Annotated in this window: 91 protein-coding genes, 3 pseudogenes, 7 CRISPR repeat arrays and 1 riboswitch (2 of these 102 running past the window's edge); of the genes and pseudogenes, 46 read left to right on the top strand and 48 right to left on the bottom strand. The window is 74.1% G+C overall.

Going from position 1 to position 114168, the window contains the following annotated elements; genetic code table 11:
* Positions 1-422 carry the 5' end (the start) of a methyltransferase domain-containing protein gene (locus ACIQBJ_RS08525; protein ID WP_400705695.1) on the bottom strand. It extends 466 nt beyond the left edge of the window, so the window shows 422 of its 888 coding nt (coding positions 1-422); it begins with the start codon at positions 420-422; its stop codon lies beyond the left edge, outside the window.
* An 89-nt stretch (positions 423-511) separates the two neighbouring features.
* A complete protein-coding gene (locus tag ACIQBJ_RS08520; RefSeq protein WP_400705692.1) occupies positions 512-1603 on the bottom strand; it encodes an alpha-hydroxy acid oxidase in 1092 nt (363 codons plus the stop codon).
* A gap of 301 nt (positions 1604-1904) precedes the next feature.
* On the opposite strand from ACIQBJ_RS08520, the gene ACIQBJ_RS08515 reads away from it, so the two are divergent.
* From ACIQBJ_RS08515 to ACIQBJ_RS08460, 12 genes are all read left to right on the top strand, one after another.
* Positions 1905-3200 (top strand): class I adenylate-forming enzyme family protein, encoded by a 1296-nt coding sequence (locus tag ACIQBJ_RS08515; protein ID WP_400705689.1) that lies wholly within the window; start codon positions 1905-1907, stop codon positions 3198-3200.
* 195 nt (positions 3201-3395) lie between these two features.
* Positions 3396-3662, top strand: a complete 267-nt coding sequence (locus ACIQBJ_RS08510) for an acyl carrier protein (protein WP_400705686.1) — start codon at positions 3396-3398, stop codon at positions 3660-3662.
* Positions 3662-4027: a hypothetical protein gene (locus tag ACIQBJ_RS08505; protein WP_400705683.1), complete on the top strand. Its 366-nt coding sequence runs from the start codon at positions 3662-3664 to the stop codon at positions 4025-4027. The genes ACIQBJ_RS08510 and ACIQBJ_RS08505 overlap by 1 nt, the downstream gene beginning before the upstream one ends.
* Positions 4024-5136: a beta-ketoacyl synthase N-terminal-like domain-containing protein gene (locus ACIQBJ_RS08500; RefSeq protein WP_400705680.1), complete on the top strand. Its 1113-nt coding sequence runs from the start codon at positions 4024-4026 to the stop codon at positions 5134-5136. Before ACIQBJ_RS08505 ends, ACIQBJ_RS08500 begins: the two co-directional genes overlap by 4 nt.
* On the top strand, positions 5133-5717 hold the full coding sequence (locus ACIQBJ_RS08495; RefSeq protein ID WP_400705677.1) for a hypothetical protein: 585 nt from the start codon (positions 5133-5135) through the stop codon (positions 5715-5717). The genes ACIQBJ_RS08500 and ACIQBJ_RS08495 overlap by 4 nt, the downstream gene beginning before the upstream one ends.
* A 62-nt stretch (positions 5718-5779) precedes the next feature.
* Positions 5780-7411 (top strand): AMP-binding protein, encoded by a 1632-nt coding sequence (locus ACIQBJ_RS08490; RefSeq protein ID WP_400705674.1) that lies wholly within the window; start codon positions 5780-5782, stop codon positions 7409-7411.
* Positions 7408-8730 carry a beta-ketoacyl-[acyl-carrier-protein] synthase family protein gene (locus tag ACIQBJ_RS08485; RefSeq protein ID WP_400705671.1) on the top strand — a complete coding sequence of 441 codons (1323 nt, stop codon included), beginning with the start codon at positions 7408-7410 and terminating at the stop codon, positions 8728-8730. The genes ACIQBJ_RS08490 and ACIQBJ_RS08485 overlap by 4 nt, the downstream gene beginning before the upstream one ends.
* The gene (locus ACIQBJ_RS08480; RefSeq protein ID WP_400705668.1) at positions 8727-9752 is read left to right on the top strand and encodes a VOC family protein; all 1026 of its coding nucleotides are present in this window, start codon (positions 8727-8729) and stop codon (positions 9750-9752) included. The genes ACIQBJ_RS08485 and ACIQBJ_RS08480 overlap by 4 nt, the downstream gene beginning before the upstream one ends.
* On the top strand, positions 9749-10672 hold the full coding sequence (locus tag ACIQBJ_RS08475; RefSeq protein WP_400705665.1) for a phytanoyl-CoA dioxygenase family protein: 924 nt from the start codon (positions 9749-9751) through the stop codon (positions 10670-10672). Before ACIQBJ_RS08480 ends, ACIQBJ_RS08475 begins: the two co-directional genes overlap by 4 nt.
* Complete coding sequence (locus ACIQBJ_RS08470) at positions 10669-11646, top strand: thiamine pyrophosphate-dependent dehydrogenase E1 component subunit alpha (RefSeq protein ID WP_400705662.1); 978 nt, start codon at positions 10669-10671, stop codon at positions 11644-11646. The genes ACIQBJ_RS08475 and ACIQBJ_RS08470 overlap by 4 nt, the downstream gene beginning before the upstream one ends.
* Positions 11643-12605 (top strand): alpha-ketoacid dehydrogenase subunit beta, encoded by a 963-nt coding sequence (locus ACIQBJ_RS08465; protein WP_400705660.1) that lies wholly within the window; start codon positions 11643-11645, stop codon positions 12603-12605. The genes ACIQBJ_RS08470 and ACIQBJ_RS08465 overlap by 4 nt, the downstream gene beginning before the upstream one ends.
* Before the next feature lie 67 nt (positions 12606-12672).
* Entirely contained in the window at positions 12673-13455 is a 783-nt protein-coding gene (locus ACIQBJ_RS08460; RefSeq protein ID WP_400705658.1) for a DUF3050 domain-containing protein, read from the top strand.
* 63 nt (positions 13456-13518) lie between these two features.
* On the opposite strand, the gene ACIQBJ_RS08455 is transcribed toward ACIQBJ_RS08460, so the two are convergent.
* Both ACIQBJ_RS08455 and ACIQBJ_RS08450 read right to left on the bottom strand, forming a co-directional pair.
* Positions 13519-14703: a globin domain-containing protein gene (locus ACIQBJ_RS08455; protein ID WP_400705656.1), complete on the bottom strand. Its 1185-nt coding sequence runs from the start codon at positions 14701-14703 to the stop codon at positions 13519-13521.
* An 88-nt stretch (positions 14704-14791) separates the two neighbouring features.
* Positions 14792-15278, bottom strand: a pseudogene (locus ACIQBJ_RS08450) (RrF2 family transcriptional regulator).
* A gap of 248 nt (positions 15279-15526) precedes the next feature.
* On the opposite strand from ACIQBJ_RS08450, the gene ACIQBJ_RS08445 reads away from it, so the two are divergent.
* The 3 genes from ACIQBJ_RS08445 to ACIQBJ_RS08435 all read left to right on the top strand — a co-directional run bounded on the left by ACIQBJ_RS08445 (position 15527) and on the right by ACIQBJ_RS08435 (position 19247).
* Positions 15527-16996 carry a carboxyl transferase domain-containing protein gene (locus ACIQBJ_RS08445; protein ID WP_400705654.1) on the top strand — a complete coding sequence of 490 codons (1470 nt, stop codon included), beginning with the start codon at positions 15527-15529 and terminating at the stop codon, positions 16994-16996.
* A 316-nt stretch (positions 16997-17312) separates the two neighbouring features.
* A complete protein-coding gene (locus ACIQBJ_RS08440) occupies positions 17313-18434 on the top strand; it encodes a DUF6183 family protein (RefSeq protein WP_400705652.1) in 1122 nt (373 codons plus the stop codon).
* A gap of 84 nt (positions 18435-18518) precedes the next feature.
* Entirely contained in the window at positions 18519-19247 is a 729-nt protein-coding gene (locus ACIQBJ_RS08435; protein WP_400705650.1) for a DUF6193 family natural product biosynthesis protein, read from the top strand.
* 58 nt (positions 19248-19305) lie between these two features.
* Here the strand turns inward: ACIQBJ_RS08435 and ACIQBJ_RS08430 are convergent, their stop codons facing one another.
* Both ACIQBJ_RS08430 and ACIQBJ_RS08425 read right to left on the bottom strand, forming a co-directional pair.
* A complete protein-coding gene (locus tag ACIQBJ_RS08430; RefSeq protein ID WP_400705648.1) occupies positions 19306-19959 on the bottom strand; it encodes a DUF6518 family protein in 654 nt (217 codons plus the stop codon).
* A 185-nt stretch (positions 19960-20144) separates the two neighbouring features.
* Positions 20145-20666, bottom strand: coding sequence for a hypothetical protein (locus ACIQBJ_RS08425; protein WP_400705646.1), 522 nt, complete (start codon positions 20664-20666; stop codon positions 20145-20147).
* Between the two features lie 104 nt (positions 20667-20770).
* Between ACIQBJ_RS08425 and ACIQBJ_RS08420 the strand changes: the two genes are divergently transcribed.
* Positions 20771-21727 (top strand): hypothetical protein, encoded by a 957-nt coding sequence (locus ACIQBJ_RS08420; protein ID WP_400705644.1) that lies wholly within the window; start codon positions 20771-20773, stop codon positions 21725-21727.
* 100 nt (positions 21728-21827) lie between these two features.
* On the opposite strand, the gene ACIQBJ_RS08415 is transcribed toward ACIQBJ_RS08420, so the two are convergent.
* The gene (locus ACIQBJ_RS08415) at positions 21828-22937 is read right to left on the bottom strand and encodes an alpha/beta hydrolase family protein (protein WP_400705641.1); all 1110 of its coding nucleotides are present in this window, start codon (positions 22935-22937) and stop codon (positions 21828-21830) included.
* A gap of 138 nt (positions 22938-23075) precedes the next feature.
* On the opposite strand from ACIQBJ_RS08415, the gene ACIQBJ_RS08410 reads away from it, so the two are divergent.
* The 3 genes from ACIQBJ_RS08410 (at position 23076) to cobM (ending at position 25674) form a co-directional block, all read left to right on the top strand.
* Positions 23076-23522: a MarR family winged helix-turn-helix transcriptional regulator gene (locus ACIQBJ_RS08410; RefSeq protein WP_400705638.1), complete on the top strand. Its 447-nt coding sequence runs from the start codon at positions 23076-23078 to the stop codon at positions 23520-23522.
* Between the two features lie 149 nt (positions 23523-23671).
* On the top strand, positions 23672-24937 hold the full coding sequence (gene cbiE / locus ACIQBJ_RS08405; protein ID WP_400705635.1) for a precorrin-6y C5,15-methyltransferase (decarboxylating) subunit CbiE: 1266 nt from the start codon (positions 23672-23674) through the stop codon (positions 24935-24937).
* Positions 24934-25674 (top strand): precorrin-4 C(11)-methyltransferase, encoded by a 741-nt coding sequence (gene cobM / locus ACIQBJ_RS08400; RefSeq protein WP_400705632.1) that lies wholly within the window; start codon positions 24934-24936, stop codon positions 25672-25674. The genes cbiE and cobM overlap by 4 nt, the downstream gene beginning before the upstream one ends.
* Before the next feature lie 56 nt (positions 25675-25730).
* Here cobM and ACIQBJ_RS08395 read toward each other — a convergent pair whose 3' ends face one another.
* Positions 25731-26384: a TetR/AcrR family transcriptional regulator gene (locus ACIQBJ_RS08395; RefSeq protein ID WP_400705629.1), complete on the bottom strand. Its 654-nt coding sequence runs from the start codon at positions 26382-26384 to the stop codon at positions 25731-25733.
* Positions 26385-26460: 76 nt separating this feature from the next.
* On the opposite strand from ACIQBJ_RS08395, the gene ACIQBJ_RS08390 reads away from it, so the two are divergent.
* The gene (locus tag ACIQBJ_RS08390) at positions 26461-27129 is read left to right on the top strand and encodes a peroxiredoxin-like family protein (protein WP_400705626.1); all 669 of its coding nucleotides are present in this window, start codon (positions 26461-26463) and stop codon (positions 27127-27129) included.
* On the opposite strand, the gene ACIQBJ_RS08385 is transcribed toward ACIQBJ_RS08390, so the two are convergent.
* The 3 genes from ACIQBJ_RS08385 to ACIQBJ_RS08375 all read right to left on the bottom strand — a co-directional run bounded on the left by ACIQBJ_RS08385 (position 27110) and on the right by ACIQBJ_RS08375 (position 30860).
* Complete coding sequence (locus tag ACIQBJ_RS08385; RefSeq protein WP_400705623.1) at positions 27110-27739, bottom strand: bifunctional 4-hydroxy-2-oxoglutarate aldolase/2-dehydro-3-deoxy-phosphogluconate aldolase; 630 nt, start codon at positions 27737-27739, stop codon at positions 27110-27112. The genes ACIQBJ_RS08390 and ACIQBJ_RS08385 overlap by 20 nt on opposite strands.
* Positions 27740-27819: 80 nt before the next feature.
* Positions 27820-29442, bottom strand: a complete 1623-nt coding sequence (locus tag ACIQBJ_RS08380; RefSeq protein WP_400705620.1) for an amidohydrolase family protein — start codon at positions 29440-29442, stop codon at positions 27820-27822.
* Positions 29442-30860 (bottom strand): alanine racemase, encoded by a 1419-nt coding sequence (locus ACIQBJ_RS08375; protein WP_400705617.1) that lies wholly within the window; start codon positions 30858-30860, stop codon positions 29442-29444. The genes ACIQBJ_RS08380 and ACIQBJ_RS08375 overlap by 1 nt, the downstream gene beginning before the upstream one ends.
* 245 nt (positions 30861-31105) lie before the next feature.
* Here ACIQBJ_RS08375 and ACIQBJ_RS08370 point away from each other — a divergent pair, with 245 nt between their 5' ends.
* From ACIQBJ_RS08370 to ACIQBJ_RS08350, 5 genes are all read left to right on the top strand, one after another.
* Positions 31106-32263 carry a sugar kinase gene (locus ACIQBJ_RS08370; protein ID WP_400705614.1) on the top strand — a complete coding sequence of 386 codons (1158 nt, stop codon included), beginning with the start codon at positions 31106-31108 and terminating at the stop codon, positions 32261-32263.
* Positions 32260-33018 carry an IclR family transcriptional regulator gene (locus tag ACIQBJ_RS08365; RefSeq protein ID WP_400705611.1) on the top strand — a complete coding sequence of 253 codons (759 nt, stop codon included), beginning with the start codon at positions 32260-32262 and terminating at the stop codon, positions 33016-33018. The genes ACIQBJ_RS08370 and ACIQBJ_RS08365 overlap by 4 nt, the downstream gene beginning before the upstream one ends.
* A 32-nt stretch (positions 33019-33050) precedes the next feature.
* Positions 33051-33488 (top strand): RidA family protein, encoded by a 438-nt coding sequence (locus tag ACIQBJ_RS08360; RefSeq protein ID WP_400705608.1) that lies wholly within the window; start codon positions 33051-33053, stop codon positions 33486-33488.
* A 194-nt stretch (positions 33489-33682) separates the two neighbouring features.
* Complete coding sequence (locus tag ACIQBJ_RS08355) at positions 33683-35101, top strand: endonuclease/exonuclease/phosphatase family protein (RefSeq protein WP_400705605.1); 1419 nt, start codon at positions 33683-33685, stop codon at positions 35099-35101.
* Between the two features lie 44 nt (positions 35102-35145).
* Positions 35146-37134 (top strand): phosphocholine-specific phospholipase C, encoded by a 1989-nt coding sequence (locus ACIQBJ_RS08350; protein ID WP_400705602.1) that lies wholly within the window; start codon positions 35146-35148, stop codon positions 37132-37134.
* A 41-nt stretch (positions 37135-37175) separates the two neighbouring features.
* Here ACIQBJ_RS08350 and ACIQBJ_RS08345 read toward each other — a convergent pair whose 3' ends face one another.
* The gene (locus ACIQBJ_RS08345) at positions 37176-38300 is read right to left on the bottom strand and encodes a cobalt-precorrin-5B (C(1))-methyltransferase (RefSeq protein WP_400705599.1); all 1125 of its coding nucleotides are present in this window, start codon (positions 38298-38300) and stop codon (positions 37176-37178) included.
* Positions 38301-38469: 169 nt separating this feature from the next.
* Between ACIQBJ_RS08345 and ACIQBJ_RS08340 the strand changes: the two genes are divergently transcribed.
* Positions 38470-39210, top strand: a complete 741-nt coding sequence (locus ACIQBJ_RS08340) for a cobalt-precorrin-6A reductase (protein WP_400705596.1) — start codon at positions 38470-38472, stop codon at positions 39208-39210.
* 28 nt (positions 39211-39238) lie between these two features.
* On the opposite strand, the gene ACIQBJ_RS08335 is transcribed toward ACIQBJ_RS08340, so the two are convergent.
* The 3 genes from ACIQBJ_RS08335 to ACIQBJ_RS08325 are packed head-to-tail and all read right to left on the bottom strand — an operon-like array spanning position 39239 to position 42800.
* On the bottom strand, positions 39239-40867 hold the full coding sequence (locus ACIQBJ_RS08335) for a precorrin-2 C(20)-methyltransferase (RefSeq protein WP_400705593.1): 1629 nt from the start codon (positions 40865-40867) through the stop codon (positions 39239-39241).
* The gene (locus ACIQBJ_RS08330) at positions 40864-41490 is read right to left on the bottom strand and encodes a precorrin-8X methylmutase (protein ID WP_400705590.1); all 627 of its coding nucleotides are present in this window, start codon (positions 41488-41490) and stop codon (positions 40864-40866) included. The genes ACIQBJ_RS08335 and ACIQBJ_RS08330 overlap by 4 nt, the downstream gene beginning before the upstream one ends.
* The gene (locus ACIQBJ_RS08325) at positions 41487-42800 is read right to left on the bottom strand and encodes a hypothetical protein (protein ID WP_400705587.1); all 1314 of its coding nucleotides are present in this window, start codon (positions 42798-42800) and stop codon (positions 41487-41489) included. Before ACIQBJ_RS08325 ends, ACIQBJ_RS08330 begins: the two co-directional genes overlap by 4 nt.
* 241 nt (positions 42801-43041) lie before the next feature.
* Positions 43042-43117: riboswitch (cobalamin riboswitch) on the top strand.
* A gap of 252 nt (positions 43118-43369) precedes the next feature.
* Here ACIQBJ_RS08325 and cobN point away from each other — a divergent pair.
* Both cobN and lnt read left to right on the top strand, forming a co-directional pair.
* A complete protein-coding gene (gene cobN, locus ACIQBJ_RS08320) occupies positions 43370-46984 on the top strand; it encodes a cobaltochelatase subunit CobN (protein ID WP_400705584.1) in 3615 nt (1204 codons plus the stop codon).
* 162 nt (positions 46985-47146) lie between these two features.
* Positions 47147-48703 carry an apolipoprotein N-acyltransferase gene (gene lnt / locus ACIQBJ_RS08315; RefSeq protein WP_400705581.1) on the top strand — a complete coding sequence of 519 codons (1557 nt, stop codon included), beginning with the start codon at positions 47147-47149 and terminating at the stop codon, positions 48701-48703.
* 7 nt (positions 48704-48710) lie between these two features.
* On the opposite strand, the gene ACIQBJ_RS08310 is transcribed toward lnt, so the two are convergent.
* On the bottom strand, positions 48711-49487 hold the full coding sequence (locus ACIQBJ_RS08310; protein ID WP_400705578.1) for a VOC family protein: 777 nt from the start codon (positions 49485-49487) through the stop codon (positions 48711-48713).
* Positions 49488-49707: 220 nt separating this feature from the next.
* Between ACIQBJ_RS08310 and ribA the strand changes: the two genes are divergently transcribed.
* On the top strand, positions 49708-50364 hold the full coding sequence (gene ribA / locus ACIQBJ_RS08305) for a GTP cyclohydrolase II (RefSeq protein WP_400705575.1): 657 nt from the start codon (positions 49708-49710) through the stop codon (positions 50362-50364).
* A 458-nt stretch (positions 50365-50822) separates the two neighbouring features.
* A CRISPR array of direct repeats spans positions 50823-53292; the repeat unit is 29 nt; unit sequence GGGACCATCCCCGCGGGCGCGGGGAGCAC.
* A 101-nt stretch (positions 53293-53393) separates the two neighbouring features.
* Here ribA and cas2e read toward each other — a convergent pair.
* The 9 genes from cas2e to ACIQBJ_RS08260 all read right to left on the bottom strand — a co-directional run bounded on the left by cas2e (position 53394) and on the right by ACIQBJ_RS08260 (position 63641).
* Positions 53394-53744, bottom strand: coding sequence for a type I-E CRISPR-associated endoribonuclease Cas2e (gene cas2e / locus ACIQBJ_RS08300; RefSeq protein ID WP_400705572.1), 351 nt, complete (start codon positions 53742-53744; stop codon positions 53394-53396).
* Positions 53741-54676, bottom strand: a complete 936-nt coding sequence (cas1e, locus tag ACIQBJ_RS08295) for a type I-E CRISPR-associated endonuclease Cas1e (RefSeq protein ID WP_400705569.1) — start codon at positions 54674-54676, stop codon at positions 53741-53743. The genes cas2e and cas1e overlap by 4 nt, the downstream gene beginning before the upstream one ends.
* Positions 54677-54680: 4 nt before the next feature.
* A complete protein-coding gene (gene cas6e / locus ACIQBJ_RS08290) occupies positions 54681-55385 on the bottom strand; it encodes a type I-E CRISPR-associated protein Cas6/Cse3/CasE (RefSeq protein ID WP_400705566.1) in 705 nt (234 codons plus the stop codon).
* Positions 55385-56155 carry a type I-E CRISPR-associated protein Cas5/CasD gene (gene cas5e / locus ACIQBJ_RS08285; protein ID WP_400705563.1) on the bottom strand — a complete coding sequence of 257 codons (771 nt, stop codon included), beginning with the start codon at positions 56153-56155 and terminating at the stop codon, positions 55385-55387. The genes cas6e and cas5e overlap by 1 nt, the downstream gene beginning before the upstream one ends.
* Complete coding sequence (gene cas7e / locus ACIQBJ_RS08280) at positions 56152-57348, bottom strand: type I-E CRISPR-associated protein Cas7/Cse4/CasC (RefSeq protein WP_400705560.1); 1197 nt, start codon at positions 57346-57348, stop codon at positions 56152-56154. Before cas7e ends, cas5e begins: the two co-directional genes overlap by 4 nt.
* Positions 57345-58013, bottom strand: coding sequence for a type I-E CRISPR-associated protein Cse2/CasB (gene casB, locus ACIQBJ_RS08275; RefSeq protein ID WP_400705557.1), 669 nt, complete (start codon positions 58011-58013; stop codon positions 57345-57347). The genes cas7e and casB overlap by 4 nt, the downstream gene beginning before the upstream one ends.
* A complete protein-coding gene (casA, locus tag ACIQBJ_RS08270; RefSeq protein WP_400705554.1) occupies positions 58010-59767 on the bottom strand; it encodes a type I-E CRISPR-associated protein Cse1/CasA in 1758 nt (585 codons plus the stop codon). The genes casB and casA overlap by 4 nt, the downstream gene beginning before the upstream one ends.
* Positions 59754-62624 carry a CRISPR-associated helicase Cas3' gene (gene cas3, locus ACIQBJ_RS08265; RefSeq protein WP_400705551.1) on the bottom strand — a complete coding sequence of 957 codons (2871 nt, stop codon included), beginning with the start codon at positions 62622-62624 and terminating at the stop codon, positions 59754-59756. The genes casA and cas3 overlap by 14 nt, the downstream gene beginning before the upstream one ends.
* A gap of 720 nt (positions 62625-63344) precedes the next feature.
* Entirely contained in the window at positions 63345-63641 is a 297-nt protein-coding gene (locus ACIQBJ_RS08260; protein WP_400705548.1) for a hypothetical protein, read from the bottom strand.
* A 1368-nt stretch (positions 63642-65009) separates the two neighbouring features.
* Between ACIQBJ_RS08260 and ACIQBJ_RS08255 the strand changes: the two genes are divergently transcribed.
* Positions 65010-66281, top strand: coding sequence for an ISL3 family transposase (locus tag ACIQBJ_RS08255; RefSeq protein WP_400705545.1), 1272 nt, complete (start codon positions 65010-65012; stop codon positions 66279-66281).
* A gap of 75 nt (positions 66282-66356) precedes the next feature.
* Positions 66357-66605, top strand: a complete 249-nt coding sequence (locus ACIQBJ_RS08250) for a transposase (RefSeq protein ID WP_400705542.1) — start codon at positions 66357-66359, stop codon at positions 66603-66605.
* A gap of 129 nt (positions 66606-66734) precedes the next feature.
* Here ACIQBJ_RS08250 and ACIQBJ_RS08245 read toward each other — a convergent pair whose 3' ends face one another.
* On the bottom strand, positions 66735-67319 hold the full coding sequence (locus ACIQBJ_RS08245) for a hypothetical protein (protein ID WP_400705539.1): 585 nt from the start codon (positions 67317-67319) through the stop codon (positions 66735-66737).
* Positions 67320-68109: 790 nt separating this feature from the next.
* Positions 68110-68562: a CRISPR direct-repeat array (repeat unit 28 nt; unit sequence CTGCTCCCCGCATGCGCGGGGATGACCC).
* A 105-nt stretch (positions 68563-68667) separates the two neighbouring features.
* On the opposite strand from ACIQBJ_RS08245, the gene ACIQBJ_RS08240 reads away from it, so the two are divergent.
* Complete coding sequence (locus ACIQBJ_RS08240) at positions 68668-69108, top strand: hypothetical protein (protein WP_400705536.1); 441 nt, start codon at positions 68668-68670, stop codon at positions 69106-69108.
* Between the two features lie 47 nt (positions 69109-69155).
* Positions 69156-69790: direct repeats of the CRISPR family, unit length 24 nt; unit sequence CTGCTCCCCGCCCGCGCGGGGATG.
* A 336-nt stretch (positions 69791-70126) separates the two neighbouring features.
* A CRISPR array of direct repeats spans positions 70127-70399; the repeat unit is 28 nt; unit sequence CCGTTCCCCGCGTCCGCGGGGATGGCCC.
* 612 nt (positions 70400-71011) lie between these two features.
* Here the strand turns inward: ACIQBJ_RS08240 and ACIQBJ_RS08235 are convergent.
* The 4 genes from ACIQBJ_RS08235 to ACIQBJ_RS08220 form a co-directional block, all read right to left on the bottom strand.
* Positions 71012-71899, bottom strand: a complete 888-nt coding sequence (locus tag ACIQBJ_RS08235; protein ID WP_400705533.1) for a GNAT family N-acetyltransferase — start codon at positions 71897-71899, stop codon at positions 71012-71014.
* 84 nt (positions 71900-71983) lie between these two features.
* Positions 71984-72118: a hypothetical protein gene (locus tag ACIQBJ_RS08230; RefSeq protein ID WP_380581279.1), complete on the bottom strand. Its 135-nt coding sequence runs from the start codon at positions 72116-72118 to the stop codon at positions 71984-71986.
* Positions 72115-73251, bottom strand: coding sequence for a radical SAM protein (locus tag ACIQBJ_RS08225; RefSeq protein ID WP_400705530.1), 1137 nt, complete (start codon positions 73249-73251; stop codon positions 72115-72117). Before ACIQBJ_RS08225 ends, ACIQBJ_RS08230 begins: the two co-directional genes overlap by 4 nt.
* A gap of 41 nt (positions 73252-73292) precedes the next feature.
* Positions 73293-73823: an ATP-binding protein gene (locus tag ACIQBJ_RS08220; RefSeq protein WP_400705527.1), complete on the bottom strand. Its 531-nt coding sequence runs from the start codon at positions 73821-73823 to the stop codon at positions 73293-73295.
* A gap of 196 nt (positions 73824-74019) precedes the next feature.
* Between ACIQBJ_RS08220 and ACIQBJ_RS08215 the strand changes: the two genes are divergently transcribed.
* Entirely contained in the window at positions 74020-75360 is a 1341-nt protein-coding gene (locus ACIQBJ_RS08215; RefSeq protein WP_400705524.1) for a tol-pal system YbgF family protein, read from the top strand.
* A gap of 667 nt (positions 75361-76027) precedes the next feature.
* Positions 76028-76482: a CRISPR direct-repeat array (repeat unit 30 nt; unit sequence ACTGCTCCCCGCCCGCGCGGGGATGGCCCC).
* Positions 76483-77344: 862 nt separating this feature from the next.
* Here the strand turns inward: ACIQBJ_RS08215 and ACIQBJ_RS08210 are convergent.
* The 3 genes from ACIQBJ_RS08210 to ACIQBJ_RS08200 all read right to left on the bottom strand — a co-directional run bounded on the left by ACIQBJ_RS08210 (position 77345) and on the right by ACIQBJ_RS08200 (position 79673).
* Positions 77345-78442: a hypothetical protein gene (locus tag ACIQBJ_RS08210; protein ID WP_400705521.1), complete on the bottom strand. Its 1098-nt coding sequence runs from the start codon at positions 78440-78442 to the stop codon at positions 77345-77347.
* 623 nt (positions 78443-79065) lie between these two features.
* Positions 79066-79326 (bottom strand): hypothetical protein, encoded by a 261-nt coding sequence (locus ACIQBJ_RS08205; protein WP_400705518.1) that lies wholly within the window; start codon positions 79324-79326, stop codon positions 79066-79068.
* A complete protein-coding gene (locus ACIQBJ_RS08200; RefSeq protein ID WP_400705515.1) occupies positions 79323-79673 on the bottom strand; it encodes a hypothetical protein in 351 nt (116 codons plus the stop codon). The genes ACIQBJ_RS08205 and ACIQBJ_RS08200 overlap by 4 nt, the downstream gene beginning before the upstream one ends.
* A gap of 567 nt (positions 79674-80240) precedes the next feature.
* Positions 80241-80631: direct repeats of the CRISPR family, unit length 25 nt; unit sequence CTGCTCCCCGCCCACGCGGGGATGG.
* A gap of 295 nt (positions 80632-80926) precedes the next feature.
* Between ACIQBJ_RS08200 and ACIQBJ_RS08195 the strand changes: the two genes are divergently transcribed.
* Both ACIQBJ_RS08195 and ACIQBJ_RS08190 read left to right on the top strand, forming a co-directional pair.
* Positions 80927-81217 carry a hypothetical protein gene (locus ACIQBJ_RS08195; RefSeq protein WP_400705512.1) on the top strand — a complete coding sequence of 97 codons (291 nt, stop codon included), beginning with the start codon at positions 80927-80929 and terminating at the stop codon, positions 81215-81217.
* Positions 81214-81606 carry a hypothetical protein gene (locus ACIQBJ_RS08190; protein ID WP_400705509.1) on the top strand — a complete coding sequence of 131 codons (393 nt, stop codon included), beginning with the start codon at positions 81214-81216 and terminating at the stop codon, positions 81604-81606. Before ACIQBJ_RS08195 ends, ACIQBJ_RS08190 begins: the two co-directional genes overlap by 4 nt.
* Positions 81607-81799: 193 nt before the next feature.
* Positions 81800-82743: direct repeats of the CRISPR family, unit length 28 nt; unit sequence CTGCTCCCCGCGCCCGCGGGGATGGTCC.
* Positions 82744-83164: 421 nt separating this feature from the next.
* Here the strand turns inward: ACIQBJ_RS08190 and ACIQBJ_RS08185 are convergent.
* A complete protein-coding gene (locus ACIQBJ_RS08185; RefSeq protein WP_400705506.1) occupies positions 83165-83293 on the bottom strand; it encodes a hypothetical protein in 129 nt (42 codons plus the stop codon).
* 141 nt (positions 83294-83434) lie between these two features.
* On the opposite strand from ACIQBJ_RS08185, the pseudogene ACIQBJ_RS08180 reads away from it, so the two are divergent.
* The 3 genes and pseudogenes from ACIQBJ_RS08180 to ACIQBJ_RS08170 form a co-directional block, all read left to right on the top strand.
* Positions 83435-83728, top strand: a pseudogene (locus ACIQBJ_RS08180) (GTP cyclohydrolase); the annotation flags it as partial.
* 264 nt (positions 83729-83992) lie between these two features.
* On the top strand, positions 83993-84997 hold the full coding sequence (locus ACIQBJ_RS08175; protein ID WP_400705503.1) for a tyrosine-type recombinase/integrase: 1005 nt from the start codon (positions 83993-83995) through the stop codon (positions 84995-84997).
* A gap of 354 nt (positions 84998-85351) precedes the next feature.
* Positions 85352-86539, top strand: a complete 1188-nt coding sequence (locus tag ACIQBJ_RS08170; protein WP_400705500.1) for an FAD-dependent oxidoreductase — start codon at positions 85352-85354, stop codon at positions 86537-86539.
* 7 nt (positions 86540-86546) lie between these two features.
* Here ACIQBJ_RS08170 and ACIQBJ_RS08165 read toward each other — a convergent pair whose 3' ends face one another.
* From ACIQBJ_RS08165 to ACIQBJ_RS08110, 12 genes are all read right to left on the bottom strand, one after another.
* Complete coding sequence (locus ACIQBJ_RS08165) at positions 86547-87845, bottom strand: ATP-grasp domain-containing protein (RefSeq protein WP_400705497.1); 1299 nt, start codon at positions 87843-87845, stop codon at positions 86547-86549.
* A 61-nt stretch (positions 87846-87906) separates the two neighbouring features.
* A complete protein-coding gene (locus tag ACIQBJ_RS08160) occupies positions 87907-89163 on the bottom strand; it encodes a family 16 glycosylhydrolase (RefSeq protein ID WP_400705494.1) in 1257 nt (418 codons plus the stop codon).
* Positions 89160-90959: a glycosyltransferase gene (locus ACIQBJ_RS08155; RefSeq protein WP_400705491.1), complete on the bottom strand. Its 1800-nt coding sequence runs from the start codon at positions 90957-90959 to the stop codon at positions 89160-89162. The genes ACIQBJ_RS08160 and ACIQBJ_RS08155 overlap by 4 nt, the downstream gene beginning before the upstream one ends.
* Before the next feature lie 6 nt (positions 90960-90965).
* Positions 90966-91778, bottom strand: coding sequence for a polysaccharide deacetylase family protein (locus tag ACIQBJ_RS08150; protein ID WP_400705488.1), 813 nt, complete (start codon positions 91776-91778; stop codon positions 90966-90968).
* Positions 91775-92701, bottom strand: coding sequence for a glycosyltransferase family 2 protein (locus tag ACIQBJ_RS08145; RefSeq protein WP_400705485.1), 927 nt, complete (start codon positions 92699-92701; stop codon positions 91775-91777). The genes ACIQBJ_RS08150 and ACIQBJ_RS08145 overlap by 4 nt, the downstream gene beginning before the upstream one ends.
* A complete protein-coding gene (locus tag ACIQBJ_RS08140; RefSeq protein ID WP_400705482.1) occupies positions 92698-94086 on the bottom strand; it encodes a lipopolysaccharide biosynthesis protein in 1389 nt (462 codons plus the stop codon). The genes ACIQBJ_RS08145 and ACIQBJ_RS08140 overlap by 4 nt, the downstream gene beginning before the upstream one ends.
* Complete coding sequence (locus ACIQBJ_RS08135; RefSeq protein ID WP_400705479.1) at positions 94083-95330, bottom strand: glycosyltransferase family 2 protein; 1248 nt, start codon at positions 95328-95330, stop codon at positions 94083-94085. Before ACIQBJ_RS08135 ends, ACIQBJ_RS08140 begins: the two co-directional genes overlap by 4 nt.
* A gap of 59 nt (positions 95331-95389) precedes the next feature.
* Positions 95390-96781: a glycosyltransferase family 2 protein gene (locus ACIQBJ_RS08130; RefSeq protein WP_400705476.1), complete on the bottom strand. Its 1392-nt coding sequence runs from the start codon at positions 96779-96781 to the stop codon at positions 95390-95392.
* Complete coding sequence (locus tag ACIQBJ_RS08125) at positions 96778-97563, bottom strand: glycosyltransferase family 2 protein (RefSeq protein ID WP_400705473.1); 786 nt, start codon at positions 97561-97563, stop codon at positions 96778-96780. The genes ACIQBJ_RS08130 and ACIQBJ_RS08125 overlap by 4 nt, the downstream gene beginning before the upstream one ends.
* 560 nt (positions 97564-98123) lie before the next feature.
* On the bottom strand, positions 98124-100271 hold the full coding sequence (locus tag ACIQBJ_RS08120; RefSeq protein ID WP_400705470.1) for a putative bifunctional diguanylate cyclase/phosphodiesterase: 2148 nt from the start codon (positions 100269-100271) through the stop codon (positions 98124-98126).
* The gene (locus ACIQBJ_RS08115) at positions 100268-101074 is read right to left on the bottom strand and encodes an SAM-dependent methyltransferase (protein ID WP_400705467.1); all 807 of its coding nucleotides are present in this window, start codon (positions 101072-101074) and stop codon (positions 100268-100270) included. The genes ACIQBJ_RS08120 and ACIQBJ_RS08115 overlap by 4 nt, the downstream gene beginning before the upstream one ends.
* Positions 101075-101449: 375 nt before the next feature.
* Complete coding sequence (locus ACIQBJ_RS08110; RefSeq protein WP_400705464.1) at positions 101450-103612, bottom strand: glycoside hydrolase family 6 protein; 2163 nt, start codon at positions 103610-103612, stop codon at positions 101450-101452.
* A 708-nt stretch (positions 103613-104320) separates the two neighbouring features.
* Between ACIQBJ_RS08110 and ACIQBJ_RS08105 the strand changes: the two genes are divergently transcribed.
* From ACIQBJ_RS08105 to ACIQBJ_RS08090, 4 genes and pseudogenes are all read left to right on the top strand, one after another.
* Positions 104321-104737, top strand: coding sequence for a hypothetical protein (locus ACIQBJ_RS08105; protein WP_400705461.1), 417 nt, complete (start codon positions 104321-104323; stop codon positions 104735-104737).
* Between the two features lie 12 nt (positions 104738-104749).
* Complete coding sequence (locus ACIQBJ_RS08100; protein WP_400705458.1) at positions 104750-105454, top strand: DNA glycosylase AlkZ-like family protein; 705 nt, start codon at positions 104750-104752, stop codon at positions 105452-105454.
* Between the two features lie 393 nt (positions 105455-105847).
* Positions 105848-106246 carry a hypothetical protein gene (locus ACIQBJ_RS08095; protein ID WP_400705455.1) on the top strand — a complete coding sequence of 133 codons (399 nt, stop codon included), beginning with the start codon at positions 105848-105850 and terminating at the stop codon, positions 106244-106246.
* Positions 106247-106255: 9 nt separating this feature from the next.
* A pseudogene (locus tag ACIQBJ_RS08090) lies at positions 106256-107126 on the top strand (IS5 family transposase).
* Between the two features lie 213 nt (positions 107127-107339).
* Here the strand turns inward: ACIQBJ_RS08090 and ACIQBJ_RS08085 are convergent.
* Positions 107340-108104: a maleylpyruvate isomerase family mycothiol-dependent enzyme gene (locus tag ACIQBJ_RS08085; RefSeq protein ID WP_400705452.1), complete on the bottom strand. Its 765-nt coding sequence runs from the start codon at positions 108102-108104 to the stop codon at positions 107340-107342.
* Positions 108105-108617: 513 nt separating this feature from the next.
* Here ACIQBJ_RS08085 and ACIQBJ_RS08080 point away from each other — a divergent pair.
* Positions 108618-110324 (top strand): methyltransferase, encoded by a 1707-nt coding sequence (locus tag ACIQBJ_RS08080; RefSeq protein ID WP_400705449.1) that lies wholly within the window; start codon positions 108618-108620, stop codon positions 110322-110324.
* 63 nt (positions 110325-110387) lie between these two features.
* Here ACIQBJ_RS08080 and ACIQBJ_RS08075 read toward each other — a convergent pair whose 3' ends face one another.
* Positions 110388-110780, bottom strand: coding sequence for a hypothetical protein (locus ACIQBJ_RS08075; protein ID WP_400705446.1), 393 nt, complete (start codon positions 110778-110780; stop codon positions 110388-110390).
* 486 nt (positions 110781-111266) lie between these two features.
* On the opposite strand from ACIQBJ_RS08075, the gene ACIQBJ_RS08070 reads away from it, so the two are divergent.
* From ACIQBJ_RS08070 to egtB, 3 genes are all read left to right on the top strand, one after another.
* Positions 111267-112403, top strand: coding sequence for an aminotransferase class I/II-fold pyridoxal phosphate-dependent enzyme (locus ACIQBJ_RS08070; protein WP_400705443.1), 1137 nt, complete (start codon positions 111267-111269; stop codon positions 112401-112403).
* Positions 112404-112483: 80 nt separating this feature from the next.
* Entirely contained in the window at positions 112484-113818 is a 1335-nt protein-coding gene (gene egtA, locus ACIQBJ_RS08065; RefSeq protein WP_400705440.1) for an ergothioneine biosynthesis glutamate--cysteine ligase EgtA, read from the top strand.
* Positions 113812-114168, top strand: partial view of an ergothioneine biosynthesis protein EgtB gene (egtB, locus tag ACIQBJ_RS08060; RefSeq protein WP_400705437.1) — the beginning only. 969 nt of this gene lie beyond the right edge of the window; the window shows 357 of its 1326 coding nt (coding positions 1-357); the start codon lies at positions 113812-113814; its stop codon lies off the right edge, out of view. The genes egtA and egtB overlap by 7 nt, the downstream gene beginning before the upstream one ends.

Below are 114168 nucleotides of genomic sequence, written 5' to 3'. Positions count from 1 at the left end.
AACGGGAGCGGCTCGGTGATGTCGAGCTGGGTGTACAGGCTGCTGCCGTCGATCCGGTAGAGCGGCCCGGGGCGGGTGGCGTCGTCGTCGGTGTGCAGGCCGACCAGGTCGGTGCCGAGGCCCTGGGGGTGGCGGGTGCGGAACGCGGCGAACTCGATGCCCGTGATGCCGAGGTCCTGGAAGTCCTGATGGGTGTGCGGCAATTCGGGTCGGACCTGTTCGATGGTCCGGCAGCGGGCGAGGTCCTCGGTGAACCGGTCGGTGCGGGCGCTGAGCCCTTCGGGGTCCTCCCAGTCCCAGTCCGCGAACAGTTCGGCGGCCCCCGGCGGGACGGGCGCGGACGGGGCAGGCGCGGACGGCGCCGGCGCGGACGGCGCCGGTTCGGCGGACGGGGCGGGCTCGGGTTGTGCGGTGGTCGCCACGGGGTCCTCTCGTGCGTGCGGGGTGGTGCGGCAGCCCTCTTTGACGGTGCTCCGTCACTCTCCTCTATATAGGGGAGAGCGACGCGCGCTCAGGACGGCGGCCAGGGGGCGAGTGCGGTGCGGTCGAGGTCGGCCGTCCGGGGGCGGCCGAGCAGCACCATGGTGTCGAGCAGTTCCTCGCGCAGCAGGTCGAGCACGGCCCGCGCGCCGTCGGCGCCGCCGTGCGCGAGGCCCCAGAGCACGGGGCGGCCGACCAGCCCGGCGCGGGCGCCGAGCGCGAGCGCCTTGGCCAGGTCGGCGCCGTGCCGCAGGCCGCCGTCGACCAGGACGGGCAGGTCTCCCCCGACGGCGTCGACCACCTCGGGGAGGGCGGCCAGCGCGGGCGGGGTGCCGTCGAGCTGGCGGCCGCCGTGGTTGGAGACCACGACCGCGTCCGCGCCGTGCTCGACGGCGAGCCGGGCGTCCTCGGCGGTCAGGATGCCCTTCAGCACCAGCGGCAGCGTGGTGCGCTCCCGCAACCAGGCCAGGTCGGCCCAGGTCAGGCGGGTGTCGAACTGCTGCCGGGAGTGCTCCTCGATGCCGGACCGCCCGGCCGCCGACCGCCGGGCGGCGCCGGTCAGTTCGGGAGCCAGGTTGACGGCGGTCAGGTCGGCGGGCAGCGCGAAGGCGTTGCGCAGGTCGCGCAGTCGGCGGCCGACCTTGGGGGCGTCCACGGTGAGCACCAGCGCCCCGTAGCCGGCCTGTTCGGCGCGCCGGACCAGCGCGGTGAGCGCGTCCCGTTCGCGCAGCCAGTACAGCTGGAGCCAGCGCGGCGCGCCGGGTGCGGCGGCGGCGATCTCCTCCAGGGTGCGGCTGGCGAAGATGCTGGTGATCAGCAGGGCGCCGGCGTCGGCGGCGGCGCGCGCGGTGGCGCACTCGCCGTCGGGGTGGGCGAGCCGGTGGTAGGCCATCGGCGCGACGCCGTAGGGGGCGGCGAGCCGGGCACCGAGCAGTTCGGTGCCGCAGTGCGGGGCGGAGACGTCGACCAGGACGCGCGGGCGCAGCACGTACCGGCGCCAGGCGGTCAGGTTGGCGCGCCGGGTCCATTCGCTGCCGGCCCCGCCCTCGAAGAAGTCCCAGATCACGGCGGGCAGTCGGGCCCTGGCGAGTGCGCCGTGCTCCGCCAGTGTCAGCGGAACCATCGCGAACGAACCTCCTGATGATCCGTCAACTCGTGCGAAAACGAGGGACAGCGTAGGGGGACGGTCCGCCACTGGTATAGACCTTGACCCTTGATGGACTCCCGTGCAAAGGTCGGCACCGACGGGGGTCATCACCGAAGCATCACAACTCTTCCGAACCTTGCTTCCCACACGAGCGCGCGGAGTTGCGTTGACGCTTACCCCAATCCCGGTGCGCGGCCGTACGGTTGCCGCGGACTGGGTAGACGAGCAGTTACTCGCCGGACCGGACGGCGAACCGTGCCTGCGCTTCGGCGCTCCGGTGACCAGAGGAACGCTCCGGGCCCTGGTGGCCGAGCGGCAGCGGCAGTTGGCCGCCGCCGGTCTCGGCGCCAACGGCACGGTGGCGCTGCGGATGCCGCCGTCGGCGGAGTTCGTGGCGGTCCTGCTGGCCGCCTGGCGCTCCGGCGCGCAGGCGGTCCTGCTGGACCACCGGCTGACCGCCGCCGAGGTCGACCGCGCGGTGGACCGGCTGCACCCCCGGGTGCTGGTCGGACTCGCTGACGGGCGGCCCCGGTTCGAGCAGGTGCCGGGGGGTGCCGCGGCCGCCACCGGGCACGCCCTGGTGCAGCTCAGCTCGGGCTCGACCGGCCCGTCCAAGGTGATCGCCCGGACGGCCGCCGACCTGCTGCGCGAACTCGACTGCTACGCCCGGCTGCCGGAGTTCCCGGCCCGCGGCGAGCGGACGGTGCTGCTGTCCTCGACGGTGCACGTCCTCGGCCTGGTCGGCGGCCTGCTGCACGCCCTGCACGCGGGCGTCGAACTGGTGGTGCCGCAGCGGATGACCCCCGCGGGCATCCTGGCGACCGTCGCCGAGGGGAGCGCGCCGACCACCGTGATCGGCGTGCCGTTCCACGCCGAGCTGCTGGCCGCGGCCGCCGCGCCGCCCGAACTGCCGCAGCTGCGGCGGATGATCGTGGCCGGCGAGCTGGTCCGCCCGCAGCTGCCCGCGGCCTTCCGGGCCCGCTACGGGGTGCCGCTGGGCACCATGTACGGGATGACCGAGGTCGGCGTGATCGGCACCGACCTGACCGGCCGTCACCACCCGGCGGTCGCGCCGGTGCACGGCATGGAACTCTCGCTCTCGGGCGGCGAGTTGCACATCGCCCGGGAGCAGTCGCCGTACCTCGGCCCCACCGATCCGACCCGCTGGTCGGACGGGCTGCTGCACACCCGGGACGCCGCGCTGATCGACGACGCCACCGGCCTGGTGACGGTGCTCGGACGGCGCGACTCGCAGATTTCCATCGGCGGCCTCAAGGTCGACCTCAACGAGGTCGAGCAGGCCCTCGCCGGGCTCCCCGGCGTGGTCGAGGCCGTGGTGGTGTTCGCCGACGGCGCGATCGAGGCGTACGCCGCGACCGCCGAAGGCACCTGTTCCCCGCCGTCCGGACCGGGTGGCGCGGCCGAGCGGTTGCGCGACCTGCTCGGCGAGGAACTGGCGGGCTACAAGCTGCCCCGCCGCCTGCACCTGCTGCCGCAGCTGCCCCGGACCGCCACCGGGAAGCTGCTGCGGGACGCCGCCGCCCTGCGCCGACAGGCCGACGCCGCCCGCTGATCCACCCCGCCCCTCCCCCGTCCCGGTGCGCCGCCGCCCCGGGCGGGCAGCCGGTCCAGACCCCGGCCGCCCGTCCGCCGGTCCGCGCTGCCCGGACACCGCACGCCCCTTTCCCCGGGCGTCCATCCGCACCACGCCGCACGCCGCCGTACGGCACCCCGACGAAACCCCGACGCGTTGAAGAGAGAGCAGTCCATGCAGGAGAAGATCCGCGAGTTCATCCTCACCACCCTGGCGTCGATGAACTACGACGTCTCGCAGGTCACTTCGGAGACCGACCTGGGCCCGGCCGGCCTCGACCTGGAGTCGCTGGCGCTGGCCGACCTCGCGGTGCAGGTCGAGGAGGAGTTCGGCATCCGCTTCGAGCTGGACGACATGGAGTCCACCGCGCTGATGACGATCGACGAGTTCAGCGCCGAGGTCGCCGCCCGGATCGAGAAGACCTCGGTGGGCACCGCCTGATGGACGCCCGACCGCAGCAGGCCCGCAGCGCGGCGTTCGACCGCGCCGGGGCGCTGGCGATGCTCGCCCGCTACGGCGACCGCTCACCCGAGCAGGTCGACGAGCACCTGGGCTCGCTGGAACTGACCTGGCTGATCGCCGAGGCCGAGCAGGCGTACCAGGTCCAACTCGACCTGGACGACGAGCGCCTGGACGCCATCCGGACGGTGGACGACGCGGTCGCCGCGCTCGGCGCGCAGATCTCCGCGCAGATCTCCGCGCAGCTCGCCGCGCAGACCGCCGCCGCGCGTGTCGACGCGCCCACCGCCACCGGGCCCGCCGACCGTCCCTCCGGCCTCCCGGACGCGGGGGCCGCCGCGCCATGACCGCGACCGCTCTCCGGAACGGCCCGCCGCGGCGCGCCGTCCTGGTCGGCGGCGTCGGCGTGCGCTCCGCGTTCGGCGCGGGCCCGGCCGCGCTCACCGACGGCGTGCTGGCCGGCCGTCCGGCGTTCGCGCCGGTGGACCGGTTCGCCACCGCCGGGTACCGCACCGACCGGGCCGCGACCGGGCCGGGCGCGCCGCGGCTGGCCGACCTGCTGACGGCCGTGCTGGCCGAGGCGGGCGCCCTCTCCGGGCCGCCCGACAGCGAAGTCCCTTACGGGCAGCAGGAGTTGCTGCTCGCCCTGCACGGGGACCGGCGGGCCGGACCGGTCGCCGCCGAGGTCGCCGCCCGCACCGGCCTGCGGCCCCGGGTCTACACCGGGGCGTGCGTCGCCGCCGCCACCGCGGTGGCCGACGCCGCCGCGCTGATCGCCGCCGGGCGCCGCGAGCGCGTGGTGGTGGCCGCCGGCTACCTGGTCGAGCCGGACACCTTCGCGGTGTTCGACGCCGGCCGGGCGCTGGCCGGGGACGGCGCGGTCCGCCCGTTCAGCCTGGGCCGGCAGGGCATGCTGCTCGGCGACGCGGTGGTCGCGGTGGTGCTGGAGTCCGCCGGGGCGCTGCGCCGGCGCGGCGGCAACGCCCTGGCCACCGTCGCGGGTTGGGGGCGCACCGGGGACGCCCACCACGTCTGCCGGCCGCGCCCGGACGGGGCCGGGCTGGCCCGGGCGGTGCGCGCCGCGCTGGACCGGGCGGGCACCGGGCCGGAGGCGGTCGGCTGGATCAACGCCAACGGCGCGGGCTCCACGCTCGGCGACCTGGCCGAGGCCGCCGCCCTGCACGAGCTGTTCCCGGCCGGCACACCGCCGGTCAGCTCCACCAAGTCCCTGCACGGCCACGCCCTGGAAGCCTCCGCCCTGCTCGAACTCGCCGTCACCGTCGGCGTGCTGGGCACGGGACTGCTCCCGGTCAACGCCGGCTGGCAGGCCCCGGACCCGGGCTGCGCGCTCGACCTGGTCCTGGACCGCCCGCGCCCGGCCGCCCCCGGCCCCGTCCTGACCGTCAACGCCGCGTTCGGCGGCGCCAACACCGCACTCCTGGTGGCCCCCGCATGACCGCCCCGAGACCCGCTCCCGCCCCGAGACCCGACCCCGCCCCTGCGACCCTCCCCGCCGCAGCACCGCCGTCGACGCCGCCGCCCCGCCTGCTCGACGGACCGCTGCGGGTGCTCGCCGCCGCCCGCTGGCCGGAGCGGCCGGACGACGCGCTCCCGCCGATCGCGGGCTTCGTCGAGTCCAGCTTCAGCCCGCTGGTCGCCGAGACCGCCGAACGCTGCCTGCGCCGCCACTACGGGCCACCGCCCGCCGCCGGCGCACCGCGCACCGCCCTGCTGCTGGCCAGCCCGACCGGCGACACCGGCACCGCGGACGCGCTCGCCCGGGCCACCGGCACCGGCCGCCGGGTCGCCCCGCTGCTGTTCTTCCAGTCCAATCCGAACGCCGTCCTCGGCCACCTCGCGGCCCGCTGGCAGCTCGACGGCCCGGTGGTCGCGCTCGGCCCCGGCTTCGAGGACGAGGCCGAACTGCACGAGCAGGCAAAGCTGTTGATCGAGGACGGCGACGCCGACCAGGTCCTCGCGATCACCGCCGCGCAGGGCCCGCCGGACCGCGCCACCGCCGTCCTGCTCGCCCCCTGAGCGCCCGGGCCCTCCGGCCTTCCCCCGCAGCGCCTCCGCGCGCCCCGACCAGAACGGGAACCATGACCATCCGCTCCCTGCGCGCCGTGCTGTCCGAGGACAGCTCCGTCGGCGCGGGCAACGTCCTGACCACCCGGGTCGAGCAGGGCCTCGGCCTGGACTCGCCGACCCTGACCTTCGACACGCCCGTCGACGGCCACCCGGCCGGGCAGGCCCTGACGCTCCGTCAACTCGACTTGGCGGTACGGGCCCGGGCCGCCGCCCTGCACGGGCGCGGGGTGCGCCGCCGCGACCCGGTCGCCGTGCAGGCGTCCGCCGCGGCCGACCAGGTGCTGGCCTTCCTCGCCCTGACCCGGCTCGGCGCGATCCCGGCCCTGCTCAACCCGGCGCTGGACGCGGACACTTCGGCCCGCTACCTGCGCCGGTTGAACGCGGTCGGGCTGCTCGCCGACCCGGCGCACGCCAAGGCCCTGGCCGAGCAGGACTACGGCTTCGGGACCGGCGCCGGGCTGCTCGCCGACACCGTCGACATCGCCGCCGGCGACCCGGAGTCCGCGCCCGCGCCGTACCGGCACTGGCCGAGCGACCCGGTGGCGATCACCCACTCCTCCGGCACCACCGGCCTGCCCAAGGCGGTGCTGCACTCGCACGCCAGCCTGTACGCGGCGATCCGGCACCGGCTGCTGCTGCCCCGCCCGCAGGGCATCGACCGGGTGCTCAGCGCGCTGCCGGCCGCGCACGCCGCGACCCTGATCGCCGCCAACCTGGCGCTCTCCTTCGACGCCCAACTGCACCTGCTGTCGCAGCAGTCGGGCGCGGCGGTGCTGGACGCGATCGAGGAGTGGCGGCCGCAGGGCGTGTACGGCTTCGCCACCACCTGGGCCGACCTGGCCCGGCACGACCTGGCCGCCCGCGACCTGTCCTCGGTCGGCCTGTGGTGGAACACCGGCGACTGCGCGCACGAGGCGCACATCCGCCGCCTGGTCGCGCAGGGCTCCCGGGAGACCGCGACCCGGCAGGGCCGGGTCCGCACCGCCGGGTCGGTGTTCATCGACGGCCTGGGCTCCTCCGAGATGGGGCACTCGCACTTCTTCATCACCCACACCGTGGAATCCGAGCGCTACGGCCGCTGCGTGGGCCGCCCGCACGCCTTCGTGGACTGCGCGGTCCTCGACCCGGACGGCAACGAGCTGGGCCCGGGCGAGGTCGGCGAGCTGGGCACCCGCTCCCCCACCCTGTCGCCCGGCTACTGGAACGACTCGGTGACCACGCACCGCACCCGGGTCCGCGACTACTTCCTCACCGGCGACCTGGTGTACCGCGACGAGGACGGCTACTACTACCACGTGGACCGCGCCGTCGACACCGTCGACCTCGGCGGCGGCCGCCGCCTGCACACCGCCGCCAGCGAGGAGCGGGTCCTGGTCGCCTGCCCGGACGTGCTGGACTGCACGGTGGTGGCGTTCCGGGACGGCGAGCGGGTGGTCGCCGACGTGCTGCTGCAGCTCGACCCGGCCGCCGACCAGGACGCCGACCGCACCGCGCAGGTGCTGGCCGCCCTGGAGCCGCACGTCGCCGAGGTGGTCCGCGCCGTGCTGGCCGTCCCGGACAGCCGCATCCCGCTCGGCCCGACCGGCAAGGTCCGCAAGGTGCTGCTGCGCCGGCGCCACCTGGCCGAATCCGGCGCCCGATGAGCGGCGGCCCCGGCGGTCCCGGCAGCTCCGGCAGCTCCGGCGGCCCCGGCGTCTCGCGGGTCGACGCGCAGATCACCGGCATCGGCTGGGTGACGCCGCTGGGCCGGGACGTCCCCGGGGCGTTCCGGGCGCTGGCGGCGGGCCGGTCCGGGCTGGTCGTCCCGCCGGAGGACCACCCGGCGGCGGGCTGGCTGCGGGCGGCCGGCGTCTCCCCGGACGTGCCCGCCACCGAGGTGCTGCCGCCGACCGAGACCCGGGTCGCCGACCGCTTCCTGCTGCTCGCCCTGGCCGCCGCCGACGACGCCCTCGCCGACGCGAAGCTGACGATCCGTCAGGACACCGACCCGGAGCGGGTCGCGGTGGTGCTGGCCACCGGCGGCGGCGGCCTGGAGAGCTACGAACGGCAGGCCGCCGGTCGGCGCGAGCGCGGCCGGGCCGCCGTCAGCCCGTACCTGCTGCCCGGCATGCTGTCCAACATGGGGGCGGCCCGGATCGCCATCAAGCACGGCATCCGGGGCTACAGCTCCGCCGTGATCACCGCCTGCGCGGCGGGCGCGCAGGCGATCGCCGAGGGCCTGCGGCTGATCCGCGGCGGCGAGGCCGACGTGGTGGTGTGCGGCGGCGCGGAGGCCCCGCTGCACCCGACCATCGCCGCGGCCTTCGACAACTCCCGTGCGCTGGCGTCCGGTTGGGACGACCCGACGCAGGCGTCCCGGCCCTTCGACGCCCGCCGCAACGGCTTCGTGCTGGGCGAGGGCAGCGCCGTCCTGGTGCTGGAGCGGACCGGGCACGCGGCCGCCCGCGGCGCGTCCGGGTACGCGGCGGTGGCCGGCTGGGGCGCGGCGACCGACGCCCACCACCCGACCATGCCGCGCCCGGACGGGGCCGGCGCGGTCTCCGCGATGCGGGCCGCGCTGCGCTCGGCGGGCCTGGACCCGTCGGCCGTCGACTACGTCAACGCCCACGGCACCGGCACCAAGCTGGGCGACCGGGCGGAGACCGCGGCGCTGCGCGAGGTGTTCGGCGCGCACGAGCCGTGGGTGAGTTCGACCAAGGGCGCGACCGGCCACCTGCTGGGCGCGGCCGGGGCGGTGGAGGCGGCGGTGTGCGCGCTGGCCGTCGCCGAGGGCCTGCTGCCCCCCACCCTCAATCTCGAACAGCCGGACGATGCCTGCGCGTTGCGGCACGTCCGGGGAGCGGCCGAGCACAGCGTCGTGCGGTACGCCCTGTCCAACTCGATCGCGTTCGGCGGCCACAACCTGAGCCTGCTGCTCGGGCCGCCGGGCATTCCGGCCAAGCACCTCGGAGGGTACTCATGACCGTGCCGGGCATCGCCTACACCGAACTGTACGTGGAGGACGCCCACAAGTACGCCGCGCAGCTGCGCGACGACTGGGGTTTCACGCTGACCGCGCCGACCGCCGTCGCGCCGGGCACCACCCAGGTGCTGGCGCACCAGGGGTCGGTCCGGGTGCTGGTGACCTCGGCGGTGGAGACCGAGCACCAGGTCGCCGAGTGGGTGCGGCGGCACGGCGACGGCGTCGCGGTGATCGCGCTGCGGCACACCGACAAGGTGGCGGCCGCGGCGGCGGCGGAGCGGGCGCTGAACGCGGGCGGCGGCTGCCTGGACGGGGCGGGCACCGTCTCGGGCTTCGGGGACCTGGCGCTGCGCTTCACCGACTCGGCGGACCTGCTGCCGGCGGGCGAACTGCCGGGCACGGGCGCGCTGTCGCTGCTGGACCACGTGGCGATCGTGGTGCCGGGCGGGCAGTTGGAGCCGTCGGTGGAGTGGGCGGTGCGCGGGCTGGGCTTCCGGGAGATCTTCCGCGAGTACGTGGAGGTCGGCGACCAGGCGATGGACTCGCGGGTGGTGCAGAGCCCGTGCGGGACGGTGACCTTCACCCTGCTGGAGCCGGACACCTCGCGGGCGGCCGGGCAGATCGACGGCTTCCTGGAGGCGCACGGCGGCGCGGGGGTCCAGCACCTGGCCTGGGCGACGGCCTCGATCACCGATTCGGTGCGGGAGTTGGCGGCCCGCGGGGTGGCGTTCCTGAGCACGCCGGGCGCGTACTACGACGCGCTGGAGGGCCGGCTCGGCCCGACGGCCATCCCGGTGGCCGAACTGCGGGAGACCCACGTGCTGGTGGACCGCGACCACGGCGGCGAGCTGTTCCAGATCTTCGCCCGTTCGACCCATCCGCGCCGGACCTTCTTCCTGGAGCTGGTCGAGCGGCGCGGCGCCGGCACGTTCGGCACCGCCAACATCAAGGCGCTGTACGAGGCGGTGGAGCGCGAGCGCGCCGTCGCGGACAGCCGACCGGAGAGGAGAGACTCCAAGTGACCACCACCATCGAGCCGTTCGCCCTGACCGAGGAGGAGTCGGCGCTGCTGCCGACCACCGAGGAGGTGCTGGAGTACGCGGAGCGCGGCTGGTACCTGTCGCGGCGGCTGTTCTCCGACGAGGAGCTGGACCTGCTGCAGGCCGCGACGGAGCGGTACTACGGGGGCGAGCGGGACCGCGAACTCCCGGCCCGGCCGCCGCACCTGGCATCCTGGCAGCCGTCGGACGGGCCGGTGCAGCGGCACAACGACTACGTGCACTACGAGCACGCGGAGATCGGCCGGATCCTGCGCAAGCCGCTGCTGGGCGCGGTCGCGGCGCGGCTGGCGCAGGCGGCGGAGATCCGGCTGTTCCAGTCGACGCTGATCTACAAGCCGCCGGTGCCGGGCGAGCCGAGCAACGTGGTGCCGTGGCACTTCGACAAGCACTACTGGCAGACCTCGACCTCGCAGCGGATGCTGACGGCGTTCCTGCCGTTCCACGACTGCACGGAGGAGATGGGCACCATCACCATGGTGGACGGCAGCCACCGCTGGGAGGAGCGGCCGGGCGGGGACGACTCGACCCGGCACTTCGCCGCCCGGGACCGCTCCGAGCTGGAGCAACTGCTGCACGAGAACGCCGAGTTCAACGGCACCGAGGTGCGCACCGTGCCGATCGTGATCCCGCGCGGGCACGTGTCCTTCCACCACTGCCGGACCTACCACGGCTCGGGCCCGAACCGGTCGGCGCAGCCGCGCCGGGCGGTGTCGCTGCACCTGCAGGACGGGTCGAACCGGTACCGCTCGTTCCTGCGGGCGGACGGTTCGCCGGTGGTGTACAACCACGACGCGGTGGTGCGGCGGGACGCGGCCGGGCGGCCGGACTACGCGGACCCGGAGTTCTGCCCGGTGCTGTGGCGGTCGGAGCCGGGCCGGTGAGCCTGCCGCACCTGGCGGACCGGGCGGGGCGGTACCGGGCGATGCGGCTGATCCGCTCGTTCGAGGAACTGGCGCTGGAGTGGGTGCGGTCGGGGCTGATCGTCGGCGGCACCCACCCGTACATCGGGCAGGAGGCGGTGGCGGTGGGCGTCTGCGCGGCGCTCGATCCGGCCGACCGGCTGACCTCCACCCACCGCGGGCACGGGCACGTGCTCGCCAAGGGCGCCGACCCGGCCCGGTTGCTGGCCGAACTCGCGGGCCGCGAGGGCGGGTTGAACCGGGGCCGGGGCGGGTCGATGCACGCCGCGGACTTCTCGCTGGGCATCCTGGGCGCGAACGGCATCGTCGGCGCGGGCGCGCCGATCGCGGTGGGCGCGGCCTGGGCGGCGCAGCAGCGCGGCGAACCCACCGTGGTGGCCTCGTTCTTCGGCGACGGCGCGCTCAACCAGGGGGTGCTGCTGGAGGCGTTGAACCTGGCGTCGATCTGGCGGGCGCCGGTGGTGTTCGTCTGCGAGAACAACGGCTACGCGACGACGCTGCCGGCCGGGGCGGCGGTGGGCGGTTCGGCGTGCGGCCGGGCGGCGGCGTTCGGCATCCCGGCGGAGACGGTGGACGGGATGGACGTGGAGGCGGTCCGGGCGGCGGCGGGGCGGGCGGTGGAGCGGGCGCGTACGGGGGGCGGTCCGTCGTTCCTGGAGTGCCTGACGTACCGGTTCGAGGCGCACCACACGATGGAGCGGCGGTTCCGACTGTCGTACCGGACGGCGGAGGAGGTGGCGTCCTGGCGGGAGCGCGATCCGCTGGTGGCGGCCCGCTCCGCCCTCCCCGAGGCGGACACAATCGACACCGAAATCTCACAACTACTGGCGCGGGCCGCCGCTTTCGCGCAAGAATCTCCCGTCCCCGACCCGTCGTCGGCGGCGGACTTCCTGTACGCCAGCGGGCTGCGGCCCCGATCGGGAGCGGCCCTGTGACGCTGTTGTCGTACACGAAGGCGATGAACCGCGCGCTGGCGGACGCCCTGGAGGCGGACCCGGCGGTGTGCGTGTGGGGCGAGGACGTGGGCGCGGGCCTGGCCGGCCCGACGCTGGGCCTGCAGCAGCGTTTCGGGGCCCGGCGGGTGCTGGACGTGCCGCTGTCGGAGCAGGCGTTCACCTCGGCGGGCGTCGGCGCGGCGCTGTCCGGGATGCGGCCGGTGATCGAGTTGCAGATCCCGTCGCTGCTGTTCCTGGTGTTCGAGCAACTGGTCAACCAGGCGCACAAGTTCTCGCTGATGACGGGTGGTCAGGCCCGGGTGCCGCTGACCGTGGTGGTGCCGGGTTCGGGTTCGCGCAGCGGCTGGGCGGGCCAGCACTCGGACCACCCGTACGGCCTGTTCGCGCACGTCGGCGTCAAGACGCTGGTCCCGGCGACGCCCACCGACGCGTACGGGCTGCTGAGTTCGGCGATCCGGGACGACGACCCGGTGGTGCTGTTCGCCCCGGCGGGGGCGCTGGGCGTGCGCGAGGACGTGACGGCGCCGCTGGCGCCGGTGCCACTGGGTTCGGCCCGGGTGCACCGCCGGGGCAGTGACGTGACGGTGGTCGCGGTCGGCCACCTGGTGCACCAGGCGCTGGCGGTGGCCGAGGAGTTGGCGGGCGAGGCGTCGGTGGAGGTGCTCGACCCGCGGACCCTGTACCCGCTGGACCGGGCGGCCCTGGTCGAGTCGCTGTCCCGGACCGGGCGGCTGGTGGTCGCCGACGACTCGAACCGTTTCGCGGGTTTCGCCGCCGAGGTGCTGGCGATCGCCGCCGAGGACTGCCGCCTGCTGGCCCCGCCGCGCCGGGTGACCCGCCCGGACGGCACGGTGCTGCCGTTCGCCCTGGACCTGGACCGGGCCCTGCAGCCCTCCCACGAGCAGCTTCGGGACGCCGTCCGCGCCGTCCTGAAGTGAACCACCGCAACGTCCACCCGCGTTGCTCCCTCCTTCCCCCGACACCACACCCACGAGGAGTGCAGCCATGAGCGACCGTTACCACTGGGACCGCAGCCACCCGGGCCTGACCGCGCTGCGGGAGTCCATCGAGGAGGTCCGCCGCGAGGTGGTCTCCCACCCGATGTACCTGTCGCTGGACACCCTGGAGAAGGTGCGGACCTTCCAGCAGACCCACGTGTTCGCCGTCTGGGACTTCATGTCCCTGCTCAAGTGCCTGCAGCGGCAGCTCACGTGCGTGACCCTGCCGTGGCTGCCGGACGGGCCGACGGCGAGCCGGCGGCTGATCAACGAGATCGTGCTGGTCGAGGAGAGCGACGAGCTCGGCGACGGGTACATCAGCCACTTCGAGCTGTACCTGGACGGCATGGCCAAGGCGGGCGCGGACACCGCCCCGGTGACGGCCTTCCTGGACGCGGTCCGCTCCGGCCGGACGGTCGCCGAGGCCGCGAAGGACGCCGGCATCCCGGCGGCCGCCGCGGAGTTCGCGGGCGTGACCTTCGACATCATCGAGAACGCGCCGGTGCACTGCCAGGCCGCCGCGTTCGCGTTCGGCCGGGAGGACCTGATCCCGGAGATGTTCGAGCAGGTGGTCCGGATCGACGACGCCGAGGGCCGGTTGGGCGTCTTCAAGGACTACCTGGCCCGGCACATCGAGGTGGACGGCGAGCAGCACACCCCGATGGCGATGCAGATGCTGATCGACCTGTGCGGGGACGACGCGCAGCGCTGGGAGGAGTGCGGGGCGACGGTGCGGGCCGCGCTGCGGGCCCGGGTGGCGCTGTGGGACGCGATCACGGCCGAGCTGTAGCGGCACCGGAGCGGGCGACGGGGCCGGCCGCGTGCGCGGTCGGCCCCTCTCCACGACGCCCCGTCAGTCGTCCTGGCCGAGCCACAGGTCGGGGCCGAAGACCTCGTAGTGGATGTCGGCGGCGGGCACTCCGGCGGCGAGCAGCCGGGTGCGGACGGCGCGCATGAACGGGAGCGGGCCGCACAGGTAGGCGACGGCGTCGGCGGGGACGTCCAGGCCGGTCAGGTCGACCAGGCCGGTGCGGTCGGCGGGGCGCTCGGCCTCCGGGTGCTCGTACCAGACGTGCGCCTCGGCGTTCGGGAGCTTGGCGACCAACTGCTCGAACTCGTCCCGGAAGGCGTGCGCGGACTCGCTGCGGTCGCCGTGCACGGCGATCACCCGGCGGGTGGCGCCGGTCTCGGCCAGGTGGGTGAGCATCCCGATCACCGGGGTGCAGCCGATGCCGGCCGAGGCGAGCAGCACGGGCCGTTCCCCGTCGGCGAGTCGGACGTCGCCGAACGGGGCGCCGACCTGCAGCACCGCGCCCTCGTCGACGTGCCGGTGCAGGAAGGTCGACACCTCGCCGTCGGGGTCGCCGGCGACCCGCTTCACGGTGATCTGCAGCGCCCCCTCGGGGTTGCCGGAGAGGCTGTACTGCCGGATCTGCCGGGCCCCGTCGGGCAGTTCGACCTGCACGGAGACGTACTGGCCGGGCCGGTGCGCGGGGACGGGTCCGCCGTCGGCGGGGCGCAGCAGGAAGGTGGCGACGTCGGCGGTCTCGGCGGTGCGGGCGGCGACGGTGTAGGGGCGGCGCTCACCGCGGGTGCCGCTCTGCTCGTAGAGGCGCTGCTCGATCGCGATCAGCGCGTTGGCCATCAGCCAGTACACCTCGTCCCAGGCGGCGGCGACCTCGGGGGTGACGGCGTCGCCGAGGATCTCCACGATCGCCGCGAACAGGTGGGTGTGGACGACCTGGTACTGCTCGGCGGTGACGCCCAGCGAGGCGTGCTTGTGGGCGATCCGGGCGAGCATCGCGTCCGGGCGCTGCTCGGGGTGCGCGACCAGGGCGCCCGCGAACGCGGCTATCGAGCCGGCCAGGGCCTGGCGCTGGCTGCCGTCGGCCTGGTTGCCCCGGTTGAACAGGTCGCGGAGCAGTTCGGGGTGGGCGGCGAACAGGCGGCCGTAGAACGCGCCGGTGATCTCCTCGATGGCCCCGCCCACCACGGGCAGGGTGGCACGCACGGTCCGCGCGGACTGTTCGGACAGCATCCGGAACTCCAAACTCGCATCTTGGATACGTATTAAAAGGTGCGGCTCGGCCCCACCGTCCCCGGCCTGCCGATGCCCTTTCAGTACCTCACGGCGCCCTGACACCCCACCAGGGCCGAACGGCCCCGCCCCCGGACCTACGGTCCGGTCAGGCTCAGCAGGACCGGCCCGGCCGGCGGCCCGACCAGGTCGTCCACCGTCAGCGGGTCGAGCGCGGCGTAGAACGCCTCCTGGGCCCGCCGCAGCGCCCCGCGCAACCGGCAGGCCCCGCGCAGCGGACACGGCGGCTCGTCCTCGCAGCCGACCACGTCCCCGACCCCCTCCAGCTCGCGGACGATCCACCCGAGCGACCCCGTCCGCCCCACCGCGGTGAGCGCGAGCCCGCCGCCCCGCCCGCGCCGGGCCTCGACCACCCCCAGGTGCTGGAGCCGGCTGACCACCTTCGCCGCGTGGTGGTACGGAACGGCAACCGCCTCCGCCACCTCCCGGGTGGTCGGCGGCACCTGCTCCTCGCCCAGCACCGCGAGGCGCATGGCGATGCGCAGCGCGATGTCGGTGCTCTTGGTCAGCCTCACGCCACCGACCCTAACCCAATTCGGCATCTCGGATACCAATTACCCGCCCCGCCCCACTGTCTCCTCCGTCACGCACCCCCGCCCCGCCTCCTCCTCGGTCTCCCTCCCCCTCGCCTCCGGCAGGGCCGTCCCGGCCGGTGATCCTGATCACCCCTGTGCGGGGCGCCCCCGGACGGACGGCCTCCGCCCATAGGCTCGGCAGCGCACAGCAACCCTTCCCCCCGCCCTTTCCCCGACGGAGGCCCCAGGTGACGGCACGTCAGCTCCTCGATCTGCTGGTCGACCCCGGGAGCTTCGACAGCTGGGACGAGCCGGTCACCGCCGAGTACGCCGACCCCGACTACCGGGACGCCCTCGCCCGGGCCCGGGCCCGCACCGGCCTGGACGAGGCCGTGCTGACCGGGCGCGCCCTGCTGGACGGCCGCCCGATCGCCCTGGTCGCGGGCGAGTTCGGCTTCCTCGGCGGTTCGATCGGCGTCGCCACCGCCGAGCGCATCACCCGGGCCGTCGAACGGGCCACCGCCGAGCGCCTGCCGCTGCTCGCCCTCCCGGTGTCCGGCGGCACCCGGATGCAGGAGGGCTCCGCCGCCTTCCTGTGCATGGTCCGGGTCACCGCCGCCGTCCACGCGCACCGCTCCGCCGGGCTCCCCTACCTGACCTACCTGCGCAACCCCACCATGGGCGGCGTCTTCGCCTCCTGGGGCACCCTCGGCCACCTCGTCCTGGCCGAACCCGCCGCCCGCCTCGGCTTCCTCGGCCCCCGGGTCTACGAGGAGCTCCGCGGCGAACCCCTGCCCCCGGACGTCCAGCGCGCCGAGACCCTGGCCGCGAACGGCCGCCTCGACGCCATCGTCCCGCCCGAACGGCTGCGCGACTTCCTCTCCCGCGCCTTCACCATCCTCACCGCCCGCCCCGCCGCCGTCCCGGCCGCTTCCCCCGTCCCGGCCGCCTTGCCCGTCGCCGCCGATGCCGACGACGACGCCTGGGAGTCGGTGCGGCTCAGCCGCCGCCCGGGCCGCCTCTCCGCGCTCGAACTCCTGGAACACACCGCCGAGTTGCTGCTCCCCCTGGACGGCGACAGCTCGCTCGTCCGGGCCCTGGCGCTGATCGGCGGCCGGCCCGTGATGGTGGTCGCCCAGCAGCGCCCGGGGGCGGGGCAGCCCGAGACCCCGTTCACCGCCGCCGACCTGCGCGCGGTGCGCCGCCAGGCCCAACTCGCCGAGGAACTCGGCATGCCGCTGCTCACCGTGGTCGACACCAGCGGCGCCGAACTCTCCGTCGCCGCCGAACTCGACGGCGTGGCCCTGGAGATCGCGCACTGCCTGACCACCCTGGTCGGCCTGCGCACGCCCGTCCTCGCGGTCCTGCTCGGCCAGGGCAGCGGCGGCGGGGCGCTCGCCCTGCTGCCCGCCGACCGGGTGATCGCCGCCCAGCACGCCTGGCTGGCCCCGCTCCCGCCCGAGGGCGCCTCCGCGATCGTCCACCGCGACGGCGAGCACGCCCCCCAACTCGCCCGCGCCCAGGGCATCACCGCCACCGCCCTGACCGCCACCGGCCTGGTCGACCAGGTCGTCCCGGAGACCGACGACCCCGCCGACCTCCGCGACCGCCTCGCCACCGCCGTCACCACCGCCCTCACCGAACTCGCCGAACTCCCCACCCCCACCCGCCTCGCCACCCGCGCCACCCGCAACCGCCACCTCGGCGGCCCCGCCTGAGCCCGCCCTCTCCTCCCCCACTCCGGAAACCCGCGCCATGACCGACGCGCCCGCCACCGACGCCCTGGTACCTGCGCTCGCCGGGCTGCTCGCGGACCTGCCGCGCTTCCTCGACGCGCCCGGGGCCTCCAGCGGCTTCCGTCACCCCGCCGGGCACGACACCGGGCACGACGGGTGGCGCTGTTCTCCGGGCTCGCCGCCGCCGAACCCGACCCCGGCCGCAGCGGCTGCCGCCGCCCGTTCGCGTTCGCCCGCGGCCTCACCGGGACTCCGCCGGAACCGGCCGGGCGGGCCGCGTCCGCATAGGCTCCCCGGTATGGACGACCGACTCCGCGACCTGCTGGCGAAACTGCCCCGCCTCACCTCCGTCCCCGCCGTGGACCGGCTCGCCGCCGAACTGCTCGCGGCGGACGGGACCGAGGCGGTGGTCGACCTCGGGCTCGCGGTCGCGGGGCGGGCCGGTGATCCGCGCGCCTGGCAGTACCGGGCGGCGTTCGACTCGGCGTTCGGGCTGCTGGCGGCCGCACCCGGCGCGGAGAACGCCGGACGGGCCCTGCGACTGCTCTCCGCGCTGCCCGCCGGCGACCGCCGCGAACTCCGGCGGCAGGTCGCGGATCTGGTCGCGGACCGCCCCGTCGGGGACCTGGCGACCGCCTTCTCCGAACCCGCCCCGGAGGAGCTACGGGCCTGCCTGGCAAGGGAGTTGCGACTGCGCGGCGCGGACCTGTCGACCGCCCCGCCGATCGCCGCCTGGGCCGCCACCACCCGACTCGCCCACCAGCACCGCCCGTTCGACCTCCCGGCCGGGGCCGGACTGCCGGAACTCCCGCCCTACCCGGGCGCGGAGTCCGGCGCCTCCGGCCTGGCGACCGTCCCGTCCGGCACCGTGCTCCCCCCGCTGGCCGAGCCTTCGGGACGCGCGGCCCGCGAAGTGACCGCCCCGGACGACTTCGCCGCCCTCGGGGCGGCCACCGCCGGATGGTCCGAGAACTCCAACGGCCGTACCGAGGCACGGGTGTTCGCGTTTCCCGCCCCGCTGGAGACCGCCTCCCCCGAGGTGCTGCGCACCCTCCTCCCGGGTCTCGGACTCGACTGCCTGCACGGCCGCGACGACCGCTCCGGCCTGGCCGTGCAGGCCACCGACGCCGCCGACGTCTGGGAGCTGCTGTTCGCGGTGGCGCTGCACGGCGGCGCCTACTCCTCCGGCGTCGACGAGGCCCGGGCCCGGCTGGTCGCCTGGCAGTCGTTGTCCGCGCTGGCCGGCTGCGCCCGGTCGGCGGACCTGGCCGGGATCGAGCGGCGGGCCGAGCAGTGCGCCTGGTTCGGGTTCGAGGCCGCCACCGACTGGTTCGACCAAGTCGCCTGGGACCTGGGCCTGCTGGCACTCTCCCCCGACCGCACCCGGCTCGCCGTCCTCGCCGCGACCGACACCGACTGACGCCGACCGGCCCGGCGGGGAGCCGCCGGAGAACCCTCGGGGAACCGTTGCCGGGGCGGGTGCGAACGGCCCAGAATCGGGCGGGTGAGAAGAAAGCGCCCGGCCGCCCCGGCCCCCGTCCCCGTGTCCATGCTGCTCCACCAGGAGGCGGACCGCCAGGGGTTCGCCCTGGCCCTGCGCACCCGCGCGGGCGACGACCCCGTCACGCACACCGCGCTGGACACACCGCGCGGCAGCTTCCAGGTCTCGACGTACGACGGCCGGACGTTCAACCTCACCCTGCTGATCCCCGGCGCACTGATCGCCGCCGGGCCGACCGACGAGCTGCCGTCCCTGGTGCGGACGATGCGGGGCTGGCAGGACGGGCGTCCGCTGCGCGAACTCCAACAGGCTTGGCCCGCCTTCCCGTTGCAACCGGCCGCGATCGGCCACGAGGAGGGGCACGCCACCGAGGCCACCTGGCAGGACCTGCTGCGCCGCCCCGCCGACTGGTGGCTCGACCCCGCCCTGATCGCGGCCGTGGCCGACCGGCCGCGCCTGCGGATGCTGTTCCCCCTGCTCCAGATCAAGCCGCACCCCGGCCTGCCGGAGCAGCCCTGCCGCAGCCTCCTGCTGTTCCACCGGGTGACCCGCACCCCGTGGCCGCCGATCGACACCCCGTTCGTCGGCCTCGGCCTCGCGGGCGGCTACTTCGTCCACGCCCCGAACTACACCCTGCTCGGCCGCACGGAAACCCCTGCCGAGGCCGCCGACCTGCTGGTCGCCCACCTCCCCGCCGACCGCGGCCCGGCCCACGAGGGCCGGCGTCCTTAGCGGGCACGCCGTCGGGCGCGGACGGGGCGCCGGTGCCGCCCCCGTCCGCCGCGGGTCCTCAGCCGAGGAGCGTCCGCAGGATCAGCCAGTCGAAGACGAAGTAGGCCAGCGCCGAGAAGGGAACGGCGGTCAGGAGGGCCAGTCCGCGCTCCCGGTGGGTGCGGCCCATCAGCAGGGGCACCAGCACCAGGACGGCGATGCAGCCCCACGCCTCGGCGGCGTAGTGCAGGACCCAGATGTAGTGGATGGCCTCCATCCCGAAGACGCCCGCCAGGGCGGCCAGGGAGACGACGCGCCGGCGCGGGTCGTCGCCCCGCCACCGGTAGCCCGCCACTCCGAAGAGGGGGCCGGCGACGCACGCCATGCCGACCCAGACCAGGGGGGCGAACAGGGAGCCCATGCCGTCGCGCGCGACCTCCGCGTAGCCGTAGTAGCCGACGACCAGGCCGGCCTCGGCGAGCAGGCCCGCGACGGCGGCCACCGGCAGACCGACCCGGCGGGCCGACAGCGCCCCCGCGACGAACGCGGCCACCGACCAGACCGCGCCGGAGTTGGCGATCTGGTTCAACGCGCCCGGAAGCACGCCCTGCAGCACATTGGTCAGAACGCCGAGCAGGATGCCACCGACGGACGCCAACACCGTTGCCCGGGCCCAGGTCCAGGCTCTTCCGCTCGTTCCGGGCGCTGCGGCGACGGCGGGGGACGCGCTCATGGTGGTGCTCACTTCTCTGTCGAAGGCTGCGTGGTCCACACCTCTCGGTGCAGTGGTAAGAATGCGCGACAGCGCCCTCCGGTTCCCGCGACCCGCCCCGTCCTTGCCCGCTCTCGATACGCACGATCGCCACCGGCCACGCCTACCGGAGCAGACCCGCCCCTCGCGCGGGCCGCCCCGGCGCCCTACCGGCCCGCGTCCCGCAGCCAGGCGTCCAGTTCCTCGAAGTCCCGTCCGGTCAGGCCGGTCCGGGGATTGACCCGGTGCAGCAGGGCGGGCCCGGCGTGGTGCTCGGCGACCCAGGCCCGGTCGACGGCGGTGATCTCGTCGTCGACCCAGGCGAACGCCCCACCCGCCGCCCTCGCCACCACCGCGGGCGTCTTCCAGTGCAACCCGACCGGCGGCCACCCGAACCCGCCCGCCCCGTCCGCCGGTTCGTCCAGCACGGGCAACTCCGGCAGCCCCAGCACCGGCGCGACGCACGCATTGGCGTCCGCCATCCACGTCGTCGCCCACACCAACCGCGCGGGCAACGCCCCGAGCCACCCCCCGACGGCCGGATCGATCCGCGCCAGCATCGGATTCCACTCCCCGGTCAACTCCCTGACCTGCCGCTCCGTCAGGTACTCCGGGTACCCGCCACCACCCCCGAACGGAATCAACGGCCCGTCGACGTCCAGGAACAGCAGCGGCAGCAGGATCTCCATGCCCGGGATTCTCCCGCACCCCGCCCCGCGACCGGACCACCGGGGCGGAGGACGTCCCGGCCGGAAGGGCGGGCCTGTCGGTGCGCCGTGACAGCCTCCTGGCCATGATCGATGATCCGGACGGCGTGGAGTGGTCGAGGCTGTTCCACGCCATGGGCCCAGCCGGCGATACGCCGCAGCGGTTGGCGGCACTCCTCAGTGATGACACGAGGGCCTTCGTCGACGGGTACTCGCACCTGTGGTCGACGCTCCGCCGCGAGGGCCGGGCCTGGCCGGTCACGGCGCCGGCCGCGCTGATCGTCGTCGGACTCCTCGACGACCCACGGCTGGGGCCCGACGACCCTTCCCTGCGGGACGCGATGCTCGTCTACCTGTACGCGGTCGGTGTTGCCGCCGACCTCGGCGACCGGTATGCGGAGATCCGCGCGCTGGTCGAGCGGCGCGCTCCGGAACTTCGGTCCTGGACCGACGACTTTCTGGCAGCCGATGCCGACGGCCGCGTCCGGTTGTGGCAGGACGGCACGGACCTGGGCGAACTCGTACTCGACCAGGCGGCACTCGCCTGCTTCGACCTGGCGCCCACGCTCTTACGGCGGACGCTGCCGCACCTCGCCTCGGAACGGGCCAGGCGGAGGACGTGTGCGGCCGCGGCCGTCGGATCGCTGGCCCGCCATCCCTCGGCCTCGACCCGGCTCCCTTTCCTGCTCGATCGGTTGACGTCGGTGGCCGGGACCGCCGAATCCGCGTACGACCTGGCGACGACCCTGGTGGCGATCGGCCACCTCGGTGGCGACACCCGCCCCTGGCTCACCCATCCGCACGCGGGCGTTCGCGGCTGTGCCGCCCTGGCACACGTCCTCTCCGGCGACGACACGGCGGACCGGGTGCTGCTGGACTTCGCGCGATCGCCACGCGACTTCGGCGCGGCCTTCGGCGACATGGTCCCGCCCCTGCAGTTCCAGTTCCCGCCGTACCAGGACCTGTTCGCCTCCGGACCCCGGCGGGTCGGCGTGGCCGGGGGAACCGTTCCGGGCGCCGTCGCCCGACAGCCACGCCCGTGACACGCCTGCCAGGCAACGACCGTCCGACGGACGGCTGAAGGCGTGCTCCGCGCTGCCGGGCGACCGGCTGCCGACGTGCTGTCAGTTGTCGGACACACGGTCAGGCGGTCGGCGGCAGGGCGGCGAGTCGGTCGGACAGCCAGTCGGCGGTGATGGGGAGCCAGTCGGGGAGGGCGTTGCCGAGCAGGTGGTTGCCGTGCGGGACGTGCAGCAGGTGGGCGTCGGGGCGGTCGGCGGTGAGGGCGGTGGCGTTGGTGACGCCCGGGATGCGGTCCCGGCCGCCCTCGACCAGGAGCAGGGGGCCGGGCAGGCGGGGGGCGAGGGCGGCGAGGTCGAGGGCGGCGGTGAAGGCGCGGGCGGCGGCGGGGCTGCCGCAGCGCCGGGACAGGGTGGCGGTGACGAACGGGACCAGGGCGTCCCGGTCGAGCCGGTAGGGGGCGCTGACCAGGGCGGCCGCCCGGATGCGGGGGTCGTGCGCGGCGGCGTCGGCGGCGAGGTGGCCGCCGAGGCTGAGCCCGACCACGGCGATCCGGTCGAGGTCGAGCGGGGCCGCGGCCAGGACGTCCGGGGCGGCGAGCGCGTCCAGGGCGCGGGCGACGGCGTGGCGGTGGTCGGGGCCGAGCCGGGTGGTGGCGGCGAGGACGCCCTGGCCCGGCCCGTCGACGGCGAGGACGGCGACGCCGCGCTCCAGCAGGGCGTCGGCGAGGGCGTGGAACTCCTCCTTCCCGGAGTCCATGCCGGGGACCACCAGGGCGACGGGAAAGCGCTTCCCGTCCCCACCGGCACCCGCTCCGACCGGGGCGGGCGTCCGCAGCCAACCGGCGAAGCCCTCGCCGGCGAGCCGTCGCGCACCGGGTTCGAGCAGGGCCAGCGAGTCGCCCATGGCGCGGTCGGCGGCCTGGGCGTCGGCGGCCGCGCGCTCGTGGTCGGGGTGCGGCAGCAGCGTGGCGAGGTGGAACCAGCGGGCCGCCGTCCGGTGGGCCCGCCCGGCGGTGCGGGTGTGCCCGCGTTCGGCGGCGCGCCGCGCCTCGTCCCGGTGCCGGACGGCCGCCGCCCGGCAGGCGGCGGGCCAGTCCAGCAGGGTGTCGAGCGGGGCGGTGACGCGGTCGTACTCGTACAGGTCGAGGCCGGCGGCGTGGGCGCGCGGCCGGGTCTCGGCGGCGAAACCGGCGGCCGAGCCCGGCGCGGCGAGGAAGGAGAGGTCGGTCATGGCGGCGCGGTCCTCCGATGCGGGGGGGGGCGGGGCGGGGGCAGGCGGCTGACGGTCCGCCAGCCCGTGCGATCATCATCAATATGTTGATGACTGTCAATCAGTTGATACGGGCGGGCCCGCCGGTACGATCGGCCCATGGGAATGCCCGCCGATGAACGCCTGGGCGTCGATCTGCACCGCGCCGACCAGGAACTGCTGGCCGCCAAGCGGGTCGCCGTCGAGCCCGCGGGGCTGACGGTGCCCCAGTACGCGGCGCTGCACGTGCTGGCGGCGAACGCCGGGATCAGCGGCGCGGCGCTGGCCCGGTCCTGCCAGGTGACGCCGCAGGCGATGGCGGTGCTGCTGCGGGGGCTGACCGACCGCGGGCTGGTCGAGCGGGCCCCGCACCCGTGGCACCGCAACGTGCTGGAGACCCGCCTCACCGACGCGGGCCGGGCCGCGCTCGAACTGGCCGACGCCCGCGCGGTCGCGGTCGAACGGGCGCTGCGCGCGGAGTTCACCGCCGCCGAGCGCGAGCAGCTGCGCGCCCTGCTGGGCCGCGCCACGGACGCCCTGCGCCGCGCCGCCGACGCCCTCGACTGATGACGGGCCGACCGGGCCGACCGGGCCGACCGCCACCGCCCCGGTGTGGCCAATGTCGCACGGCGGATCTCCGCAGCTCGTGGGGGGTACGCCGGTGGTCTGCGGGTAGGCTGCCGCTGCCCCGTCCCCGAGCCGTCTGGAGTGTGCGCGTGTCTGCGATCACGGTCGTGGGGGTGGGTGCGGACGGCTGGCCGGGGTTGTCGGCGGCCGCCCGGGAGGCGCTGGTCGGGGCGGGCGCGGTGCTGGGCGGGCCGCGCCAGTTGGCGTTGCTGCCCGCCGAGGTGACGGCGGAACGGGTGGCGTGGCCCTCGCCGCTGCGGGCCGCGGTGCCGGGGCTGGTGGAGCGTTTCGCGGGGCGCGGGCTGGCGGTGCTGGCCAGCGGCGACCCGATGCACTACGGGATCGGCCGGACGCTGCTGGAGTGCGGCGTGCCGGCGGAGCGGCTGCGGGTGCTGCCGCATCCGTCCTCGGTGTCGCTGGCGTGTGCCCGGCTGGGCTGGCCGGTGGAGGAGACCGAGGTGGTGACGCTGGTCGGCCGGGCCCCGGAGGCGCTGCACGCGGCGCTGTACCCGGGCCGCCGGGTGCTGGTGCTGAGCGCGGACGCGGCGACGCCCGCCCTGGTGGCGCGGCTGCTGACGGAGCGCGGTTACGGGCCGAGCCGGGTCCGGGTGCTGGAGCAGTTGGGCGGTCCGGCGGAGGCGGTCCGGGAGGGGGTCGCGCAGGACTGGTCGGCGTCGGCGGGTGATCCGTTGAACGTGCTGGCGGTGGAGTGCGCGGCCGTCGCGGACGCGCCCCGCCAGCAGCTGGTGCCCGGACTGCGGGACGAACTCTTCGAATCCGACGGACAGTTGACGAAGCGTCACATCCGGGCGGCGACGCTGGCGGCGCTCGGCCCGGCGCCGGGCGAGCTGCTCTGGGACGTCGGCGGCGGCTCCGGTTCGATCGGCGTCGAGTGGCTGCGGGCGCACCGCGGCTGCCGGGCCGTGAGCGTGGAGCGCGACCCGGTGCGGGCGGCGCGGATCGTCCGCAACGCGGCCGCGCTGGGGGTGCCCCGGCTGCGGGTGGTGGAGGGCGCGGCGCCGGGGGCGCTGGCGGGGCTGGAGCGTCCGGACGCGGTGTTCGTCGGCGGCGGTCTGACGGTGCCGGGGCTGCTGGAGGCGTGCTGGGCGGCGCTGGGCCCGGGCGGGCGGCTGGTGGCGAACACGGTGACGCTGGAGTCGGAGGCGCTGCTGACGCAGTGGTACCGGCGGTACGGCGGCGAGTTGGTGAAGCTGTCCGTCGCGCACGCGGTGCCGGTGGGCGGGTTCACGGGGTGGCGGCAGGCGATGCCGGTGACCCAGTGGAGCGTGGTGAAGGGCGCCGGCGGGTCCGGTGCCGTGGAGAGCGTGGACGTCCCTGCCGGAGGAGCGAAGTGACGGTCTATTTCATCGGTGCGGGCCCGGGTGCGGCCGACCTGATCACGGTGCGCGGGCAGCGCACCCTGGCCCGCTGCGGGGTGTGCCTGTACGCGGGGAGCCTGGTGCCGACCGAGCTGTTGGCGGACTGCCCGCCGGACGCCCGACTGGTGGACACCGCGAACCTGGACCTGGACCAGATCCTGGCGGAGATCGTCCGGGCGCACCGCGAGGGCCTGGACGTGGCGCGGCTGCACTCGGGCGACCCGTCGGTGTTCTCGGCGATGGCGGAGCAGATGCGCCGGCTGGACGCGGCGGACATCCCGTACGAGGTGGTGCCGGGGGTGCCGGCGTTCGCGGCGGCCGCGGCGGCGCTGAAGCGGGAGCTGACGGTGCCGACGGTCGGTCAGACGGTGATCCTGACCCGGGTGGCCCGGCAGGCGACGCCGATGCCGCCGGGCGAGGAGCTGGCGGTGCTCGGGAAGAGCGGCGCGCTGCTGGTGCTGCACCTGGCGGCGCGTTACGCGGACAGCGTGGTGGAGGAGTTGCTGCCGCACTACGGGCCGGACTGCCCGGCCGCGGTGGTGGCGATGGCCAGCCGCCCGGACGAGTTGGTGCTGCGCGGCACGCTCGGCGACATCGCGGTCCAGGTGAAGGCCGCGGGGGTGATCCGCACCGCCGTGATCATCGTGGGCCGGACCCTGGCCGCGACCGAGTTCCGCGACAGCCACCTGTACTCGACCGCCCGCAGCCGCTGACGCGGGTACCGCCGCCCCGGCCCCGGCCCGGCCTCGGTCTCGACCCCGGCCCCGGCTCAGTCCGCCGGGCCCAGGCCCAGGCCGTCCAGCAGGGTGCGCGCACCGTCGGTGAAGGCGCGCGCCGGGTCGGCGGCGGCCCGGTCGGCCAGGGCGGCGGCGAGCAGCGGGAAGGTCTCGGGGACGAGCGGGCCGGGGCCGTCGGCCGGGGCGGCCCGGTGCTCGACCTCCAGCGCCCCGATGGCGTACGACACCAGCGCGTGCAGCGCCGCCGCCCGGGCCGGGCCGTCCAGCCCGGCGGCGGCCAGTGCCTCCAACAGCCTTTCGCGCCACCGCAGTACGGGCAGGCAGCCGGCGTGGTGCCGGATCGCGAGCGGCAGCACGCCGGGGTGCGCGCCGACGGCCTCCCGCAGCAGCTCCAGCAGGGCGAGCAGCCGTCCCCTCGGCCCGGCCGGACCGGCGGTCGGCGGAGCGGCGGTCGGCGGAGCGGCGGTCGGCGGAGCGGCCCGGTCGAGGACGGCGCCGAGGGCGAGGTCGACGACCAGGCACTCCAGTTCCTCCCGGTCCTCGACGTAGCGGTACAACGCCATGGTGCGCCGGCCGAGTTCGTCGGCGGCGGTGCGCATGGACAGGGCGGGCAGGCCGTCGCGGTCGATCACGGCGAGCGCGGCGGCGGCGACCTGGCGGGTGGTCAGGGAGCGTGGACGGGGCACGGGTTGACAGCGTACGCCATACGCCTACAGTTTTGGCGTACGGCCTACACCTACGAGGAGCCACCGAGGAGCCACCGTGTCCCGACTCCGGACCGGCACCACCGCACCGCCCCTCCCCGCCACCGACGCCGCCGGCGCGCCCCTGCCGCCAGTGCCCGCGGACGGATGGACCCACCTGCAGTTCCGCCGCTTCGCGGGCTGCCCGATCTGCAACCTGCACCTGCGCGGATTCGCCGTCCGCCACCCGGAGTTGCGGGCGGCGGGGGTCCGGGAGGCCGCCGCCTTCCACTCGCCGGCCGCCGAACTGCGGCCGTACGCCGAGGGGTTGCCGTTCCCGCTGCTCGCCGACCCCGACCAGCGGCTCTACCGGGCGTACGGGGTCGAGCGCGGCGCGCGCGCCCTGCTCGACCCGCGGGTCTGGCCGTCGATCGCCCGCGGCCTGGCCCGCAGCGTGCCGCTGGTCCTGCGCGGACGCGAACGCCCGCCCGCCTCCCGGCCGTTGGGCGGACGGCTCGGGCTCCCCGCCGACTTCCTGCTCGCCTCCGACGGCCGGATCGCCGCCGCGCACTACGGCACGCACGCGGCCGACCACTGGAGCGTCGACCAGGTCCTCGCCCTGGTCGCCGAACAGCGGAACACCGAGCAGCGGAGCACCGGACACCCCGGCCCCGGGTCCGGCCCGGAGCCCGAGCCCGGTACCGGCCCCGCTGCGGTCAGCCGTGCGGTCAGCCGAGGGAGGCGGTGAACTCCTTCGCGCGGCGGGTGATCTCGGCCCAGTCGCCGGCGGCGACGGCCTGCGGGGGGACGACGTCGGTGCCGGCGCAGACGGCGAGGGCGCCGTGGTCGAGGAAGGCCCTGGCGTTGCCGGCGTTGACGCCGCCGGAGGCGACCAGCGGGACGCCGGGGTAGGGGCCGTGCAGGTCCTTGAAGTAGCCGGGGCCGAAGACCTTGGCCGGGAAGATCTTGACGGCGGCGGCGCCGAGGTCGACGGCGTCGGCGACCTCGCTGGGGGTGAGCGCGCCCATCACCACGGGGGTGCCGGCCGCGCGGGCGGCCTCGGCGACGGCGGGGCGCAGGCCGGGGGTGACCAGGAAGGTCGCCCCGGCGGCGATGCCCGCGCGGGCCTGTTCGGCGGTGAGGACGGTGCCGACGCCGACCCGGTGGCCGGCCTGCGCGGCGGCGGCCAGGTGGCGGGTCACCTCCGGTGTGGTGAAGGTGAGTTCGGTCCAGGCGATGCCGCCGGCGGCGAGGGCCTCGCAGAGTGCCGCCGCGTCGGGTATCTCCGGGGCCCGGACGACCGCGATCACCGGTCGGGCGGCCAACTGTGCCCGCAGCTCGGCGTTTTCGCTTCCCATTCCTGCCAACTTCCTTTGTCGGTGCGTGTGCTGTCTCAAAAGGCCCTGGTCCGGGCCCTGGTCCGAGTTCAGTCCCGGATTCAGTCCCGGGTTCGGCCCCGGGCCCGGACCAGGCGGTCGCGGGCGTCGCGGCGCAGCGCCCGCCCGCCGAGGTCGCCGGTGGGTTTGCCGTCCCGGAGTGCGGCGATGCCGTTGACCAGGACGTGTTCGATGCCTTCGGCGGGTTGCCGGGGGCGGTCGTAGGTCGCGGTGTCGCGGACGGTGTCGGGGTCGAACAGGACGAGGTCGGCGTGGTGGCCGGGGCGGATCAGGCCGCGCCGGTCGAGGCCGAGTCGGCGGGCGGGGCGTCCGGTCATCCGGGCGACGGCCTGTTCGAGGGTGAGGACGCCCAACTCGCGGCTGTAGTGGGCGAGGTAGCGCGGGAAGGTGCCCCAGGCCCGGGGGTGGGGGCGGGCGCCGACGAGCAGGCCGTCGCTGCCCGCGGTGTGCGCGGGGTGCCGCATGATGGCGCGGACGTTCTCCTCGTGGCCGACGTGCTGGAGGATGGTGGTGCCCAGCGCGTCGGCGCGCAGCAGTCCGAAGAAGATCTCGGTGCCGGTGCGGCCCTGTTCGGCGGCGAGTTCGGAGATCCGGCTGCCGACGACGCCGGAGAGGGCGCTGTTGCGGACGCCGGAGATCTGGATGGTGTCCCAGTCGGTGACGACGCCGTGGCAGCCGTCGCTGCCGTGTTCCTCGACGTCGGCGCGGACGCGTTCGCGGACGGCGGGGTCGGTGAGCCGGTCGAGGGTGGCTTCGGGACCGCCCTCGGTGGCCCAACTCGGCAGCAGTGCGGCGAGGGTGGTGGAGCCGGGCAGGTAGGGGTAGCTGTCGAGGGTGAGGTCGATGCCGTCGGCGAGGGCGGCGTCGACCAGGTCGAGGAAGGCACCGGCCCGGCCTTCGTTGACGCCGAAGTTCATGGTGGCGTGGGTGAGGTGGAGCGGGCAGCCGGAGCGCCGGGAGATCTCCACCATTTCGGCGTAGCCCTCCAACGCGCCCGCGCCGTAGGAGCGTTGGTGGGGGGCGTGGAAGCCGCCGTGCCGGGCGACGGTGCCGCACAGGGCGGTGAGTTCGTCGGTGTCGGCGTACATGCCGGGGGTGTAGGTGAGGCCGGTGGACATGCCGACCGCGCCGTCGTCCAGGGCCTGGGTCAACAGGGCCTGCATCCGGTCGAGTTCGGGGCCGGTGGGGCGGCGGTTGTGCCAGCCCATGGCGAGCATCCGGAGGTTGCCGTGCGGGACGAGGTAGCAGGCGTTGACGGCGGTGCCCTCGTCGAGGCGGTCGAGGTAGCCGCCGACGGTGCGCCAGTTCCAGTCGAAGCCCTCGGGGTCGCCGTTCCAGCCGGCGAGTTGGCGGCGCAGTGCGGCGAGGGTCGGGTCGTCGGCGGGGGCGTAGGAGAGGCCGTCCTGGCCGAGGACTTCGAGGGTGACGCCCTGGGTGATCCGGGACGGGTGGTCGGGTTCGACGAGCAGGCGCAGGTCGGAGTGGGCGTGCATGTCGATGAAGCCGGGGGCGAGCACCAGCCCGTCGACGTCGATGACCTGACGGGCCGTCAGGTTCCGGCCGATCTCCTCGATCCGGCCGTCGGTGACGGTGACGTCGGCGCGGTGGCGGTCGGCGCCGGTGCCGTCGACGACGGTGGCGGCGCGCAGCAGCAGGTCGGCCATCAGAAGTACGTCCGCACCAGGTCGACGACGCGGGGGTGTTCGGCGTCGGCGTGGTCGAGGACGGGGATCAGGGTCCACTTGTCGAAGGCGGTGCAGGGGTGGGACAGGCCGAGGCGGAGCACGGCGCCGACGGGGGCGGCGGTGCCGGCGCCGCGCAGGAAGGCGTGCTGGTCGTTGAGGGCGGTGACGGTGGCGCCGGTCAGGTCGCCGCCGCCGCGGACGCGTTGGGGTTCGGGCAGGCCCTCGTCGAACGGGAGGTCGCGCTTTCCGGCGTCCAGCAGGGAAAGTTGGGGTTCGGGGTGGGAGACGACCCGGGCCCAGCCGTGCATGGCGGAGCGCAGCGGGGTGGCGGCGGCGTCCCGGGCGAGCGGGGAGATGCCGCGGTAGAAGCCGTCGTCGTGGGCGAGGTAGGCGCCGGAGCGGACGACGACGACGGTGCCGGGGACCTGCTCGGCGAGCGGGGTCAGCTCCTGGGCGACGGTGTCGAAGTAGGCGCTGCCGCCGGCGGTGACGACGGGGGTGGCGGTGGGGTAGTCGGTGGCGAGGCGGCGGTGCAGGTCGGCGAGGTCGGCGAGGTAGCCGCGGACGGCGGCGAGGGCCGGGTCGGAGGCGTCGTGGGCGAGGGCGCCCTCGTAGCCGCCGACGCCGGCCAGGCGCAGGGTGGGGGCGGCCAGGACGGCGGCGGCGACCTCCAGGGCGGCGGCGACGCCGCGGGCGCCGGTGCGGCCGCCGGGGCCGCCGAGTTCGACCATGACCTCGACGGGGCGTTCGGCGCCGGCGGCGCGCAGCGCGGCGTCCATCTGCCGGACGCTGTCGGCGGAGTCGACCCAGGAGGTGAAGGCGAAGCCGGGGTCGCGGTCGAGTTCGGTGGCGATCCAGGCGAGTCCGGCGGGGTCGAGCAGGGTGTTGGCGAGCAGCAGGCGCTGGACGCCGAAGGCGCGGGCGACCCGGAGCTGGGGGAGGTTGGCGAGGGTGACGGCGTGGGCGCCGGCGGCGAGTTGGGCCTGCCAGAGGGCGGGGGCCATGGTGGTCTTGCCGTGCGGGGCGAGCCGGACGCCGGTCTCGGCGCACCAGGCGGCCATGGTGCGCAGGTTGTGGTCGAGGGCGGCGGCGTCGAGGGTGAGCAGCGGGGTGCCGAGCGCGTCGAGGCGGGGGCGGGTGGCGAGCCATTCGCGGACGGTCAGGCCGGCGGCATCGGCGGGGATCGCCTTGAAGCGGAAGTCGAGGCGTTCCCCGGCGAGGGCGGCGACCGCGACGGTGTCGATGCCGGGGCCGGGCGCGGGGTCGGCGAAGTACTGCCGCTGCCCCGGAGGTGCCTGCTCCGCCCGGTCGCCCGTACCTCCGATGCCGCCCGTCCCCCCGGCGGCGCCCGTCCCTCCGGTGCCGCCCGTCCTCCTGGTGCCGCCGGTTCCGCTCATCGCCGTGCCTCCGTTCCGACCCCGGCCCGCCCGCGAGCTGGGGAGTTGCAACATGCGCAACCTCTATTGCGCATGTTGGTGTTACGGTTCTAGCATTCACGCCGGACGGCGGTCAACGGACCGCGACGCGGCCCGTCCCCCTTCCCACCAGGCACGCAGCACCGGGGCTCACCGCCGAGGCCCGGTCGGCGCGGGCCGGGTCGGTGGGGCGGGGCGGTGGGCCCGAGCGCGAGGGAGCGGGATTGATGGCGGATCAGGACGGCGGGGCGGCCGCCGCCCGGGCGGTGTGCCTGGGCGAGTCGATGGCGGTGCTGCTCCCCGACCGGCCCGGCCCGTTCGAGGCGGTCGGCGCGTTCCGCCCCTCGGTGGGCGGCGCGGAGTCCAACGTGGCGGCGGCGCTGGCGGGCCTGGGCGTGCCGACGGCGTGGATCAGCCGGGTCGGCGCGGACGGCTTCGGCCGCCGCCTGACCGCCGACCTGGCCGCCGCGGGGGTGGACGTCTCGGCCGTCGCCGTCGACCCGCACCGCCCGACCGGCGTGTACCTGAAGGAGACCGGCGGCTCCGGCCTGCCGCACGACCTCGGGCCGGGCCGCTCCCGCCTGCACTACTACCGGGCCGGGTCGGCCGCCTCCGCGCTCGGCCCGGCGCTGCTGGACGACCCGGCGGCGGCGGCGCTGCTGGCCGCCGCGCCGCTGCTGCACCTGACGGGCATCACGCCCGCGCTCTCGGACGGCTGCCTGGCCCTGGTGCGCGCGCTGCTGGCCGAGCGCCGGCCGGGGCGGCTGCTCTCCTTCGACCTGAACTGGCGCCCGGCGCTGTGGCGGCACCGCGACGCCTCGGTGCTGCCGGAGCTGCTGAACGCGGCCGACGTGCTGCTGCTCGGCGCCGACGAGGCCGGGGACGCGTTCGGCACCGATGACCCGGCGGCGATCAGAAAGCGCTTTCCCGCTCCTTCCACGGTCGTCGTCAAGGACTCCGGGCACCTCGTCACCGCGCTCGACCGGCGGGGCGGTTCGGTCACCGAGCCGGCCCTGCGGGTCGAGGTGGTGGAGCCCACCGGGGCGGGCGACGCCTTCGCGGCCGGCTACCTGGCCGGCACCCTGCGCGGCCTGGACGTCCGCTCCCGGCTCCGGCTCGGCCACCTCGCGGCGGCGGGCGCGCTCACCGCCGCGGCCGACCGCGGCGCCCTGCCGGACGCCCGGACGGTGGCGGCGCTGCTGGCCGCCGACGAGCGCGACTGGGCAGCGACCACCGTCACCGCGACCGGCATCCACTCCCCCGCCCTCCCCGGCTCCCCTTCCCTCTCCTCCCCCTCCCCCGCCCTCCCCGGCTCCCCTTCCCTCTCCTCCCCCTCCCCCGCCCTCACCGGCCCCGGCACCCTCGGACCTTCGGGACACCCATGAGCCAGACCGTCACCCGCGCCCTGCGCCTGCTCGCCGAACTCGGCGAGGGCGAACGCTCCCTCGACCAGCTCGCCGACCTGATCGGCGTGCACAAGACCACCGTGCTGCGGCTGCTGCAGAGCCTGGAGGAGGAGCGCTTCGTCCACCGCGACGGCCAGTACCGCTACCACCTCGGCGCGGGCCTGTTCGCGCTCTCCAGCCTGGCCCTGGAGCAGCGCGGCATCCGGCGCACCGCCGCCCCGCACCTCGCCGAGCTGAACGCGGCGACCGGCCAGACCGTGCACCTGGCCGCGTACGAGGGCGGCGAGGTGGTCTACATCGACAAGTACGACTCCCGGCACCCGGTGCGGATGTACTCGCGGATCGGGCTGCGGGCGGCGCTGCACAACACGGCGGTCGCCAAGGTGCTGCTGGCCGACCTGCCGCCGGTCGAGCGGCGCCGGGTGGTCGACACGATCGAGTTCACGGTGCACACCCCGAACACCATCACCAGCCCGCACGCGCTGCTCGCCGAACTGGAGCAGGTCGCCGCGCAGGGCTGGGCGCAGGACCACGCCGAGCACGAGGCGTTCATCAACTGCGTGGCGGCGCCGATCCGGGACGCCTCCGGGCGGGTGGTCGCGGCCGCCTCGATCTCGGTGCCGGACGTGGTGCTGCGCTACGAGCAGGTCCTCGACCTGCTCCCCCCACTCCTCGCCTGCACCCGGGCGATCTCCGCCGACGCGGGCCTGCCCGCGCACCGTCCGCATTCCTGACGACCCGTCACCACCGCACTGGAGCACCGCACATGAGCGACAAGAGCGACCAGAACGCCAAGACCGCCAAGACCGAGATCCGCACCGACGGCGCCCCCGCCCCGGCCTGGATGTTCTCCCAGGGCGTCCGCAAGGGCCCGATCCTCCAGGTCTCCGGCCAGGGCCCGCAGGACCCGGCCACCGGCGAGTACCTGTACCACGGCGACGTCAAGGCCCAGACCCGCCGCACCCTGGAGAACGTCAAGGCCATCGTCGAGGCCGGCGGCGCCACCGTCGAGGACGTCGTGATGTTCCGCGTCTACCTCACCAAGCGCGCCGACTTCCCCCTGATGAACGAGGTCTACGCCCAGTTCATCGAGGAGAACATCCCGGCGGGCGGCGTCAAGCCCTGCCGCACCACCATCTTCGCCGAACTCCCCCAGGAGCCCATGCTGGTGGAGATCGACGCCCAGGCCGTCGTCACCGACTGACGACCCTGCCGCCCCGCAGTTCCGCCCTCAGCCCCCGGCCGCTCTCCCGGCCGGGGGCTGCCGCGTGTTCGGGGGACGCCCGACGGGGGGTCACGCGCTGTTCACCGGGTGTCCGCCGCGGATGGGCTGAATGGGGTCGGTTGTACAGCCAACTCGACGCAGTCGCGGGTTTCCTGCGACGGACAGGACCATTCGTGGCGACCGGCTCCTCCCTCGTCCTCACCTCGACCGGCAGCCCCACCGAGGGCGACCGGTTGACCTTCCACTGGGCCACCGACACGCCGGGGGCGAAGAACTGGGTGGGCGTCTACGACGGCGACCGGCTGCCCGGCAACGGCTCCTCGCTGCTGTGGAAGTACACTCCGGCGGCCTCCGGCGACGTGCAGTTGGACACCTCGGCGCTGACCGACGGCCCGTACACCGCCTACCTGCTGGCCGACGACGGGTACCGGGTGCTGGCCGCCAGCGCGCCGTTCTCGTTCCGGGCCCGCCCCGTCCCGCCGCGCCCGCACCTGGCGGTGGACGCGCTGACCGCCACCGCGGTCGCGCCCGGCGCCGCGGTCGCGGTGAAGCTGGCCGGCCTGTGGATGCGCGCCGCCGGAACTCCGGTGTTCCGCAAGGCCGGCGGCGACCCCTGGCTGTCGGTGGCCGCGGACGGCACCGTGACGGGCACCGCCCCGAACGGCACGCTGCCGCGCCCGGCGGTGCTGACCGTCGCCGTCAAGGACCCCGCCGGGAACACCGACGCGCTGATCCTCCAGGTGCCGGTCGACTCCCGCGCGCGGCGGCTGAAGGCGGCGACGCTGAACCTGTGGCAGGCCGGGGCGCGCACCGACGACGCGCTGGAGAAGCAGCTGCGCGTCGTCCTCACCCAGGGCTGGGACGTGGTCGCGCTCCAGGAGACCGGCGGCACCGGCGCGCGGGCGCTGGCCGACGCGCTCGGCTGGCACGCCTACCAGAGCGCCGGCAGCGTCGGCATCCTCAGCCGCCACCCGCTGACCGAACTCACCCCCGCCACGGCCGAGTTGCCCGCCGCGGGCGCGACCGTGACGCTGCCCGGCGGCCGCACCGTCCGGTTCTGGGCGGCGCACCTGGACGAGGGCGACTACGGCCCGTACGCGGTCCAGGACGGCCGGGCCCCGGAGGCGGTGGCGGCGGGCGAGCGCGCCTCGGTGCGCGGCCGGCAGGCGCTCGCCCTGGCGGCGCTGCTGAAGGCCGAACTGGCCGCCGGGAAGGCCGTGCTGCTGGCCGCCGGGCTGGCCTCGCCCTCGCACCTGGACTGGACGCCCGCCACCGCCGCCGCGCACGGCGGCGTCACCGCCCTGGCCTGGCCGGTCACCACCGCCCTCCAGGACGCGGGCCTGTACGACGCGTACCGGATCGCGCACCCCGACCCGGCCGCCTCCCCCGGCGCCACCTGGTCGGTGACCCGGACCCGGCGCGGCGACCGGCCCGAGCCGCAGGACCGGATCGACCAGATCCACTTCGCCGGGCGGCTCACCCTGTTCGAGGCGCACACCCTGGCCACCGGCTGGCCGCAGCCCGAGCCCGGCGCCGCCGCCAACGGCTGGCCGTCCGACACCGCCGCCGCGGTCGCCACCTTCACGCTCTGACCCGGCCCCGCCCCGCCCCGCACCCCGAGAGGCCGTACCCCCTGATGACTCCCCAGCTCGACCGCCGCGCCTTCCTGTCCGCCACCGCCGCCGCGGGCGTCGCCGCGACCGGCCTGGCCGGCCCCGCCGAGGCCGCGTCCCCCGCCCCCGCCCCCGCCGCCGGGAAGGGGGCGAAGCCCACCGGCACCGTCGCCGACGTCCGGCACGTGGTGATCCTGATGCAGGAGAACCGCTCCTTCGACCACTACTTCGGCACCCTGAACGGCGTGCGCGGCTTCGGCGACAAGCAGGCCCTGCAGTTCCCCGACGGCGGGAACGTGTTCCGCCAGCCCGACGCCGGGCGCGCCGACGGCGGCGTGATGCTGCCGTACCGGATGGACACCGCCAAGTACAACGCGCAGAACGCGGGCGGCCTCGCGCACGACTGGGCGACCGGCCACCAGGCGATCAACAACGGCGCGATGAACAAGTGGATCGCCGCCAAGGGCGAGCGCGCGATGGGCTACTTCACCCGCGCCGACATCCCCTACCAGTACGCGCTGGCCGACGCGTTCACGCTCTGCGACGCCTACTTCTGCTCGCTGGCCGGCCCCACCGACCCGAACCGCCTGTACCTGTGGACGGGCACCAGCGGCCCGGGCCGGGACGGCACCACCGGCCCGTGGATCGACAACACGCCCGTCACCGACAACCCGGTCGCGGACTGGACGACGTACGCGGAGCGGCTCCAGGACGCGGGCGTGAGCTGGCGGGTCTACCACAACCCGAGCAAGGACGACCGGACCGGCGACTACGACGACAACGCGCTGTCGTACTTCAAGCAGTTCCACGCGTTCCCGGCCACCGACCCCCGGTACGTCAACGCGATGACGAAGTTCGACCCGGCCGCGTTCGACGCCGACTGCAGGTCCGGTGCGCTGCCGACCGTTTCGTGGCTGGTCGCGCCGTACCTGTTCTCCGAGCACCCCAACGCGGGCCCGGCGTACGGCGCGCACTGGGTGAACCAGGCGCTGCAGTCGCTGATGTCGAACCCGGAGGTGTGGCAGCACACCGTGTTCCTGGTGATGTACGACGAGAACGACGGCTACTTCGACCACCTGGTGCCGCCGACCCCGGAACCGGGCACGCCCGAGGAGTTCACCCACGGCCGGGCCATCGGCCTGGGCAACCGGGTGCCGCTGTGGGTGGTCTCGCCGTGGTCGCGCGGCGGCTGGGTCAACTCGCAGGTCTTCGACCACACGTCGGTGCTGCGCTTCCTGGAGGTGGTCACCGGCGTCCGGGAGCCCAACATCTCGGAGTGGCGGCGCACCGTCTGCGGCGACCTCACCAGCTGCTTCGACTTCTCCCGCCCGGACCCGAGCATCCCGCGCCTGCCCGACACCGCCGCCCTGATGGCGCTGGCCGACGCCGCCTCCGGCCTGCCGCCGGTGCGGCTGCCCGCCGCCGGCACCCAGTCGCTGCCCGCGCAGGAGCCCGGCGACCGGCCGCACCGCAGGCTGCCGTACGGCCCGGGCGCGGAGGCCTCGGTCGACCGGGACAGCGGCCGGATCACCTGCACCCTGACCAACACCGGCACGGTGGGCTTCCCCTATACCGTGTACCCGAACACCGCGCTGCCGTTCACCGGCACGCCCGTCACCGTCGCCCCCGCCGCGACCGGCACGTACACCTGGGACGCGGCCGCCACCGACGGCCGCTACGACTTCACCGTGCACGGCCCCGACGGCTTCGTCCGCCGCTTCGCGGGCACCGTCACCCGGGCCGGACAGGAGGACGTGGCCGTCCCCGTCGTGGAGGCCCTGGTGCAGAAGAACCGGGTGGTGCTGTCCCTGCACAACGACGGCGGCACGGACACCTCGTTCACCCTCGCCCCGAACGACTACGCCGGGCAGGCGCAGACCGTGCACGTCGCCGCGAACAAGCAGGCGTCCGTCAACTGGCCCCTCGACCAGGGACGTTACGACGTGACGGTCACCGCCGCGACCGGCACCCGGTTCCTGCGCCGCTACGCCGGGACGGTGCACGGCTCCTGACGATCCGTCAGGCCGACTCGGGGGCCCGGGGGTTCGGGGGCTCAGGGGCCCAGGGGTTCGGCCCGGCCGACCACCGTGCCCGCGCGGTCGATGCAGATCACGTCGACCGTGACGGGTGCGCCCCGGAGGACCTCCAGGGCCACCCGGCGGGCGTGGCGGGCGACCGTGTCGCCGAGGGGGACACCCGCCGTCGCGCACAGTTGGACCGCCTGCAGGGCGGTGTTGGCGTCCGCGACCCGGGCGGCCAGGTCGGCGGGGGCGCCGGCCTCCCGGGCCAGGGCGGCCAGGTGCGCGGTGTCGACCTGGGAGCGGCCCGAGTGCAGGTCCAGGTGGCCCGCGGCGAGTTTGGAGAGTTTGGCGAAGCCGCCGCACACCGTCAGGCGCGGAACGGGGTGCCGCCGCAGGTACTTGAGCACGGCGCCCGCGAAGTCGCCCATGTCGAGCAGCGCGTCCTCGGGGAGCCCGTACGCGGCGGCGACCACCTTCTCCGAGGTCGCGCCGGTCGCGCCCGCGACGTGGGTGTGCCCGGCGGCCCGGGCCACGTCGATGCCGCGCCGGATCGAGTCGATCCACGCCGAGCACGAGTACGGGACGACGATGCCGGTGGTGCCGAGGATCGACAGCCCGCCGAGGATGCCCAGCCGCGGGTTCCAGGTGCGGCGCGCCAACTCCTCGCCGCCGTCGACCGACAGTTCCACCTCCACGTCCCCGGCCGCCCCGAACTCCCTCGCCACCTCGGCGATCGCAGCCCGGATCAGCTGCCGGGGCACCGGGTTGACGGCCGGTTCGCCGACCGGCAGCGGCAGGCCCGGCTTGGTGACCGTCCCGACCCCCGGGCCGGCCCGGAACACCACGCCGCTGCCCGCCGCGCCCGCCCGCACGGTCGCCCGCACCAGCGCGCCGTGCGTCACGTCCGGGTCGTCGCCCGCGTCCTTCACCACCCCGGCCGTCGCCCGGCCCGCCGCCAACTCCTCGACGGCCAGCGCGAACGCGGGCCGCTCCCCGCGCGGCAGCACGATCTCCACCGGGTCGGGGAAGGCCCCGCCCAGCAGCGCCGTGTACGCGGCCTTGGCCGCCGCCGTGGCGCACGCCCCCGTCGTCCAGCCCGGCCGCAGCCCGCTGCTGCGCAACTGCCCGGCCCGCCCACCGCTCACGTCCGCGCCCATCTCCCGCTCCTCCCGTACGCCTGTACACCCGTCCGCCGCAGTCGCCCGCCGCACCCGCCCGCGCCACCGCCGTCCGGCCGCCGCCGCCGTCCGGCCGCCGCCCCGCAATATCCCGCGCCCGGCCCCGGTTAGAGTGAAAAGTCCGTCCCACCGGCCCCGGGAGTCCCGCATGCACGTCCTGATCCTCGGCGGCACCACCGAGGCCCGCCGACTGGCCGACCAGCTGGCCGCCGATCCGGCGCTGCGGGTGACCAGTTCGCTCGCCGGGCGGGTGGACCGGCCCCGGCTGCCCGCCGGGGAAGTCCGGATCGGCGGGTTCGGCGGCCCCGCCGGCCTGGCCGCCTGGCTGCGCGCCCACCGGGTCGCCGCCCTGCTGGACGCCACCCACCCGTTCGCGGAGACCATGAGCCGCAACGCGGCCCTCGCCGCCGCCGGGACCGGCACCCCGCTGCTCGCGCTGCGCCGCCCCAGCTGGCAACCCGTGGACGGCGACCGCTGGCACCCCGTACCGGACTTGGCGGCCGCCGCGGCCGCGCTGCCCGCCCTCGGCACCCGGGTGTTCCTGACCACCGGCCGCCAGGGCATCGCCGCCTTCGCCCACCTCGACGGGCTGTGGTTCCTGGCCCGCTCGGTCGAACCGCCGACCGCGCCGATGCCCGCCGCGACCGAAGTCCTGCTGGAGCGCGGCCCGTTCACCCTGGACGGGGAGCGCGCGCTGCTGCGCGCGCACCGCGTCGAGGTGCTGGTCACCAAGGACAGCGGCAGCGCCGCGACCGCGCCCAAGCTGACGGCCGCCCGCGAACTCGGCCTGCCCGTCGTGGTGGTGCAGCGCCCGCCGGCCCCGGAGGGCGTCCGCACCGCCCCGGACGTCGCCGGGGCGGTCGACTGGCTGCGCGCGCTGCGCACCTGACGGACCGTCAGGAAATGCTGACGGCCCGTCAGTCGCCGGGCTGTTCCTCGGGGTAGCGGCGTGGCGTCCACACCACCTGCTGCCCGCCGCCGCGCCGGACCCACCGGGTCTGGGTGGAGCCGACCAGCAGCAGGGTCCGCATGTCGACGTCGGCCGGGTCGAGCGCGCCGAGTTCCACCGTCCGGACCCGCTCGGTCGGGCCGCCGACGTCCCGGGCCAGCACCACGGGGGTGGCCGGGTCGCGGTACTCCAGCAGCAGGTCGCGGGCCGAACCGACCTGTGTGGTACGGGACTTGGAGCCGGGGTTGTACAGCGCCAGCACCAGGTCGGCCTCGGCCGCGGCGCGCAGCCGGCGGGCGATCACCTCCCAGGGCTTGAGCCGGTCGGAGAGCGAGATCACCGCGTAGTCGTGGCCGAGCGGGGCGCCGGCCCGGGACGCGGCGGCGTGCGCGGCCGTCATGCCGGGCAGCACGCGGACCGGGACGTCCCGGTAGGGGTCCTCGCAGGCGGCCTCCAGCACGGCGGTGGCCATCGCGAACACGCCGGGGTCGCCGGAGGAGACCACCGCGACCCGGCGGCCGCGGCGCGCCAGCTCCAGGGCGAACTCGGCCCGGACGCCCTCGACCTTGTTGTCGGAACCGTGCCGGACCTGGCCGGGACGGACCGGCACCCGGTCCAGGTAGGTGGTGTAGCCGACCAGGTCGGTGGCGTTCGCGAGCACGCCGCGCGCCTCGGGGGTGAGCCAGAGCGGCCCGGCCGGGCCGGTGCCGACCACCACGACCTCGCCGAAGCCCCCGGCGCCCTCCTCCGGCGCCCCGGCCGGAGCCTCCGCCGCCGGAGTCGCTGCCGTTACCGGGGCGAGCGCCGCGAAGGGCTCCCCGGCGGCGTCGAGGGCGGCGACCCGGCTGGGCAGCACGGCGACCGAGAAGTACGGGACGCCGTCGGGGTCGATGTCGGCGAGCGCGCCGGTCCGCTCGCCCGCCATGGTGGCGCGCTCCACGTACCGGGCCTCGTCGAGGCGCCCGGCCCGCTCCAGGGCGCGGCGCACCGCGGGGAAGGTCCGGCCGAGCTTCATCACCACGGCGGAGTCGGTGGCGGCCAGCCGGGCCGTCAGCTCCTCCTCGGGCAGCGTGCCCGGGATGATCGTCAGGACTTCCTCGGCCTCGACCAGCGGGGTGCCCAGCCGGGCGGCGGCGGCGCTGATCGAGGTGACGCCGGGCACCACCTCGGTGGGGTAGCGGTGCGCGAGGCGCTTGTGCATGTGCTGGTAGGAGCCGTAGAACAGCGGGTCGCCCTCGGCGAGCACCACCACGTCGCGCCCGGCGTCGAGGTGGGCGGCGAGCCGTTCGGCGGCCTCCTGGTAGAAGTCGTCGAGCGCGCCCCGGTAGCCGCCGGGGTGGTCGGTGGTCTCCACCGTGACCGGGTACATCAGGCGTTCCTCGACCTGGCCGCCGGTCAGGTACCGCTCGGCGATGGCCCGGGCGTGCGAGCGGCCGTGCCGGGCGCAGTGGTAGGCGACGACGTCGGCCTTGCCGATCAGTTCGGCGGCGCGCACCGTCAGCAGCGACGGGTCGCCGGGGCCGACGCCGACGCCGTAGAGCCGCCCGGTCCGGGCCGTCCCGTGCTCGGCCTGCACGCTTTCCTGACGCTCCGTCATTCCTGTTCGCTCGCAATCGCGTTGATGGCGGCGGCGGCGATCGCGCTGCCGCCGCGGCGGCCCCGGACCACCAGGTGCTCCAGTCGGGCGGGGTGGTCGGCGAGGGCCTGCTTGGACTCGGCGGCGCCGATGAAGCCGACCGGGACGCCGATCACGGCGGCGGGGCGGGGCGCGCCCGCCTCGATCAGTTCCAGCAGCCGGAACAGCGAGGTGGGGGCGTTGCCGACGGCGACGACGGCGCCCTCCAGGCGGGGCAGCCAGAGTTCCATGGCGGCGGCGCTGCGGGTGGTGTCCATCTTCCGGGCCAGTTCGGGGACGGCCGGGTCGGTGAGGGTGCAGACCACCTCGTTGTCGGCGGGCAGCCGCTTGCGGGTCACGCCGCTGGCGACCATGTTGACGTCGCACAGGATCGGCGCGCCGGCCCGCAGCGCGCGGCGGGCGTCGGCGACCACGCCGGGCGACCAGAGCAGGTCCTCGACCAGGTCGGTCATGCCGCAGGCGTGGATCATGCGGACGGCGACCTGGGCCACGTCGGCGGGCAGGCCGGCCAGGTCCGCCTCGGCGCGGATGGTGGCGAAGGACTGGCGGTAGATCTCCGCGCCGTCCTTCTCGTACTCGATCATTTGGGCCTCCGCCATTCGGCATTGCGCGCCTCGGCCACTGCCTCGGCGGTCTCGTTCTCGGTGGTGTCGCGCACGGAGCCGTCCACGGTGACGCGGTGTCCGGCCGCGGTGGCCAGCACGTCGACCCAGCGTCCGGCGGGGTGTCCGCAGCGGCGGGCGCAGCCGGACCAGTGCACGGGGAGTCCGGTGGCGGGGACGTCGGCGACGGCGCGGGCGGCCTGCGCGCGGACGTCGGCAAGCGCTTTCCCGCAGCCGGGCAGTCCGGTGCAGGCGGTGACGCCCTCCCAGGGGCCGCCGGACGCGACCCGGAACCCGGCGTCGGCGAGGCGCGGCACCCAGGCGGCGTCCGCGCCGGGCACCACGACGCCGCGCCAGGGCGTCAGCCGGACGGCGGGTGCCGCGTCGGCGTCAGCAGCGTCCGCGTCCGCCCGACCGGGCGCCGCCCCGGCGAGCGCCTGCGCCAGCAGCCGCCACTGGGTGCTGTCCGCCCGGCCGAACCGCAGTCCGACCGAGACGCCGCCGGTGCCGCCGGACACCCCTCCCGCCCCGGCCGCCGCGCCCCCGGCCGCCGTGTTCCCGACCGCGCCGAGGGCGGGCCGTTCGCCGGCGAAGGGGGGCAGCGGGACGTCGCCCTCGGGCAGTTCGTCCTGCACCTCGCGCAGGTGCCAGGCCCGGCCGGCCGCCAGGGCGAGGAAGTCGCGGGCGGCGGCGAGCGCGGCGGGCACGGGCGCGTCGACGGCCCGGCCGCGCCGGGCCCGGCCGAGGCGGAGCAGGGCGCGCCCGCCGCCGACTGCGATCAAGGTCACATCGGCGTTCAGCGCGGCGACGTCGCCGCGGCCGTCGTCAAGCGCGAACAGGAACTTTCCGGACAGCCCGGCGGCCCACGGCGCGGCGCACAGCGCCTCGTCCAACTCGCGGACCCAGGAGGACAGTTCACTCCCCCCTAGGCCCCGGCCGTCGAGGCCGGCCAGCGGGGAGGCGACCAGGTTGCGGACGCGTTCGTGGGTGTCGGAGGGCAACAGGCCGACGGCGCGCAGCCGTTCGGCGAGTTCGGCGGCGCAGCCGTCGGCGAGGCCGCGGAGCTGGAGGTTGCCGCGCGAGGTGATCTCGACCTCGCCGTCGCCGAGGGCGTCGGCGGCGTCGGCGGTGGCGAGCAGCTGGGAGTGTGTCAAGTGGCCACCGGGGAGCCGGAGTCGGGCGAGGTGGCCGTCCTCGGCGGGGTGCAGGCGGAGCGCGCCGGGGCAGGCGTCGGCGCGGCCTCGGTCGGGCCCGACGGGGAGTGCCTCGTGGGCGTCGGGTGTGGGTGGCATGGCGGCGAGCATACCCACCGGCCCGGGGGCCGCCACTGCCTGCTGCGTCACACCGCGCACCACACCGCGCACTCCGCGGCGTGGTCCGCCCCGCCGGGGGATTGCGCAGGTCACGGTGGTCCGGTCGGCGCGCGGGGGCGGGTTCCGGACAGCGTCGCAGGTCACACTCCCCCGGCGGCCGATCACCCCGTACGATGCTGGCGGGCACCCCTGGGTGTCCGCTGCCAGCGACGGCACAGCGGAGGAAGTCCGGTGCGAATCCGGTGCGGTCCCGCCACTGTGACCGCGGCTCAGTGAGCCGCGGGAGCCAGGAACTCCGGCCGTCCTCCACTGCCCGGGGCGAGGACCCCGAGGAAGGTCCGATCCGTGCGCTGTCGCATGTCCGGCCCCGGCCGGTCGCCCGGGGGCCCCGCGCCCGCCGGGCCCGTTCGCGTTCCCGGCGCCCGCCGCGGCGCCTGCCCGACCGGCGTTTTCCCGCCGTCACCGCCGTCACCGCTATCCCCGCCGGCCCAGCTGTCACCGCTGTCCCTGCCGTCCCCGCCCTCCGAGACGCCCGGGAGGGCCTCCGCATGATCCTGCTGCTGTCCACGTCCGACACCGACCTGCTGAGCGCCCGCGCGGCGGACGGCCCGGTGCCGTTCCGGCTGGGCAACCCGGCCCGGCTGTCGCCCGAGGAACTGCCCGAACTGCTGGCGGGCACCGAGCTGGTGGTGGTGCGTCTGCTGGGCGGCCGCCGGGCCTGGCAGGAGGGGCTGGACGCGCTGCTCGCGGGGCCGCGCCCGGTGGTGGTGCTGACGGGCGAGCAGGCGCCGGACGCGCAGCTGATGGAGCTGTCGACCGTCCCGGCGGGCATCGCGGCGGAGGCGCACGCGTACCTGGCGCACGGCGGTCCGGCGAACCTGGCGGAGCTGGGCGCGTTCCTGTCCGACACGGTGCTGCTGACCGGCCACGGCTTCGCGCCGCCGGCCTCGGCCCCGGCCTGGGGGCCGCTGGAGCGCACCGCGCGGGACGGCGACGGCACCGGCCCGACCGTCGCGGTGCTGTACTACCGGGCGCACCACATGAGCGGCAACACGGCGTTCGTGGAGACGCTGTGCCGGGCGGTCGAGGAGCAGGGGGCGCGGGCCCGGGCCTACTTCTGCGCCTCGCTGCGCGGCGCGGAGCCGGAGCTGCTGGCGGAGCTGGGCGCGGCCGACGCGATCGTGACCACCGTCCTGGCGGCGGGCGGCACCCGCCCGGCGGACGCGCAGGCCGGCGGTGACGAAGAAGCGTGGGACGCGGGGGCGTTGGCGGCGCTGGACCGGCCGATCCTGCAGGCGCTGTGCCTGACCTGGTCGCGGGAGCGGTGGGCGGACAGCGACGACGGCCTGTCGCCGCTGGACACCGCGACGCAGATCGCGGTGCCGGAGTTCGACGGCCGGCTGATCACCGTCCCGTTCTCGTTCAAGGAGGTCGACGAGGACGGGTTGACGGTGTACGCGGCGGACCCGGAGCGGGCGGCGCGGGTGGCGGGCATCGCGGTGCGGCACGCCCGGCTGCGGCACACCCCGGCGGCCGAGCGGCGCCTGGCCCTGGTGCTGTCGGCGTACCCGACCAAGCACGCGCGGGTCGGCAACGCGGTGGGGCTGGACACTCCGGCGTCGGCGATCCGGCTGCTGGAGCGGCTGCGCGCGGAGGGCATGGACCTGGGCGACAGCCTGCCGGGCCTGGACACCGACCGGGACGGCGGGCACGAGGGCGACGCGCTGATCCGGGCGCTGATCGACGCGGGCGGCTACGACCAGGCGTGGCTGACGGAGGACCAGCTGTCGCGCAATCCGGTGCGCATCCCGGCGGCGGACTACCGGCGCTGGTACGCGACGCTGCCGGCGGCGCTGCGCGAGCAGGTCGAGGGGCACTGGGGTCCGGCGCCGGGCGAGCTGTACGTGGACCGTTCGCACAACCCGGACGGCGACATCGTGCTGGCGGCGGTGCGCTCCGGCAATCTCCTGGTCCTGATCCAGCCGCCGCGCGGGTTCGGCGAGAACCCGGTGGCGATCTACCACGACCCGGACCTGCCGCCGAGCCACCACTACCTGGCCGCGTACCGCTGGATCGCGGCCGCGCGGGAGGACGGCGGTTTCGGCGCGCACGCGGTGGTGCACCTGGGCAAGCACGGCAACCTGGAGTGGCTGCCGGGCAAGACGGCGGCGCTGTCGGCGGAGTGCGGTCCGGACGCGGTGCTCGGCGACCTCCCCCTCGTCTACCCGTTCCTGGTGAACGACCCGGGCGAGGGCACCCAGGCCAAGCGCCGGGCGCACGCGACGCTGGTCGACCACCTGGTGCCGCCGATGGCGCGGGCCGACTCGTACGGTGACATCGCGCGTCTGGAGCAGCTGCTCGACGAGCACTCGAACATCGCGGCGATGGACCCGGCGAAGCTGCCGGCGATCCGGGCGCAGATCTGGACGCTGATCCAGGCCGCGAAGCTGGACCACGACCTGGGTCTGGACGAGCGGCCCGAGGACGACGGCTTCGACGACTTCCTGCTGCACGTCGACGGCTGGCTGTGCGAGATCAAGGACGCGCAGATCCGGGACGGCCTGCACGTGCTGGGCCAGGCCCCGGCGGGTGCGGACCGGGTCAACATCGTGCTGGCGATCCTGCGGGCGCGGCAGATCTGGGGCGGGGTGAGCGCGCTGCCGGGTCTGCGCGAGGCGCTGGGCCTGGACGAGTCGGCGCCGACGCTGGGGGCGGCGGACGCGGCGGAGGAGCAGGCCCGGGCGCTGGTCGAGGCGATGGAGGCCGAGGACTGGAACCCGGGCGCGGTGGAGAAGGTCGCGGCGGGTTTCCCGCCCGCGGTCGCGGAGGTGCTGGCGTTCGCGGCGGCCCAGGTGGTGCCGCGGCTGGCGTCGACGACCGACGAGTTGGACGCGGTGCTGCACGCCCTGCAGGGCGGGTTCGTGCCGGCCGGGCCGTCGGGTTCGCCGCTGCGCGGTCTGGTGAACGTGCTGCCGACGGGGCGGAACTTCTACTCGGTGGACCCGAAGGCGGTGCCGTCCAAGCTGGCCTGGGAGACCGGGCAAGCGCTTTCCGCCTCCCTGATCGAGCGTTACCGGGCCGACAACGGCGGCGAGTTCCCGCCGTCGGTGGGCCTGTCGCTGTGGGGCACCTCGGCGATGCGGACGGCGGGCGACGACATCGCGGAGGCGCTGGCGCTGCTCGGCGTCCGGCCGGTGTGGGACGACGCCTCGCGCCGGGTCACCGGCCTGGAGCCGATCCCGCTGGAGGAGCTGGGCCGGCCCCGGATCGACGTGACGCTGCGGATCTCCGGCTTCTTCCGGGACGCCTTCCCGCACGTGGTGGCGCTGCTGGACGACGCGGTGCGGCTGGCGGCCCGTCAGGAGGAGGCGGACGCCGACAACTTCGTCCGGGCGCACGTGCGGGCGGACCTGGCCGAGCACGGCGACGAGCGCCGGGCCACCGTCCGGGTGTTCGGCTCCCGTCCGGGCACCTACGGGGCGGGCCTGCTGCAGCTGATCGACAGCCGGGACTGGCGCACCGACGCGGACCTGGCCGAGGTGTACACGGTGTGGGGCGGCTACGCGTACGGCCGCGACCTGGACGGGCGGCCCGCGCGGGAGGAGATGGAAACCGCTTACCGGCGGATCACGGTGGCGGCGAAGAACACCGACACCCGTGAGCACGACATCGCCGACTCGGACGACTACTTCCAGTACCACGGCGGCATGGTGGCGACGGTGCGGGCCCTGACGGGGCGCAACCCGGAGGCGTACATCGGCGACTCGACCCGCCCGGAGACGGTCCGCACCCGGACCCTGACCGAGGAGGCGGCCCGGGTCTTCCGGGCCCGGGTGGTCAACCCGCGCTGGGTGGCGGCGATGCGCCGGCACGGCTACAAGGGCGCGTTCGAGATGGCCGCGACCGTCGACTACCTGTTCGGCTACGACGCGACCACGGGCGTGGTGGCGGACTGGATGTACGAGAAGCTGACCCAGGAGTACGTGCTCGACCCGGTGAACCGGGAGTTCTTCGCCGAGGCCAACCCGTGGGCGCTGCACGGCATCGCGGAGCGCCTGCTGGAGGCGGCGGGCCGCGGCCTGTGGGCGGAGCCGGACGCGGCGCTGCTGGACGAGCTGCGCCAGGTGTTCCTGGAGACGGAGGGTGAGCTGGAGGGCGAGTGACCCCGGGGCCCGGGCCCGGGGGGCGGTGCGGTCGCGGTCGCGGCCGTCCCCCGGGCCCGGGTTGTGGCGGGCGGGTGTCGGTCGGGCGAAAGGTCGGCGGCGCTGACATGCCGGTGGCCGGATAGCAGTGCCTTCGGCCCCGCCCGGGCGGACAATCTCCGCATGAGCCTGCGAAACGCCCTGTCCCGTCCGGCCCGTTACGGCGCACTGGTCGCGGGTGCGCTGCCCGTCCTGACCTTTCCCGGCGCGGGTCTGGCCTGGCTGGCCTGGCTGGCGCTGGTGCCGGGGCTGCTGGTGATGCGGGCGGCGGGTTCGGCGCGCGAGGCGGCGGTGCGGGGCTGGTGGTTCGGCGCCGGGTTCATCCTGACCGGCATGTACTGGCTGGTGCCGTCGATCGGTCCGGCGCTGCCGGTGCTGGCGGTGGTGTTCGGGGTGCTGCTGGCGCCGTTCGGGGCGGCCGCCCGGTGGCTGCTGCCGGACGGTCCGACGGTCCGTCGGGCGGTGGCGGCGCTGGTGGTGCTGCCCGCGGTGTGGGTGGGCGCGGAGTTCGCCCGGTCCTGGCAGGCGCTGGGCGGGCCGTGGGCGCTGCTGGGGGCGTCGCAGTGGGAGCATCCGGCGGTGCTGGGGCTGGCGTCGGTCGGCGGGGTGTGGCTGGTGGGGTGGGCGCTGGTGGCGGTGAACACGGCCGTGGTGCTGCTGGTGTGCGCGCGCCGGGTTCGGGTGCGGGTGCTGGCGGGGGTGACGGCGGCGGTGTCGGTGCTGGCGGGGCCGCTGCTGTTCGCGGCGCAGGCGGCGCCCGCGGTCTCGGGTTCGGCGTCGGTGGCGCTGGTGCAGGCCGGGCAGACCGCGGACGAGCGGGCTCGGTTGGAGGCGAACGTGCGGATCACCCGGTCGCTGGCGGGGCGGCCGGTGGACCTGGTGGTGTGGGGCGAGAGTTCGACCACGGCGGACCTGGACCGGGAGGGCGCGACGGTGGACCGGCTGGCGGCGCTGTCCGGGTCGACGGGTGCGGAGCTGCTGGTCGGCGAGGACGCCCGGAAGGCGGACGGGCGGATCTCCAAGGACGCGGTGCTGGTGGACCCGTCGGGGGTGGTGGCGCGGTACCGGAAGATCCGGCTGGTGCCGTTCGGCGAGTACATTCCGCTGCGGCCGCTGCTGGGCTGGATCGCGGGGGTGAGCGCGGCGGCGGGCGAGAACCGGGCGCCGGGCAGTGCGGTGCACCTGCTGCCGGTGGTCGGGCGGGACGGTCGGGCGCTGCCGGTGGGGGCGCTGATCTGTTTCGAGTCGGCGTTCCCGGACATGTCGCGGGTGGCGGCCCGGGAGGGCGCGGAGCTGGTGGTCTACCAGTCCTCGACGTCGACCTTCCAGTCGACCTGGGCGCCGGCCCAGCACGCCTCGCTGGGGGCGATCCGGGCGGCGGAGACCGGCCGTCCGGTGGTGCAGGCGGCGTTGACGGGCGAGTCGGTGGCGTACGACCCGCAGGGGCGGCGGCTGGCCCGGATGACGACGGGCGGGTCGGGTGCGGTGGTGGTGGAGCTGCCGCTGGCGGTGCCGTCGGCGCGGACGTGGTACGTGCGGCTGGGCGACTGGGTGCCGTGGACGGCGGTGGCGGTGGCGTTCGGGGCGCTGGCGGTGGGCGCGGCCCCGCTGGTGCGGGGGCGCGGCCGTCCGGGCGAGCCCGCGGCGGCGGCGGCCGAGCTGCCGTCGGCGCGGGTCTGACGTCCCGTCAGAGGGGGACGTGGATGCCGAAGACCGCGTCGGCGGGGTCGCGGAGGATCGCGAGGCGCGGGCCGTCGGGGACGTCGGTGGGCGGCAGGGTGACGGTGGCGCCGAGCAGGGCGGCGCGTTCGGCGCTCAGGTCGACGTCGGCGACCGTGAAGTAGGGCATCCAGTAGGGCGGGGTGTCGGCGGGGAACTGGTCGGCCATGTCCGCCATGCCGCCGAAGTCCCGTCCGTTCAGGCCGAACTGGGTGTACGTCTCGCCGGGGGCGACGCTCCAGCCGAACAGGCGGGCGTAGAACGCGGCGACGGTCCGCGGGTCGCGGGTGGCGAGTTCGACCCAGCCGAGCGCGCCGGGTTCGTCGCGCAGGTCGACGCCGTGCGCCGCGGCGGGCTGCCGGGCGGCGAACAGCGCGCCGCCGGGGTCGCGGGCGAGCAGGCCCCGCCCCCGGCCCCGGCCCGGGCCGGGGGCGTCGGCCGGCGGGGCGACCAGCTCGCCTCCGGCGGCGGTGACGGCTCCGGCGGCGCTGTCGGCGTCGGGGGTGTGGAAGCCGATCGTCCAGGCGGCCGGGCGGCCGGGGCGGTCCGGGGCGGTGATCGCGGCGACGAGCCGGTCCCCGAGGTACATCCCCAGGCGGCCCGCGCTCTCCCCGCCCTCCCCCACCGGTTCCGCCTCGGCGCGCCAGCCGAACAGTTCGTGGTAGAAGGTCTTGGCCGTGGCGGGGTCCGCGGTGACGAGTTCGACCCAGCAGGGCTCCCCGGGGGCGGATTCGGTGATCTTCACGGGCGGGTCGCCTCCAGGTTCGGTCGGGCCTCGACAGCCTCCACCCTGCCCGGGTACCGGTGGGTATCCCCGTGCCTGGTGGGCCGAACGGGACGGCCGGGGCGACGGTTGTTCAAATTGGAACCACGGTGTAGCGTCGGGCGGGCACGATCCGGTTCGAATTTGAACGAAATGGCCGGACCGCAGGCGACCACCCCTCGCGGCCCCCGGAGGACCCGACATGACGCACCCCGAGACCACCCAGCAGCGACCCGCCGCCACCGTGCGCTCCCGCGTGCGCGTCCCCCTGGCCTTCGCCGACGGCTACCGCGTCGAGGCCGACGTGCACACCTTCCACGGCCTGGCCGACGGCGCCGAACACCTCGCCCTCGCCCTCGGCGACCCCACCGCGTCCGCCGCCCCGCTGGTCCGCCTGCACTCCGAGTGCCTCACCGGCGACGTCTTCGGCTCCGCCCGCTGCGACTGCGGCCCCCAGCTGCGCGAGGCCGTCGAGAAGATCGCCGAGACCGGCGGCTACCTGCTCTACCTGCGCCAGGAGGGCCGCGGCATCGGCCTCTACAACAAGCTCGACGCCTACGCCCTGCAAGACCTCGGATACGACACGTACGCCGCGAACACCGCCCTCGGCCTCCCCGAGGACGCCCGCGACTACAGCGCCGCCGCCCAGATGCTCACCGCCCTCGACGCCACCACGGTCGACCTGCTCTCCAACAACCCCGACAAGTCGGGCCAGCTCCAGGCACTCGGGATCCAGGTGCACAACCGCATCCCCACCGGCGTCCACACCACCCCGCACAACCTCACCTACCTGCGCGCCAAACTCCGAGGCACCACCAATCTCCTCCCCCACGACCTCCTCGCCACCCGCATCGCCTGACAGGTTCGGCGCATCGAAGGACAACACCTCGACCTCGAATTCCTCAACGACAGCTCCAGCCCACCTCAGCCCTGCGGCAATATCAGCTCTTCGGCCTCGGCTCTTCCTCCATCGGCAAAGCGAGCTTCTCCGCCCCGAGGCCCGAGTTGCGGGCGCGGGTCGACCGGCTGCTGTCGTACGTCATACATGAACAGGCGTACCGGAATGCCGATCAGCGGTTCGACACCAACGACCCTGTCTAGACAAACTCGTCGTCGACAGGCAGCAGGACACCCGGAACGGCGCGCCTCAGACACTTCGGCGTCCTCCCGATGATCCCGGCAAGGTGGGGCCGTGGCTGTACTTTCCGGGCTGCCCCCCGCCCGCGCGGGGATGGCCCCGACCAGCGGGGCAGGTACTCCAGCCCCCCGCACCCGCAGGGAGCACATGCCCGGAACGAGCTGCGGCAGGTGCAGCACGGGACCATCCCCGCGGGCGCGGGGAGCACGGGGCGAGGGTCGGGAGCGCGGTGGGCAACGGGGGACCATCCCCGCGGGCGCGGGGAGCACCCGACCCCGGCGGCCTGTGCCGGGCCCAGCCAGGGACCATCCCCGCGGGCGCGGGGAGCACTGGAAGGTCTCCGGCGAACCCGTCCTTTCCTGAGGACCATCCCCGCGGGCGCGGGGAGCACGAATCCGCTGGCGTCCATCTACGCCGGTCTGAAGGACCATCCCCGCGGGCGCGGGGAGCACACTCGGAGGTGCCCGTCGGCCGCCGGAAGGTGAGGACCATCCCCGCGGGCGCGGGGAGCACACCGAACCGCAGAACCCCACCCCGGGCGGCCCGGGACCATCCCCGCGGGCGCGGGGAGCACGCCGCACCCCGATGCCCGGCACCGGCTTCGTCGGGACCATCCCCGCGGGCGCGGGGAGCACCTCCACCTCACCCGCGCAGCGTTCGCGGTCCTGGGACCATCCCCGCGGGCGCGGGGAGCACTGCCAGTTCTGCGGCGTGTACAGGTTGCGGTTGGGACCATCCCCGCGGGCGCGGGGAGCACACCGTCACCGCGGTCGAGGGCTGCCACGTCGCGGGACCATCCCCGCGGGCGCGGGGAGCACCTGGGCGCGGGGTCTACGGTCGGCAGCACCGAGGGACCATCCCCGCGGGCGCGGGGAGCACTTGGCCAACACCGCTCACCCGGCCGAGCAGGAGGGACCATCCCCGCGGGCGCGGGGAGCACATCGCGGGCTCGCTCGACTCCGTCACGCGGCAGGGACCATCCCCGCGGGCGCGGGGAGCACATGTTCTCCGCGATCCGCGCGCGGTCGAGCGAGGGACCATCCCCGCGGGCGCGGGGAGCACTTCTTCCCCCACTCCCCCGCGAAGGTCGGACCGGGACCATCCCCGCGGGCGCGGGGAGCACCGACGCGGACAACTGCCCATCCGTGAGCCGGTGGGACCATCCCCGCGGGCGCGGGGAGCACGTTTCTCCGGCGGCCGCCGCTGTTGCGCCGCGGGGACCATCCCCGCGGGCGCGGGGAGCACCGTCTACCCCTGGCCCAGCAAGCTGGTCGGCGAGGGACCATCCCCGCGGGCGCGGGGAGCACCAAGTGCGGTGCCCCACCGGCTGCCAGTTGACGGGACCATCCCCGCGGGCGCGGGGAGCACGCCACGGACCGCGCGGCCCGCAGGGCGATGCCGGGACCATCCCCGCGGGCGCGGGGAGCACCCCAGGTCGGGGTTCTGGCCGAGCTCGTCCGGGGGACCATCCCCGCGGGCGCGGGGAGCACTCGCGTTCATCGAGGACAACCGCGGACTGAGCGGGACCATCCCCGCGGGCGCGGGGAGCACTCCTCGCTGAAGGGGCCGCACTCGTCCCAGGTGGGACCATCCCCGCGGGCGCGGGGAGCACGGGGAGGTCTGGCGGGCTGGCCTTCGGCGGGCGGGACCATCCCCGCGGGCGCGGGGAGCACCCTCCCCGCCGTTTCGCTCCCGTCCCGCCATCGGGACCATCCCCGCGGGCGCGGGGAGCACGACAAGCGGAAGGCGGGCGGGCACGGGCCGACGGGACCATCCCCGCGGGCGCGGGGAGCACAACGCGGTCCCGGCGACCAGGACGACGGAGCCGGGACCATCCCCGCGGGCGCGGGGAGCACCCGGTGCCGTCCGGGAGGGCCATCGCGAAGTCGGGACCATCCCCGCGGGCGCGGGGAGCACGCGCAGAACGCGAAGGACGAGATCCTGGCGACGGGACCATCCCCGCGGGCGCGGGGAGCACGGGAAGGCGACGTCCACGGCGGCGGCCAGCTCGGGACCATCCCCGCGGGCGCGGGGAGCACAACTGCGTCTCGCTGGTCACGCTCAAGGACTCGGGACCATCCCCGCGGGCGCGGGGAGCACTCATGCCCGCCCAGGCCGTGCCGGCGGGAGGCGGGACCATCCCCGCGGGCGCGGGGAGCACGTCAGCGATGGCTCTGAGCACGTCAACGTGGAGGGACCATCCCCGCGGGCGCGGGGAGCACGTAACCCACCTTACGGAATTACCGTAAGGTGGGGGACCATCCCCGCGGGCGCGGGGAGCACCACCCCGAGCGCGCCCCCGACCAGCTCCACTGGGGACCATCCCCGCGGGCGCGGGGAGCACTCCTTGAAGCTGCGGTACCTGTCCAACATCCAGGGACCATCCCCGCGGGCGCGGGGAGCACGTCCCCTGCCGCACCGGCATCCGCCGACGGGCGGGACCATCCCCGCGGGCGCGGGGAGCACCCGCACTCCGACGCGTAGAACTCAGCTGGCATGGGACCATCCCCGCGGGCGCGGGGAGCACCCCTTGCAGGTGTAGCAGGGGTGCATGGTGGCGGGACCATCCCCGCGGGCGCGGGGAGCACCCCCGGCTGCACGGGGTCGGCCGCTCCTGTTAGGGACCATCCCCGCGGGCGCGGGGAGCACTCTCGGTGACCTGTGTGTTTACCAGGCGGTGGGGCGCAAAACAGCAAGCTTTGTCGATTCCGGCATATAGGACATATTCCCTTAATTCTGGCTTCGCTGATTCATCGTTTTCCGAAGCGGCGCAGTTTGGACGCGGTGCTCCAGCCTGGCTTGGCGGAACTGGGTGCCGGTGTCGTGGCGGTGTTCGGCCGTTGGATGAGGGTGAGACCTTCGTGGTCGACGGGTTTCCAGGCGTGGTCGTGGGTGTGGAAGGTGAAGCCCTGTTCTGTGTTCGAGGTGTGGATCAGGAGGGCCCGGCCTTGGCTCGCGTGCTGCCGGACTTCGGCCCACAGGATGTCCCGTACGCGTGCGGTCGGGGAGCCGATGAACACTCCGGCGGAGATCTCGAGGAGCCAGCGGGTGAGCAGGCCCCGTAGTCCGACGGGGCAGTTGGTGAGGACGATGACGGTCACCAGTTGCCCTCTCCGTAGTTGACTCCTGCGGCGACGTGTTGTCCGTGGTCGGTCTGGAGGCTGACCGTGTCCTCGTCGGGGGCGGCCGTTGCGACGGCGAGCAGGTTGCGGATGTCGGCGACGATCCGTTCCTGCAGGCGCAGTTCGTGGATGCGGTCGCGCAGGGCGCGCCGGGTGCGGGCGCCGATGTCCTCGGGGGACTCGGCTGCGACGTCGAAGGCGACGGGGATGCCGATGTCGGTCTTGTAGAGGTCGGCGATGTCGAGGACGAAGGACAGTTCGTGGCCGGAGTGCACGAATCCGAGTGCGGGTGAGCAGCCGAGTGCGGCGATGACGGCGTGCGAGACGCCGTACATGGCTTGGGCGGCGGCGGTGATGGCCTGGTTGGCGGGGTCTCCGGAGGTGAAGTCCCCGGGGGTGTAGCGGCGTCCTCGCCAGCGGATGCCGGTTCGGGCGGCTTCGGTGCGGTAGCAGTCCTTCATGCGGTCGCCTTCACGGCCGAGGAGTTGCCGTCGGGTGAGGCCGGCCGGGTCCTCGTCGGGGAAGCGCAGCCGGTACATGGCCCGGGCGGTGTCCAGGCGGGTGCGCTGGTTGGCCCAGCGGAGGGCCTGGGCTTCGGCGAGGGCGGAGGAGCGGGACAGGGAGCGGCCTGCCGCGTAGTGGCGGACGCCGTGTTCGCCGACCCAGACCACGCCCGCGCCGGTCTCGCCGAGGACGCTCATCGCCTGGTGGGTGATGCGGGTGCCGGGGCCCAGGAGCAGGGTGCCGATGGTGGCGGAGGGGATATGGGTGGTGCCTTCCGCGGTTTCGACGGTGAGGGCGTTGGAGTCGCGGTGGATGGTGCAGCGTTCCAGGTAGAGGAAGGAGAGCCGGTCGGCGGCGCGGGCGAGTTCGCGCGGGCCGCCGGCCGGTCTGCGGCTGACGGTGCTCACGGGATCAGCCGATCGGGGCGAGGGTCATCAGGCCGCAGCCGTACGCCTTGGCCTTGCCGAGGCCCCCGGTCAGCACGCCGCGCAGGGCGTCGGGATCGGTGACTTCGAGGCGGCCGTCGAAGGTGACGGCGGTGAGGGTGACGCGTCCGGTGGCGCCCTGCTTGGAGAAGGCGAGGTTGCGCTGGCCGTGGACGGCGAGCTGATGCTCGTCGCCGTGTTCGGTGTGCCGGCGCTCCGCGGGTTTGGCCAGGATGCGGAAGCCGCCCGCGTCCTGCCGCTGGAGCAGCCACTGCATCTGGTGACGGGCGGTGAGGTGGGCGGTGCGCTTGGTCGGGGCGCCGTCCTTCGTCCGGACGTGGTGGACGGGGTTGGCGGTGAGGCGGAAGTTCCAGACGGTGCCCTTGTCGAGGCGTTCCAGGAACGGCGCGTAGGCGTAGGTCTGCCAGCCGGCGGTGCCGGTGGCGGCCGCGGCGGGCCAGCCGGCCTGTTCCACGAGGTGGGTGAGGTCGGGGCGGGACGGGCCGACGACGTACAGCTGCACTTCGGCGGTGGCGTTGTGGTCGGTGCGCCACAGGACGCGCGGGCCGGGGGCCGTGGGCAGGATCTCGGGGAAGGCGGACATGACTGCGGCGTGCAGGTGCTGGGGCGAGGACAGCAGTCGGCGGGCGCCCGCGCGCGCGGTGTTGAAGCGGAAGCGGGTCAGGTACATCAGGCGCTTTCCAGGTGTGTCGTCGGGTCGTGGGCGGGCACCGGCGCAACAACAGCGGCAGCGGCAGATCGTGGCCTGGACCGGGAGTTGGGCACGGTGACGGTGGTGGTGCGGACGGTGCGCAGGCCGTGGCGGCGGTGGCGGACGTCGAAGCTGAGCGGCTGGTCGCGCAGCACGTCACCCCCGACGGGCACGGCGGGATCGCTGCCCGTCGGGACCTCGGCGAGGACGGTCAGGTCGACGCTCGGGCGGTCGCGGTGGCGCTGCTGGTGCCAGGCGGAGGCCCGCCAGGGAACCCGGGCAAGAACGGCTTCGAGGTCGCCGTCGTGGTGGACGCTCCGGTCGTCGTGCAGGTCCAACGGTTGGGAGGGAGGGCAGGAGCGGCGCCCCAGGTAGGGCAGGTAGACGGGGGCCAGGACGGCCGTGTGGAGGCGCTCGACGAGCGGGGCGGGGCCTTCGAGGGCCGCGACGAAGACGGCGTCGGCGAGGTAGAAGCGCTCGGACAGCGGCATCGACTCGCCGGTGTCGAAGTGCTGGGCGCTCTGGTAGTCGCGCAGGCGGGCGCCGGGCTGGTCGACGCGGACGCCGAAGCGCAGGGCGGCGAGTTCGGCGAGCCCCGCGTCGTCGCCGCGTTCGATGCCCAGGGCCGCGGCGAGGAGCCCGATGACGCCGCTCTTGGTGGGGGCGTTCTCGGTGGTGCGCCGGGCGAAGCGCGAGGTGGCCCCCCACGACTGCAGGGGGCCGGCCAGTTGCAGGGCCAGCACGCTCATCCGCGCTGCTCCAGGTGTTCGGCGACGGCGGCGCCGACGGCGGTCACCAGGCCGGAGAGCCGGGGGGTCTCCTGGCCGAGGGAGGAGAGCTTGGCGGTGGCGGAACCCACGCGCAGGACCCAGGTCCGGGCGCTGTCGTCGCCGTAGGCCCGTTCGATCTCGGGGACGTAGTCGGCGAGGCGGGCACAGGCGGGCTCCAGGTGGCCGCCGTCGGCGTCGGGGGTGACGGGCTTCTCGAAGGCGCCGACGAAGCTGACGGGGCGTGAGGTGCGCAGGGTGACGAGGACGGCGTCGGGGAGGGTGTGGTTGCCGAAGGTGTTGATCTTTCCGGTGGGCAGGGAGGAGACGAAGCCCTCCAGGAACGCCTCGACGGCGCGGCGCACCGGGGTGGCGGGCGGCTCGTTCTCGTCGAGGCCCTTGCCGAGGTTGCGCTGCAGCAGGTCGACGTCGAGGGCCGCGTACCGGTAGAGGGTCGCGGAGTTGAAATCGACGGTGCCGATCATGCCCGCGCCCGGTTCGGCGTCGGTGTTGCGGTCGTCGACGGCGGTGAAGTAGTCGGACTCGGTCTCGCTGCGGTGCACGCCGATGGCGTGGGCGACCTGGGCGGCGGCATCGACGTTGATGTCGGTGGAGTCGGCGACCATCCGCCCGAACAGGGCGATGTCGACGGAGTGCCGGCCGTCGGCGATCTTCTTCGCGCGGGCCTTGGCGTCCTTGTCCTTGAAGAACGCCTTGATGTCGCCGGCGCCCTCGACGGCCAGGGCAGCGAGGTGGTCGAGCTGGCGGGCGCTGAGGAACATCAGGTAGGAGGACTCGGGCGCCGGGTCGTCGCCGCCGTTCTTCTTCGCCTGCTCGACCTTGCGCCTGGGCGGCTCGATCTTCGAGCCGGTCGCGGTCTGCAGCACCTCCGCCGCGAGGGCCAGCGCCTGGTCCTGGCCGGTGCCGGGGGCGAGGACGGTGATGCGCTCGGCGAGGAGTTCGGCTACGCGCTTGGTGCGCACCCCGAGCTCGGCGGGTTCGAGGATGGTGTCGAAGTAGCGGCGGGTGGCGCGCTTCCAGGCCTGGCTGGAGACCCGGGCTCGGGTGGCGCCACCGTACACGGCGGTCTTGGGCGCGCCCGTGTCGTCCCGGTTCAGGTTGCTCGGCGGGACGCTCTGCAGGGCGTGCACGTCGAGGATGATGCGGCTGGTCACTGGGCACTGTCCTTGCGGTCGTCGGTGGAAGTAGTGGCGGCGGTCGTGCCGCCGTCGGCCGGGTCGGCGGGCTTGGCGCGGTGGGCGTGCAGGGAACGGCCCCAGGAGCGGCGGACGCTGTCCGGTCCCGACGGCCGCTGCTGCCACTGGTAGAGCTGCTCGGCGAGCAGGGCGTAGTCGAGGGCGATGTCCTCGCGGCGCAGCAGCAGCACGATCTCGCGCAGGCGGGTGGCGAGGACGGGCATCGTGGCCGCGGATCCGGCGCGCACGAAGCGCTTGCGGGTCGGCTCGTCCATGTCGTTGCCGGGCATGAGGCGGCGGACGGCGGCGCCGAGTTCATTGCTTCCGGGCCGGTGCATGTGGGTGCCGCGGGACTGCTGGTGCAGGGCGTACAGGGTCGCGGCCGTGTACAGGGCGGTGTGCGCCGCGTCCTGGTGCAGTGCCGGGTCGGCATGGAGGGGGTCGGTGTCGAGCAGGCCCCACAGGTCGGGAATGGTGGAGGTGTCCTTGCCGGCGCCGCGGCGCAGCCGGGCGAGGGCGGCGACGGCGTCGGGGCGGTCGTCGAGGTAGCCCTTCTGCAGGCGGCCGATCTCGCTGCCGGCGAGGGTGCCGACCGGGCCGAGAGTGCGGCGGTGCTGTGCGGGGGCCGGTGGGGCGGTGGTCATGCGGTCGCCTTTTCGAGGTGGGGAGCCGTGCCGGTGTCCGAGGCGTCCGGTGTGCCGGTCGGGTCGGTGGCCAAGGGCCCTGGGCCGCTGTCCGCCGGCTCGGGCTGCGGGGTGTCGGGGAGGGCGAGGGCCAGGACGCGCTTGAGGCGACCGCGGAACCACAGGTCGGCGGAGTCGGTGTTCAGCCAGGCTTCGCCCTTCGTGGTGGCGACGATGCGCCCCTCCCACGCGGTGTCTCCCGCTCGGGCGATGAGGTCGTCGGCGAGGGCGGAGACGATGCGGCGGGTCTGCTGCTGCCAGTCGGTGCGCAGCACGGTCGGGTCGTCGCCGTCGCGGATGGCGGCAAGCCAGAGCCGGTAGGGGCCGTCGAGGGCGCCGAAGCCGGCGTCACGCGCGGTTGCCCGGGGGGTCTCGGACTCGCTTCCCGCCGCCCGTGCCAGGTCGGAGGCCAGGTCGCCCAGGGCCCGGACGGCGAGGTCCGCGTCGGCGACCGCGGTCTTCGCGGTGACGCCCAGCTGGGGGTCCCGCTCGCTGAGGACGACCAGTGCGAATGCCACCGCGTCGCCGGTGATCTCGTCGATGACCGATTGCTGGGTGCCGTAGACGGCGCCGAAGGTCCGCAGCCGCATCCGGCGCCCCTTCGGCAGGATCTCGTCCGCTTCCAGCCGGGCCAGCCAGTGCACCAGCCCCGGCCTCAGTTCCGGTGCCGGGTCCGCGGCCGCTCCCTGGAGCGGGGCGGCGGAGGCGATCAGCGAGCCCAGACCGCGCCAGGCTGCCCGGGCCGGGTCCGCCTCCCTGGGCATGTACACCAGGGGCCGGCCGAGCTTCTTCTCCTGCGCCGGGCTGCGCCGCCAGCCGGTCATGGTCTCGGCATCGAACCTGTTCTGGGGGGTGAGGGGGTCGCCGTAAGTGAGGACAACGCTGTGGATGCCGTCGTGGTCGGCGTGCAGGCGGATGCGGCGCGACTGCCAGGTGTAGAGGTCGCGCGGGCCGGCGGGGCGCGAGGCCAGGTCGCCGGCCGCGCCAGGGCGGGAGGGCGGACGCCGCCAGGCGGGGAGGTCGCCGTGGACGGTGCTCCAGTGGTCGGTGGCGATCAGGTTCAGCAGCAGCGTCTCCCACAGATCGGTGCCTTCGGCGAGCACCGCGCCGAGGTTTCCGGCCCAGGCCGGGCCCTGGGGGTAGGCCTTGCCCGCTTTGGCCCGCGGGTCGCCCTCCACACCGGTCTTGATGCCGGAGGTGTCGTAGGCCTGGGCGTGCACGACCCAGCGGGCTGCCTCCGCGCATGTGATGCGCTCGACGCCGGGGAAGCGCGCGGTGAAGAACGGGTTGCCGTTGGGCACGTCCGCCACGATCCGGTTCAGGGAGAAGACCTCGTCCTTGCCGGTCCGCAGCCCCGCGCACTGGTAGAACGGCGTGTGCGGGTGGAGGAGGTCGAAGCGGTCCCGGTGTTCCTCCAGATAGGGCAGCACCGGGTGCAGCGCCCGCGGGTCCTCCCACAGGTCGGCCCATTCCTCGGTGTCGCCCGGGCCGTCCAGGGCGTCGTGGGCGATAGCCAGGAGCAGGCGGGTGAGGGCGAATTCCTGCGTGGGAATTTCACAGGCCAGCCGCCTGATTCTTGTCGCCTGCTCGAATACCTCGCGCAGCGAAAGTTCGCTCTCACGGCCATCCGTCAGCAGGACGGGGATCCATTCCTGCCCCGTCAGGTCGAACGCCGTTGTCCTGTCGGCGACTTGGGCGCGGTCATGCGTCGGCACTCGACACCTCGAGTCCGTTCTCACGGGTGTACATGAGTCGGAACCCTGCCAGAAGGGTCGGACAACCGGGCCTGATCGGAAGGATCAACTGCCCTGCCAGCCAAGGGTTTTCCTTAACCTGCCAACTTTCGAAATAGAAATGCTCAAGTTCGGCAATGACTCGGTCAATCACGTAAGGCTTCGCGAGGCGCGCCGGCAGGCGCAGCCCGCAGGCCGCTGCCGCTTTCGCCGCCTTCGGCGACGGCGCCGAACCGGTCGGCAGCGGCAGCCCTCCCCGCCCCTCCCCCGCCCAACCCACCGTCGCCAGCGAGCCGTCCGCCAGCTCCTCGACGACGATCACCTCGATGCTCTCCGGACTGTCGCGCACCTGGGCCCGCCCGGCGCGCGTGTCGTCCGCATCCCCCGTACCGCCCGCCAGCCACCCCATCAGCGGCCGGCCGTCCTTGCCCGCCTCCCGGATCCGGAACGCGTCCGCCTGCCTCGCCTTCTTCACCTGCATCTGCTCGTGGACCAGCCGCGCCTCCTCCAGCGCCGGGGCCCACGGCGCCGGCCCCACCGGCCCGTCCCCGTACGCCGCCTGCACCAGCGCGCTGATGTCACCGGGCAGGGACAGGCTCCGCTCCTCCTCCAGGTGGGGATGCAGCACGGCGAGCGCGCGCAGCAACGCGTGCCGCCCGTACACCGCCTCCGATCCGCGCACGGGCGCGGGCACCGGAACGGACCAGTCCACGCCCGTCAGCAGGCACCTCGCCTCCCTCAGCCGCGCGGGCCGGTACGGCCGCTGGTGGCGGTGCAACCGCCCCACCCGCTGCAGCAACAGGTCCACCGGCGCCACGTCGCTCACCAGCACGTCGAAGTCCACGTCCAGCGACTGCTCCGCGACCTGGCTGGCCACCACGATGTGCCGCCCGGGCCGCCCGCCGGCATCCCGGCCGAACAGCTCCAGCAGCCTGCGGTCGTTCTCCGCCCGGTCGGTGTCGATGAACCTCGCGTGCGCGACACTCACCGCCCCGGCCCCGAACCGGCCGCGCAGTACCGCGGCCGCCTCCAGGACCCGGTCGACGGTGTTGCGCACCACCAACGCGCACCCGCCGCCGGCCAACTCCGCCTCCAGCCGGTCCGCCAGCGCCTCCAGGTCGTCGTCGAGCCGCTCCAGCCGCACCTCGCACCCGCGGCCGGACGCCGTCGGCCGCCCCAGCACCGGGTCGTGACCGGCGCACACCGCGGTCAGCAGCGGATAGTCGCGCGCCTGCCCCACCGCGGCGAACCGCTCCTCGTCACCGCCGGCACCCGCGTACGCCTGCGCCAGCTGTCGGCGACGCGTCGCCGGGAGCGTCGCCGACAGCACCACCACCGGCACCCCGTACGCACCCAGCCAGCCCAGCACGCGGTCCAGGTACGCGTTCATGTACGTGTCGTACGCGTGCGCCTCGTCGATCACCACGACCTTCCCCGCCACCGCCAAGTGCCGCAGCACCAGGTGACGGGCCTTCAGGCCGGCGAACAACAGCTGATCGATCGTCCCGACCACGAACGACGACAGCAACCCCTTCTTACGGCCGGCCAGCCACTGGTGCGCCACCAGCTCCGCCGGCCCCGCACCTCCCTCGCCCGCCTTGGGAACCCGCTCCGCACCGTCCACGTCCACCGCCGCCACCCGCTGCCGCGAGTGCGCCCGCAACGCGGCGGCGTCCCTGTTCAGCGCCGCCTTCGAATGCGCCAGCAGCACCGACAGACGCTCACCGCCCTCGGCCGGCAACCGGTCCAGCCAGTCCAGCAACCGCGGGAACATTGCATTGCTCGTCGCCATCGTCGGCAGCACGAAGAACACCCCGCCCGCGCCGGACCGCGCCGCCAGCACCTCCGCCGCCGCCAGCGCCGCCTCCGTCTTCCCCTCCCCCATCGGCGCCTCGACGATCAGCAACCCCGCCCCCGGCATCCCCCGTGCCATCTCCACCGCCGCCGCCTGCACCGGCCGCACCGCCGCACCCCGCGGCAGCTCGAACCGCGCAGCGAACAACTCCCCCACCCCGGCCTGCGGCATCTGCGGCCGCCACGGCCCCGGCAGGTCCAACCCACGCCATGCCGCCGCCACCCGGCGCCCGCCGTCGAACCCGGCCTCCAACGGAAAGTACGGGAACAGATCAGGGTTGCTCGCGATCCAGTCCGCCATGATCACCAACCCGGACAGCACCACCTGCACCGGCTGCGGCAACCTCACCCCCCGCCACTGCCCCAGCCTCCCCTCCACCCCGAACTCCGCAGCGCACGCGTCCAACAACTCCCCCTGGACCCGCCGCCACACCTCTTCGCTCCCGCCCGGCGTCCGCAGCAACTCCGCACGCCCGTCCAACTCCAGGAGCGCCACCTGCTCCGGCGGCACACCGTGATGACCGCCCACCACCACCGCGAACTGCCCCGTCACCCTCCCCGGCCACCCGTGCCGCTCCTTCAACCACTCCTGCAGCAGCAACTGGCCCGCCAGGCCGTGCGGCGCCAACCGCCGATCCGCACCCAGCCCCGCCCGGTACGGCATCTCCAACCCCGCATCACGCATCCGGTCCGCAAGCCCGTCCACCTGGCACGCGAACGCCGGCGTCGCCTTCCCGATGTCGTGCACCCCCGCCAGCCACACCGCCAACCGCCGCCCGTCCACCTCCCCCTCCGGCAGCACCCCGCCCACCAGCGCCCGCACCCGCTCCGACACCCAGCAGTCCCACAACAGCCCCGCCACCGCCGCGCTGTCCTGCATGTGGCACCACAACGGCAGCCACCCCTCGCCCAGCACGTCGTGCTTCGCCCACACGCTCCGCGCCACCGCCGACAACCGCGACCGCAGATCGAACCCGCCGGCCATCCGCCCACCCCTCTCCCGCCCGGTCATCTCCAGCGGACAGCCGGAGATGACCGGCGATCATATGGAGCGTCGATGCTCCCGTACTGCGACCGGAACGAAATCCCGACGACCTACGGACACCCGGTGAAACACCACTGCCGCGTGCACCACCCGCTCCGAAGACGTCCCACTCCAGGAGCGCGCATTGGACAACCCGCCCTCGGAACTGCAAGGAAGGCCGTGCAGCAGACCTCGGCGAGCCACACCGATCACACACCCCCGCTGTCGGCGCAGCGGATGGACACTGCCGAGCCCAAGGTCTGCAAATCCTCCGCACACCCGGGCCGATGGCCGAGATCCGCGCCCGGTGTCGTACCGCTGTGGGAGCATCCGGCCTTGCCCTGTCAATCCTTGACACCCCCACAGCAACGAACCCCCATCGCAAGCTCGGTCAGCAATCCACCGCTCCCTGCGCCCGCGGGTATGACTCCGTGAAGGAGACCGGGCTGGCGACCCCGACTGTTCCCCACCCGCGCGGGGATGACCCCGCGCCCAGCTCTATCGCGGCCTCGATCGCGGCCTGCTCCCCACCTGCACAGGGATGGCTTCGCCTTGTTCCCGAGGGTGCTGAAGTGGTTGGCTGCTCCCCGCGTCCGCGGGGATGGCCCCAGGGTCCGGAGCATCCTGCATCTGCCCTGGCATCTGCTCCCCCATCCTGCAAGAAGGGCGTTTGGGTTTCTTTCAAGCCCCGTATCGAACCTTGGCTACAATTCCTGCCGCAGCTCGGAGGCATGCGGCCGCATGCAAAAATCTAGGCTTGTTGCAAAATTCGATAACCAGGCCGCCAATCCTGACTGAAATATAGGGCGACACGGCCTGGCGGGCGGGTGCGAAATCGAACGCATTCTCCTTGTTTTCCAGATGGGCATCGCAGCTGAAGCCGTTACATTCGCGCTTGGCATCGCTTTGCACCTCAGGGGATTCACCTGTAGACATGCCTTTGCCCATTCCTCTGCCCGCAGCAAGCGAGCTGATCATGCCTTGTGGGCTACCGAAACGGAAACACGTTAGAGTCAAAAAGCGCGCAAGGTAATCCATCTGCCGCAACGTCGCTCCTGGCTGGCCAACACCTGTTGCTGCGGCGTTGCGCCCAACCTCTCGATGCCGGAGCAGCAAAAATGGCCCTCAGGAGTTTGATCAGCCAAGTACTGATTTGGCACCTTCCCCATTCATCTGGGGATGGCCCCACGTTGGAGTCCACAAGCGCGTGAGCTTGTGCTTTGCTCCCCGCCTGCGCGGGGATGGTCCCCCGGGCTTCGTCAAGGAGGAGGGGGTCAAGCCCTGCTCCCCCGCCCGCGGGGATGGTCCCAGCCTCGACCTCACCGAGGCCGGCTCCGCCGACTGCTCCCCGCCCGCGTGGGGATGGTCCCCAGTGGCGCACCCCCGACAGTGTGGTGATCGACTGCTCCCCGCCCGCGCGGGATGGTCTCCACGTCCGGTCGTGGTGTCGGGTGGTGGTGACCTGCTTCCCCGGCTGTGGTGGGTCGGCGGTCTGTGCGGGTGGGCGGGTTCGGCGGATCGTGGTGCCGTGCCGTACGGCCGTGGGAGCATCACCCGGCCCCGCCAAGCCCCTTGACACCTCCACAGCACCACCCGGCACACCATCACTCGGGCGACATCACACCCGACAACCGCCTTCCCGTCCCACTGCGAAGCACAAGACCCGTCTCGACACAGAGGCAGAGAAGGTGACGGTATGTCACTTATGGCCGAATCCCGGAAGATGGCGAATTCCCGCACTGCCACCGCATCACACCGCAGGTCAACAAGACTGCTCCTCGCCCACGCGGGGATGGTCCCTACATCCGGGAGCTGCTACTCGTCTGGCGCGCCTGCTCCCCGCGGGCCGGGGCGACGACCCCCTCCTCCCCGCGCCTGCGGGGATGGCCCCTTGTAGCTTGCGGCCTTGACCTTCGCGCGGGTCTGCTCCCCGCCTACGCGGGGATGGCCCCTGCGAGGTGAAGTCCCGGCCGGGATCGATCTTCTGCTCCCCGCGTCCGCGGAGATGAACCCTTCTCGACCGGGAAGATCACCGCCGGTGCGGGCTGCTCCTCGCCGCGCGGGGATGGCCCGACTCCTGGGTGGCTTCGTCGGCAACGAGCTGGCTGCCCCCGCGCCCGCGGGGATGACCCCACGCCGGAGAACGAGGTCGCCGCGATCCGGTCCTGCTCCCCGCGCCTGCGGGGATGGTTCTTGGTGGCCGGTTGGTTTTGTTCACGAGAACGGGTTCTGGCTCAACTTCCGTGCTCTGCACACGGTGAGTGACGACGCGCCGGTGCGGTAGGAGTCGGGAAGTTGCCCGGAATTCGCCAGCGGGCGGGTCGTGGTGGCTGACAGTGCGGAACCGTGGATAATCTGGTGCCCCGGTTGGAGGGGCTGCTGTTTCCGTCGGTCGCGGGCGTCACGGTGCTGTCAGTCGACGTGGACATCGAGTCGGTGAACGTGAAGGTCAAGTCTGCAACGATGGGGCATGGTTGCCCGGGGTGCGGGAGATGGTCGACCCGGGTGCACAGTTCCTACCTGCGGTTTCCCGTCGACGGTCCGGTCGGGGGGAGGCGGGTCCGGCTCAGCCTGCAGGTGCGGCGCTTTGTGTGCGGCGACTCGTCGTGCGCGCAGCGGACCTTCGTCGAGCAGATCGAAGGGCTAACGCGGCGCCACGGCCGGTGGCCTGAGCAGTTGCGGGCCACGCTCGCCGCGGTCGGCCTGGCACTGGCCGGACGGGCTGGTGCCCGGCTGGCCGGAGCGTTCGGGGTTTCGGTGAGCCGGAGCGCGGTGCTGCGGCTGGTCGAGGAGCTTCCCGACCCGGTCCCGCCAGCTCCGCGGGTGGTAGGCGTAGACGAGTACGCGACACGCAAGGGCCGCGCCTACGGGACCGTGCTGGTCGACGCCGAGACGCGCCGGCCGGTGGACCTGCTGCCCGACCGAGAGGCATCGAGCCTGGCGGCCTGGCTGGCCCAGCGGCCAGGTGTCGAGGTCGTCTGCCGCGACCGCGCGCCGTTCTTCGCCGAGGGCGCCACCGCCGGCGCGCCGCAGGCTGTCCAGGTCGCGGACCGCTGGCACCTGTGGCACAACCTCAGCGAAGCGGCCGAGCGGGCCGTCGCCCGCCGCCGGCAGTGCCTGACAACTCCCTTATGCGGAAAGGCCGTTGCCGTCGATTCCGCAGACCGGGAGGAGAACGTGGATCAGCCCTGGCCTACAGGCCACCGGTTCGCCGACCGGACCCGGGCCCGGCACGCCGAGGTGCACGCACTGTTGGCCGCAGGGCACAGCCGGCGCGCCGTCCAACGTCAACTCGGCATGACCTGGCGCACGGTCAAGGCCCTTGCCGACGCCGCGAACCCGGAGGAACTCTTCCGGGGCCAGTGGCAGGGCCGCCCGTCCGTCCTGGATGACTACAAGCCCTACCTGGACGACCGCTGGAACGTGGGTTGCACCAACGCCTGGAAGCTCTGGGAGGAGATCGTCCCGCTCGGCTACAAGGGCAGCTACCAGCGCGTCAGCGCCTACCTGCGGCAAAAACGGACCTCTCCCCGACCCGTGACCGCGCAACCGCCGTCGCCCCGCACCGTCGCCGGCTGGATCCTCCGGCGACCCACCGCGCTGTCCGAGGCCGAGTAGCTCCAGCTCAAGACCGTCCTGGCCCAGTGCCCCGAACTCGATGCCCTGACCCGGCACGTCCGGTCCTTCGCCACCATGCTCACCGAGCGCCGGGGCGAGCGGCTCCCGGAATGGCTCGACGCCGTCCGGCAGGACAACCTGCCCAGCCTCCACACCCTCGCCGCCGGAATCGACCGCGGCCGCGACGCCGTCACCGCCAGCCTCACCCTGCCCTGGAACTCCGGCGTCGTCGAAGGCCACGTCAACCGGATCAAGATGCTCAAGTGCCAGATGTTCGGCCGCGCAGGCTTCCACCTCCTCCGCAAGCGCGTCCTGCTGGCGTGACGGATGCGCGAGGTCATGCGGCCCAGCGGGGACACTCAGGACGTGGTCTGCACATCACGCGTGCGGACCACCCCATGAGCGGCCTCTCACCCCCGCTGGTCCATCGAAACCTCCTTCTCCGAGGGCGGTTCAGGTCGTTCGGTCCGGACCTCGGCGTTCGGTGACGCCTTCACCGGGCGCCTTCGGAAGATCTTCGATCAGCAGCGGACCCGGGTAGAACACCGCGGTACGCGGGCCGAACATGTCCTCGCCCACGAGGTAGCGGTAGAGCCACTCGCTGAAGCCCATCCCGTACTCGACAAACTGGCCGTCGAGAACCATGCTCGCCATGTGCCAGGCCTTCCCGTCCGCCGACCGGACAAGGAAGGCACCCTCCCGCCGGTCCGTACGGGCGACAGGGATCAGACCGTCCGGGGTGCCGAAGGTCGGACGCGCCCCACGGAAGGTGACACCGGCCCCGTCCCAGTCGGACTCCTCCAGACCCTTGAGCCGCGGCACCATCTGCTCGGCCAGGTTGAAGAACTGGGTGCCGGGGCGGGTCAGAGTGAGGTGGTAGTTCAGCGTTACCGGGGCATAGGTCTCCGCGATCTCCTTGAAGTCCGCTGGGAGTTCAATCCCCAACAAACCTTCCACCTCGTCCCACTCGACCGACTCGGGACGGTCCGGACGACCGGGTCCGATCATGTCGAGAACAGCGCTGAGATAGTCGCGCACGTCGTCCTCCCTCTCGCCCAGGGGCACCGGCCACGGACGTCACCGCCGCCTGGATTCGATGGCAGGAACCTAGTGGCCGCCGAAGTCCAGTGGCAACCGACCAAGATCCAGCGGCAGAGGACAGCCTCACTCCGGCGGGACCTGTGGCCGCAACCGTCCAGCCGGGCCGCACCGACCAAGATTCCACATCAAACGCTCTCTGCTGCCCAGATAAAGTGACTGACTGCAACCGCGCCACGGAAGTTGAGCCAGAACCCAAACTGCTGATTAATCGCTGCTACTTCGCGTGAACGAAGCCACGCGGGGATGCTCCTTCGGCACCGGCATCGCCCGGATCACCCCAGACCTGCTCCCTGCCCACGCGGGGATGCCCCCGCGCTCCTACCGCGAGATGGAGGCGTGCCCTGCTCCCCGCGCCCACGGGGATGGCCCCAGCCGCGGGCCGTGGGGCCCGGTCCACGGCGTCTGCTCCCCGCGCCTGCGGGGGTGGCCCCGCCGTCCCCGACCCCGCCACCAGTTGCACCGTCTGCTCCCCGCGCCCGCGGGACACCGGGTACAGGTGAGTGGTTTCGCCGGATTACGCCGCCGTGTCGTACAGCCGTGGGAGCATCGCGCCGTACTCCAGGCTCCTTGACACCTCCACAGCACCACCCGACCGACAACCCTCTTCCCCGGCGGAATACAGGGCTCAGCTCGGCACGCAGAAGGTGATGGTATGTCACGTATGACCGAATCCCGGAAGATGGCGAATTCCCGCACTGCCGCCGCATAACACCGCAGGTCAACAAAACTGCTCCCCGCATGCGCGGGGATGACCCAATCGTGCCTTGGCTCCGGTGGCGAGCGGCCCTCTGCTCCCCGCATGCGCGGGGATGACCCTGGGACGACGAGAACGCGACGCCAAACCGCCGGCTGCTCCCCGCATGCGCGGGGATGACCCCGCCACTCACCGCCTGCTGGCCAGCTGCGTCGGCTGCTCCCCGCATACGCGGGGATGACCCCAGATCGACAGCGGGGCCCTCGCCCCCGGCGACCTGCTCCCCGCCTGCGCGGGGATGGCCCTACTCGGCCGCGCCGACAGGGACCGGGACGAGCTGCCCCCGCCCGCGCGGGGATGGCCCCAGGCTGACCTTGGTGTTCTTGTGCCAGGTGGCCTGTTCCTCGCCCACGCGGGGATGGCCCCGAGGCGTCGCGCTCGACCTTGAGCGCGCCTTCCTGCTCCCCGCCCGCGCGGGGGTGTCCCTGGAGAAGATCAAGCCGTCCGCCGGCTAGGAGCTGTCCTGGCGATCATCTGTAGGGGACCTCGGTGGTACTTTGCCGGGAAGTCGTGGGAGGGGTGGGCCGGCAAGTGGACAAAGAGTTGCGGCATGCCGCTGTCGTGGTGCTCGGCGAACTCGGGCGAAGTCACGACTACCGTGACCGCGCGGATGCCGGCCACGGCCTGGCAGGGTTTGCCGAGATGCAGGAGGCCCACGGGCCGCTGCTGGAGCTCGTGCTCGACCCTGGTGACACCTTTGTGACCAGGGTGACCGCGGAAGCGCTGCTTCGGCGAAAGGACAGCGTTGGACTGAGAATGGTCGCGTCCGCGCTGGCAGTCGCCGACCCGAATCACGGGGATTGGATCCACACCGCAGTCGTCGACGTATTCAGCATCTTCTCCCACGACCGCGACAACGCCATCAGTTTGTGCGAAGAGCTGTGGCAGGACGCTGACGACCGCGTCGCCCAAGGGGCTCGTCAGCTGCACGGACTCCTGGCGGAGATCGATCCCGTTCTTCGCCCCGCATAGCGTGGGGCGACCGCTGTCGCGAGAGCGCGGGTGATCGACAGACGGGGCTGCTCCCAGCCCGCGCGGGGATGGCCCCTACGGGCCGGGCGAGACCTCGGTGGACCACAGCTGCTCCCCGCGCCCGCGGGGATGGCCCCGGCATCGACGTCGGCGCGCTGCGCAGAGACCTCTGCCCCCCACCCACGCGAGGATGACCCCTCGGTCATCTCCCCGCCGGACAGGTCGACGCCCTGCTCCCCGCGCGTGCGGGAATGGCCCCAGGCCGGTGGACGTGAGTTCGGCGGTCGCCACCTGCTCCCCCGCGCCTGCGGGGATGGTCCCTCCTCCCAGTCGGCCAGGGCGTCGGGCGTGAGCTGCTCCCCGCCCGCGCGGGGATGGTCCCTACGGGTCGGTTTCGGGGCTCTGGCTCGACCGCTGCTCCCCGCCCGCGCGGGGATGGTCCCACCGGTGAGGGGGCATCATCACCAGGATGGCGCTGCTCCCCGCCCGCGCGGGGATGGTCCCTCGCTGCTCGTGTACTCCAGGAACTGCTCGGCCTGCTCCCCGCCCGCGCGGGGATGACCCCGACATCGCCCGCCTGGACGACCTATACCCGCACTGCTCCCCGCCTGCGCGGGGATGACCCCCGCACCGCCCGGGCGCGGGCGGGGAGGGAACCCTGCTCCCCGCCCGCGTGGGAATGGTCCCGAGCGACTGCGCTTCCTACTCTGGTGATACGCCTACTCCGCGTGTCCGCGGAGGTGACCACGGTGTGGTGTCGGAGGGTCGTGGGAGCACGCGCCCGCACCACCGCGCTCCTTGACACCTTCACAGCACCACCGACAACCACAGAACGCCGCCGTGGCGAACGCCGGCCTCCCGGCGCAGAACCAGGCGACCACCAAGCCCCGCCTCAACCACGTACTGCAGGACCACCAACCCTCCCAGGAAAGGAAGCGACCCGATGTCGCTAATGCCCGAATCCCTGAAGCTTGCGAATTCCCGGCCCACCGGCACATAACACCGCAGGTCAACAAGACCGTTCCCCGCGTCCGCGGGGATGGCCCCACCGGCAGCGCGGTCCTCGACGGCCGCGCCGACCGTTCCCCGCGTCCGCGGGGATGGCCCCCTCGCCCTCGCCAAGGGCTTCGGCGAGGACTTCCGTTCCCCGCGTCCGCGGGGATGGCCCCGGCAGCTCGGCCCGCACGGGGTCAGCAGTGGCCCGTTCCCCGCGTCCGCGGGGATGGCCCTCCGACCCGAGACCCGTGGGCCAGCAGTGGTGGCCGTTCCCCGCCTGCGCGGGGATGACCCCCGCTGATCGTCGCCCCTGGGTACGAGGTGCTCTGCTGCAAGGCCCGCAGGATCTCGGCAGCCTTGTCGTCCCCACCGCTCGCGCCCTCCAACAGGTCCCGCAGGGCCGGGCCGACACCGAGGACCTGCTGGTAGCGGATCACGCCGATCTGGTCTCAGCTCTCCCGCTCGCCCTCCTTGAGCAGGCCGCGGAGCTTGCCTCCACCCTTCGTCAGCCGGGACGCCCCGGCACCGAGCCGGGCACCTCCGCGCAAGGCGCTGTAGCTGACGTGCACCGTGCTCTCGGCGACCAGCTGCCGGATCGCCGGGGTGGCCGTCCGGGCGGTGTGGCGATAGTCGCGCCTGGTACGAGGGGCAAGCCCGATGCAGCCGCACTACTCCTCGAAGAGCCGGCCGTCGTCCAGGCCGGTGACGGCCGCTAACTTGTCGCCGACTGCCAGCCGGTTGGCGCAGCCCTCGTTCATGAGACGGCGCCCCTCACGCACGTCCTGATCTGTGTACAGCTCATACGTCGTTCCCATCGGAGATCAACTCGGACGGGCACGCATCGCAATCACATAAGTGCGCTGGTCGGACGTCTCCAACGACTCTCCCTGGAAACTCTGTTGCCGCCTCAGGCAGCGTCCGTGCTGGTGCTGGCGGTGAGGATGAAGCCGAGGCTGGCGAGCCCTTCGGCCTGGCAGAGCCGGTCGGAGGCACCACTCAGTTCGGTCTGGAGGAGCTGGTAGGCGGCGCCGTTGGCTTGACCCCAGTGCATGGCGGCCCGCCACAGGGTCCGGCCGTGTCCGTGGCCCCGCTGGTCGGGCAGGACGCCGAAGTACTGCGGCAGGAGCCGGGCGGCACCGACCGGGTCCTTCATGATCTCCATCGGGCCGATCGCCCCGACCACCCGGTTGCCGGAGGTGAGGGTCAGGAGGGGGCTGTCGAGCCGGCCGGCCTGGAATCGGTCCCAGAGGAACGCGAAGCCGACGGCGGCCATCTGCTTGGCGAAGTCGGCGAAGGTGGCCACCACGGCTTCCGGGTGCTCGCGCAGGTCACGTACGACGGCCTGCGGCACCTCGTCGTGGGTGAACTGCTTGAGCTGGACCCGAGTGCACGCCGCTCCGACGGGCACCGCCTGGGCGGCGGTCTGGAACCACAGGACGCGGGCCGTCTGGGCGCCGTGGTCGGCCGCGATCTTGGCGGCCGTGTCGAGCAGGTCCGGCAGGTTCGGCGCCTGGGTGCTGTAGTGGTGGAGCTTGACGCAGCCGCGGCCCCGGCGGGTGAGGGTGGGGATCAGTGTCAGGCCGGGGCGGTGGACGATCTCGGCGGTCAGGACCCTCTCGTCCTTCTCCGGGCTCCACCGCTGGTCCTTGTCGTGGGCCAGGAAGCGGCCGGTACCGACTACGGCCAGAACCTCGGCGAAGAGGCCCGGGCCGAGGGCGTCCGGGTGGATCGGGCCGAGGGTCGGCACGTACGGCACGGTCAGTACGGGGCGCAACCAGTCCCAGTCCAGTTCCATGGCGGCACCCTACTCATGGGCGCTTCGTGCCGCAGGCCCCGGCGGGAATCCGCCGGGGCCTGCGAGGTTCTGGCCGTTCAGGGGCTAGAACGGGTTGTCGTCACCCGCGTTGCACGAGCACTTCGTGGACTCGGCGAGGTCGTCCAGGTCGTTGACGAGCTCGATCTCGACCACGCTGGCGCGGGTGGCGCCGAGCTGGATCAGGGCTTCCGGCTTCATGCGGGTACCTCTTCCTTCTGTCGTCCGTGCTGGCAGTAACTTGCGAGTGGTGCCTTCGCCTCCTGGTAGAGCTTGGCCATCGGCCTGCAGACCCCGCAGGAGCCCGAGAGCTGGCAGCCGGAGCACCCACCGGTGCGAAGCATGAGGGAGTCGGCGATGGCGCCGAGCTTGCGGAGCCCGTCGACGCCTTCGGCGATCAGGTCCACGTTCGGGTCGCGGCCGACCTTGCAGATCGACGCGATGCCGTGCGGGTCGGAGTGGAAGAACGTGTGGCCCGCGTTGCAGCCGGAGAACACCTTGCGCCGGCGCAGGTGCTTGGCGGACTGGGCGGGCAGCGTCTCACCGCCGCCGTAGATCGTCGGGGCCATGTTGACGTAGGAGTTGTGCTCCAGGCCCCAGTCCTCCGCCATGGCGACCATCGCGGCCTCCTCGTCGGCGCAGTGCTCGGTGACGACCAGGTTGAGGCGCATCGGGATGCCGGCCTCCAGGGCGGCGGCCATGCCCTTCCGGAAGGTTGCGAAGGAGCCCTTGCGGCGGGTCAGTCCGTCGTAACTGGCGGCGCTCGCGCCGTAGACGCTGACCACGACCCGGTAGGCGGGCATCCTCGTGAGGACGTCGAGGATCTTGGGCTGCCACAGCCGGGAGCCGTTGGTGGAGACGGTGATCATCATGCCGAGCTCGGCGGCGAGGGTGTAGGAGTCGGTGAAGTCCCGGTCCACCGTCGGCTCGCCGCCGGTGATCTGGAGCCACAGGACCCCGGCCTGCTGCATGGTGTGCAGCAGCTTCGCCTTGCCGTCCATCGGCAGGCCCTCGAACTTCTTCTCGCCGAGGTAGCAGTGCTCGCAGTCGTAGTTGCAGCCGAGGTTGATCTCCCACGATGCGCGGCTGTACTGCGGGTCGGCCTTCTCCCGCACGAGCAGGTAGTCCTGGGCCGGGCGGCCGGGCGGGAGGTCCATGGCCCAGCGCTGGCGGGCGGCCTTCAGCAGCCAGGGCGGCGCCGGCTGCCCGGCAGCGGTGGCCTGTTCGAGTTCGGTGTACTGCTGGCGGGGAACCTTGATCCCCGCCGTGCCGCCGGGCAGGACGACCAGGTGGTCGTCCAGGAACCGGCTGGCGATGAGTTGGTGCACGTCCATCCTCCTCGATCGGTTGAGCGGCCCGGGGACGGGCAAGGGCGCTATCTGGCTGGGGCGATCGGCCGGGCGCCGGGGCGGCGGGGGCTCTGCGGGCGGGGGCGGGGCCGCAGGCGGCGGCCGAGCGCGCGGGCCACCTGCCGGGGGTGGGCCAGGTGCTGGCGGCGGGTCAGCGGCTGCTCGGGCAGCTCCAGTTCGGCCCAGACCTTCTTGCCGGCCTTGGTCCGCTCCGCGCCGTGGCTCTGCGCGAGCTTCTCGACCAGGAGCATGCCGCGACCGCTCGCCTCGTCGGGGCCGACCACGCGCGGCGCGGGCACGGTGGCCGGACCGTCGTAAACCTCGACCCGGACTTGCCGCAGACGCGGGTGCACGTACACGCGGACGACGAGCAACGCCCCGTCGGCGTGCCGCACCGCGTTGGTCGCCAGCTCCGAGGTGACCAACGCGACGGCGTTGCGGGTGGCGTCGTCCAGGCGGACGCGCCACCCGGTGACCTGGGCGTTGACCCAGCGCCGGGCCTTCGGCACGGACGCCGGATCGCGGATCAGCACGATGGTCGAGCTGTGCACGGGCATGGCAGGGAACCCTTCGGCACTGGAATGGGGGAGTTGACGGCCTGCACCGGGGGATGCCGACGGCCGGGCCGGTCCCCGGGGGCCGTGAACTCCCTCGGAGGACCTGACTGTGAGTCAACAGGTGTGCGCCGGGCGTGAACACGGTAAAGACACCAGGGATCTCTGAAACCCTTGAAACCTGCCCGAGGGGGCACCGGTGGCACGCGAACGGATACCGAACCAGAGGCTGGCCACGCTGACCGCCGAGTGCAGGTGGGCGAGCAACGGCGAGTTCGCCCGCGCCGTCAACCGGGCGGGCACCGAAGCCGGGTTCAAGCTCAAGTACGACGAGTCGGCCGTCTCCCACTGGCTCTCCGGCACCCGGCCGATGCCCAAGTACCAGGCGGTGGTGCTGGAAGCCCTGACACGCCGTCTCGGGCGACCGGTGACAGCGTTCGAAGCCGGGTTCGCCGATCAGCCCGACGCCCGGCCCACCTCGACGGATACGGTGGCGGGACTGGTCGACCTCGGGAGCATGGACATGGACCCATCGCGCAGGGGCGTACTCGGGGCGGGCCTGTACTCGGTCGCCCTCACCATCCCCGGCTGGCCCGACCACATCGGGCGCTTCGAGCGGTTGAAGATCGACCCCCATACCCGGATCGGCATGGCCGAGGTCCAGTCCGTCATCGCCATGACCGAGAAGATCAGCGAGATGGACGACGAGTTCGGCGGCCGGACCGCCCGCCCGATGGCGGCCGCGTTCATGGTCAACAACATCGCCCCCGCCCTGCGGGCCACGGCCACCGACGAGGTCCGCAAGGCGATGCTCTCGGCCGCCGCCGACCACCTGTACCTCACGGGCTACATGGCGGTGGACGAGCGCTTGGACCCGCTCGGGCAGGCGTACTACACCAAGGCGCTGGAACTGGCCCTGGCGGCCGGGGACCACCTCACCTACTGCACCACCCTGCGGGGGATGAGCGTCCAGGCCGTCGAACTCGGCCACGGCAGAGCGGCCCTGCGGTACGCGAACGCCGCAGCCGCGGCTTCACCCGAGGCCGGCCCGAGGATGCGGGCGTTCCTCGCCGGACAGCAGGCCCACGCCCTCGCCCAGACCGGCGACCGCTCCAACGCGCTGGCCATGCTTCAGGAGGCCGAGGTCGCCATGGAGCAGGCCGAGTCCAAGGCCAAGGCCCACGGCTCCTACGACCCCGCCTCCCTCTCCTACCACGTCGCCCAGGTCAACTACGAACTCGGCGACCGCGAAGGCGCGATCCGCGCGCTCCAGCACTCCGAGAAGGTCTGGCCGGCCGTCTACCGCCGGGCCAGGGTCCGCCACCGCGCGATGGTCGCCGAGTGGCAGCTCGAAACCGGACAGCTGGAGGAAGCCGTCCTCAGCTGGCACCTCGCCCTGGACGACTACCCCGCCGTCCGGTCCGGCCGGGCCGACGACCGCTTCCGCATCATGCTCTCCGCGACCGTCCCGCATCGCCGCCACCCCCACGTCCGCGAACTCCTCGACCGAGCCCGGCCACTTACGCCGCGATCCATCTGAGCCACCCACACCGATCCGGCAGGGGCGGGCGTCGGAGGAGCACCGCCAGGGCCACCGCGCGGCTGGAAGCCCCACACGTCGGCCGGAAGGGCACCCTCTCCGCCGTCCGAACCAGACGCGCAGCGGGCGCGGCACAACCGGATCGGCCGCAGGCCGATGGGCAGTCACATCCCTACTTGCCTAATGTGCCTTACTGGCCAAGATGCACCCTGACCTGCATGTAATTGACAACGCTAGATAACCGTTGCTCCCCGCACCCGCGGGGACGGCCCCCGAGCGCAGGCCCAAGTCCGCGCCGAACGCCACTGCTCCCCACGCCTGCGGGGATGGTTCCCACGTCTGGTCGTCGTGTCGGCCAGTGGTGATCTGCTTCCCCAGCTGTGGTGGGCCGGCGGCCGGTGCCGTTGGTGCGGGTGGGTGGGTTCGGCGGATCGCGGTGCCGTGTCGTACGACTGTGGGAGCATCACGCGGCGCTACCACGCTCCTTGACACCTCCACAGCACATCATCACTGGGGCGACACCACGCCCGACAACCGCCCTCTCCTCCCCCTGCGAAGCACAAAACCCGTCTCGACGCAGACAAAGTGACGGTATGGCACTTATGACCGAATCTTGGAAGATGGCGAATTCCCGCACTGCCGCTGCATGACACCGCAGGTCAACAAGACTGCTCCCCGCCCGCGCGGGGATGGCCCCACGCTTGGACGCACTCCGCCACCGACGCTTCACTGCTCCCCGCCCGCGCGGGGATGGCCCCGCCCCGCCCGGACCCGTCGCCCAAGGGCAACTGCTCCCCGCCCGCGCGGGGATGGCCCCGTGTCGGGCCACTGCTCGATGCCGCGGATCTCCTGCTCCCCGCCCGCGCGGGGATGGCCCCTGACCCGCCATGGTCGTAGGGCCCACACCACACTGCTCCCCGGGCCCGCGGGGATGGCCCCATCGCCCAGTGGATGGACGAGCTGAACCCCGACTGCTCCCCGCGCCTGCGGGAATGGCACCTCGCCTCGGGCCATGCGCTCGAAGAGATCATGCTGTTCCCCGCGCCTGCGGGGATGGCCCCGACCCGCTGAGCCAGAACCAGCCCTACGACCTCTGCTCCCCGCCCGCGCGGGGGATGACCTGATCCCTTGGCCGCTGTTGCCGGCCAGAGCAACCCCGCCTGTTCCGCGCCTCCGCGGGGGCGGCCACGGCGTGGCGTCGGAGGGCCGTGGGAGCATGCGCCCGCACCACCACGCTCCTTGACACCTCCACAGCACCACCCGGCACATCATCACTCGGGCGACACCACACCCGACAATCGCTCTCTCCTCCCCCGCGAAGCACAAGACCCGCCTCGACACAAAGAAGGTGACGGTATGTCACTTATGACCGAATCCCGGAAGATGGCGAATTCCCGCACTGCCACCGCATCACACCGCAGGTCAACAAGACTGCTCCCCGCCTGCGCGGGGATGGCCCCTGGGCCTGCGCCCCGGAGGCCAGGAGATAGCCGCTGCTCCCCGCCTGCGCGGGGATGGCCCCGCGCCATCGAACTCCTCCTCAAACTGGAGGCCCTGCTCCCCGCCCGCGCGGGGATGGCTCCCTCGGACCTGGTGCCTGCTCCCCACTCCGCGTCTGCTCCCCGCCCACGTGGGGATGACCCCCTGCTACGACTCGCCCCGCCCGGACCTGGCGCGACATCCCCTGCTCCCCGCGCCCGCGGGGATGGTCCCGTGATGCTGCGTGATCTGCCCGCGCTCGGCCACTGCTCCCCGCGCCTGCGGGGATGGCCCCGCCGTCTGGGGCGAGCCGAAGGGCTTCTTCACCTGCTCCCCGCGCCTGCGGGGATGGCCCCGGCGTCAGCCTCTCCATGCTGGAGGACGCGAACTGCTCCCCGCACCTGCGGGGATGCCCCAGTCCCAATCGCGATCGGTCACGGTCTGGGCACCGCAGGTCCCGTTCCTCGGGGTCAGGACCCGCAGGTGTTTGCTCGGCCCGGCGGTGTCACTTGCGGCCGGGAATCAGATCCACGATCTTGGAGAACACTCTCCAGCCGGAGACCAGGAGCGCGGTGGTGGCCGAGAGGCCGAAGACGATCCAGCTCTGGGCCTGCTCGGGTATTCGGACGGGGAGCTCGGGCAGCAGGGCGGAGGTGAGCGCGGCGGTGGCGGTCGCCACGACGAGCGCGACGGCCAGTCGGACGGTCTCGATCACCGCTTCCCGTATGGGGGACACCGGCTGGGCCTGGGAGCCGTCGGTGTCGAGCAGAGCGCCGACCCGGCCTGCGGCGTACCTCTCGCCGATGGTGGCCAGTGTCCGGCTCAGGTCCCTGAATCCCCGCTGCGGGTCGGTGTCGAGGAGGGCGGACTGTTCGCGCAGGATCGCCACGACCTTGGCCGCATGCTGGCGGGCGAGGGCGCGACGGGGCGAGCGTCGGGGGATGGTGCCTGCTCTGCGGTGGGCCCCGAAGACGGCATCCTCGACGTTGCGGCAGGCACGGTCGAGCTTGCGGAGTTTGCGCTGCCGGGCGACCGCGGGGACCTCGGCGGCGTCGGCGCAGGCGTCGAGCGCGGTCAGGACCTTGAGATTGAGCATGTAACGGAAGCTGGTGGAGCGGCCGACTCCGGTGCTTCCCAGCAGCATCGCCGGCAGGAAGGTGAGGGCTACGAGGGTGAGGCTGACCAGGAAGTCGTAGATGCCGAGCGGACCGGGCTTGTTCCCCTCGGCAGTGAAATGGTGGAAGGCCTGGCCGTAGGAGCGGAGGAAGTGCTCCACAACATCCAGGTGCCGGTAAGCCGCTCGGTCCGCGGCGGAGAGAACGAGCCCCTCCAACACCGGGGAGAGCCGGACTGCGGCGACAAACGTCGCCAATGCCACTACGACAAGGAACCAGGGGAAGCTGGCGGCGGGCCGCAGGACGTAGAGCGCAGCCCGGGTATGGGGGAGCTCGCGGTCCTCCAGATCGAGGCGCCGGGCAACTGCGTCGAGTCTGCTGGTCAACGGTTCGGCCGCCCGGCGGTTGGCACGCCGCCTCCAGACGCGGTACCGGGCCCGGAGCCGTAAGACCTGCCAACTCATCTGATCGGTGCGGCTGTCGGCCATGTCCCCCCCAGGACGGATGTGTGGTCGGTACACACATGATGGCGGGGCCGAGGGCCGGAGGCAGCCGTCTTCGCTGAGATGGTTGCTGTGCTTCCGTGCGGGGCTGACGCGCTGTCGGCGGAAGCAGGCCCGAAGCTGCTCGGCTTCCGGCTCGTGGCACCCACAGCGGGCACACCGGCATCGCCGAGGGCACCAGCATGGCGGCGATGCCCTGTTCCCCGTCGGTGCGGAGGTCAGCCGACCTACGCCGCCACCTGGTCCGGCAGCTACCTGTCCTTTCCGCGAACGCGGAGGTCAGCCGAAACTAGGCCCGACCCCCTCTTCCTTACGAAGCGCAGCATTCGCCCCGAGGCAGTAAATATAACGGTATGTCACTTATGATCGAATCCCGGAAAGTAGCAGATTCCCGCACTGCCACCGCATAACGCCCCAGGTCAATACTGCTCCCCGCCCGCGCGGGGATGGCGCCAGCGGCCCGGCCGGGACGGCCTCGACGCCGGTATGAGCGCTGCTCCCCGCTCGCGCGGCCAGGCCGCGGCGGTGGACAACACCGCGTCCTCTCCGCCAGCGTGGGGGTGGTCTCCGATTCCGGTTCACCAGAGGGTATGGGTACGGGTGCGGGATCAGAGGGCGGGTGGTGGTGTGATCTGGCAGAGAACGACGAGTTCGAGGCGCGGGACAACGTAGTAGGCGAGGAGGCCGCCGGCGACGTCGAGGTAGCGCATCGGCTCGCCGCTGCCCTGGTAGACGGTCCCGTCCAGGTAGAGCGCCTCGGCGGCCCGGACCAGTTCGGCGGCCCGGTGCTGGACAGCGTCGAGGAAGTCGGCCGGGGCTCCGGCGGTGACGTGCTGCTCGCTGGGCAGGTACTCCCAGCTCCAGGTCATCCGTTCACCGCCGCGTAGGCGGCGCGGTAGAGCTCGGCGACCGTGACGGCGTGCTGGCGGCACTCCTGGACGGTGCCGGCGTGGTTGGCGAGGTAGTTCGCCCGGTGCCAGGCCTGGGCGGTGGCCGGATGGCGCTCGATCTCCACGACGGCGGCCCAGTGCGCGACGAACGAGCGGATGGGCTGGACGCTGCCGGTGGTGATGGCCTCGGCCATGGCCTTCGTCTGCCCGTCGACCATCTCGGGAAGTCGGTCAGCGGCGACAACGGCCAGGGCGGCCTTGAGCGCGGCCGGACTCTGCTCGGGCCGGGGAATCAGCTCGACCCCGTCGTGCAGGGGCTGACTCATCGCACCACTCCCTCTCTCGTCTGCTGCGAGGCTACTCGCTCCGCAGGACGCACTTCACGCACCCCCAGAAGCCAGCCGTCCTCCAATATGGCCGACCTCGCATCCGCTGAGGTCAGCCAACGGGCAAACCCAGCAGACGGTGTCCCCTCCACCCTCTTCGCTGACACGAAAGACGGCTCTGAGCCACCTGCTCACGTGAGTAGGTGACTCAGCTGTTCTTCCTTTGCATGAGGTGGTCCCGCAGGCTTGTGGCTGGCTGCTCCCCGCCCGCGCGGGGATTGTCCCGTCCATGGTGGTGGAGCCGTCGGCCCGCGCCGGCCCCACCACGGGTGCGGGTGGGTGGGTTCGGTGGATCGCGCTGCCGTGTCGTACAGCTGTGGGAGCATCGCCCCACACCGCCATACTCCTTGAGCCCTCCACAGCACCACCTGACCGGCGCCCACCTTCCCTCGCCGACCGCAAGACCCGTCTCGGCACAGAGAAGGCGACGGTATGTCGCTTATGACCGAATCCCAGAAGATGGCGAACTCCCGCACGGCCACCGCATAACACCGCAGGTCAACAAGACTGCTCCCCGCCCACGCGGGGATGGTCCCACGTTCATCGCGTGCTGCTCCTGCTGCTCCTGCTGCTCCCCGCCCACGCGGGGATGGTCCCATCGCCTCCACGGGCCGGATGAACGGGTACAGCTGCTCCCCGCCCACGCGGGGATGGTCCCGGGATCGACGTCGGCGCCCTGCGCGGCGACCTCTGCTCCCCGCCCACGCGGGGATGGCCCCCCGGGCGACGTCATGGTGGGGCGGAACGCCCGCTGCTCCCCGCCCACGCGGGGATGGTCCCGACCTCCTGGACGCCCTGGCCGCCGATCCGGGCTGCTCCCCGCCCACGCGGGGATGGTCCCGCGGAACTCGATCTCTGCGCTGTTGGCGTTGCCTGCTCCCCGCCCACGCGGAGGTCAGCCGCAGGGCCCGAACATTGTGATCGACGGGTCTTGGCCTTCTCCGCAGCCGCGGAGGTCAGCCGGTCAAGGAGGGGAGGGGCAGGATCACGGCGAGCCCTCTCCGCGACTGCGGAGGTCAGCCGTTCACGTGCCGACGTGCGATCCTTCGCCGGTCGTCCTCTCCGCAAACGCCAGCCGCACTACAACTCCGGTGTCACCACGTTAATCGAGTCCTCTTCCCGAACGCGGGTTCCATAAGAGTGCCCTCCCCTGCTGGTACACCATTGGTGTACCAGCAGGGTACGATCGTGGTATGGCTGATGCGACGATCAAGGTCTCCCCTGATACGCGCGACCGGCTGGCCGCTCTCGCGGCGGCCCGCGGCACCACGATCGGCGCCCAGGTGGCCCTCCTGGTAGAGCAGCAGCCCACCGCGGAGCAGATCGCCGAACGCGTCGCGGAGGGCCGTCGCCTGCTGCGGGAGCACTTCGGCATGACGCTGCCGGACGCGGAGCTGGACCGGGGCCCGGATCTGCTGCAGCGGGTCTACGACATCGCCGCGGCCGACGCGCGCGCCAAGGTCGCTCCCCGGCGCAGCGCGTGATCGTCCTGGATTCGAGCGCGCTGGCCGCGCTGGCCGCCGGTCATCCGCGCCTGCACCGGATCGTGGACTCCGCGCTGCACAGCCCGTTCCAGCACCTGCTGGTCCCGTTACTGTGTCTCGTGGAGGCGGAGCTCGGGGACGAGGGGGCGGCGCAGGCGGTCCTGGCACTGCCGGCGCTCGAGTTCGAGCCCCTGGACGCGACGTCCGCGGTGGTGGTGGCGACCATGGTCCGGGACGGGTACGGAGGCCAGGACGTGGCCCACGCCATCGCCACGAGCCTGCCCACCCCGGTGCGCCCGCAACAGCACCTGATCCTGACCGCCCGCCCGGAGCTGTATCCGCCCGGGATCGCCACCGTCAACATCGACGACCCCCGCCTAGAACCGTAGACACCGGAGCTCCGACGCCGTACTCCAGGCCCCTTGACACCTCCACAGCACAATCCGACCGACAACCTCCTTCCCCAGCGGAGTACAGGGCTCGTCTCGACACATGGAAGGTGACGGTATGTCATTTATGACCGAATCCCGGAAGATGGCGGATTCCCGCACTGCCGCCGCATAACACCGCAGGTCAACAAGACTGCTCCCCGCGCCCGCGGGGATGGTCCCGCTGGTAGCGAGATGGTCGCGGACTTGGCCCTCTGCTCCCCGCGCCCGCGGGGATGGTCCCCCCGCCGGCCGCACCGGCCGCACCGGCCGCAACTGCTCCCCGCGCCCGCGGGGATGGTCCCGAGTCCAACCCGATCGTCGCGAAGAAGATCGACTGCTCCCCGCGCCCGCGGGGATGGTCCCTTTCCTAAGCACCCTTGCGAAAATTCTGTAAGCTGCTCCCCGCGCCCGCGGGGATGGTCCCGCGGCCCTGGAGGCCGGCCTCACCTTCCGGCACTGCTCCCCGCGCCCGCGGGGATGGTCCCGCTGGTAGCGAGATGGTCGCGGACTTGGCCCTCTGCTCCCCGCGCCCGCGGGGATGGTCCCCACGCCCTCCGCAGCACCATGTCCGCGTTCTCCTGCTCCCCGCGCCCGCGGGGATGGTCCTCCGACCGGCAGCGCCTTACTGATCTGCGCGCACTGCTCCCCGCGCCCGCGGGGATGGTCCGGACCGCACGAGCGCCCCGTGGGGTTCACCCCCCTGCTCCCCGCGCCCGCGGGGATGGTCCCCCTTACGCCGTCCGCGCCGCCGTCGCGTCGGTCTGCTCCCCGCGCCCGCGGGGATGGTCCCAGGGCCGCGGTGTCCACAGGCCGGGCAGGTGACTGCTCCCCGCGCCCGCGGGGATGGTCCCATGGCGATCGACTGTTCCGCCGAGACAGCGGTCTGCTCCCCGCGCCCGCGGGGATGGTCCCACGCCGTCGATCTCCTCGGCCACACACACGTCCTGCTCCCCGCGCCCACGGGGATGGTCCCTGTAGGTCGGCGACAGCGGACAGAAGAACGACCTGCTCCCCGCGCCCGCGGGGATGACCCGCCCTGCCGCTGTCGAGGGGTGACGGCAAACATCTGCTCCCCGGCCGCGCGGGGATGGCCCCGCGCCGGTCTCGTCGGTCTCGAGCTCCAGTACCTGCTCCCCGCGGCCTGCAGGGATGGTTTCGCCGCGTTCGAGGAGCCGAAGGAGGGCAAGGGCTGCTCTCCGCGCCCGCGGGATGGCCCCTGCGGTGATGGTTCTTGGTGGCCGGGATTTTCCGGGGGTGTGGTGGGTGTTCAGCCGATTCGGCCGAGGTGGATCACGATGACGGTGACGGTGGTCTCGGTGATCTCGTACATCACGCAGTAGTGGCCGGCGTGCATGCGGCGCAGGTCGGCGGAGCCGTATTCGGTGCTGCCCGGCGGGCGCGGGGGATGTGGCGAGCAGGTCGACGGCGTTCATGAGTTGCCGCAGGCCCTCGGGGTCGTCTTTGAGGAACCGGGCGGCGGCGTTGATGGCCGGCTCGTCCCGGACGATCGTGCAGCTCAAGCGGTCGGTCCCAGGCCGAGCTGGGCGCGGACCTTCTCGTGGGGCAGGCCGGCGCTCTCGCCGGTCGCCTGCCGTGCGCGGTACTGGGCCAGGACGAGGACGCCGAGGCAGAGCCAACATGGCACGTCTGCGGGAGTACTCGGCCACGATCCGCCGGTCCGCGGCGGAATACCGGCCGCCCCGCCACAAGCCCGACAGACGCGTAAGCGTCGACCTCAGGATGTTTCCGCAGGTCGGGAACAAGGTGGAGGGGTGGTCCGTCACCCCAGGGCCTCGGATACGACACGTACGCCGCGAACACCGCCCTCGGCCTCCCCGAGGACGCCCGCGACTACAGCGCCGCCGCCCAGATGCTCACCGCCCTCGACACCACCACGGTCGACCTGCTCTCCAACAACCCCGACAAGTCGGGCCAGCTCCAGGCACTCGGGATCCAGGTGCACAACCGCATCCCCACCGGCGTCCACACCACCCCGCACAACCTCACCTACCTGCGCGCCAAACTCCGAGGCACCACCACCCTCCTCCCCCACGACCTCCTCGCCACCCCCGTCGTCTGACGGGTTCGGCACGTCGAGGGACGACGGCCGGGCAGTTTCGTCCGACTCTTCCGTTCGTCGGTCCGGCCCCGTCACCGGCTGCCGAAGGACGGCCACCACAGGACGGGGTGGCCGGGCCGCGGAGGGCACCACCGACCCGGCCCCGCGTACACGGTCGCGCCTCAAGCCAGTTATTCATCATATTGTCGACACAGCCGAACGCGGGAGCCACCCACCGACCGGCACCCGACCGCACCCTCCGCTCCCCGCACTAGGGTGGCGTCCATGGCGGACACCCCCACAGCACCCTCGATCGAGGCCCTGACCGCCGTGGCCGACCGCGCCTGCGAGCCGCCCACCGGCCCCTCACGCGCCAAACAACTGCGCTGGATCACCGGCGAGTTGCGCACCGCCCTGGAACGCGGCACGCTCCCGCCCACCGCCGCCCGCTCCCTCGAGGCACTCCTCGCCCCCGACACCCTCGCCGCCTACCTCACCGCCGCCGAACAGGGCCTGCTGCGCCGCAAACCCACCGCACGACCCGAGCACCCCTCCCCCGCCTCCATGCGCGTCCGGGAGAACTGCCTGCGCATCCTCGGCTCGGAGGCGGGCCTCCCCCTCACCCTCCCCGAGCGCCACCGACCCGCCGTCGCACTCCGCGAGACGGTCGCCGCCCGCCCCCGCAGCATCCTCCTCGGCCACCTCGAACACACCACCCGCCCCGGCCAGGACGACGCCCGCACCCGCATCCTCGCGATCATCGCCACCGTCCTCGACACCGGCTGCCGCGCCGGCGAACTCTGCGCCCTGCGCACCCACGACGTCGACCTCCACCGCGGCACGATCCGCCTCACCCGCCTCCCCCAGCACCGCGACCCCCGCACCCCGCCCACCGTCGAAACCGTCACCCTCTCCGCCACCACCCGCGCCGCCCTGCGCCACTGGCTCACCGCCCGCCGACGCCTCACCCTCCGCGACGGCGCCGAGCCCCCCGGCCCCGGCAACGAGACCACCGACGCCCTGTGGGTCAGCATCGCCCCCAGCGGCCACCCCCGCCCCGGCCTCCCCCTCCACGTCCGCGGCCTCGCCCGCGCCTACGCCCGCGCCGTCCACGACCTCAACACCGACATGGCCGGACAACCCGGCTGGCACCCCCTCCCCCAACGCATGGAACCCCTCCGCCGCACCACCCAACCCCAACCCACCGACCCCGCCGTCCTCCGCCGCACCGGTGACAGGCACCCGGTCCGACCGGTCACCGAGCGAAGGCCACCGGCCCGGCAGCGCTGAACGATCCGGGAAAGCAACCCACCGGCCGGAGTCCCACAGAACTCGTCGACTCTGGCCTGTCGTTCATGGGCCGGTCGCCTGACGATCATGGAGTGCCTGCGGGAGCACTCGGCCGCGATCCACCGGTCCGCGACGGCGAGCACCGGCCGTCCGGCCGCAGGCCGGGCAGACGGGCACCCGTCGACCTCGGGGTGTTTCCGCAGGTCGGGAACAAGGTGGAGGGGTGGTCCGCCACCCCAGGACACCTATCGGGCCGACACCGCCCTCGGCCGGCCCGAGGACGGCCGCGGCGTACGGATGCCACAGGTCGGCGGGCGTCGCATGCTGGAGGCAGCCGAACGGAGGAGGCTTCCGATGGCTGTGCCGGTGGCGGTGGTGGGTGCGGGCCCGTACGGGTTGGCGGTGGCGGCGCACCTGCGGGCGCGCGGGGTGCCGGTCCGGGTGCTGGGTGTGCCGATGGAGAGCTGGCGGGAGCGGATGCCGCCCGGGATGTTCCTGAAGTCGACGCCCGCGGCGTCCGGCATCGCGGCGCCCGGCCCCGGCCACTCCTTCGCCGACTTCCGCCGCGACTGCGGCGAGGCGGCGGTGGACGGCCGGTACGCGATCCCCGTGGACGAGTTCGTCCGGTACGGCGAGTGGTTCCAGCGGCGGTGCGTGCCCGAGGTGGAGCGCGAGCAGGTGACCGCGGTCGGACGGGATGCCGGGGGGCTGCGGGTGGAGCTCGCCGACGGCGCCGCGTTCCGGGCCTCGGCGGTGGTGCTGGCAAGCGGTTTCCCGCCGTACGCGTGGGTGCCGCCGGTGCTGCGCGAGCTGCGGGAGCGGGGGCTGGCCTCGCACGCGAGCGGGTTCGGCGACCCGGCGGCGTACGCCGGTCGGCGGGTCGCGGTGGTCGGCGCCGGGCAGTCCGCGCTGGAGGGCGCGGCGCTGCTGCGCGAGGCGGGCGCCGACCCGGTGGTGGTGGTGCGCCGCCCGGACGTGCTGTTCGGGACGCCGCCGGACGGCGCGGCGCGCCCCGGCCGGGCGGCCCGGCTGCGCTCGCCGGTCTCGCCGCTGGGCCCGGGCTGGCCGCTGCTCGCGGTCAGCCGCGGCCCCGCCGCGTTCCGCCACCTGCCGGACCGCACCCGGGCGCGCCTGGTCCGCACCGTGCTGGGCCCGGCCGGCGCGTGGTGGCTGCGCGGGCGTTTCGAGGGCCGGGTGCCGGTGCTGGCCGGGCGGCCGCTGACGGGCGCGGAGGCCGTCGACGGCGGCGTGCTGCTGCGTCTCGCGGGCGGGGCGCAGCCGGTGGAGGCGGAGCACGTGCTGGTGGCGACCGGCTACCGGGTGGACGTGGCCCGGCTGGAGCTGCTCGATCCGGTGCTGCGGCGGGCGCTGCGGACGCACGGGGGCGCGCCGCGCCTGTCGGCGGGTTTCGAGTCCTCGGTGCCGGGGCTGTACTTCGCGGGTCTGGCGGCGGCGGACACTTTCGGCCCGGTGATGCGTTTCGTCTGCGGCACGGGTTTCGCGGCCCGTCGGCTCTCCGGCGCCTTGGCGCGGCGGAACTGACGGGTCGTCAGTTCTTGCCGCCGATGCGGTTCTTGACCTGTCCGGCGGCGCGGGCGGCGTTGGTGCCCGCGCTGTGGGCGGTTTCGAGGAGCATCGGGAGGGGGTCGTCGCGGCAGGCCCAGGCACGGACGGTGCCGCGGACGGGCAGCAGGTGGCGCGGCGGCCTGCGGTCGTGCCAGGCGTGGGCGGCGGCGGAGAGCAGGTCGAGGCGTCCGACCCGGAAGCGGCGGACCAGTTGGGGGGCGTCGGGGACGGGGCGGCCGGTCAGCCAGAGGTGCAGGGCGCGGACCACGTCGATGCCGCCGGTGGTTTCGAAGAGCCGGAACTGGGCGCCCTGGCGGGGGTTGAAGTCGACGAGCTTGTACCGGCCGTCGCGGCGGTCGTGGCGCCAGTCCAGGTCGGCGATGCCGCTGTAGCCGATGCGGCGGCACAGTCCGGCGGCGAGGGCGGCGAGTTCGGGGTTGGGCAGGGAGTGGGCGAGGGTGGTGGAGCCGCCGCCGGGCGGCCAGGCGCGTTCCTTGCGGCCGGTGAACACCAGCAGGGGTTCGCCGCCGGGGCCGCAGACCAGGTGGGTGAACCAGTCCTCGCAGTGCTCGGGGGGCAGGAACTCCTGGGCGAGGAGCAGGGACCGGTGTCCGCCGGGGTCGAGGGCGCGCAGTTCGGACTCGTGCCGGACCACGGTGGTGTGGCCGACCATCGGGTGGGCGAGGCGGCTGAACGGGGCGAGGTTCTTCAGCACCAGCGGATAGCCCAAGTCACGGGCAGCATCGAGGAGTTCGGGCAGGTCGGCGGGGGTGGCGGAGCGCGGCGCGGGGACGTCGTGCTCGCGGCAGATCCGGTCGAGGCCGCCCTTGTCGGCGAGTCGGCGCGGCAGGTCGGCGGGGACGGGCGGCAGCAGCAGGTCGGGGGCGAGTTCGGCGGCGTGTTCGGCGAGCAGGCAGGCGGATTCGTCGTCGGTGCAGACGGCGACCGCGGGCCGGCCGATGGAGCGGGCCACCGACCTGATGGTGTCGACGAGTTCGGCGTCGGGCTCGCTCCCGGTGGTGGGCCGTACGTGCACGCCGGTCAGGTAGCGCGAGGCGGCGGTGGCGGTCCACCGGCTCTCGACGATGGCGTGCACGGGCACGCCGAGGCGTCCGAAGGAGCGGATCGCGCCGATCGGGCTGTGCGAGGAGGGGTAGTGGCCGATCCGGACCATCAGGACGGGTACGCCGCGGTCCAGTTCGGGCCGGGCGGTGCGGCCGGTTCCGGCGGTGCGGGCGATGCGGGTGGTGCGGGCGGTTCGGGTCGGCGCGCTGTGCGGCACGGTGGTCCACCTCTTCCGTTCGCCGGTCAGGATCGTCAGTTCATTTGCTTGGCAAGGGAGTTCAGTGCTGCCAGACCTGCACCCAGTCGACGTCGAACCGGGCGGCGGTGACGTCGGCGGGCGGGGCGGAGGGGTAGCCGACCGCCAGGTTCAGGACGAGCTCCATCGGGACGTGCGGGACGCGCGCCGGGTCGGTGATCCGGAAGCGCTGGACGCCGTCGACGTACCAGGTGACGGAGTCGGGTTCCCAGTCGACGGCGACCACGTGGTAGCGGTCGGCGAGTCGGACCGGGCCCCAGGTGGTGCCGGTGTGGGCGTCCTGGCCGTCGGCGGTGCGCCAGTGCAGGTTCATGTTGACGGAGTCGTCGGTGCCGGGGAATTCGGCGATGTCGAGTTCCGGCGGGGCGGAGCGGGTGTCGGCGGGGATCAGCCAGACGGCGGGGAAGAAGCCTTCGGCGGGGCCGGGGAAGCGGACGGCGGCGGCGAAGTACCCGTAGGTGAAGGTCTGCCGGGGTTGGGCGTTCCAGCTGTCGCGGCCGGTGGTGACCATGCCGGAGGTCCAGGGGTACTGCTTGCCGTCGCTGCCGGTGGTGGCGCGGCGCTGGGCGGTGAGGTGCAGGGCGCCGTCCTGGACGGTGGCCTGGCCGGGCAGGTACCACTCGGTTTCGCCGTTGCCGCCGTTGGTGCAGCCGTCGACGTTCCAGTCGTAGCAGGTGGCCCAGGTGCCGTGGTCGAGGCGGGGGCCGGAGAAGTCCTCGCGCAGGACGCTGTGCCAGGGTCCGGCGGCGGCGGGGGCGCTGCCGTTGCCGGGGGCGGCCGCGGCTTCGGCGGCTTCGGCGGGGTGGCCGTCGGGGCCGGCGGCCGGGGGGTCGCCCTTGCCGAGACCGGAGCAGCCGGCGAGCAGCAGCAGGGTGAGGACGGCGGCCAGTGGGGCGAGGTGGCGGGTGGCGGGGCGCCAGGGGCGGGTGGGGGCGAGGGCGCCGACGGTGGTGAGGGCGGCGAGCAGGCCGAGGGCGCGGACGGTGGTGAAGGTGCCGGTGAGCAGCAGGGCCTCGGCGGTGAGGGTGGCGAGGGCGAGGCCGGTGCCGACGGCGAGTCCGGCGAGGCCGATCCGTCCGGGCAGGGTGGTGGGGTGCGGGAGGGGGCGGGCCAGTCGGACGGTGGCGGTGCCGGGTCCGGTCAGCAGGAAGGCGGCGGCGACGGTGGCGCGGAGCGGGTTGCCGGGCGGCAGGGCGGTGCTGAGGACGGCGGCCCAGCCGGAGGCGGCGAGCAGCAGCCGGGCGGGGGTGGGGCGGCGGTGGAGCGGGTGGCTCGTCACGGTGCACCTCCCTGGCCGCCGGGTGCGGCGACGGGCGGCAGGTAGCGGTAGACGACGGCGTCGGGGGTGGTGAAGACGGCCTGGAAGCGGGGCGAGGCGGCGACGGCGGTGTGGACGCGGTCGACGGTGCCGGCGGGCAGGCGGCCGGTGAGCGCGCATTCGGCGGCCTGGGCGCGGGTGAGGATCAGGTAGGAGGGGCCGGTGGTGCGGGGGTCGTCCATGAGTTGGCTGACGACGGGGAGCGGGTCGGTGACCAGGCGGCGCTGGTCGTCGGCGGAGAGCTGGCCGAGCACGGTGCGTTCGATCTGGTCGTAGCGGCGTTCGCCGCCGGGCAGGTCGGCGGTGACGGAGACGAGTCGGGAGCCGGGCGGGGCGGTGGCGGCGACGTAGTCGACGGCGGCGATCTCCTGGGTGCTGAACCAGTTCATCGCCTCCTTGCTGTAGTTGCCGAGCATCAGTCCGGTGAGCAGGGCGAGGACGGCGGCGCAGGTCACGGGGGTGTGCCAGGAGGGGCGGGGGGTGCGGCCGCCGAACAGCAGGGTGGCGCCGAGGAAGGCGGCGGCGGGCAGCGCGAACAGGTAGGCACGGAAGATCATTTCGCCGCCGTAGGGGTTGGCGAGCAGCAGCGGCAGCGGGGCGGCGAGCAGGGCGGGCAGGCCGGTGCGGCGCAGGCGGCGGTCGGTCAGCAGGGCGGTGAGGGCGAGCAGCAGGACGGCGGCGGCGGTGGCCCGGTCGGTCCAGGAGACCAGGACCTGGCCGGGGGCGGCGGCGCCGAGTCCGGCGACGCCGGACAGCACGTTGCGGTCGGGCGAGAGCAGGGCGCCGGTGAGGTCGCCGAGGTTGGCGGCGACGTAGCGGCGGGCGACGGTGGTGTCCCACAGCGCGGTGAGGGCGACGGCGGCGGCGAGCACGGGCAGGACCGTCCGCCGGTTGCGGCGGGGCACCGCCAGCAGGGCGAGGGCGCTGATCAGCATCAGCGGGGTGAGCTGGTGGGAGGTGACCACGGCGGCGATCAGGACGAGCAGCAGCAGGAACGGTCCGGTCCGCCAACCGCCGTGCGGCGCCGGGCCGTTCGGGGAGAGGCGGCGCACCACCAGGGCGAGCGTCAGCAGGTACAGCAGGTAGGCGAAGGCCTGCGGGGAGAAGTAGTCCTGGCCGACCCAGCTGGTGGCGTAGTAGAGGAAGGCGCCGCCCCAGACCAGCCGGGGGTCGCGGGTGAGGGCGCTGAACAGCAGCAGCAGCGGGCCGAGCAGCAGCAGGTTGGCGAGCGGCTCGTACCAGGTGGCGTAGCCGAGCGCGGAGTGCAAGCCGGTGGCGCGCAGCAGCAGCACGTTGAGCTGGAAGAACCCGGGCCACTGGTTGTAGATGTCGAGGCCGTCGGCGTGCGGGACGGCGCCGTTGTGGCGGAGCATCGCGTCGACCACGGCGAGGTGCTTCCAGGCCCAGGCGTAGCGCGGTCCGGGGTAGAGCAGGCTGGGGGTGGCGTGCACGGCGGCGATCAGGGCGAGCACGTAGCCGGCGGCGAGCGCGGCGGGCGGGCGGGGCAGGCGCAGCAGCAGGACGAAGCCGGTGGCGAGCAGGGCGAGGGCGGCCCAGTAGGCGGGCGGCAGGACCTGGAGCAGGCCGAGGTCGGTCATCCGGTCGAGCCGGACGCCGCGCAGGGAGAGCAGCCAGAGCGCGACGGCGACCGGCAGTGCGCCGTAGGCGGCCCGCCGGACGTGGCGGCCGGTCCGCGGGGTCGGCGGGTCGGCCGGGCCGGTGGCCCGGTCGGGGTGGGCGGTGCGGGTGCCGGTCATGGCGGTTCAGCTCCGGGGCGGGCCGCCGACGGGGCTGCCGAGGGCGGTGCGGACCCGGCGGTAGGTGCGCCAGGCGCGGGTGTAGAGGCTTTCGGGGAGGGGGCCGGTGCGGGCGCCGCGGCCGAGCGTCCACTGGTCGAAGACCCGGGCGGGGGTGTCCTGGTGGATCATCAGGCGGCAGATCCGCAGCGGGTCGTCCTGTGCGGAGCTGAACTTGTTCTCGACGGCGGTGGCGGAGGTCCAGCCGGCTTCGCGGACCTTGGCGCGGACGGTGCGGCTGGAGTAGCCGTGCGGGTAGGCGTAGGCGGCGACGGGGTGGCCGAGGGCGTCCTCGAGGCGGTGCTTGCAGCCGGTGACCTCGTCGTCGAGGCGGGCGCCGTGGACGGTGTCGAGGGGGACGTGTGTCATGGAGTGGCCGCCGATCTCGATGCCGAGGGTGTCGAGGGTGGCGACCTGGCGCCAGTTCAGCATGGGGGTGGCGGGCAGCAGGCTGCCGGAGCCGCGGCCGCCGGGCGGGTGGATCGCGCCGACGGTGAGGTAGAGGGTGGCGGCGAGGCCGCGGTCGGAGAGTTCGGGGGCGACGGTCCAGTAGAAGTCGGCGTAGCCGTCGTCGAAGGTGAGGACGGCGGCGTCGGGCGGCAGCGCGGGGCCGCCGTGCAGGGCGGCGACCAGGCGGCGCAGCGGGACGATCCGGCGTCCGGCGTCCTGGAGCCGGTCGAGCTGGACCCGGAAGGTGCGGGGGGTGACGGTGTAGGGGGCCAGCCATTCGGGCGGGTGGTCGGAGACCGAGTGGTAGAGCAGGACGGGGATCGCGTTCACGGCCGCCTCCCGAGGTGGGGGGCCGCGGCGGTGTCGGCGGCGTAGCCGAGGACGGTGAGCGCGGTGCCGGCGCACAGGGCGGCGGCGCGGGTGAGGCGGGCGTGCCGCAGGTCGCGGGCGAGCGCGGCGGGCAGGGTGCGGCGCAGGTGGCGGCGTTCCTCGGCGAGGGCGCCGTGCGGGCCGGCGAGGCGGGCGACCCGGGCCTTGGAGCGGCCCTCGGCCCAGCAGCGGGCCCGGAAGTAGGCCCAGGCGGCGCGGGTCTCGGGGACGTGGTGGCGGACCACGGCGGCGGGGTCGTAGCGCAGCCGGGTGCCGGGGTGGCGGCGGGTCAGGCGCAGGCAGAGTTCGGTCTCCTCGCAGCCGAGCGGGCGGGTGCCGATCCGGCCGAGTTCGGTGCGGAAGCCGCCGGCCTCGCGCAGCGCGGCGCGGCGGAAGGACATGTTGGCGCCGATCAGGTTGCGGACGGCGGCGGGGCGGCGGGGGGTGCCGCGGTGGGTGCAGCCGACCACCCAGTCGAACTCGGGCGGGAACCAGCCGGGGCGGCCGCCGTCCCAGCGGGGGGCGACCAGTCCGCCGACGCCGAGGACGGCGGGGTCGCGGTAGCCGTCGAGCAGGCGGCTGGTCCAGTCGGGGGCGGCGGTGGCGTCGTCGTCGAGGAAGCAGACGATTTCGCCGCGGGCGGCGGCGACGCCGGTGTTGCGGGCACCGGACAGGCCGCGCGGGCCGCTGTTGGCGAGCACCGTGACTCCTTCCAACCCGGCTGCTTTCGCGGCGAGTTCGGGGTTGTGGTCGGCGATCAGCAGCAGTTCGTCGACGGGTCGCTGCTGGGCCCGGACGGAGGCCACGGCGGCTTCGATGTCGTTCCACCGGTCGAGGGTGTAGGCGCAGACGACGACGGTGACGGTGGCGGGTGCGGGGCTCATGCCGGCCTCCTGGGCGGTGCGGGCAGCCACCGCGGGAGGGTGGCGAGCAGTGGGACGGCGAGGGCGCAGGCGGCGATCAGCCAGGCCAGGCCGACGCCGGTGAGGCCGAGCGGCGGCAGCAGCACGGCGACCAGGGCGAGGACGAGTCCGGCGGAGCCGAATTCCAGCAGCAGCAGGGTGCGCAGCGCGCGGCGGACCCGGGCCACCTCGACGGCCACGCCGAGGACGACGTTGGGCAGCGCGGACAGGGCCATCAGCCGCAGGACGGTGGTGCCGTGCTCGGCGTAGCCGGTGCCGAACGGGAGCAGCAGCAGCGGCGCGGCGGCGGTGACGGCGAGGGTGGGCAGGGCGACCAGCGCGGTGGCGTGCCGCAGCATCCGGCGGCCGTACTCGGCGAGTCGGGCCGGGTCGCGGACGCCCTCGACGACCAGTGAGCCGCCCATCGAGGTGACGGCCGCGTAGAAGGTGTCGGCGATGATGTACGCCAGCGCGTAGTAGGCGGCCGGGCCGGCACCGAGCCGGCCGAGCACCAGCAGCGGGACGGCGGTGCCGCAGGCGACGGCGGCGGTCTTGCCGAAGTAGTCGGCGGTGGCGTAGCCGAGGACCCGGCGCGGCCGGGGCGCGCCCGCGCGGTCGGCGCGCTGGTGGGCGGGGATGGCGTGCCGGAACAGCACGGTGCTGGTGACGGCGATCGCGGCCAGCAGGGCCAGCGACCAGGCGACCAGGATGCCGGCGGAGACCGCGAGGGCGGCGCACAGGCCGAGCAGGACCGCTTTGACGACGTTGAACAGGGCGTTCTCGCCGAGCACCCAGCCGGTGCGGCGCAGCCCGGTGAGCGCGCCGTCCTGGAGCACGAAGACGGAGTAGCCGGCCGTCGCCACCAGGAACGCGGCGGCGGGCAACGGGTCGCGCAGGAAGGCGAGTTCGGGCGAGATCCAGGGGACGAGGAACAGGAAGCCGACGGCGGCCAGGCCGCTGGCGCCGATGCTGACGGCGTAGCAGCGCAGCACCAGCCAGCGGGTGTGCCGGCCCGCGGTGGGCACGAACCGGGTGAGCACGTCGCCGAGGTTGAACCGGCCGAGGCCGGACAGCAGCCCGGCGACCGACAGGGTCGCCGTGCAGCGGCCGACCGTCTCGGGGCTGTACCAGCGGGTGGCGAGGACCCAGAACACGGCGCCGAGCGCGGCCGAGAGCAGCGCGCTGCCGGCCAGCATGTGCCCGTTGCGCAGCAGCGGTTCGACCGGGCGGCGGCGTGCCTTCGCCGCGTGCCGCGGGTCCGTGCCGTGCCCCGGGGCGGTCCGTTCCCGCAGGGTCTTGGCGAGTTCGGCGCGCAGCAGGGCGGGAAAGGTGCTCGGCCGGGCGGGGGCGTCCTGTTGGGTGGTCACGGTTCGGCCCTCTCGCCGGTGCGGCGGCGGGCGCGGGCACCGCGCAGGTAGCCGGCCGGGCCGTGCAGCAGGCCGAGGAGTTCGCGGCGGCCGAGGGCGGCGAGGACGGGGTCGGGCGGCCGGGCGGCCGGGTCGGCGCCGCCGCGGCGCAGCGCCTGCCGGGCGCCGCGCGGCAGGCGGGCGGCGAGGGCGGGCAGCAGGGCGGGGTGGTGCAGGGCGGCGGCGGTCAGGTAGGCGCCGAAGCCGATGCCGAAGTTGCTTACCTGGTCGGCGAGTTCTGGTCCGGTGCGGCGGTGGCGGTGCCAGATCAGGGCGTCGGGCTGGTAGGCGAGGGTGGCGCCGGACCGCAGCACCTGGAGGAAGGCCAGCAGGTCCTCGCCGCCGCGGCCGGGGCTGCCCGCGCCGATCGCGGGGTCGAACCCGCCGAGGCGGCGCAGCAGTTCGGTGCGGAACGCCATGTTGGCGCCGGTGCCGCAGCGGCTGACGGTGAACGGGAACAGCGGGTCGTCGGCGGGCGGCCGGTCGAGCCGCCAACTGGCGGGAGCGAAGCCGCGGGCGTAGCCGCAGTGGCGTTCGAAGGCGGCCTGGGCGGGGGTGTCGAGTTCGGCGGGCAGCACCAGGCCGGTGACGCAGCCGATCGCCGGGTCGTCGGCGAAGCGGGCGGCGAGGGCGGCGGCCCAGCCGGGGTCGGCGAGCGTGTCGTCGTCGGTGAAGGCGATCAACTCGCCTCGGGCGGAGGCCAGTCCGCGGTTGCGGGCCCTGGCCAGGCCGGGGACGGGTTCGCGCAGGTGGCGGACCGGGCCGTCGGACGGCCGGTCTCCGGAGAGCCGGTCTCCGAACGGCCGCTCGCGGGGCGCCCGGCCGGGCGTGTTGTCGACGACGAGGTACTCGGTCCGCGGGTGGCCGTTGCGCAGCAGCGAGTCGAGGCACTGCCGCAGCATCGCGTCGCGGTCCCGGGTGCAGACGACGACGCTCACCAGCGGCCCGCCGGCCGGGGCCGGCCGGTCCTTCCGGGGGGCGCCGATCCGGGCCGCCTCGGCCGCCAGCGTCCGTTCCAGCAGGGCGGGTTCGTCGCGGTCGGCGGTGGTGGCGAGCAGTCCGCGCGGGCGGCCCCGGTGGCGGATCAGGGCGAGCACCCGGCCGTCGGGGTCGGCGGGGCGCCCGTCGGGGCGGCGCGGTCCGCCGGGCCGGTCGGGGTCGTAGTCGACCACGGCGGCCGGCGCGTCCGGGATCTGCCCGCGCACCCCGAGCACCGCGGCCCATCCCGACGCGGGTTCCCGACTCCCCTGCGGCACGGGCCCGTTCATCGCCGACCACCCCTCCCGGCGGCGGGACCGGCGGCCGCGGCGTTCCGGTCGGCGGCGTGCCGGTCGGTGGCGTGCTGGCGGCGGACGCTGATCAGGTAGCCGAGCGGGCCGTACAGCAGGCCGCACAGTTCGCGCCGGCCGAGGTGCGGCGGCAGTCCGGCGGGGGCGGGTGTGCCGGGGTCCGCCCCGGTGCGGCGGGCGGCCTGCCCGGCGCGGGCCCGGCGGGCGGCCTCCCACTGCCACAGGCCGCGCGGCAGGCGGCGCACCAGCGGGACGAGGGTGGCGGGGCGGTGGGTGACGGCGGCGGTCAGGTAGGCGCCGAAGCCGGCGCCGAAGTTGTAGACCTGGTGGGCGAGTTCGTCCTCGGTGCGGGGGTGGGGGTGCCAGACGATGGCGTCCGGCTGGTAGGCGATGGCGGCGCCGGAGCCGAGGACCCGGTGGAAGGCCAGCAGTTCCTCGCCGCCGCGGGCGGGGGTGCCCGCGCCGGTGGCGGGGTCGAACCCGCCGAGGCGGCGCAGCAGTTCGGTACGGAACGCCATGTTGGCGCCGGAGCCGCAGCGGCCGACGGAGAAGCGCAGCAGCGGGTCGTCGTCGGCCAGCGACCAGGTGCGGGCGCGGTAGCCGCGGGCGTAGCCGCCGTACTGTTCGAGGGCGCGCTGGGCGGGGGTGTCGAGTTCGGCGGGCAGCACCAGGCCGGTGACGCAGCCGACCGCCGGGTCGGTGTCGAAGGCGTCGGCGAGGGCGTCGATCCAGCCCTCGTCGACGACCAGGTCGTCGTCCGCGAAGGCGGTCAACTCGCCGCGGGCGGCGGCCAGTCCGCGGTTGCGGGCCCTGGCCAGGCCGGTGACGGGCTCGCACAGGTAGCGGACCCGGTCGCGGTAGTGGTCGTCGATCAGGCGGCGGGCGCGGTCGTCGGCGGGGGCGTTGTCGACGACCAGCACCTCGTAGTGCGGGTAGGGCGAGCGCAGCAGGGTGTCCAGGCAGCGCCGCAGCGTCCCGGGGCGGTTGTGGGTGGCGACGACCACGCTGACGGTGGGGTGCCGGGACCGGGCCCGGTCCCGGTCGGTGCGGCTGAGGCCGGCTGCGGGGACGGCGGTGGAGCGTGCGGGGACGGGCAGTTCGCGGTGGGCGGCGGCGACCAGGTCCCGGGCGAGCGCGGCGGGCCGGCCGCCGGTGCCGGTGGCGCGCACCATGCCGAGCGGGTGTCCGTGCAGCCGGACCAGGGCCGACACCTGCCCGTCGGGGGCGGCGGGGCCGCGGCCGCCGGGCGCGCGGACCTCGCCCGGGTCGTCGAGGTCCAGTTCGACGACGGTGACGGGGGCGTGCGGCGGGTGGGGCGCGGCCGGCCGCGGGTCGGCCGGGTGCCCGCGCCGGTCGCCGCCGTTCATCGCGCCGCTCCCGCCGCGCCGGGGCGTTCCGCGAGCAGGGTGCGCAGGACCCGGCGGCCGTCGGCGACGGCGTGCAGGTGGGAGCGTCCGCTGCGGCGCGGCAGTTCGAGGCTGGGGACTTCGGCGATCCGCAGTCCGGAGCGCAGCGCGTGCACGATCATCTCCGCCTCGATCTCGAATCCGGGGGCGTGCAGGTCGAGTTCGGCGAGGAAGCTGCGGCGGAACGCGCAGTAGCCGTAGCAGAGGTCGGTCAGCAGCGCCCCGTAGAGGCGGTTGGCGATCAGCAGCAGCGCCTTGTTGCCGAGGGCGCGGATCGGGGTGAGGTCGAGCGAGCCGCCGCCGGCGATCCGCCGGGAGCCCTTGACGAAGTCGTAGCCGTGGTCGAGGAAGTGCAGGAAGTGCGGGATCTCGCCGGGGCTCATCGAGCCGTCGGCGTCGATCATCACGATGTACTCGCCGGTGGCGGCGGCGAACCCGGTGCGCAGCGCGCTGCCCTTGCCGGGGGCGTCCTGCCGGACGCTGCGGACGGCGGGCAGGCAGGCGCGGGCCATCGCCACGGTGGCGTCCTGGGAGGAGCCGTCGACCAGGATGACCTCGTCGACGCAGGCCGGGATCTGTTCGAACACCCAGGGGATGTTGCGGGCCTCGTCGCGGGCGGGCACCACCAGGCTGACGGTGTGTCGGCTGGTGTAGTCGCCGGCGCGGCGCCGGGGGCGGTCGCCCGCGGACGGGTCGGGGGCGGGAGGGGTGGGAGGTTGCCCGGTGGGCAGGGTGGCGCTCATCGTGGTGTGCCTCTCGCTGAGGCGGCGGCGGGCACGGCGGTGCCCGTGCGGAGGGTGGAGTGCGGCGCCCGGCTTCATGTGCCGGCGTCCGGGGCCCGACTTCGGGCTTCGGGCTTCGGGCCTCGGGCGTCGGTGCGGTGGCCGTGGCGGCCGCGGTGCGTGGTCCCCCGGGTTGCTCCCCCGTGCCGGGCTCCCCTGCCCGTCCCCCGCCCCGTCCCGCGTGGACGGTCGACGCCGCGGAAGGGCGATCGCCGTCCGGGGCGCGCGCGGCGCGCCGCGGGTGGGCCTGCTCGGCCGGGCCCGGGACGGTGCCCGTCCGGCGGAGTCAGGGTCTCATCGTCCGCCTCGCACCGGCGAACTGTCAATCACCTTTGCCCCGTTGTGTCTGATTCCGCCAACCCGGCGGGGCGGCCCGCCGGGCGGTACCGGCGGGGGCGGGAGGGCGTTGTCCGAAACCGCCGCTCCGGCGGGCGGTGCCGGCCGGCGTCCGGTTGGTGTCAGCCGTCCCGGTCGGCCCCCGTCCGGTCGATACCGGCCGGTCGGCCCGCGTCGGGTCGGTGTCAGCTGTCCCGGTCGGCCCGGTCGGCGGGCAGTCCGGCCTCCAGGTCGGCCAGGTCCGCCAGGTCGGCCTCGGCGATCCGACGGGCGATCTCGGCGGGCCGGACGGGGCGGCCGAAGTGCCAGCCCTGGGCGAGGTCGCAGCCCATCAGGCGCAGCCGTTCGGCGTCGGCGCGGGTCTCCACGCCCTCGGCGGTGACGGACAGGCCGAGGGTGTGGGCGAGCGAGACCAGGCCGCTGACGATCCGCCAGCCCAGGTGGGTGTCCTTGGCGGGGTCGTGCAGGTCGCCGACGAAGGAGCCGGCGATCTTCAGGTTGGAGACGGGCAGGTCGCGCAGGTAGGCGAGGTTGGACCAGCCGGTGCCGAAGTCGTCGACGGCCAGCGAGACGCCCATGTCGACCAGGGCGTGCAGCGCCTTGAGCGCCTCGTCCTCGGGGCCGACCACGGTGGACTCGGTGATCTCCAGCTGCAGCATCGACGGGTCGAGCCCGGTGTGGCGCAGGATGCGGTCGATGTCGCCGACCAGCCCGGCGTTGCGGGCCTGCCGGACCGCCAGGTTGACGCTGAGCCGGGGCGCCCGGTCACCGAACCTGGCCACCCAGTCGGCGGCCTGCTCGCAGGCCTGTTCCAGGACCCAGCGGCCGAGCGGCATGATCAGCCCGGTCTCCTCGGCGACGCCGACGAACTCCTCGGGTCCGAGTACGCCGAGCTGCGGGTGGCGCCAGCGCACCAGCGCCTCGACGCCGGACATGGCGCCGGTGCCGAGGTCGATCATCGGCTGGTAGTCGATGAAGAACTCGCCGTGGTCGAGCGCGGCGGGCATCCGCACCGACACCGCGTACCGGCTGACGGCGCGGGCGTTCTCCTTCGGGTCGAACAGCGTCCAGCGGCCGCGCCCGGCCTCCTTGGCGCGGTACAGCGTCAGGTCGGCGGCCCGGACGGCGGCACCGGGCGTGGTGGTGGCGATCCGGCGCTCCAGCACGCCGACGCTGGCGCCGACGGCGAGCCGGTGGTCGCCGATCACCACGGGCTTGGTGAGCGCGGCGAGCACGGTCTTGGCGGCGGCGACGGCCTCCTGCTCGCCGCGGCAGTTCTCCAGCAGCACCACGAACTCGTCGCCGCCGAGCCGGGCCACCAGGTGGCCGAGCGGGGTGAGCGCGGACTCCAGCCGGCCGGCCACCGCGGTCAACAGCTGGTCGCCCATGTCGTGGCCGAGGCTGTCGTTGACGACCTTGAAGCCGTCCAGGTCGACGTAGCAGAGGCCGAACCGGGCGTCCGGCTCCGGGTCCTCGAACAGCTTCTCCAGCCGCTCGAAGAACGCGGCCCGGTTGGGCAGGCCGGTCAGCGGGTCGTGGGTGGCCTGGTGGCGCAGCCGCTCCTGGAGGCGGTAGCGGTCGGTGACGTCCTCCAGCATGGCGACCTGGTAGAGCGGGGAGCCGTCGTCGTCGCGGATCAGCGACACCGTCAGGTGGGTCCACACCACCTCGCCGTCGCTGCGGTAGTACGGCTTGTCGAACTGGAAGTACTCGCGCTTGCCGCTGATCAGGTCCTCGTAGGCCTCCCACACGCCGGGGGTGTCCTCGGGGTGGACCAGGTCGTTGACCCGGACGCCCTGCATGTCCTCGGGGCCGCCGCCGAAGATCTCCCCGAGGGCGCGGTTGACGGCGAGGATGTTGCCGTCGGTGTCGCCGAGGCCGATGCCGATCGCCGCGGACTCGAACAGGGCGCGGAAGCGGGCCTCGGAGACCCGCAGCGCCTTCTCCACCTCCTGGCGCGCGGTGTCGGCGGCCAGCCGGATCGCCTCCTGCTCGCGCAGCGTGCGCTCGCGCAGGGCGGCCGCCCAGCCGGCCGCGAAGGCGCCGCTGAGCGCCGGTCCGCGCTCGTCCGGCACCGGCTGACGCTGGATCAACTGCACGGCGTCGGAAAGCAGTTGCGGGTCGGTGAAGTGGTTGTCGATCAGCAGCGCACCGACCTGGGAGGCCAGTTCGGGGCGGAACCGCTGCTCCTGGGCGGCCCGGTGCAGCAGTTCGGAGGTGCGGGCGATCAGCGGGTTGAGCACGCCGGGCCGCACCGCGGCACCGTGTCCGCTCCGCAGCATCGCCGCCCACGCGGCGTGGAACCCGTTGCCGGTGAGCGGCGACTCGTTCACGACAGGCGTCCGACGCCGGCCATGCCGGTCATCCGCTCGGGGTGCGGGCCGACCGACTCGGCGTCGTCGGGGTGCCACTCGGGGAGGTAGACCACGCCGGGTTCGAGCAGTTCGTAGCCGTCGAACATGGCGGTGATCTGCTCGCGGTTGCGCATGGTCAGCGGCGTCGGCGTCGACCGGTAGAGCTTCTGGTGGCCGGCGGCCTGGTCGGGGCGGCCCTCCAGGGAGGCGTGCGAGAGGATCAGGATGCTGCCGCTGGGCAGCGCCTCGCGCAGGGTGGCGAGGATCTTGGCGGGGTCGTCCTCGTCGGTGACGAAGTGCATGACGGCGTTCAGGATCACCGCGACGGGCTCGCCGGGGGCGAGCAGTTCCTCGACCTCGGGGCGGGCCAGCAGGTCGGCGGTGTTGCGCAGGTCCGCGTCGACGATCAGGCTGTGCGGGTCGTCGGCCAGGATCAGCCGGCTGTGCGCGACGGCGACCGGGTCCATGTCGACGTAGACCACGCGCGCGTCCGGCTGGTACTCGCGGGCGACCTCGTGGACGGCGCCGAAGGTCGGGATGCCGGAGCCGATGTCGAGGAAGCGGCTGATGCCCTCCTGGGCGACGAACTGGGTGGCGCGGCGGAGGAACGCCCGGTTAGCCCGCATGATCATCGGCAGGTCCGGCCAGAGCTCCATCGCCTTGCGGGCCATCTGGCGGTCCACCTCGAAGTTGTGCGAACCGCCGAGGTAGTAGTCGTACACCCGGGCCGCGTTCGGCTTGTCGAGGTCGGTCCCTGCGGGCACCCAATTCGGACGCGCCATGACGGCACCCCTTCCGACGTGGCAGTCGAAAAATGACAACAGGACATAAAGATCTTCCTACACTCCGGAACCGCATCGCAAGCCGGTGGGGCCGATCGGTGGCGTGTTCCGACCGGTTCCGTCCGGGTCTGCTCCCCGTCCGTTCCGGGGACGGTCCGGGGACGGTCCGGCGACGCTGCGGGCCCGCGCCTCTCCCTCTCCCTCTCCCTACTCCTCTCCCGTCGGCGCTCCCGGAAACGGCCGGAAAACGGGCAGCCGCCCACGTGCAGACTCTGCACGTGGGCGGCGCCTCCGGGTGCCCGGCCACCGTCGTCAGCCGGCGGCCGGGCGGGTCCTGCCGACGGGTCCGGCCGGACCCGTCGCGTTTCTTCCTCGTCAGCTGGTCGCGGTGCAGGTCAGGGTCGGGACCGCGTTGCTGCCGGAGTAGCTGCCGCCGAAGCCGAAGCCGGTGGAGCCGTTGGCGGCCACCGAGCCGTTGTAGCCGGCGTTGGTGACGGTCACGGCCTGGCCGGACTGGCTCACGGTGCCGTTCCACAGGTTGGTGACCTGCTGGTTGCCCGCGAAGGTCCAGGTGACCTTCCAGGACTTGATCGCCGTGTTGCCGGCGGTCACGGTGACGTCGGCGTTGAAGCCGGCGCCCCAGTCGCTGCTGACCTTGTAGGTGGCGGTGCAGCCCGCGCCGCCGGTGCCGGTGCCGGCCTGGGTGGTGGCGACCAGCGCGGCCGAGGCCGCCGAGACGTTGCCCGCCGCGTCGCGCGCCTTGACCGTGTAGCTGTACGCGGTCGAGGCCTGCAGGCCGCTGTCGGTGTAGGAGCGGCCCGAGGTGGAGCCGATCAGCGTGCTGCCGCGGTACACGTCGTAGCCGGTGACGCCGACGTTGTCGGTGGAGGCGTTCCAGGTCAGCGCGACGCTGCTGGCGGTGGTGGTCGCCGCCAGGCCGGTCGGGGCGGTGGGCGCGGTGGTGTCGGGGGTGGAGCCGGAGGAGGTGGTGACGCTCAGCGCCGCCGAGGCCGCCGAGACGTTGCCCGCCGCGTCCTTCGCCTTGACCGTGTACGAGTACGCGGTGGCGGCGCTCAGACCGGTGTCGGTGAACGAGGTGTTGTTGGTGGACCCGATCAGGGTGCCGCCGCGGTAGACGTCGTAACCGGACACGCCGACGTTGTCGGTCGACGCGGTCCAGCTCAGCGCGACGCTGCTGGCGGTGGCGGTCGCCGTCAGGCCGGTCGGGGCGGTCGGGGCGGTGGTGTCCGCGGTGCCGGTGCCGAGCGCCGGGTAGGCGTTCTTCAGCAGCTCCTGGAACTGGGCCGAGAACCAGTGGCCCGCCAGCGGGGCGTTCGCCAGGGCGCCCGACATGTTGTTGTTGTTCCGCGCGTTGCCGGTGTACGTGGGGTCGCACATCCGGTCGAAGCCCTTGCCCTCGTCGTTGGCGATGGCCGAGCTCGCGCCGTCCGACTCACCCGGGGGCTTCACCCACACGTACGCGGCGATGCCGTCCTCGGGGGCCGCCTTCGGACGCTCGCCGAGGCCAGCGCCGGACTGGTTGCACCAGTTGCCGGTCTGGAAGCGGCGGTCGATCCGGCCGCCGTCGATGTACGCGTCGACGGTGGTCTTCGGGCCCGGACCGGCCGGACGGTTCGCGCCGCCCCAGCCGTTGCGGGAGGTGTCGATCAGCATCCCGATGTTCGACGGGAACCCGGACGCGACCGCCTTGGCGCGCCACGCCTTGGCGTAGGACGCCTCGTCGACGTAGCGGTTCCAGTCGACCCACTTGGACTGCCGGACCGAGGTGCCGTTCACCGTGTCGTCGACGGTGAAGTTGGGCTCGTGCAGCGCCGAGTAGTTGGCGGTGTTGACGATGAAGCCCGCGACGTTGTTCACGGTGGAACCGGAGGCCGTGGCGGCCTGCTTCACCATGTCGATGGCCGGCTGCAGGTTGGAGTCCCAGCCCAGCCAGCCGTGGTGGCCCGCGTCCACGTAGTTGTAGACGTTCGAAATCGCGCCCAGCTTGGCCAGCGCGTAGCCCACGCCGTTGACGTAGTTGCCGTTGGCCTTCATGGTGTCGCAGTTGGCGGTCGCGGTGGCGGTGCCGCCCGCGTTGGTCACCAGGTTCGGCAGCGAGTCGATCTCGACCGTGGTGACGATCCGCAGGTTCGCGTAGGCCGGGTCGGCCAGGATCGCGGCGATCGGGTCGATGAACTCGCTCTTGTAGCGCGGCAGGTCGGTGGGGCCGAGCTCGCCGTTCGAGGCCAGGGCGGCGCAGTCGCGGCCCGGCAGGTCGTAGATGACGACCTGGAACACGTACGGCTTGCCCGCGGCCTGCTTCACCGCGGCGTTCAGGTGGTCGCGCAGACCCATCACACCGTTGCCGCCGGCGATGGCCGCGATGCGGTCGAGCCAGACGGCGGTGGGCTGGTTGGAAACGGCCGAGCCGCCCGGCTCGGCGGCGGCCTTCGCGGACCACTCGGGGTTCACGTAGACACCGGCGCCGACGAACGGGTTGTCGACCCGGGTCGCCGCGTGGGCGGTGGTGGTCGTCATGGCAAGGGGAATCACGGTCGCGGCACTCAGCACCACGGCCGCGGCCGCCGTCCGAAGACGGCGCGTCAGGTTGGCCGACACAGTAACGGGAGTCCTTTCGGGTGGGGGACGGACTCGTGGAAGACGCTCCCAATTGATGGGAGCGCTCCCATACTTGGCCCGGGCTGAGCTGAACTCTGCTCGGGGACAACCGATATGAAGCCATGACCTCGCACTCCCGTCAAGAAGTTCGACAGAAACCGTGGGAGCGCTCCCGCTCGGCCCGCTGGGCACGCCCCGCGCACCTGCGGCGCGACACCGGGCCCCCGGCCCGACTCCACCCGCCCGAGGGGGCGTTCGGGCCGGGGGCGGCCCGGACATCCGCCCCCACCGCCCCCACGGCGCCGTCCCTGGCGCTCCCCGCAGAGCTGCCCGGACGTCCGAAACTTTCACGTCCGGCGGGCCGTGGCGGCGCCTGCGGATGCGCGCGGGTCCGGCGGCGGGGAGTTGCGGCGGTGCCTGCGGGTCCGCGCGAGTCCGACGGCGGGGAGCCGTGGCCCGGGTGCGCACCGATCCGCTGGCGGGAACCCGTGACGCGGCAGGCGGTGCCCCGACCCGAGGGGGACGGATGCCCGTCCCCGCGAGGTCCGACGACGGCCAGCACCGTGCCCGGCTCGCGGCGCGACACCGCCTGCCCCCGGCACCGGGGCCCGGCACGCCGAACAGGCCGTGGAGGCGCTGGCGGCCGTGCACGCCATCGACCCGCGACGGTCTTCCTGGCGGTCGCGGCCCGACTGGCCGCCCCCCGGCATCGCCGACACCGAACGCGCCTTCCACCGGGACGGCACTGTGCTGCGCCGCCACGGGATGCGCAGCACCCTGTCCGCGGTCCCCGCCGAACCGGCCCCGGTCGTCCATCCCTCAACCACCGCGAAGCCCGCTGCCCGCGAACGCGCCCGCAGGCTCAAGGACTTCGCCGCGAGCGGCCGGGTTGAGACCGCCGCACGGTCCGCCCTGGTCAGGTCTGCGGCCGCCCCCGCCGCCGCCCCCGCCGCCGCCCCCGCCGCCGACTCCGCCGCCGACTCCGTCTCCAGCCCCGCTTCCCCGGGCAGTAAGGACGGCTCGACTGGCAGTCAACCAAGCTAACTGACACCCGAGTTGCGTGAAGAAATCGACTACGGCGCCAGCACCTCCTACCGGGCCACCCAGCCGGTCGGCATACGCCTGCTGCACGTACTAGGCATCGAGGGGAGCATGGTTCTCCGTCGACCGGTGGGGAGTTGGACCGGCCGCCGGCACCGCTGGGTCCTCGGACCGTCCGTGCCCGCCACCCCCTCGGCCGCCGAACGCAACGGCGCCCAGACGGAGTCGACCCGGCACCGGTTGGCGGCGTACGGCCCGGCGACCGAGGAGGACCTGGCACGGTGGACCGGCTGGGGCGTGCGCAAGGTCCGGGCCGCCTTCGCCGCGTGCACCGCCGCCGAGGTCGAACTCGCCGACGGTTCCAGCGGGTTCGCTCTAGCCGACGCCCTAGAACCGCTGGCCGACCCCACCCCGTGGGCGGCGCTGCTCCCGGCCCTCAACCCCACCGCGAGGGGATGGAAGCACCGGGACTGGCGCCTCTCCCCCGAACACCGCACCCACCTGGTCGACCGGACCGGCAACCTCGGCCCGACCGTCCGGTGGAACAGCCGGGTGATCGGCAGCTGGGCCCAACAACCGGACGGCGAGGTCGTCTTCGACCTCCTCACCGACCCCGGCAGCCAGGTCCGGGAGGTCGTCACCGCCGAGGCCACCTCCCTCCTCGCCGACACCCGGGTCACCCGACGCTTCCGCCCCCTGGAACGCCGTCTCGCCTCCTGACCCGCCCCCCGGGGTCGGTCCGCGGTGCGCCGCAAGCCCGTCAGGCCCGATCTGCTTGCAGCGCAAGGGCGTTGAGGAGATTCACCTCGTCCTGCCTGCGACATCAACCGCCCGCACAGACCAGGGCCTGCCGTTTGGATCAGTCGGTCGTTGGACCGGGTGCGCCCGCATCTTCCTCTGGTCCACCCAGTGATCCGAACGAAACTGCCCAGCGCCAGGTCGGGGCAAGGCCAGGACACGGTGCGGGTGCCGTTGGACGCTGCTGTCGGCCGGCGCGGCTGAGCCGGACCGAGTGGCCGGAACGCGACCTCATTCGCCCGAAGTAGCATACTGTGCAAGGCAGTTCATGATGAAAGATGGCTCCGCGAAAGCGTCGCTGCTACCGTTCGATCCATGATGGTCAACATGCCCACTGGGCTCGGCAGGCCAGCACGGGACAACTGGCTCATGCTGCTGTCGTCGGTCGACCCATCGGAGAGCGGCAGGCGAGCCTTCGACGGCTTGTACGCCAACTTCGGCGCCCGCGTTGATCTTTCGCCCGGCGATTGGGTTCTTTCGGTCATCGGCGAATCGGACCCCGTCGTCCAGGTCCGCCTGTACGAGGTGTCCGCCAGCGGTCGTCTCACGGAGCGTGGTTCCTGGGCCGCTTCCGCCCAGCCCAATTGGATCCTTGAGGTGCGGGACAGCATCGCGGCCCTCGTCAATCCGAGCCATGAGGCGCTCATGCGGGCATACGAGAGCCCTGAAGGACGGGCGGCGATGGAGCAGGTCCGCAAGCGCCTCAATCCCTAGGCAGGTTCTTTGCGACAGTCGGTCGTTGGTCCGGGTGTGCCGTTGGCTGATGCGCAGTGGGCGCGGATTGAGCCGTTGCTCCCAGACCGGACGCCGAAGCGGGGTGGCCGCTGGCGGGACCATCGTGAGGTGATCGGCGCGCTCGCCTTCAAGTTCCAGACGGGTACCCGGTGGGTGCACCTGCCGGAGAAGTGCGGCAACTGGCGGGGCATCTACAACCGGCTGCGGATGTGGGCTGCCGACGGCACGTGGGAGCGGGTATTCACCGCCCTGGTGGCCCAGGCCGACGCGGACGAAGACGTCAACTGGGCCGTGTCCGTGGACTCCACCATCGTGCGCGCTCACCCGCACGCTGCCGGAGCCCGCAAAGAGGGGCCCGGCCGGAGAGCCGGGCGATCACGCCGTCGGCCGATCCCGGGGGCGGACTGACCACGAAGATCCGCCTCGCGGCCGACGGCCACTGCCGGCCGCTGGTGTTCGTCCTCACCCCCGGTCAGGCCGGAGACGCACCGGCCTTCACGGACGTCTTGGCCCGTCTGCGCGTTCCCCGCCCTGTGGGACGGCCCCGCACCAGGCCGGACCGATCCTGGCTGACAAGGCGTACTCCTCCCGCGCGATCCGCGACCATCTACGCAGACGCGACATCCGGGCAGCGATCCCGGAACGGGCCGACCAGCAGGCCAATCGCCGACGGCGCGGAACGGCCGACGGCAGACCACCGGCCTTCGACCGCGAGGCGCACAAGCAGCGCAACACCGTCGAGCAGCGCATCGACCGCCTGAAGCAGTGGTGCGGTATCGCTATCCGCTACGAGAAGACCGCGACCATCTACCTCGCCGGACTCCATGTCGCGGGCATCTTCCTCTGGTCCGCCCGGTGATCCAAACGAAACTGCCCAGGGGCCTCGCTCCGGAACGACCGGCCGGTCCCACCCACCTCCTGACCTGCCCTCACCCGGGGTCGGCCAGTGGCGTGCCGCGAGTCCGTCGGGCCCGATCCGCTTGCAGCACACGGGCATTGAGGGGGTCCGCCCCGGCCCGCCCGCGGCATCAACCGCCCACGCGGGCCCGGGGCCTCGCTCCGAAGCGACCGGTCAGTCCCAGTCCTGCAGTTGCTGGATCAGGTCGGCGTCGCCCTCGATCCGCAGCGAGTCGGCCGGGATGCGCATGTACATGAGCAGGGCCATCTCACTGGCCGTGCCGTGGAGGGCGGTGGTGGGCTTGTTCTCGGCGGCCTGCGCCGCGGTGAGGCGGACGTAGCGGGAGCCGGCGGCGTCCACCGTCTGGCGCCAGATGCCGGCCCCGGCCACGTGGTAGTCGATGGTGGCGGGCTCGTTCGGCCACGGGTGCGTGCCGGTGCAGACGGTGGCGAGGAACTCGTCGACGGCGTCGAGCGCCTCGACCGTCGGCAGGTCCTGCGGGGCCCCGGCGGCCAACTGGGCGTCGTAGGTGTGGATCAGCGTCTCCGGGACGCGGCGGCGGGCGACGGTGGCCGTCGTGTGCGACGAGGCCAGCGGCTCCCACCAGGCCCAGCAGCCCCGGTCCGGACCGGCCTCGCGCAGGGCGGCGATCAGCTGCTCGGTCGAATCGGCCAGCCAGGCCGTGAGGGCCTCGCGCTCCCTGGGCGCGGCCCGCCCGTCCTTGCTCGGCCGCTCGTCGCCCGGCGCGGTGTTCAGCACGATGTGGGCCCAGAAGCGGTCGCCCTCGCTGAGGTGGTTCGCCAGGTCGTACAGCGTCCAGCCCGGGCAGGAGGGGACATCGGCGTCGAGGCTGGGAGCCGCGGCGACGGCGGACCGGAAGGCGGCGGACCGCTCGTCGAGCATCCGGAGCAGGGTGGAGAAATGATGCTGTTCAGTCACCCGGACCTTCTACCACCCGGCCCGAAGCCCGCGCACTCGATTAAACCGACCGGCGACAGCGGCCGGCGGCGGTGAAGGTCCGCGACCCTGCCGCTCGGCCCGGCCGCTCCTCCCGGTACGGCGAGCATCGAACTGCTACCCGCACTGCGCGAGCGGTACGGCAATCCGCCGACCGTGATCCGGCAGGACGGGAACCAGCCGCTGCCGGCGGAGGCTCGGCCTCTGAAGATCATCTGACATCGGCCCGATCGGGTGAACCGGTAATGATCAAGCCTTTCCCGGTGGTTAGGATCACCGCATCCGACTGATCGTCAGATCGCCCGGACCGCCCGGGGGGTGGCGCACACCGCCCCCGCACCGGGCATCCGCGCCGCCGCCCCACGGACGGCGCTCCTCCCCCGCGCTTCCTCGCGCCCTCTCGCGCCCCCGCCTCCGTGCGCACCCGCCCCACTCGGATGCGCCGTGCCCGGGGCCAGAAACGTTTCGGCCACGTACCAAAGGACAGCCCGCACCATGACTGCCACGCTCACCGACACGGACCTGTTGCAGGCCGCCGTCGACCACGTCCGCACCCACGACACCGCCGCACTGCTGCGGGCGTTACTCCCCGGCCTGGACGGCCTCGAACTGCGGGCCCTGACGGAGCGCTGTCGCTTCGCGCACACCGCGCTGCTGGTCTTCCCGCCGGATGCCGACGCCCTGCGACGCACGCTGGCCGACTGCGGGTTGACGGCCCGGGAGGCCGCGCGGCCGAGCACCGTCGTGCGGGAGCGGCTGGCCCTGCGGCACCGCCGCGACCCGGCGGGGCTGGAGGTCGGCATCCTGCGGCCGACCGTGACGGGGCTGGACGGCGAGCGGCGGGTGGTCGAGCTGTTCGCGCTGTCCGTGCCGCCGGGCTCGGACCTGGCGGAGCTCGCCGCCCACGAACGGACCGCGCAGCACGAGGCCCATCTCGGCTTCGAGGTGGACCGGCCGGACCCGCTGGTGCTGCGCGGGCTGTGCGCGCTGCTGGCGCGGCACGGCGCGGGCCCGGACGGCGGCGGGTACAACCCGCACGAGGACGGCACGGTGTTCTACTTCGAGGCTCCGGCCACCTCGAAGGCCGGGTACCGCCGGATCGAGCTGTACGCGCCGGGCGACCACCGCGACCTGCTCGCCGACCACTTGGCCCGGCACCGGGCCGACCGGCCCGCCGAGGCGATGCTGCGCCGGCTCACCGGCGCGTGGACCACCCAGGCGCTGGCCGCGTTCGCCGAGCTGGGGGTGCCGGAGGCGATGGACGAGCACGCGGCGCGCACCGCCGGGCAGTTGGCGGCAGTCGTCGGCGCGGACCCGGATGCCCTGCTGTCGCTGCTGCGCTACCTGTCGATGCTGGGCGCGGTCGTCCAGGACGGCCCCGGTTTCCGGCTCTCCCCGGCGGGCGCGCTGCTGCGGGCGGACGCCCCGGGGTCGCTGCGGCCACTGGCGCTGATGTACGCGGGGCCGTTCTACCAGTCGTTCGCGCGGCTGTCGGACACGGTGCGCACCGGACAGGTGGCGTTCGACCTGATGTTCGGCGAGAACCATTTCGACCATTTCGCGCGCGACCCGGAGTTGGCGGAGCTGTTCGACCGGTCGATGGCCGCGAGCACCCGGATGTTCGATCCGCTGCCGGCCCATCCGGCGGTCCGGGCCGCGGCGGCCGCCTCCACGCCGGACGCGCCGCGCACCGTGGTCGATCTCGCGGGCGGCACCGGTGAGTTGCTGGCGCGCCTGCTGACCGCCCACCCCGGCCTGCGCGGCGTGCTGCTGGAACGCCCCCAAGTCGCCGACGCCGCACGGCGGTTCCTCGACACCGCGGGCTGCGGCGCGCGTGCGGTGTGCCGGGCCGGTGACTTCGCGGACGTGCCGACCGGCGGTGACGTGTACGTCCTGTCGCGGGTGCTGCACGACTGGGAGGACGCGCGCTGCCGGGAGATCCTGCGCCACCTGGCGGCCGCGATGCCCCCGCACGCCGACCTGTTGATCGTCGAACGGGTCCTGCCGGACGACGGTTCGCCCTCGCTGGCCACCGCCTGGGACCTGCACATGCGGTGCAACGTCGGCGGCCGCGAACGCACCACCGCGCACTACGCGCGCCTCCTGGCCGACGCGGGGCTGGAGCTGGTGGACCGCGCACCGCTGCCGCTGGACGCGTATGTGATGCATGTGCGCAAGTCCGCTGCGGGGAAGGTTGGCTGACAGTCCGTCAATTCCATCACGCAGGACCGCGCCGCTCGCCGCCCCGTCTCTCGGCGGTCGCAGTCAGGCCGCCTGGAGGGCCCTGCGCCCGGCCGGTCCGGCAGTGGTGACGGCGGGAATGGCCGTTCCACGGGTGCGGGGTGAGGCCATCTCGACCAGGTGGGCCCCGGCGGCGCGGATGCGGTCGGCGACGGTGCGGGCGGTGTCCGGGTCGAGGGCGAAGACCCAGGCGCCGGGGATCAGCACGGTGTCGACGAGGCCGGCGGCGAGGTCGGTGAGCAGCTGCTCCAGCCGGGGGCCGCGTTCGGTGGAGCGGGTGCCGTTGTCGAGGTAGACGAGCGGGCGGGCGAGGCCGCTGCGGTCGGCCAGGTCCTCGAGGGCGCGGCGGTGGGAGATCATCTCCCACCGGTCTTCCGGGTAGCAGCGCAGGTAGATGGCGGTGCTGTTCTTCGGCATTGGTCCCTCGCAGGGTGGGTCCGGCGGGATGGGCACGCTGAGTCACGGGGGCTGCTGCGAATCGGCCGCCGATGCGATCGGTGGGTTCAGTCTGCGCCGCGTCGGACAACGTTGTCCAGAGGTTCCGCACACGTTTCCGAAAGTCGATAATTGTTAAGCAATGTTTTAGTAATGCAAGGCAGATTTGACGGAAGCATCGCACGGTAGCAAGCCGTATCGATTCAGCGATTCGGCGGTGGAGTTGTCGGAAATCCCCTGCCGCACGCTCCCCGAGGGCACGCCGGGCCGGCGGCCGGAGCACCCCGCCCGACGCATCGCCGGCCACTACGCTCCGTGCCCGTCCGGGGTGGCGCCCTCCCCTTCAGCGAGGTCCCGATCTAGCGTGGGCGGTGTCGGCGGTGGAGGGAGTGCGCGGTGGTGGACGGGTTCTCGCGGGCGGCAACGGGGAGCGCCAAGTGGGCGCGGGCGGGGGCGGGGAGCATCGCCATGGGGGTGGCGGACATGGATCTGCCGGGGCCGCCGGCGGTGGGGGCGGCGCTGCGCGTCCGGGCGGGGCATCCGGCGTTCGGGTATCCGGTGGCGGAGGCCGCCGACCGGGCGCTGGTGGCCCGGTGGTACCGGTGGCGGCACGGGGTGGAGGTCGACCCGGCCTGGGTGATGCTGCTGCCAGTGGCGCCGGGGACGGCGGTCCGGCTGCTGCTGGAGGCGGTGCGCCCGCTGTCGGGCCCGGCGGTGTTCACCACCCCCGAGTGGGGCGGCTTCGCCCGGGTCTGCCGGGCGGCGGGCGTGGAGTACCGGGAACTGCCGCTGCTGCCCGCCGACGGCACGACCACCCCGGCGGCCGACCCGGCAGCCACCCCGGAGACCCACCCGGCAATCGGCCCGGCAATCGGCCCGGCGGCCACCCCGACAGGCGGCGCGGAAAGCGGTTTCCGGCTGCCCCTGGAGGAGATCGCGGCGTGCCGTCCGGGCCTGGTGCTGCTGAGCAGTCCGCACAATCCGACGGGGCTGCTGCGGTCGGCCGGGGAGATCCGGGCGCTGGCCCGGGCGGTGGCGCCGGGGTTGCTGGTGTCGGACGAGGTGCACGGGGACCTGCGGCACCCGGACGCGGGGGCGCCGCATCCGGTGGCGGTGGCGGTGACGGAGGGGGCGGCGAACGTGGTGACGCTGAACTCGGTGGGCAAGACCTTCAACGTGTCGGGGCTGCCGAGCTGTTTCGCGCTGGTGCCGGACCCGGCGCTGCGGGAGCGGCTGGCGGCGGTGATGGCGGGGTTCGGGCTGTGGGAGGGCGGTCTGCTGGGGGCGGTGGCGCAGCGGGCGGCGCTGGCGGAGGGCGGGCCGTGGCTGGAGGGGTTGCTGGGGCATCTGGTGGCGGCGCGGGAGTTGGCGGTGGCGGCGCTGGGGTCGGCGGTGCTGGCGCGCCCGGAGGCTTCGTACCTGTTGTGGTTGGACGGTTCGGGGCTCGGGAGCCGCGCGGAGCTGATCACGGAGCGTCAGGTCGAACTGGCGGACGGTTCGGATTTCGGACGGGCCGGTTCCGGGCGCCTCCGGCTGAATTTCGCCCTGCCGATGGACCGCCTGCGCACCGCTCTCACCCGCTTGACCTGCGAGAAGAACACTTGAGCGGCATCGAGGTTTGCCCCGGAGCAGACTGAGCAGGAACAACCGGGCCCGAGTCGCGTACCGAGGGATGGTGAAACCCGGTGACATCTGTACGTCCGCAGCAGGCCGCCGAAGAGGCGGAGTCGGCACGGAGCGTGACCCGTACGGCGGAGTTGACCGAGGCTTCGGCCGAGCGTCAGCTGGGCGCCATCTGCTTCAAGATCGGCCCGCCCGCCCTGGTGGGGGTGGAGGCGGAGTGGTTCGTCCACGACACCCGATGTCCGGGTGCTCCGGTGGACCCCGCCCGGGTGGCGGCCGCGTTGGCGGTGCTGCCCGGTTCGGCCGACGGACCGGTGCTTCCGGCCGGTTCGCGGTTGACGCGTGAACCCGGCGGGCAGGTCGAGCTCAGCTCCCCGCCCGCCGCCGATCCGGCCGCGTGCGCGGCGGGGTTGAGCACCGATCAGGCGGTGCTGCGGGCGGCGTTGGCCGCCGAGGGGCTGCGGTTGACCGGCAGCGGCACCGATCCGCTGGACCGCGAGCGCCGGATGCAGGCGGACCACCCGCGCTACCGGGCGATGGAACGTTACTTCGGCCGGGGCGGCCCGTGGGGCCGGATCATGATGACGGGCACCGCCTCGGTGCAGGTCTGCGTGGACGCCGGGACCGAGGAGTCGTTCGCCCGGCGCTGGGACCTGGTCCACCGGCTGGGGCCGGTGCTGGTCGGCGCGTTCGCCAACTCCCCGCTGCTGGAGGGGCGTCCGACCGGCTGGAAGTCGACCCGGCAGCTGGTGTGGTCCCGGATGGACCCGTCCCGGACCCTGGCCCCGGCGCCGGCGCCGGCGGGCGATCCGCGCGAGGCGTGGGCCCGGTACGTGCTGGACGCCGAGGTGCTGTGCGTGCGCCGCCCGGACGGGCTGCCGTGGGACGCCCCGGCGGGGCTGACCTTCCGCGACTGGCTGCGCGGCGGGGGCGAGCGGCCCGCGACCCTCGCCGACCTGGACTACCACCGCACCACGCTGTTCCCGCCGGTGCGGCCGCACGGCTACCTGGAGCTGCGGATGATCGACGCGCAGCCCGGCGAGGGCTGGCGGGTGCCGCTGGCCCTGGTGACGGCGCTGCTGGACGACCCGGTGGCGGCGGGGCAGGCCGCGGCGGCGGTGGAGCGGCTGGGCCACGCGGGCAGCCGGGCGCCGCGATCGGGGCTGTGGCGGCGGGCGGCGGCCCTCGGCATGGCCGACCCCGATCTGCGCCGGGCCGCGCTGGACTGTTTCGCGGCGGCCGAGGGCGCGCTGTCGCGGAGCGGCAGCCCGCTCCGTCCGGCCCTGGCCGAGTTCGCCGCCCGTTACCCGGCGCGGGGCCGCTGCCCCGCCGACGACCAGCTGGCCGCCCTGCGCACCGGCACCGGCCCCGCCCTGCAGGAGGACGTACCGTGCTGAACGCCGACCGGACCGACCCCGCGCTGCTGCGCGACCTGATCGCGGCCGAGCTGATCGCCGCCCGGGAGCGCACCGCCGGCCTCACCGAGGCCGTGGACGACGCCGAACTCGTCGCCCAGCACTCGCCGTTGATGTCGCCGCTGGTGTGGGACCTGGCGCACATCGGCAACCAGGAGGAGCTGTGGCTGCTGCGCAACGTCGGCGGCCGCGACCCGATGCGCCCGGAGATCGATCCGCTGTACGACGCCTTCGAGCACCCGCGGGCCGAGCGGCCCCGGCTGCCGCTGCTGCCGCCGGCCGAGGCCCGGGCCTACGCGCACGAGGTGCGCGGGCGGGTGCTGGACCTGCTG

The organism is Kitasatospora sp. NPDC088391, from assembly GCF_044753345.1.
GTDB lineage: Bacteria > Actinomycetota > Actinomycetes > Streptomycetales > Streptomycetaceae > Kitasatospora.
The sequence above is the reverse complement of the archived record's forward strand: the minus strand, read 5'-3'. Positions and strand labels throughout refer to the sequence as shown.

Excerpts from the sequence above, each read along its gene's own strand:
- ACIQBJ_RS08175 (WP_400705503.1), top strand. The coding sequence starts at position 83,993 with ATGGCGGACACCCCCACAGCACCCTCGATCGAGGCCCTGACCGCCGTG.
- ACIQBJ_RS08110 (WP_400705464.1), bottom strand. The coding sequence starts at position 103,612 with ATGACGACCACCACCGCCCACGCGGCGACCCGGGTCGACAACCCGTTC.
- cas3 (WP_400705551.1), bottom strand. The coding sequence starts at position 62,624 with ATGGCCGGCGGGTTCGATCTGCGGTCGCGGTTGTCGGCGGTGGCGCGG.
- ACIQBJ_RS08130 (WP_400705476.1), bottom strand. The coding sequence starts at position 96,781 with ATGAACGGCGGCGACCGGCGCGGGCACCCGGCCGACCCGCGGCCGGCC.
- ACIQBJ_RS08345 (WP_400705599.1), bottom strand. The coding sequence starts at position 38,300 with ATGGGCGCGGACGTGAGCGGTGGGCGGGCCGGGCAGTTGCGCAGCAGC.
- ACIQBJ_RS08075 (WP_400705446.1), bottom strand. The coding sequence starts at position 110,780 with ATGCCGAAGAACAGCACCGCCATCTACCTGCGCTGCTACCCGGAAGAC.
- ACIQBJ_RS08335 (WP_400705593.1), bottom strand. The coding sequence starts at position 40,867 with ATGACGGAGCGTCAGGAAAGCGTGCAGGCCGAGCACGGGACGGCCCGG.
- ACIQBJ_RS08225 (WP_400705530.1), bottom strand. The coding sequence starts at position 73,251 with ATGGACGTGCACCAACTCATCGCCAGCCGGTTCCTGGACGACCACCTG.
- ACIQBJ_RS08235 (WP_400705533.1), bottom strand. The coding sequence starts at position 71,899 with ATGGAACTGGACTGGGACTGGTTGCGCCCCGTACTGACCGTGCCGTAC.
- ACIQBJ_RS08415 (WP_400705641.1), bottom strand. The coding sequence starts at position 22,937 with ATGACCGACCTCTCCTTCCTCGCCGCGCCGGGCTCGGCCGCCGGTTTC.
- ACIQBJ_RS08080 (WP_400705449.1), top strand. The coding sequence starts at position 108,618 with ATGACTGCCACGCTCACCGACACGGACCTGTTGCAGGCCGCCGTCGAC.
- ACIQBJ_RS08440 (WP_400705652.1), top strand. The coding sequence starts at position 17,313 with ATGGACGACCGACTCCGCGACCTGCTGGCGAAACTGCCCCGCCTCACC.
- ACIQBJ_RS08430 (WP_400705648.1), bottom strand. The coding sequence starts at position 19,959 with ATGAGCGCGTCCCCCGCCGTCGCCGCAGCGCCCGGAACGAGCGGAAGA.
- ACIQBJ_RS08325 (WP_400705587.1), bottom strand. The coding sequence starts at position 42,800 with ATGCCACCCACACCCGACGCCCACGAGGCACTCCCCGTCGGGCCCGAC.
- ACIQBJ_RS08495 (WP_400705677.1), top strand. The coding sequence starts at position 5,133 with ATGACCGCCCCGAGACCCGCTCCCGCCCCGAGACCCGACCCCGCCCCT.
- ACIQBJ_RS08425 (WP_400705646.1), bottom strand. The coding sequence starts at position 20,666 with ATGGAGATCCTGCTGCCGCTGCTGTTCCTGGACGTCGACGGGCCGTTG.
- cas6e (WP_400705566.1), bottom strand. The coding sequence starts at position 55,385 with ATGTACCTGACCCGCTTCCGCTTCAACACCGCGCGCGCGGGCGCCCGC.
- ACIQBJ_RS08330 (WP_400705590.1), bottom strand. The coding sequence starts at position 41,490 with ATGATCGAGTACGAGAAGGACGGCGCGGAGATCTACCGCCAGTCCTTC.
- ACIQBJ_RS08490 (WP_400705674.1), top strand. The coding sequence starts at position 5,780 with ATGACCATCCGCTCCCTGCGCGCCGTGCTGTCCGAGGACAGCTCCGTC.
- ACIQBJ_RS08095 (WP_400705455.1), top strand. The coding sequence starts at position 105,848 with ATGATGGTCAACATGCCCACTGGGCTCGGCAGGCCAGCACGGGACAAC.
- ACIQBJ_RS08210 (WP_400705521.1), bottom strand. The coding sequence starts at position 78,442 with ATGGCCGACAGCCGCACCGATCAGATGAGTTGGCAGGTCTTACGGCTC.
- ACIQBJ_RS08205 (WP_400705518.1), bottom strand. The coding sequence starts at position 79,326 with ATGACCTGGAGCTGGGAGTACCTGCCCAGCGAGCAGCACGTCACCGCC.
- ACIQBJ_RS08250 (WP_400705542.1), top strand. The coding sequence starts at position 66,357 with ATGCTCACCGAGCGCCGGGGCGAGCGGCTCCCGGAATGGCTCGACGCC.
- ACIQBJ_RS08520 (WP_400705692.1), bottom strand. The coding sequence starts at position 1,603 with ATGGTTCCGCTGACACTGGCGGAGCACGGCGCACTCGCCAGGGCCCGA.
- ACIQBJ_RS08200 (WP_400705515.1), bottom strand. The coding sequence starts at position 79,673 with ATGAGTCAGCCCCTGCACGACGGGGTCGAGCTGATTCCCCGGCCCGAG.
- ACIQBJ_RS08385 (WP_400705623.1), bottom strand. The coding sequence starts at position 27,739 with ATGGGAAGCGAAAACGCCGAGCTGCGGGCACAGTTGGCCGCCCGACCG.
- ACIQBJ_RS08500 (WP_400705680.1), top strand. The coding sequence starts at position 4,024 with ATGACCGCGACCGCTCTCCGGAACGGCCCGCCGCGGCGCGCCGTCCTG.
- ACIQBJ_RS08230 (WP_380581279.1), bottom strand. The coding sequence starts at position 72,118 with ATGAAGCCGGAAGCCCTGATCCAGCTCGGCGCCACCCGCGCCAGCGTG.
- ACIQBJ_RS08505 (WP_400705683.1), top strand. The coding sequence starts at position 3,662 with ATGGACGCCCGACCGCAGCAGGCCCGCAGCGCGGCGTTCGACCGCGCC.
- ACIQBJ_RS08410 (WP_400705638.1), top strand. The coding sequence starts at position 23,076 with ATGGGAATGCCCGCCGATGAACGCCTGGGCGTCGATCTGCACCGCGCC.
- ACIQBJ_RS08480 (WP_400705668.1), top strand. The coding sequence starts at position 8,727 with ATGACCGTGCCGGGCATCGCCTACACCGAACTGTACGTGGAGGACGCC.
- ACIQBJ_RS08365 (WP_400705611.1), top strand. The coding sequence starts at position 32,260 with ATGAGCCAGACCGTCACCCGCGCCCTGCGCCTGCTCGCCGAACTCGGC.
- cas5e (WP_400705563.1), bottom strand. The coding sequence starts at position 56,155 with ATGAGCGTGCTGGCCCTGCAACTGGCCGGCCCCCTGCAGTCGTGGGGG.
- ACIQBJ_RS08370 (WP_400705614.1), top strand. The coding sequence starts at position 31,106 with ATGGCGGATCAGGACGGCGGGGCGGCCGCCGCCCGGGCGGTGTGCCTG.
- ribA (WP_400705575.1), top strand. The coding sequence starts at position 49,708 with ATGACGCACCCCGAGACCACCCAGCAGCGACCCGCCGCCACCGTGCGC.
- ACIQBJ_RS08115 (WP_400705467.1), bottom strand. The coding sequence starts at position 101,074 with ATGGCGCGTCCGAATTGGGTGCCCGCAGGGACCGACCTCGACAAGCCG.
- ACIQBJ_RS08420 (WP_400705644.1), top strand. The coding sequence starts at position 20,771 with ATGATCGATGATCCGGACGGCGTGGAGTGGTCGAGGCTGTTCCACGCC.
- cobN (WP_400705584.1), top strand. The coding sequence starts at position 43,370 with ATGATCCTGCTGCTGTCCACGTCCGACACCGACCTGCTGAGCGCCCGC.
- ACIQBJ_RS08260 (WP_400705548.1), bottom strand. The coding sequence starts at position 63,641 with ATGATCAGCTCGCTTGCTGCGGGCAGAGGAATGGGCAAAGGCATGTCT.
- casB (WP_400705557.1), bottom strand. The coding sequence starts at position 58,013 with ATGACCACCGCCCCACCGGCCCCCGCACAGCACCGCCGCACTCTCGGC.
- ACIQBJ_RS08195 (WP_400705512.1), top strand. The coding sequence starts at position 80,927 with ATGGCTGATGCGACGATCAAGGTCTCCCCTGATACGCGCGACCGGCTG.
- ACIQBJ_RS08155 (WP_400705491.1), bottom strand. The coding sequence starts at position 90,959 with ATGACCGGCACCCGCACCGCCCACCCCGACCGGGCCACCGGCCCGGCC.
- ACIQBJ_RS08340 (WP_400705596.1), top strand. The coding sequence starts at position 38,470 with ATGCACGTCCTGATCCTCGGCGGCACCACCGAGGCCCGCCGACTGGCC.
- lnt (WP_400705581.1), top strand. The coding sequence starts at position 47,147 with ATGAGCCTGCGAAACGCCCTGTCCCGTCCGGCCCGTTACGGCGCACTG.
- ACIQBJ_RS08510 (WP_400705686.1), top strand. The coding sequence starts at position 3,396 with ATGCAGGAGAAGATCCGCGAGTTCATCCTCACCACCCTGGCGTCGATG.
- ACIQBJ_RS08220 (WP_400705527.1), bottom strand. The coding sequence starts at position 73,823 with ATGCCCGTGCACAGCTCGACCATCGTGCTGATCCGCGATCCGGCGTCC.
- ACIQBJ_RS08070 (WP_400705443.1), top strand. The coding sequence starts at position 111,267 with ATGGGGGTGGCGGACATGGATCTGCCGGGGCCGCCGGCGGTGGGGGCG.
- ACIQBJ_RS08375 (WP_400705617.1), bottom strand. The coding sequence starts at position 30,860 with ATGAGCGGAACCGGCGGCACCAGGAGGACGGGCGGCACCGGAGGGACG.
- ACIQBJ_RS08455 (WP_400705656.1), bottom strand. The coding sequence starts at position 14,703 with ATGCTGTCCGAACAGTCCGCGCGGACCGTGCGTGCCACCCTGCCCGTG.
- ACIQBJ_RS08145 (WP_400705485.1), bottom strand. The coding sequence starts at position 92,701 with ATGAGCCCCGCACCCGCCACCGTCACCGTCGTCGTCTGCGCCTACACC.
- ACIQBJ_RS08460 (WP_400705658.1), top strand. The coding sequence starts at position 12,673 with ATGAGCGACCGTTACCACTGGGACCGCAGCCACCCGGGCCTGACCGCG.
- ACIQBJ_RS08360 (WP_400705608.1), top strand. The coding sequence starts at position 33,051 with ATGAGCGACAAGAGCGACCAGAACGCCAAGACCGCCAAGACCGAGATC.
- ACIQBJ_RS08380 (WP_400705620.1), bottom strand. The coding sequence starts at position 29,442 with ATGGCCGACCTGCTGCTGCGCGCCGCCACCGTCGTCGACGGCACCGGC.
- ACIQBJ_RS08485 (WP_400705671.1), top strand. The coding sequence starts at position 7,408 with ATGAGCGGCGGCCCCGGCGGTCCCGGCAGCTCCGGCAGCTCCGGCGGC.
- ACIQBJ_RS08170 (WP_400705500.1), top strand. The coding sequence starts at position 85,352 with ATGGCTGTGCCGGTGGCGGTGGTGGGTGCGGGCCCGTACGGGTTGGCG.
- ACIQBJ_RS08125 (WP_400705473.1), bottom strand. The coding sequence starts at position 97,563 with ATGAGCGCCACCCTGCCCACCGGGCAACCTCCCACCCCTCCCGCCCCC.
- ACIQBJ_RS08350 (WP_400705602.1), top strand. The coding sequence starts at position 35,146 with ATGACTCCCCAGCTCGACCGCCGCGCCTTCCTGTCCGCCACCGCCGCC.